Source organism: Sunxiuqinia sp. (genome assembly GCF_055140945.1).
This window is the reverse complement of sequence record NZ_JBSQYS010000002.1, coordinates 57672-173014: the sequence shown is the minus strand read 5'-3', so window position 1 is coordinate 173014 and position 115343 is coordinate 57672. Positions and strand designations below refer to the sequence as shown.

Sequence of the window (115343 nt, the reverse complement as noted above, 5' to 3'; positions counted from 1 at the left end):
AAATGGAGCGAAGTAGACGCAAGAAAGGGAAATGTGTCATTCCATCTTATACCAAGAATGTTCAATTAGCCGTAGAAATAAAGCAGCCACAAAGCAATTTTAACTTTGAAAAACAATTCCTTTCTCTATTTTTGCAACAAAGAAAACTATGCAGCTTTTTTATACGCCAGACATCAATGCAGATGACTACTGTTTAAATGAAACCGAATCGAAACATGCTGTTCGGGTACTTCGACTAAATGCAGGTGACTCCATTCAGTTAATCGACGGAAAAGGAAACTTTTACGAAGCACAAATAATTGATGCTCATCCTAAGAAATGCCAAGTACATGTCATTAAAAAGGTGAATGGGTTCGGTAAAAGAAATAATTATCTGCATCTGGCAGTAGCTCCCACAAAAAATATTGATCGATTCGAATGGTTTCTCGAAAAAGCGACAGAAATTGGAGTCGATGAAATAACGCCAATTCTTTGTGAGCATTCAGAACGCAAAGTGGTAAAGCACGAACGATTGGAAAAGGTAATCGTTTCGGCAATGAAACAATCGATAAAAGCTTATTTGCCAAAATTGAACCACCTCACTCCTATCAACGATTTGATTAATTCAAGTAGCGAGTCAAAGAAGTTTATTGCACATTGTTACGAACAGGACAAGCATATTCTCAAGAATGAATTGGAGGCCAGTGACTCAAACCTAATATTGATTGGCCCCGAAGGCGATTTCTCCGAAAATGAAGTTACATTGGCAATCGACAAACAATTTATTCCGGTTAGTCTAGGAGAAAGTAGACTCCGCACAGAAACTGCGGCAGTTGTTGCGTGCCACACGGTAAACTTGCTAAAATCATAAAAACAGACTTCATTATATTTTATTAAAGTCAAATTCACATAAAATTTTTCACCAAATCTTTCTTTTTCATATTTACTCACCTATTTTTGCTTGTCATCAAACACACACACATGAACCGATCGCTAAAAGAATACCTTTTGATTACACTAAAGGGTATGGGAATGGGAGCAGCTGATGTTGTCCCCGGAGTTTCAGGAGGAACAATTGCTTTCATTACCGGAATTTATCAGGAACTAATCGACTCAATAAAATCAGTCAACATACGCTCTTTGAAGCTATTTTTCACGGGTAAGTTCAAAGAATTCTGGAGCGAAATTAATGGCAACTTTCTATTAGCTGTTGTCATCGGAATTGGCATCAGCGTATTGTCGCTGGCAAAAGGATTAAAATACCTGCTTGAAAATCATGCCATCCTGATTTGGTCATTCTTTTTTGGACTGATCGTCGCTTCGGCTATTTACGTTGGGAAAGACATTAAACAGTGGAAAATTGGAACTATTATATCAATGATTGCGGGAGCAGTTATTGCCTATTTTATTACTATCGTAACGCCAGCCGAAGCTCACAGCAGTTATGCATTTGTATTTTTATCAGGTTCCATTGCTATTTGTGCCATGATACTACCAGGCATTTCCGGAAGTTTCATCTTGGTACTACTTGGCATGTATAAGTTCATACTTGACGCCGTTTCAGGCTTTAATTTACCGGTAATAGCTGTGTTTATGGTGGGGGCAGCTCTGGGAATCATCTTATTCTCGAATCTATTAAGTTGGTTATTAAAGCGCTATTATGATCTAACAATTGCGCTATTAGCCGGTTTCATGATCGGATCGTTAAACAAAGTATGGCCATGGAAAGAAACCGTGGAAACTTTTATTGACCGGCATGGAGAAGTAAAACCGCTAGTTGAAGAAAATATACTGCCAACAAGCTACGAAACCATCTCCGGACTCCAGCCACAATTAGCGGGTGCCATTGGGCTTGCGGCATTGGGGTTCGCTCTTATTTTTATAATCGAAGGAATATCAAAAAAATTAAACAAATGAAGACATACGGATTAATAGGATATCGACTGGGCTACTCTTTCTCAAAAGGATTCTTTTCCGACAAATTTGAAAAAGAAGGATTGAAAGAGCACGAATATGTCAACTTTGAATTGGATACGATTAGTGAGTTTCCTACAATTTTTGAAAAGAACGACAATATAGCCGGATTGAATTGCACGATTCCTTACAAACAAGAAATCATGCCTTATTTGGATGAAATTGATGAGGAGGCAGCTCAAGTTGGAGCCATCAATACCGTAAAAATTATTCGTTCAGGAAGTCAAAAAAAATTGAAAGGATTCAATACTGACATTTATGGATTTGAGAATTCATTGATGCCAATGTTGAATGAAAAACACAAAAAAGCATTGATACTGGGAACCGGTGGAGCTTCAAAAGCAATCAAACACATTCTGGATAAAAATAGTATCGATTATCTTTCTGCTTCAATCGAAACAGAATTATTCGATAAAGAAATACGCTACGAACAAATTGATGAGACTTTATTGAAAGAGCACCTAATTATTATTCATGCAACACCACTTGGAACCTTTCCAAAAGTTGATAATTGTCCATCAATCCCATATGAGTACATCACATCAGACCATGTTCTTTTTGACTTGGTGTACAACCCTGAATTGACTCTATTTCTAAAAAAGGGGCAGGAAAAAGGAGCTTCAACAAAAAACGGATTGGAAATGCTTCACTTGCAAGCAATAAAAGCATGGGAAATCTGGAATGCATGATTTCCCCATGCCGATGATCGATCTATTATAAGTTAAAACTCAACCAAAATTTTCAGGATCTCACCCGGAGCTTCCGACCACTGTTTCATGGCCTGCGGAGCTTCGGTTGGCTGAACTGTTTTTGAAATTAGCAATTGACTATCGAGCTGGCTGGTTTTTAAGTACTTAATTACAGCTTCAAAATCAGACGGATTAGCATTTCGAGAGCCAAAAATCTGTAGTTCCTTTTGCACCCATAATTTTGTGGGGAAAGCCACATCTTCTTTGGCATATCCAATGCAAACCACACGTCCGGCAAAACCGACTTCCTCAATTGCCGAGCGATAAGTAATTGGGCTACCTGCTGCTTCAACAACAACTGTAGGTCCATTATCATCTGTGATTTTAACAAGCTCATCATGTAGGTTCTGTTTCATCGAATTGATCAAATGAGTCGCCCCGAGTGTTTTCGCAACTTGCAATTTTTGATCATCAATATCAACGGCAATAACTGTTGCTCCTCGCAAATGTGCACGAACAATTGCACCACTTCCAATCATTCCACAACCAAACACCATTACCGTGTCAATATCGGTCACCTCCGCATTGTCAATCGCATGAAATCCGACTGTCATTGGCTCAACCAAGCCAAGCTGAACATCAGTCAACTCCTCATCAACCAACACTTTTTGCCAAGGTACAGCAATGTATTCAGCCATCGCACCATCACGCTGTACGCCAAGCGTTTCGTTGTAACGACATGCATTAAAACGTTTCTGCTTGCATGAAGAACATTGCCCACAATTGGTATAAGGAACAACCGTCACCTTTTGACCAGCTTTAAATTTTGCAGGAGCATCCTCTCCGACTTCCTGAATAATGGCCGATATTTCGTGCCCCGGAATTCGAGGATATTGCACCAACGGATTTTTTCCGAGATAGGTGCTCAAATCTGATCCACAAAATCCTACATATTTTATTTTCAACAAAATATCTTCGTTACCCACCTGCGGCATATCGCGATCAACGATTTGCATCTCGCCGGGTTTTACTATTTCAATTGCTTTCATTCTTTTATATTGTTTATGTTATGCGACTCGTGTATTTCCTCTTATGCTTTCTTTAAAAGGATATGAGTTTTTTTCACGGTCATTCTTTCTATTTAAAGTTGATATGTTTCAACTGCATTTTTATAAAAAATCTGCTCTTTTTCTGAATCACTCAGATCCGACAGAACTTGCTTGACCAGCTGCAGCCAGCCTGAATATTTTGTAGCCACCAGACAAACCGGCCAATCCGATCCATACATTAATCTGGAGGGGCCAAACGCATCTAATACAACATCAAAATAGGGTTGCAGCTGTTCCGGTGTCCACTGCTTAAAATCAGCTTCGGTAACCATTCCACTAATTTTGCAAGAAACATTCTCCCGCTTTGCCAACTCCTTTAGACTTTTAGCCCAAGGTTCAATTTCATTCAATTTGATTTTAGGCTTGGCTATGTGATCTAACACAAAAACCTGCTCAGGATGTTGATCGACAAACTTGATTGTATTCGGCAACTGATATTCCAATATCAAAATATCGTACACCAATTGGTAATCCTTCAACAATGAAATGCCTCGGTTAAATGCTTCCCCTAAAATAAAGTCAGGATCCGGCTCACCTTGAACAACGTGGCGAACTCCTTTCAGCCATTTATTTTCAGAATACTTTTGCAGCAGCTCGTTAACATTATCAGCCGCCAGTGGCAACCACCCCACTATCCCTTTCATAAGATTGTTCTCGGCAGCCAACGAGAGTAACCATTCGGTTTCCTCAACAATTTGCCGAGCTTGCACTGTTACAACGCCGCTTACTCCGGTCGAATCTATTGTAGCTTTCAAATCTTCAGGCAAAAAGCTCCGGCGAATTGTTGCCATGTCATCATCAATCCAGTCAAATTCAAGCGGATCGTAATTCCATAAATGATGATGTGTATCAATAATCATGATTTGATCTTTTACAAATATTTGTAATCTGAATCAATAATTCCTTCTTTCTTTAATTCCTCCCAAAACTCATTGGGGAATTCTCTTTTCAAAACTTCTTTGTTGTTTGCCATACGCTTGGGCTTACTAGGATTAAGTGCCACGGCACTAATTTGCGGCGCCGACAAAGCAAACTTCAAACAAGCATCGCCAGGCTGAATGTTGTGTTTGTCGCAAATTGCAAAGAACTTCTCGCGCCATTCAAACAGATGCTTACCTGCCGGATCGTTGGGGTCGAGAACTCTATAGTCAAAATATTTGCCACCAGTAATGAACCCGGCATTAAAAATAGCTGAATTAATAATTCCAACTCCATCCTGATCCAGTTGTTCAATGAAGTCTACAATCTCTTTTGGATGATGATAAAGTGTGAATTTATTGGCAAACATGACCCAATCAAACTTTACGTTCTGGTATAGCTCTTTAATAACCAACCAATCTTTAGAGCCAATTCCAACAGCTTTCACTTCACCTTTTTCTTTCAATTCGAATAGTGCTTTGTAAGCTTCCAAAATATCGTTTACTCTGGCTTGACGATCTCCCTCGCTACTTGCAGCTGCCAAATATTCGTCAGGATCGTGTACTGAAACAACTTCCGATTTATAAGTTCCTCCTAAAAGTTCGCAGCCCTGCTCCCAACACTCCAATATTCCGGAATAGCTTATTTTTTGTACCGCATCATATTTTAAGTTCGCCCAGGCTCCCTTTTCAAAAGTGGGTTCGTCAGTCGTTAACGGAATGCGGTACCAACCCAATTTATTACTGATTGTAATCGTTGATGGATCGACACCGAGTTTTTCAAGTCCCTTTCCGATAACCTCTAAAGCCAACCCTGCACCATACTTACCAGCGCTGTCAATCATGACCTTCCCCTCGCTAACTCGAAACCACTCTTTCATCAAGCTAAGTTTCTCATTATCCGAAAGTTTTCGGTAAAGATTTCCTAAAAAACTAGTACCATATATAATTGACGGGCATTCAATTCCCGTATTTCCTAGTTGCTTATTTTTACTCATTGGAATATGTTTCTTTTAACTGTCCTTCGATTGCCGGATAACTGTTCTCCTGATCGATCTCAAAAATTCGTTCCATCAATTGCCACTTCTCATTGGCTGAGGCGTCCTCTGATGTTTGCTGAAATTGGGAAACATAAGCCTCCCATTCACCTTGTCGTGGTTTTTGGGCCAAGTCGGCCATCGCCTGTTCATGGTCAAAATCAGCAATGGTATCCATAATCATGAACAACTGGCTGCCGTGTATATAGATTTCCATATCCAGAATGCCCACTTCCTTCATGCCTTCAGTAATTTCAGTCCAGCAAGCACCCGGAGCATGAATCTTTTTATAGCCTTCAATTAACCGAAGATTATCTTCTAAAGCCAATGTTTTGCAGTATCTCTTAAATTTCATTCTATTACTTCTTTATTCCTTTCCTAAATTAGGTTGATTCTCCAAAAGCTGATCAATAATTTGCTGCTTTACTTTAAAAATGGTTCCATGCTTATGCCCTTCGGGAAGTGAAACCTGATCTGAAATATTCTTAAACGTTTCAAAATCGGTTGTACTCACCGCTCCATATTCATAGTCGCCATACGAATCGAAATAAATCAAGTACTGATCGCCCACTTTGGCGACAGTCGGTCCTTCGGTTTTAAATTTCGTAAACGGGCCGGAGATATCATGAAAAGGGCCAACCGGAGAATCAGCAAAGGCAACCTTTATATTTCGCATAGGACGCGTATTATCTTTAAACACCAACACATAGTCGTTTGGAGCGCGCTTTACAATCGTCCCGTCAATTGCACTAAAGCCGGGATCGAGAAATAGTTTCGTTTCTGAAAACGTTTCAAAATCTTTAGTTGTGACATAGTATTGTCGATGATTATTTCTCTCTTCTTCAATTCCCTTTTCGAATTTGTAGGGCACTGTTGATGCCCAAACAATAATATATTCGTCTTTTTCATCGTCGTAAAAAAGCTCGGGAGCCCAAACATTTACAGTAGAAGTATCATGATCCATCAGCAAAATATGTTTTTCCTCCGACCAGTTGATTAAGTCTTTTGAGCTTGCATAACCAATTCCTAAATCATCTCGCCATGATGAAGTCCAGACAAAATGAAAAGTACCGTCGGGCCCTTGCACAATAGAAGGGTCGCGCATAACTTTTTGAGTTCCAACTTCTGGTGCCAAGTATGGTCCTCCTAAGTCATTCCAATGGTAGCCATCTTCGCTGTAAGCTAAAAACAGACCATCGGTTGCCGGCTCTCTGAAGGTGCTAAATACATAATATTCTTTTTCTTGTCTGCAGGCCATTAATACTATAAACAGCATTGCCAATATCCAATATCCTTTTTTCATATTTTTCATATTTTAGATTGCAAAAATTAACCTTGCTTTTTAGAACAAGCTAATGTTTATCGCGATAAACACAATTTTCAAGTTGACAAAGATTGCATTGGTAATCGTGAAACTCAACCTTTTCACCAATCCCAATTAGTCCGCTAATCGATTTCACGGGATGCATCAAAGCCGATGGTGTCAGCTTTACATCGCACACAGTTCCTCCGAAAATGGAAAACAGTTTGTGCTGATCGGTCACATTCCAATGACAATAACCGGGACTATACCTGTTTGTAATTTTTCTCCCTGCTTCATGTTCACTCAGGCTGATAGCTTCTTGTATTTTATCGCCAACAGCCTCCGCAATGGCACTTCCAATTACATCGTACACGTAGCCAAGAACGGGGTCTTCGCCCTTCAGCAACTTATCAGCAAGCTGACTAATCTCCGCTCCGGCAGTACATACAAAGAAGGCAATATTTTCCGCGCCGTTTAACTCTTTTCGAATCGTTCGTCCAACGTTAAATTGCAAGTTCTTAACGCAGACTTTTTTTTCATCAGAGCAAAACTCATCCATCTTTAGAATTCGGTATGCCCCTTTTATATCATTCAGTTGTTTACAACACTCAAACGCCTGAGCCAAATAAGTTGGGAATGGTTCAAAAAATGAATCTTCGGTGTATCCTAAAGTTGTTATAATTTCCTTCGGATCAATTTCCAGTTCTTCAAATGTAAAACTTCTTTCAATGTTCATCTTTGCAGTATTCGTCAAACATAAGCTGAAGATTCTTCTCATCCTCAAAATTACCAATTAAAACAAGATCTCCAGCGCCCGAGAAATTCTCGACTTCGTGTATCGTAACCGAATCTAAAACCCCTTGAACGAAAGCTGACTTGCCAGTTTTCAACTTGACAAACCCCTTGCATCGGAGACAATCTGCCTTTAACTGATTCAAGAACTGAGTTAAGTTTTCGGGAGCGATAGAACGGGTTGAACGAATTACAACAGATCCGATATCCGGTCGCCCTAAAGCCGAAGCTTGATCTTCAGGAAATAAGTTGAGTGCTTTTTTGTAATCGTTAATATCAACCTGACCGTAAAGCCCCTCTACTACCTTTGCAAACGGATTGATCGTCTTAATTTTCGTTAAAAGATCGTCGGTACTTCCTTTTAACAAGTCTGTTTTATTTAGGATAATGGTGTCTGCACTCCGCAGCTGGTGCTCCATTCGTACTTTTAGAGCGGGTATCCGGTTAAAATTGAAAGCATCAACCAAACACCAAACATGTTCTAAATAAACTTTACCCTTTAATTGCGATGATTGAAAAATTTGCCCAACACCGATGGGATCAGACAAACCCGATGCTTCCATCAGCAACAGATCCGGCTTATATTTTTTAACAAATTCATTTAACGATTGAATAAATGAACCAAGCAGACACACACAAAACACCGAACCATTATTAATTTCCAGCACCTGAAAATTTGAGTCTTCATAAAACTTTCTCCCGTCAATATTGACAGGAGAAAATTCATTTTGAATAATCGCTATATTTTCTTTTGTGTCGGTCTTTTTCAGAAAATGATCGAGAAATGATGTTTTGCCACTTCCTAAAAACCCGGTTATTAAGTGCAATGGAATGCTCATTAATTCATCGCCTTTTTAATTGCTTTTTCAATTTCAGTTTTGCGTGGAATTTGACTGATAAATTCCACGTTTCCGTTGATACAGGTCGTCGGCACATTTTGTACGCCTAAGGCCATCATCATCTGAATTCCTTCTACATCCTTAATTTTATGCTCGTTGACAATCACCTTGTCTCCAAAATCGATCGAAGCCTGTTTTACTGCCTCAACCATATATTGGCAAGGGGCGCACGAAGCAGAGTCGAGTGTGATAATGTCAACCACTACTTTGCCTTCTTCGAAGTGACCGTCCAAGCTCAAGGGTTGCAAGGATGAAGTGTGTTCCATTTCGCGAGCCACCTGCTGGGCATAATCGTCATAAACCAATTCTGTAACCGCTTGCAAGTTCGCAACCGGCGTATCCATTGGCAAATCACATCCCGGAGCCAAAATGAAACCTTTTTTTCCACCCAGATCCAAACAATTAACCGCTTCCTTTCTCGAGTCCATTTCGTTTCCAAGCAAAAGCACGCTGGTCAGCTTCATATTTCCACCAAAACTAATTCCTTTTGCCAATGCTGTTTCCTTCACAAAATCTAACGGAATATTTTCATCAATCGAAATATTATCTGGTTTACAGTCACACATTACTTCAATGTTTTGTTGTGCATGACCACAAACAAAGAATGAACTGTATTTTTTCTTTGAACGAACAAAATCAAATATTTTCGTAACTGATGGACTTACAAAAGTTTCGAATGACATCGGATCAATCTGGCTGGTCATTGGATCGACAACAGCAATCACATCGCAACCGGCATCCAGCAACAATTCGGCATGTTTAATACCAACCTGAGCACAAAACTCCATCAGTTCATTCACATAGTCAGGATCTTCGAACAGCTTCATAAAAATATCGGTTCCCAGCAGGTGTAGCGCCAACGTAAAAGGCCCGGTAATTAAACCATACAAAGCCAGCTCGGGATGTTTTTTCCGTAGTTCTCTTGTCGCCTCTAAAACAAGCGGTATTCGTCCGTCGTTTTCGGTTGGCAGTTTTAACGAACTAAGTTCAACACCTTCGTTTAACGGATGTGAAATGACTGCCGGAGGGTTCTCTTTGCTCCAAGCCAATTTACATCCAAGGATTTCGGCTTCAATCTGTAAGTCGAAAGCCACCGGAATTCCATCGGGCTTATACAATTCAATAGCCTTATCAATTCCATCAACAATATGTTTCGAACTGCGCTGGAAAGCTTCAGCATCAACACCAATTAAATTTCCACCGTGCACCCCAACAAAAGGAACCCATGGAATTCTCTCTACCTCTTCAAGCCGAAACGCTTTTTCCAACAATTTTAATCCGTTCATGTTTAAGCTGTTTTAGTATTTAAAAACTCAACAATTGCCTGTGGATCCGAAGAATAATTATCGGCTCCAATTTTCTTACTAAATTCTTCGTTTACAGGAGCGCCACCAATAGCCACTATGGTATTAGGAGCTGCTGCCTTTATTTCCTTTGTAATCCGTTCCATATTAGCCATAGTGGTTGTCAATAATGCCGAAAGACCAACTACCGCTCCCGGATTTTCATTTAACGCCTGAAGGTACTTCGGAGTGTCAACGTCGGTTCCCAAATCAATTACTTTATAACCATTCCCTTCAACCATCATGGCAACCAGATTTTTACCAATATCATGCAAATCGCCTAAAACAGTTCCAATTATAAAGGTTCCTTTTTGCTTTGCCGCACCTGAGTCGAAATAGGGCTTCAAATGAACCATCGCGGTACTCATGGCTTTCGCCGACATTAATACCTGAGGGACAAACACTTTGTTCTCGCGAAACTTTACACCAACACGTTCCATGCCGGGCATCAATCCTTCGGTTAGCACATCTTGTGCGTTCACTCCCTCGTCTAATGCCTGCCGGGTAATTTCATCGGCACCGTCTTCCCCTTTCATTTGCGGAGGAAATGGTGCAGCCTTGTTTATTTTTCCAAACTCAATACAGTTGGACAGTTTATTTAGTAGTTCGTTCATAATTAAGTTGATTTTATTTTTTGGGTTTATCAGCAGATATCTTGATCGATAAGCTTACTTCTTTTTAGCATCTTCAATGCGTTTGTGCCAATCTTTACTTTCTTTATTCAAGTCGTAACCTTCTTTTGAAAGATAATTATTAATGCGACCCTTATATTTCCCAAACCAGGCATGTTTCGCTTTTGAAGATCCGGCATCCATTGCTTTTTCCCGGGCATCATAAAGTGCCCGGTAAATGAATTTCTTTTGATCTTCAGTCAGCTGAGGAATCATTTCCTGAAACGCTTGATAAGTTTTAGGAAAAACGCTGTAAGTCATTCCATCTTTCACTTTCTCAATTTGATCAGGTTTAAGATCTTTGGCCAGGTTTTTCAAATAACTGTTGTGCAGGCTGTCCAATTTCTGATCAGCCTCTTCTGTCAGTTCTTCAATTTTCTCTTTCACCTGCTCCTCATCCTTTGCTTCTTCTTTCAAGGTTTTTACAGTAGCATCTAACTGATCGTGAACACCATTTAAATCATAATACTGTTGTGCAATCCGATCGCGTACCCGATTGAATTTTTCTTCAACATCGATGTTCAGTGTTTCTACAATCTTTTCGGCGCGTTTGCTAACAACTTCCCAGTAAGCTTCATCTTTGTGTGGTAAATTAGTTGCTCCGCATGCTCCGAATCCAAATACGAATAAAATAACGATTGAAATTTGTCTCATTTTTTATGTTTTTTAAATATTTCGTTCCATTTAATTTACTGAAAAACAGATTTTAGATATGCTACGTTGGCTCCAAAATTACCTCGAACATCCCGCGTGCTATTTGCATCACGCGATCTCTCTACCAGCAACCAGCCACTCCATTCCAATTCGTCAAGGGTGGTTTTAATTTGGTGCATATCGATTTGCGGATCGTTTTCCAACCACACACTATCTTTATTGGTAGCATGAATCTCACAGATTCTGTTTTTACCTAATATTTTCAACTCCTCATTAATATCCCGACCACTTTTTAAAGGATTGGCAAAATTGAAGCATATCTGAATTGCGGGAGATCCTATATCATTCAGAAGATCCACTTCTCCCTTTGCATCCAATGCAGTTTCTATGCCAATAACCACTCCAGCGGCTTCAGCTTTTTTTCCAACCTCTTTTAACCGTTCAACAATTGCAGCCCTCCGCTCAGGATATTGAATCAAATCGCCCTCAACACCTAGAGGTAAAAATCCAACCTTCACCCCCATCAATACCATTGTATTGATGCAGTCCTGAATCGTTTCCACTGCACCTTCTCTTTTAGGGAGCGACTGTGAATAAAAGCCAGTCATGGCTAATGAGCTAATCTCGATACCCAGCTGACGAGCAGTGTCCATATATTGTTTTCGAATCACCGGATCAATCAGTTTATTATTAAAGGTCGGACGATTTCCAAGGCCTCCCATGTCCACTTCTACTCCATCAGCTCCAATTTCTTTTGCCAAAGGCAATGCACTAATTTTTTGGCGTTTCAGAATCATCAAATCCACAACCCCAACTTTATACTGAATCTCCTTTTTTTCTTTCGGAACTGGTTTGCATGAATGTCCAACAATTAAACTCAACAGCATTAATGCCTTCAGCCAAATTGTGAATTTAGTTAACCTTTTTTTAGATTCTCCAGTCATCTGTTCATTAAATTTTAATGTCCGTTGAATAAGATGTACAAACCAACCATCACTACAATTAAAGCTCCCCACAAAATCCATACTTTTTTTGACGGCGTTTGCAACTTGCCATAGTCCAACACATTTTGATCTTCTGATTTTTTATCGAAATAAGAAATCAGGAAAGCCAGCAAGGCCAGTACAATAAAAATAAAGAAGGACAATAACAAAAAGTGAGGCCAAAAATCATATTTGTCTTTAGGAAAAATCCATAAATACGTAACACCAGTCCCCAGACTAAGTAAAGTACCAACTGACAGTGTAAAGTTTGCAGCTCTTCGGGTGGCTTTCTTCCAAAGTACTCCGAATAAAAATACGACTGACATTGGAGGTGCAATGAATCCTAATATGGCCTGGAAAACATCAAAAAGATTCAATCCTTTTATGCTATCGATAGCCACAGCCAGAAAAACGGCTATAAAAGCACCTAAAACGGTAACGATACGTCCAATCGATACAATCTCTTTTTGTGTTGCCTGAGGTTTGTAATTTTTCACATAAATATCCATAGTGAAAACAGTACTCAATGAGTTCAATGCCGAGTCGATGGTACTTACCAAAGCAGCAATTAACACGGCCATCACCATCCCAATCATTCCTGATGGCAGCAATCGTGTTACCATTGTCATATAAGCCTCATCCGGATTTTTCAAGCCGGGAAATAGCACAAAACAAGTAATACCGGGAATAATAAACAGTGCCACATCCAATATTTTCAGCCATCCCGTAAAGTTGGCACCGAGCTGTCCATGCTTTAAGCTTTTAGCACCAAGCACCGATTGTACCATCGATTGGTCGGTACACCAAAACCAAACTCCCATAATGGGATATCCGAGCACAATAGCGAGCCATGGGTAGTTCTTATCATCCATGGGCAGAAGCAAGTTCCAGTAGCTGCCCGGGGTATTATGAAAAATCTCCATCGGCCCACCTGCTTTGACAACACCAACCACTGTCAGAATCAGCGAAACGGCAATTAGCAAAATCATCTGAAAAACATTGGTGTATGCAATGGCCTTCAAACCACCGGCAATGGTGAAGAAAGCAGCAATCACTACTAAAATAACAACCGATAGCCACAATGGGAGGGCTAAGATTTGTCCTACTAAAATTCCGCCGGCAAACAAGGTAAGTGCCAGCCACGAAATAAGAATGGTAACCAGTGTGTACCAAGCCAGGATACTTCGGGTAGACTGCCCAAAACGCCGACCCATAAATTCGGGGAGCGTTTGCACATTGGCGCCAAGATAGCGTGGTGCAAAAACGGTGGCCAGCAAAAAGATGAAAACAAATGCGTACCATGCAAAATTACCGGCAACTAAACCGGTGGTATAACCGATACTTGCTGAAGCAATCAACATTGACGGACCAACATTGGTTCCCCACATGGTTAAACCGATACTTGGCCAACCCAATGAGTGACCGGCCAAAAACAAGTTTTCGTCACTTCCACCTTCTTCTTTTTTCACAAAACTTACCCAATACCCAATTCCGATTAAAACGACCAGATAAATGCCGACAATGATAAAATCAAGAGGGTTTAGGAAACTATTGATATTGTCCATAGTAGTTTGATTAGTTTTTTCTGCTAGTTGTTATTTTATTCGTTTAATTAATTATCCAATTCTTTTTTGGGCTTCTTTCCAGCACTCTTTGGCAATTTGCCCGTAAAGCAAAGCTTGTTGCCAACGGTCACCCTCTTCAACCCATTCTCCCTGCGCATTTTGAATTTGCCGAGCATAGAAGATATCAGCTTGCAACAATTCAACCGTAAAGCAGAGGTAGTCGCCAGGTTTCGCCGTTTTCAGAAATCCGGCGAAAGCACGTGTCCACATCTCTTTAAAATGGTCGACATAAATCTGGTTTTTACCATCGGCAATATCAACCTGAATACTACCAGGGTTTCCAATACGACCATGAATAAATCGAACACGATCGAAAACCGGAGCGATGAAATCCCACTTGTTTTCAATTCCGCCGTACACCATTTCCTGCCCGGTGTACCAATGCGAAAAATCCCCATTAAAACGAATCTCGGGGAATCGCTTGATGAGTTCAACTGTTCGCTGCATATCCTGTGTAATGGTCGACCGGTGGGTTTCAAAATAAATTGGGAAGTCATTTTTTACTGACATATCCAATACATATTGAACCAGCTCATCGATCTCCTTATCGCTTTCCATTCCCCAACCAACATGCAGGGTGGCGCAATTGAAGTTTTCCTTTTTCCACTTTGGAAACAGATCATCCAGCTCACCTACCTTGTTAATCCGAGCATGCGCGGTTAGTTCCAGCCCCAGCTTCTTACATAAATCAGGATCGCCATCTTGCACACCTGCATATCCGGCTGCTTTTATGGCATTGTGTTTTTCCTCATCGTTGCCGCGAGGACCTGCCGAAAACGAAGGCAGATCGCTACAATTTCCATAGTTTAGATCCAGTCTTAAATAAGGCTGTTTTTGAGTTCCATCATTCGTATTTTTAATCATCATACTTCTACTTTTGTAATTTACCATTTACTACGAATGGATCAACAAGATAAAGCGGGCTTCCATCATCCTTTAAAATGGGCTGATCAGAATATTGCATCAGCAGCACTCTTCTGGATTTATCGGTGTTGTTCGATCCACTTCGGTGAAAGCAAACACTTGAGAAAAGTGCAATATCTCCTTTATTCAGTACTGCCGGAACTCCGGGATTATCTCCAGCATATCCGATCATATCGTTTGTTCCAGCCTCAAGAGTATGATCAATCCGTTCTTTTGTTCCGGCTTCGTCGTAAGTTAATAAATATACGGTTCCGTTCTCTTCGTTTACATCGTCCAATGGCAACCAGCACGACAAATACGGGTTATGCTTTTCTTTCACATATCCTGAATCCTGATGCCAGGCAAATTTCATCCCCTTATCGGCAGCTTTTACCACATATTGTTCTAGAAACAGATACACATCATCACCCAAAATACTTCGGGTAATTTCTTCCATTTCTTTTCCAAACAAAAGCTCCTGCATCGGTTGGCTTGATTTGTTTTTCATCGCAATGAAATACCTTTTCCCTTTGTGGTTGATCTCATCAACTTCAACCCCCTTGGCGTCCATTTCAGCATCTTTTTCCTTGATGAAGCGTTCACATTCACCCTGGATCTTTTGAATCATCTCCTGCGAAATTACGTTACGCAAAATCACAAAGCCGTCTCGCTTATACTGCTCAATCTGCTCATTGGTAATAATTGTACTCATTGTGTTTATTTTTAGATTATTATTCGAAATGTTATGGATTCAGAAATGACGTAAGGCCATATTCGTCAATGGTATCTTGTACTTTCTCCGGCTTTCCCGAAGCCAGGGTTTTCTCCATGGTTTTCAACAAAGCCACTGTTCCAACTCCTTCTTTTAAATCCGGATAGGCAATGAAGTCTTTTTCAATACTATCGGCAAAATGCTCCAAATAATTATTGTATTCACCAGCGTGGTGGCTTTTTCCTTCAAACCGAAAATAGTACTTCAGCTGATCATCAAATGTGATTTGCTTGTCCTCCCCATTTTTATCAGCAATGGTGTATCGCAAATCCATGTAGTCGCCCTGGCTGCAACCTTCCGTTCCGCGAAGAACACAGCTCATTTCACTCTCGCGAATTGCCGGTTGAACCGGGCCTGAATACGATCCACTTACTCGTGCAATACGTCCATCTTTGGCTTTAAAAATAAAGTGCATGGTATCTTGGTTTTTCAATCCTCCTGCTACCCCATTCGGACTTAACATGCCATAGCCCATCACTTCTTCAATTTCGGGCAAGTACCAACGGATAAAGTCTACCGGGTGGCTCAATCCTCCAAACAACCACTTGAAACTATCCTGCAACGACCAACCTTTGCCTAAAAACCAACGGTGGTCGGCATTATAGTGAGCCTCAACAGTAACAAGCTCTCCTATTGCTCCATTTTCAAAATCAAGTCGTTGCTTTTTCATCGGCTCAAAAAAGCGGGAGCTTTGCCCCACAAATACTCGTTTGCCAACTTTATGGCTCAACTCCAGTAAGCTCGCCGCTTCCACCAAATCATCGAGCAATGGTTTTGTGCAAACCACATGCTTCCCATGAGAAAGCGCCATTTTTATATGCGCGGCATGTAAATGATCCGGAGTATAAATACCAACAACATCAATCTCAGGATCACTCAACATCTCTTCCAAATTAGTCGTGTAATTATGAAAATCAAACTCTTTAGCCCGCTGCTTACACAAATCTATGTTTAAGTCGCAAACAGTTTTCAACTCCCATTTTGCGCTATTCAGGACAGCAGACATTGTACTCCGTCCTTCACCCAATCCTAAAATTCCTATCTTCAACATCTTCGTAATATTTCAAGTTTAATAAACCAAATACGTGTTAGCCACAACAAATTGCCAATCCTATTCTATTTGTATTTATCTACAATTTTTAAGGCAGCTTCAATATCTTTTTCCGATTTGAAATCGACATTGATGTGCAAGCCATCAGTTCCAATATTATCAATTAAAGGCTCTAATTCATCCAAAGTCACCCAGTTGGCCATAATTGATTTTCCGCCGGCAAGAATTCGCTTGTACAAATCGTACCAGCAAGGATCGCCACCTTGTGGTTCGCCCACCCCGGGAGTCCACTGAATAGCATTCAACTCATCGATACTCAAAATGGCGTCCAGGTGTCGTTGTGCTCCCACTCCATCCAAATGATAAAGCGTATAATCAATCTTCTGGCATTGTTCTTTTATGTAAGGCAATACAAAACGAACGTAGTCTTCCTCCGAAATCATAATCGAGATATCGGACTGTACTTTAGAGACCGTTCCGGGTGCCCAAATCGAGAAATAACAGTAGGCCATTTCTCCATCTTCCTGAATAACATCGTAAATTTTGTTAAAAGCCTGAAAATACACATCGTTTACCTGTTGAAGTTGCACTTCCAATTCCTCCGGCTGCATAATCATATCCATCAGCAGGTCCTGTGTTCCTTTAATACTGGCCAACACATCCAGCCCTTCAACCAAGTCGGGACATCCAACGTAATAGTTTCCATTTGAACGTTTTTTGCATTCGTTCAACAGATCCATGTGCAGTTTCCAGGCCGGCGTAGTTTCATCAAACGTCAGGTTCATATCAATACCTTCTTTGTGTCTGATCCAGATGGTATCATCGCCTCCTTCCAGTTCCGCGCCCATTAAGGCAGCCAGCGAGCCAGGCCCTAAATGCGTATTAGCAATAGGCATAATATCAGCCTTAAAAGAACTCCGCGACAGTTGGTAATTGAGGTTTTCAGCGCGCCAAACCGGATCGAACCAGTATTGTTTCAAATCCCTGGCATCAGCTGGTTTTGATATATCAGCATGCGGCTTACCATCTTTTTGCAGGTGCTCCCACATATTCAGAATAATTCCCTTTTGGTCCCACCAATTGAGGAAATTCTGCTTTGATTCGTCTATATTTTCTTTCCAGGTATTCATTTTAGTTTCGAGTTCTAAGTTTAAAGTTTCAATTTCCAGGTGTACCTACAAATTCAAGTGCCTCTGGAAATTGGTTATTGGTTGTTTTTTATTTCTATTTTTTTCTTCGCAATCCCTATTCTATTTCAATAAATCCGCCAGGATACTATTCACAATTCCGGTGTAAGTTTCAGCAAAAACGAGTTTTTTGGTCTTTGCTAAATCAATTTCATCAGTGTTGGATACATGGTGCGGATAAACTGAAATCTGTGCTCCTTCTTTCACCCACACCGGCATTTCATCCAATGGGCACTCAAAGTCGTTCAGCCAACGATTACCTTGAGTAAGTTCGCCTGAAAACAGATTCACCCATTCTCCTTCGGGCAAATACACATCTCGCCTATTCTCACTATTCATAACCGGAGCAACCATAAAATCATCTCCGAAATAATACTGATCATCAATATGCCAGCACATTTTATCTTTGGGATGATGAAAGATCAAAGCCCGAAGCACAGGGAAACCGGTTTGTGTTATTTTTTTACTTTGCTCCAACAAATACGGAATTAAGGCGTAACGAAGTTTCAGCCACTTGCGAACAATTCCGGAAATTGCCGGATATTCGTATGGCTCACGCTTGGACGTCCCATGATAACGCAGGTGTGACGAGAATACGCCAAACTGAGTCCAGCGCACGTATAAATCGTCAGGAACCACGGAGTTCATAAAATTCGGCACGCCATGAAAACCGGGAACATCGTGACTCCAAAAGCCAAATCCGGAGAGGCCAATATGCAAGCCTCCTTTTAACGAACCGGCTAATCCATCCCACGAGCAAGCTGAGTCGCCACCCCAATGTAACGGATAACGCTGACAACCAGCCCAACCGGCACGCGCCCAAACAATGCCATCGCCAGTTACTTCTTTGGTTATTTCGTACGCTGCTTTTTGATAAAGCAATGCATATAAATTGTTCAACTTACCGGGCGACATGGCATGGTAATCTGCGTCCATGTGAATGTCTTCGCCAAAATCAGTTTTAATACAAACCACTCCCATTTCGAGTAGCTCCTTCAGCAATTCTTTATACCATTCAACCGCTTTTGGGTAAGTAAAATCGATGGTGCCCACATAATCTAATGCGCTAAAATTTGAGCCACCCTGCTGCTTAACTTCGTTCACTTTGCATATGTACTCATTGTCGCGTGCTTCGGCAAGTTGCTCCGCTTCGGCAGCGATATAGGGCATTTGCCACAAACTTACCTTGTAGCCATCGTTGCGCAAATTCTGTACAAATCGTTTCGGATCAGGAAAACGTTCCGGATTAAATTTCCACTCGCACAACCAGTCGGTACGAAACCACCCGGTGTCCAGATGAATAACATCGCAAGGGAAATCTTCCTTTCTCAGGCGATTACAAATTTCAGTTACTTCCTCTTCCGAAAAATAGGTCATCCGGCTCATCCAAGTACCAAAGCTCCATTTGGGGAGCATGGTAGGAAAACCTGTTAGTTGACGATAGCCTTTTAAAATTTCTTCGGGCTGATCTCCTCCAATCAGAAAAACATCCATCGCCGGCTCTTCAACCAGCAATTGCACCGAGCGAGTAGAATGATCGGCTACTGATAATTTCCCGTGAGCCGAAGTATGCATGAATATCCCATACATTCGACTGGACATTAAAAACGGGACATTCTTATAAGTCCGTCGATTATTGACTCCCTGCCCGTCCTGATTTTTTAGCTGAAACGTTTGTCCTGACAAATCCAATTTGGAGAACCGTTCGCCTGAACCGACAAATTTCTCATCAGGCTCCACGAGAAAAGACAGGGTTGTTCGATCGAATTTACCATTCTCTTCAACAACGGCTAATGCATAGGCATCGTGCCGCGCCGGAAAGAACTGATCGTAAGCACTTAATTTAACTTCCTTTATTCCATCAGGATACAGCGTCAAATCAAGAGTTTCTTCCGGTGCCGGAACCAAATCGCTCCAAAAATCCAATTCAATCGGACGACGATTTAATGAAGCTTTCAAAACTCCACGAGCATCCTTAATTAGCCATTCTTGGTCCGTTTTTTCAACATGAAGTGGATTAAGCTGGAGCTCCGGATGCATATTCAACATCACGGAATCGGGCATGGCAGCTGCTTCGAAACCAATAGCTAACCGAAGGATATTTGATCCGTAGGCACGGATTCGAAGCGAATAAATTTTTCGTGGAGTTTCTTTATCTGGTTCAATATCGTTCGAAACTTTTTGTTTCTGAAACGGAATTTCGAACACCACATCTGTTCCATCAACCTCCAATGATACCGGAGCACAAGCCTTCCACAAAGTCTCCCTTCCAGACATTGCCGGATCGAAATCCATAAAATCAAAAAGCTGATAGTTGGTTTGTTTCATCAAAAATTATTTTTTAGCGAATAAATGACAGCAGTAAATTATTGTCGAAATAATCAGTTCAATCCTATCATTTTAGTCATTAGTTAGTTTTTCTTATTCAAATCACAATCCGTCCAATTCTATTTCTCTAAATACCAGATCAATAATAATTGTAATCCGAAATCAAATATCTGAATTTTAATAAAAATAAAATGCCATTTTCAATCGACGGTCGATTCTATAAATTTTTTTCTTATTTTTGAATGATCGGCCTGAAAACAGGAGGCTAAAAAGACCCAATTCCTAATCGCTTTCACATGGAAAATTTAACACCATCCAATACATTCAACCCGAAAAAGAAAAGTGGAAACCAAGGAATCTGGTGGCACAAAGATAATCCAGGCCCGTTAAATGCAACTCCTTATATCAGGCAGTATGGGAGTATGAAATTTTCAAAGGTAAGAATGGACGCAACCATGCTACCTCACTTAAATGACGGTATTGAAATTCATTTTGTGAACAGTGGGAAATACAAATGGGTAGTTGAAGGAACGGAAATTGAACTTTTACCCGATAACCTTTCGATAACAACTCCCTGGCAACTAAACGGAAGCCCTGCCGGGAAAATGGATATTGGCGAAATCACCTGGATTGTAATTAAGCCCGAACAGTATTCTGAAAGCACGCCCCTTCAGCTTGGTACCTGGACAAAACTATCGAAAGAGTTCCAGGAAAGTTTGGGGCATCTATTGATTCACGAAGGTGCCATCGTTATTAAAAAGGCTAAAATTTTCAAAAAGTACTTTGTGGAATTAAAGAAAGAACTGACGACCCAGCAAAGTGGCTTTGAAATTATGGTTGGTAATATTATTGAAAATCTTTTTATCGATTTACATCGGAACCTTTCCTTCAGAAAACAAAAGACAGAGCACGAGGATAGTTTTATTGAAAAGCTCAACCAAATAATAAATGCGGACTTGAATAAAAAGTGGGTTATTGACGATTTAGCGCATCAGTTTGGAATGGGAAAAACTAAATTCACCAATGAAGTTAAAGAGGTGTCTGGCTATCCACCGAACAGCTACATCATCAACCTAAAAATTGAAAAAGCAATTGAGTTAATGAAAGATGACGAAAGCTTATCGGACATTGCCTTTGCTTGTGGTTTTTCCTCACTCCAACATTTTACTTCCATTTTTTCGCAACGTATCGGAATCAGTCCCGGGAAATATAAAAAATCGCAACGCTAAGTAGTTAGGTGAAAAAGTCAACGAATGAAATACATCTATTTTTTGTGTAATGTTGTAAACTAACAACATATTTCATGAATTAATTCATATGCATTTTCTTGCTCTTCGGGTGTGTCGCAATAGGTTACAACAATCAGTTTCAGACCAGGAGTCCAAAGTCTCGACACTTGCTTTTGGATGGTCTCCAAATCTCCCACAATCCTCGCATTCAATGCAATATTTGTATTCGCGAATTGCTTGAATGCTTCCAGATTATCCGTTGCTCCAGGATCAGTTTCTGCAGAAAAAGCTCCATCAGCCATCTTCAATCCTTTCAACTTGAGTACAGCTCCTACCCAGTTTGACCAATCTCCACACGAATGGAAAACAGTTCCGCCGAATGGAGTACAGATTTTCGCTACCGAAGGAGCGGCAATTTCAGCATACTGATCAGGTGAAATCATGATCGCATTATCATCACTCACACCTAAACCACTCCACGCTGTTGAAGAGGCAAATCCATGACCAGGCAATGCCAAAGCGCTACCAATTAACTTTTGTTGTTCCTGATTAAAGCAAATGGAAAGATCAGCAAGACGGTCAAATAATTGCTGAACTTTATTAGGCTCAATCAAAACATCCATAAAAAACTGATCAAGTGGGTACAAATGACCAATCATATTTAATGGAGATTGTGTGTCGGTAAAAGAAATCGGAAGTCTTCCAGATGTTTGATCCATGAAGTATTCAATCATGTTCAATGTATGCCGACCAATGGGTGTTTTTGAAACTTCAATTGGTTCAAAAGCCAAGACTTCATCAATAGTAGAAAATCGTGGTTTCATAGCCGGGGCATTTCCTTCATTCCAAATATATTCCCCTCCATACGCGCTTGCGATAGTACCAATGCCATACCACGGTTCCAGAAAATTAGGAACATCAGCCTTAAATAACATACTTTTTTCCAACGCCCCCAACTGAAGTTCGAGCGAACGTTGCATATTGCTACAACCATAGGAAAAGCATTCACCAACACGCATCCTTCGATGTACAAGGACTCCCGAATCTTGCTTCCAAAAATTAGCACAATAGTGATTTAAGTCAGCTACATAGGATTCGTATGTCTCAAAATCGAAATCAGTAGACTTCACCGGACTAACTTTTGTAGCCTGCGCATCGGGTAATCGTATGTTAAACTTCCTACCTGTCATCAATAAGTTGCCTCAAACTATATCTTTAATAAAACTGGAGTCCAAGCCTTCTGCAACGTTTCCTTTCCAAAAATTGCCGGATCAAAATCCATAAAATCAAAAGTTGATCGTTGGTTTGTTTCATCAAAAAATAGTCTATCGTCTTTCTCTGAGATTTCACTATCTGTCTAATGAAAAACATCACCTTCCTTAAAATCTTCCGGATAAATATTAATTTTTTGTGGCTCTGATTCCGGTATAATATTTTTATACTCTTCCTCTATTCCGGCGTTATCAATAATATTAAGTGCCTCTCCGGAGAATTCTTCTTCTCGATATGAATGAGTGTTCTCAATGGTATTGTTTGTTCCATTATCCATAAGTAGATTATTCTTGACGTAGTTATCAAACACCACATTATCATGGCACCTTTTAGTCCAGAAGTGAAGCCACATCCACTTATAGCTAGGGTTATAAACTACATTCTGCGTAATAGTCAAATAGGCTGATCCGTCATCGGGATAAATACACCTGGGACCATTAAAAACGTAATTACCTTCAATTCTGGAACCTGGCTGTTCTCCAAGCATATAAATAATTCCCCCGTCGTCGAGTACCTGATGGGTATCTCCTGCTTTGTTATAACGGATGCTATTATCTTTTGCAACCTTTGAGGCCGGAATTTCTGCATTTCCCCACCACCAACCACAAGTAATTGCTCCATAAGGTGTTCCTGCAATGTCGTTGTGTTCAATAATCGTATTGGCTACAAAAAAAGAAGTGATTGCTTCCACTTGTCTGAAATCCAGACTAATATTTCGGATGTAGTTGTTGGCTACTGTGATGTATTCGCAGAGCCCTTCCACCCCTGCCCTATAATGTTGCTGGGTGCGTTTATCCTCCACTCTCCCGGACGGGTTGTTATCGTAATCAGCTTCCACCTGACTATCATGAAGACCACTAACCAGGTTGACGCCTACCGGACCTCTCATCTCCCGGGAAGACTTAGGATTCATTCTTACACTCTCTGCACTTTCAGCGGATTCAGGTTCTTCTCCTATCTCATAGTGTTGGGGATAACCAATACTTACTGCATTACCAAGCAAGTCATTGAAATAATTCCCTTCAACTTTGCTGTTTTTGACATCATTAACCAAATTGATTGCAATCGCTGAACTTATTGCTTCAAACCTGTTTCGGACAAACGAAATATTCTCAGCGTTTTCGACTTGAACACTGCCTCTCGGAACATCTGTGCTGTTGTACTTTGTGGGATGCCAGTTTCCTCCTGGAACATACCTGACGGCTAACCCCAAGCTCTGAATGCCTGCAAATCCGTGAGAGCCTGCCACTTTCATTAACGGCCAATGGTCGTATGAAAAGGTAATTCCCTCAAATCGGATATTTCTCACTCGTGACTCTTTTGAATCTCCTTCAATTCGAATCAGCCCTTCAGCAGTAGGTGCAATAACTTCTGCCGTGGCCATATCTTCACCATCGCTGTAATAATAAAGCTCGTTCTTTTTACGGTCAAAATAAAACTCACCGGGAGAATCCAATAACTCAAAGGCATTTCGAATGACAAAATCTTTTTCATAATTAATTGCACCCGCCCAAGCCATAGAGGTAGCAATAGCGCCATACGGTTGTTGTAGTTTGATAACTGACGTATCTCCAAATTGCTCAATTTCTCTTGCGCAGAGTATTTTCTCAGTCCATACGTTAAACTGAACCAATTCAACGTCTTCAGGATTCTCATACCGTTTGATATCTTCGGTAGCAAATTTTATCCCATCAATGGCAGATCCTGCGCCAAACGCCCATGGTTCATTTCCCTGAACTTCAAATTCCCCCCAGTTTCCAAGTCCACTGACGGGTATATCCGTTCCAGCCATATGTTTTCTCTTGCCGTTGACAAATAACGATCTTAGCTTGGTATCCCGATCCAATTTGGCTTTGTAGATGTGTCCCTCAACATTCTCCCATCCGGAAACTTTGACACCTCCGCTTAGCATTGGTTTTTCATCACGATAAGCTTTATAGATTACCGTGTGACCATTCATGCCCGAGTCTTTTTGTCGGAATACGATGGGCGTCACTAAGGAATAGTTTCCTCCTCTCAGATAGACCACAATATCTTCCTTCATACTCACATTTTCGTTAGCGACAGCTTCCATCGCCTGAGCTATTGAGTTAAAGGGAGCTTCGAGAGTTCCGGCTCCTTTTTCGTCTGCATCTGGCGCAACGTAAAAAACCTGTTGAGCCCGCCCTCCAACGGAAAACAGAATTAGCAAAGCGAGGGATAAGAAAATTGTACATTTTTGTTTTTGACTCATCGTTCTATGGTTTTAATAAATTCTGATTCTTTTCATTTGGTTTTTGTTTCGCTTTCTGCCCGATATCTACCTTCTTTTCACTTACCAATCCACATCCAATCTCTAAATTCATTGCCATTAAATTCTAGTAAAACAACCAATCTACAGAGGCCTCTCCTTCTACTCCAACTCCGGCATCATGTATTGGTATATTCGTTTCGCCATTGATAAAGCCAAGCACGAGGACACGTCCTTTTCCCAAGACTAACTCATATTCTCCGGCTTCATAGCGATAAGAATAAATATTAACCGGATATAAGCCGGGGATCAACATAGCATTCGCTATTTTTATATCTGCCTGCCCTCGATCATTGGCTTGCGCATTGGTTTCCAATGTTGGAGGTTTCAAAGTACTGTATGAATTGGTATTGAAATACCCGACTAAAACCTTCACAGGTTCTTCGGTTTTAAACCGTAAGACAGTGCCTTTGTCTTGTTGTTCTTCATCGGAAAAACGAACACCTGACAAATTCTCTAACTCAGGGGCAACTTCTTTGATTTTTGCTGAGTTATCGGTGTATACTTGCTGTCCCTTTGTTAAAGAATAGCGTTTAGTATCTTTATTTAAAACAGTGACTTCAGCCGGCTTGTATGCTTCAAAATTCATTGAAACTTGTCCACTTTCTGATTTCAGCATATTCAGGTTTCTTCTGAAATTTTCCAATTCATCCTGGTAATGTGGAAGCAACTCTTTCCATGTTTTGTTCTTTCCATCCCGCCCGGTAATAGGAATCCTTCGCTGAGCTGTCTGCATGCTGTTCGCGTATAAGTAACTGTCATCAGTCAATTTCACCAAATCGTTAAAGTGGTCAATGCTTTTTTCAAGATGTGGCAAGGCTTTTTCTAAATCATCAATATCGTCAGAATACTGATAGCGCAACACCAATTCTGCTGCTTTTTCTTTCTCAGCAAAAAATTTGGCAAAAGCTTCATAACAGTAGACGTCGTTTTTCAGTCGTTCAAATTCTGCTTCATTTTTCTCGATTGACGATGCAGCGGTCTCTATCGCTTCAACAGCAGCACTAGCGTGAGTCAAAACCTCGTTTATAATTTGCGGAGGTGTTTCGCCAACATGTTTCTCGCCTTTCCACTCTTTTTCGGCATAATCTATCAGTATCTCACCAACTGGCCCATTTGACGTCAAAAAGTTTTCATAAACATGATATTTGTATGGATTAACCAACTGCCCCATAAACATTCCCAACAACAGGGTTTGACGATTCCCATCTGATATTCCGAAAGTTCGCAGTAACTTCGGAGCAATTTCCCCTATTTGCTCATAAGCTTCCAGGATATTTTCTCCCTCAGATGTACCATAAAAATTGCCTAGATTGGAGCTCCAGTAAGTCACTTCGTCGGCTCGCTCTCTATCGGCTTGCCAAGCATATCGTGCCCACGCCTGATACCAAATCCAATCACGCTCGATTTCAAGTAAGCGAGGATCGGTTTTATCTGCCGTATAAGGCCAATCCCAATATGAAGCCTGAGGATACAAATGAAGCCCGTTGGCTCCCTGCTTTTCATGCATGGCCTGAACGCTTTTCTGAATAAAATCGGGTGATCCGTAACGAAAAGGCTCCAGGTTTGCCAAAATGTGCACATTCGAAATATGTACCGAACCGAGCTCACTTAATGCTGTTGGAATAGACGACCAGTCATCGCGCGGCTCGTAAGTTGTAAGCGATTCTCCATTGTATTTGAAAGTCGTGTACAAATTCTTATAAATAGGCAAGGCAGCTTCCATCACACGTTTCGCATCCGTATCATGTCCACGTAAAACAATCGGCGGTTCCTCTTTAATTCCGAGCGCTTTCAGTCCGTCTTGTACTCCGGGAATAATGGTTTTGGTGAACCATTCTACGTCATCATCAATTGTGTGCATTGCCTCTCCCAAAGTCACCAATAAGCCTACATTCGGATATTTTTCAATGAAGGCAGCAATCGATTTTCGGGTGTAGTCTGCAATAACCGGAGTAATTGGTCGGCTGCGTTCCTGTGTTTTTATATCATGCTTTTCAGCAAAAGGTTTTGAAACAATAATATTGTAGAACATTTGAATCACCCAGATTCCGCGTTTATCGGCCTCTTCGGTTAAAAATGCAAATACCTCTTCGTTCTTTTTGAACGTTTCCTCATCAACCTCGACGGCATATGGGTAGTCCTCCAATTTCACCAAGGAGGCAAAAGGGTGGCCATTCCACAAGTAAAGTGAATTGTAGCGGTTTTCGACCAACATGTCTAAATACTCAGTCCAAAGCTCCTTGTCGTAAAACCATGGAAAACTCTCTTCCGTATATGGATATTCGTAAACCGTGCGACCCGGCAAGTATTCTGTCTTTTGAAGACCAATACACGTTCCTCGCATCACCATTTCCGGTTGATCTACAAGATTCAATTTCTCAGGCAATTCACCAGTCGATTTTAGTCGGTCAATTAGCTCAATACAACCATAAAGCGTTCCACTGGTACCTGCTCCCGCCACGTAAATATTTTGAGCTGAAGTACTGATAATAAACCCTTCTGCCGATAGCGAATCTGGCTGCTGAATATGACTAGTTTCAAAAATATCGTCTCCTAAATTACCCACCACGATTTGTCTTGTGTCCTCTTCATTTACCGGGCTTGTTGCAATCTGCACTTGGTAGCCTTCAGCAGTAAGTGCACTGTTTAATTTTTGAACAGCATATTCCTCCCGGCTATTTTGCTGCTTTGAAACAAGAGTAACTTTTTTGGTTTGCCCACATGCAAAAGATAGCAGAGCGATTGTGATAACGAGAAAATATTTGTTCGCTAAAGGATGAAGAATTGATTGATTCATTGTGTTGTTCGTTTATTGGTTTGTTGAGAAGTTGAAATAAAGTGTCATTTGCTGGCTTCGAATCCGCCAGTCATCGAATGGTCCGTAATCAAAAAACTTATTCTTTTGGCCCGATGGCCCCAGGTTCGAGGGTTCGTTAGTTTTTGATCCAATAGCTGGAATGGCCTGCATAAAAGAAATATCTCCTTCGGGGAAAGCTGGAACAACACGTGGATCGAATGGATCAGGTTGCGCAGGGGTATATAACCTCAGGAAGACATTGTCAGTTGAAGTAGCCACCTTAAAGGATTGTTCTGTTGACTCGATTTTTGCCCAATACAAATTGGCATGGTAGCCTTTAAACTCAGGATAAATAATTGGACTAACACTTGTGATAGTGTTGTTATAGTCTTTCTGATGAATTCCGAATTCGACTCCGTGCATACGGTTTTTCCATACCCGGTAAGGACCACTTCCCAACCATTTAACTCCCTCAACTAGTTCTTCGGGATAGCTAAAGTTAACGCCCATGTAATCGAAATCCTTATCGTACTGCGGCGAGGTATAATACAAGTGCAGCTTTGCCCAGCCATTTCGGTAGAAAGTCCAGGTGAACTCTTTCATGCGAGATGAATCTGATTTTTCAGTTTCAAACAAAGAAGTAACGGTCAAACTATCCTTATAAGTTTTTGTTGTAAGACTTTTAAAGGCGGTAACCCCGGCGCTGATTTCAGGTCCGCTGTGGAATGGAATTTCCCCTCTGGCATTAGTTACTTTCTTTAACATGCCGTCATTTTTTCCAATTAAAAACTCAATTTCTCCAGCATTAATTCGAAGCAAATCAGCAATTTCAGTGAAAGACAAATCCGAATTGCTGGTAGCTGTAGTCATTAATTCCGCAACAATATCTGCCGGAATCACCAGCGGGTAACTCCAGGTATAAAGTTCCTTCCCATACTGATCAGTAGCCGTGATGTAAAGCACATCGTATTTAACCCAATTGGCTGGTACCGGAATCTCAAGAGTCCCCTTTCTTCCGGGCGCTAAATCCGGAGATGGAATATTTCCGTTCACTTCCTCCGGTTCTGCCTCTTCCGGTGGTAACGGCAGTTTCACCAGTTGATAACTAAAAGAACATGTTTTTAGATTCGTGTATATGTAGCGGTTTTCTATTTCTATTTTTTGATCCCATTGAGCAGTAATTTCACGATCTTCCAGTTGAACCGGCGACCAAATTTCTTTGATGGCAAAATAGCTACCTTCACGCTCCAGCTTTGGCCCCAAAATACCGTCGGCACCATGATTACCGTCAGTGTCGTACACTTCGCCGTCCTTGTCGGTTCGTAAAATTCCCTGATCTAACAAATCCCAGAGGAACCCACCTGCTGCCTTGGGTTTGTTCCAAATATATTCCCAATAATCATACAAGCTGGCTCCATGGCCTCCGTCATACATTCCGTGCAAAAATTCGGTAGGCAATGTAATTAGCGAGCCGTTCCAAAATGTTCCGGCACCGTAATTATAACCGCGATAGTGCTGCGTTGCTATTCCATTGTGCTCCATCCAAGGGTAAATAACCACTCGCTTTTGAATATCGTATTGTGCAAACAAAGAATCAAAATTCGGATTATGGCCGCCTTCATTCCCGTTGTCCCACATCACAATCGAAGGATGATTCACATCGCGCGTTACCATTGCTTTGACCAGTTTCGGCCCTACCACATCATCGTAGCTGCCATGCCATCCGCCCAGCTCATCTAACACAAACAGCCCAAGGGAGTCGCAAACATCCAAAAAGTGAGAATCGGGTGGATAATGCGACATGCGCACGGCATTCATATTCATCGACTTAATCAGTTCAACATCTTCTATGCTCAATGCCTTACTTGACGCACGTCCGCATGTTGACCGAAATGTGTGGCGGTTTACGCCTTTGAATTTCACTTTTACACCATTTACATAAATGCCATCGCGCTGACGAACCTCAACCGTCCGGAATCCAAAACGAGTCGTTGTTTCGTGAATCGTTTTTCCTTTTGAAGCCAACTCAAATTTTACCTGATATAAATTCGGATCTTCCGGGTTCCAGCTTTCAATATTTTCCAATTTGGATTGAACTCTAACTTTTTCGACCCCTTTCGAAACCGGCACATGAAAAGGTTCCCCGATCTTTTGATTGTCAAGGGTGAAAACTTGCGCTCGCAATTCTCCATCTTTCGGACTGTTTTTCAGAAAAACATCAGCCGTAAAACTGCCATCAGCTTTTGCGTCAATGGCTACGCGTTCTATATTTTCTTTGGGTTTGGCCTCCAAAAATACAGGCCGAAAAATTCCTCCAAAAATCCAGTAATCGCCATGCAGTTCGGCTTTATTGACCGATTCATTCTCTGAAAGCTTGGCGACTGTAACCTCCAATAAGTTTGATTGCCCATACTTCAGCAATTTGCTGATATCGTAACGAAACTCATAATAAGCTCCCTGATGAACCAGCCCGGCTAATTTTCCATTAATTTTCACTTCTGTATCGGTCATCGAGCCTTGAAAAACAATATTGACCTGTTGTTGCTTCCAGTCTGCCGGAACCGAAAATTCATATTTGTACAAGCCCTTTTCATTGGCGCGTTCGTCTTCTTTGACGTGCCCATAATTGTATTCACCAAATCCCTGAAGCTCCCAATTCGACGGAACGGGTATGGTTGTCCACTCACCCGACCCGATACCATCGGTACAATAGAACTGCCAATCAATGGTATGGTCGCAACCAGTTCCTGAAAGGTATTTTGTTTCAGTTTGTTGAGCTGAAACGCATAAACTAAAGAGAGATAGGATTGTAAGAGTTAACTTTTTTCGGAAGAATAAAATCATAACTATGGATATATTACCGTTTTCGAAGTTGATAAAAATCGATTAAACTAATTTGATAGAATACTTTACTCTATAAACAACTATAGTTGAGTTACCCCTATGCTAAAATCGCATTGCACTTCTTAAAAACGAACTGCTCCTGCTGATTCACGATAAGTTTTAGACAAACTCAAGCTGTAAAGATACAGAGCCAGAACCAAAGATGAAAACGTTTTCATAAGCATCTTTTTGTACCTATGCTGTGCTAATTAAAAAATATTATCCGAAAATTTATCTTCCTAAATTTTTTTAACACTAATTGCAATAAACGAATTGGGAATCTCTAATGAATTAGAGATTCCCAAAATTTAGTATTTGTGTAAATTAGTCAATAATAGTCTATTTGTAACCTGCATTTTGTGTGAAATTCGGATTGGAATCCATCGCACGCTGTGGAATTGGGAACAGCACCATGTTATCATCCATCACCGATTTATTTTCCCAGGTTGTTTTTGTAAAGGTTTCAAAACGAACTTGATCCGTCCTACGCATTCCTTCCCAATACAATTCACGACCTCTTTCATCCAGCATCATATCAATATTTACAGAGATACTACTGGCACCACGAATGGTTCTTAATTCGTCAACAATACTCTGCGCGGTTTCACCTCCGGTTGGTGCCCCTCCACGCAAAATCGCCTCAGCTTTCATCAACCGGATATCAGCATAACGCATCAATACAAAACCATCGTCGCTATCCGGATCGTACTTCAATACCCGAATTCCAGCATAATCAGTATTTCCCGAAAGAAGAATCTCTCGCGTATAGACTAGTGGTTCCCCTGACCGATTCAAATAAGGGGTTCCATCACTCTTTGTTTGAGCACCGGCTAAAAATCCAAATCCGATGCCTCCATCAGGGTTGTAGTAAAAGCGGTTATCGTTGTCTTCAAATATATCATAGAAGCTTCCTAAAGTTGTCGCTCCATTCCAACCTCCCTGGCTGTTGTGCAGCTGAGGCCAAATCCACATCCCATTCCACCATCTGGTGTAAGTCAGAATTTTCTCTTTTTTGCTGTTTTGATTGAAGTTGTCAAAATAGTTGGCTTCCAGTTCAAATCCATACGACTCAACCGCATCGCAATGCTCAATTACTTTATTCATATCTGCAGCATCAAAATTGTATGGGCCGGCAGGGTTGTCAGCCTTATAAACAGCCTTATTTAGATAGAATTTTGCAAGCAGTGCATGAGCAAAAGCTTTACTAACCTGAGTTGGATTGGCAGATTCCGGACCACCGTCAGGAAGATCTGCCATTGCAGATTCCAGTTCACTCACGGCATAATCAAAAGCAGCAGAACGAGTCCAAACCGCGGGGTATTCATCAACTCCTTGATTAACCTCACGAAAAGGCACCTGACCAAACAAATCAATGATATGATACATGAAATAAGCCCTTAAGGTCTTTGCTTCTGCAGCCTGCTGTGCAGATGGGTTTGATGCTAAAATTTGTGTGCAATAATAAACACCAACGTTCAAATCATCCCAAGTATCCAGGACGTACGTATGAGCCGGATCCCAGGTATGCGTATGCAACAAACGAAATACGCCACCATTTCCCCAGTCGGTTGCACGAGTCGGGATGATCATTTCATCAGAAGTGGGTTCATTTAACCCAGCGACACCCGTGTACGAACTTCCAACGATATCTCCAAGTTTTCCGTAAGCTGAGTTCAAAACGGCGGCCACATCAACAGCTGAAAAGCCGTCATCCGATTGTTCAACAAAATAGGAATCGTTAAATTCAACTTCGAGGTCAGTGCACCCTGGCATAAAAAATCCTGCCACCAGCCCACAAACAATCAATATATATTTATAATTCTTTTTCATCTCATTATAGTTTTAAAATTGCACTTTAAGTCCCATTAATATTGTTCTTGCACGAGGGTATGTTGTATAGTCGATACCCATAGAAGGTACGCCACCACTACCCTTATTAACATTCACCTCAGGGTCTTGTCCACTATAATTTGTAATTACAAATAAGTTTTGACCGGTTACATACAATCTTAGTTTTGAGATGTATTTAGAGTTTTTGAAAGGAACGTTATAGCCTAAACTCACGTCCTGTAACCTAACAAATGAACCATCTTCGAGGAAGCGAGTAGAAGGGTCAGCTGTGTTTATAGCAGCCTCTCCATTCCCAACGATGCCGCTGGTGACGTTACGTCCGATCGCCAAGTTACCTGCATAGAAAAATGCATTAGCCGTGTTACTGTATATCTTATGACCGAACTGTCCGTTCAAATACACATTGAAATCGAAGTTTTTATATCTGAACGTATTGGTCAAACCCATTGTAAATTTAGGGATCGGACTATCGCCGGTGAATTGAGGATTATCGCCATCGTAAATAGCAATACCGTTTTCATCAAATCCCTCAAATACCCGTATGTAATAGGTGTACATTGGATAATCATTGGTAATTCGCTGAATGGTTACACCTGAAAGTCCCTGTCCGTCCAATACTCCTGTTTCAATTGTCGTTGACAAATCTTCAACCTTATTTTTATTATAGCTCATGTTTGCAGTAACTCCCCAGTCAAAGTCATTTGCTTCAACAACATCAGCAGAAAGTGATAATTCAACACCTGAGTTAACAATATTTCCGTCCAAATTTGTCCAATAGTATGCTTGGGGTGCCGGTTGAGCACTTTTCAATTGAAGTAATAAATCAGTGGTCTTTTTTTGATATACATCCAGTGAACCGCGAATTCTATTATTATTGAAACCGAAATCGACACCGGCATTAAATTGACTTGTTGTTTCCCACTTAAGATCAGGATTAGCGAAGGTTACGTTTCCTAATGATCCGGTAGTAATGTTTCCTGAACCATCAATGGTTGAACTTCCGTAGCGTTGTCTTTGCGAATAAAGGTTGTGAGGAATTTCCTGATTACCTGGGATCCCCCAACCTAATCTAACCTTCAAATTTGAAATGGACTCCGGGATAAAATCTTCTTCCGATATACGATATCCTAAAGCCATTGACGGAAAATAGCCATACTGGTTGTTTCCTCCAAATTTGGTAGAGCCATCAGCGCGAACAGTCGCTGTAAACAACCATTTGTCTTTGGTTACAAAGTTTACTCTTGCAAAATACGATTGCAATTCATCCCTTTGCATCGTTGTATTTCCAACAATTGATTCACCGGCAGCTAAGTTATTCATCATCAAATCCAGATCATCGAAGCGAAATTTACCAGCATTCATGGATGCTGTTTTTGTTTCGAAATACTGGTATGAGTACCCTAAAAGACCGGTAAAAGCGACTTCGCCAAACTCCTTATTGTAGTTCAAAAAGTTTTCCCAAAGTCCATTATCCATCGTTACCGAACTTAAACCTGCTTTTCCGTTTTCAAAAATATAATTGGCATACAATAATGGAGAATAAGCATAATATCTTTCGGACTTTGAAAGATCGCGGCCGTAAATCGACTTCAAGCTCAAGTCTTTGCTGATTTGGTATTCGGCAGAAAGACTGACGAGTGCTCTAAGCGTATTAGTATTATCGGCACTATATGCCAACATGGCTTTGGGGTTTAACCGATCAAACGATGGCTGATTGTATGAGCCGTCAGCTAAATAAACCGGTTCTGTTGGATTCATATAAAGAGCTGATGCAATTAAATCACCAAAATGGTTGGGGGAATTTCCAATAGGAACTCCCTGATCATCAACACCAGAGACCGTTAACTGACTGGATAATTTCAATTTGTCATTAAAGAAGCTTCGGTTTCCGTTTACACGCAGCGTGTATCTTGTTAATTTACTTTCTTCAACAATACCATTCTGATCAAAATAGCTCATTGAAACACGGTAGTCTCCTTTTGTATCCGCGGTGCCATATGAAATGTTATGAGATTGGGAAACACCTGTTCTAAATATCTGGTCTTGCCAATCGGTATTTGCACCGGCATCAAGCGTACTTGAGTTTCCTCCCAAACCATTAATTGCACTTAAATACTCATCGGGGCCTAGTACATCATACTTTTTAGTGATAGAACTAAATCCAACTGACGAAGAATACTCAATACCGCCACCGGCACCTTTACCACTTTTAGTTGTAATAATAACAACACCATTGGCTCCGCGAGAACCATAAATGGCAGTTGCTGAAGCATCTTTCAAAATACTGATATCTTTAATATCATCTGGATTTAAAAAGTTCAATGGGTTTCGGGCAGTACTCCCGCCAAAACTAACATCTTCTCCTCCGGGTGAAACAGCATCGCCACTCAATGCAACACCATCAATTACGTAAAGAGGATTATTTCCACTTCGGACTGATGAAGTACCACGAATATTAATATTGATGCTTCCACCTGGTTCGCCACTTGCTGAAGTAATTTGTACACCAGCAGAACGTCCTTGAATTAACTGCTCGGGAGAAGCAACCATTCCTTTATTGAAATCATCGGCACGAACCGAGGAAATAGCTCCCGTTGCATCTTTTATAGATGTTGTTCCATACCCGATAGCCACTACTTCATCCAAACCTATGGTTTCTTCTTCCATCGTTACATTTAATCTCGATTGCCCGTCGACAACAACTTCCTTTGTTTTCAACCCGATAAAAGAAAAAACCAAAGAAGAGCCGTTTGCAACCTCTCTCAAAGCATAATTACCATCGATATCGGTAATTGTTCCGTTGGTAGTTCCTTTTACTACAACGGTTACGCCGGGAATACCTTCGCCGGAAGTATTTGTTACTACCCCGGAGACATCCAACGTTTGCATTGACTGCATATCAAATACAGATCCTTGCTTGCGTTTAACAACGATATATCGGTCAATCATTTTGTATTCAAGGTCTGTTTCAGCTAGCAACTCATCAAGAACGTCTTGAATTTGTTTATTTTCAGTACTAATTGAAACATCTTGAAGAGACGAAATTTCATCGTTGTTGTAGTAAAAGTAAAATTCAGACTGGTCCTCGATCTGTTTAAGAGCGTCAACCAATGTCCCGTTTTTCACATTCAGGTTTAATTTTGTTGATTGTGAGTAACCAGATGCACTTACACTCAACGCAAAAACCAACATCAAAAAACTAGTTAGTTTCATAATACGCAATAATTTTAGCAGCAGTACAGTATGTCCGCTGAATTCACGTTGTTTTTTCATAAATTTGTAAGGTTTAATGAAACAATAATTGTTTTATTTTCCGGGCGGTGAAATGGGTCTCAAGCACTTTCATCGCCCCTTTTTGTTAATGGTTTAATTTATTCTATTTTGAAATTACGGTTATTAAACTTCTGGCATTTGCTCTCTCTTTAGTTTCAAATTTTATTGGCGCTAGTAACTCCAAGGCCATAATGGTTTGCTCAATAGGTTTATTTAACAAGATGGTTCCTGTCAAATCATATTCTTTTAGACTTTCCTTTTCAAACTGAATTTCCACATTGTACCAACGTTCCAGACGCATGGCAATATCACTGATCTTCTCTCCACTAAAAGCAACCTTGCCGTCTTTCCAGCTGGTATAAAAATAAGGATCAGTGTTTGCAACTGTTAGAGGTTTTCTACTTGATTGCACTGCAATTTGGCCAGGAGCAATTTCTCCAATTTTCTTTCCTTTAAGATTATTGATCTGCACCTTTCCTTCGACCAATACGACCGAATGATTTTCTTCGCCACGATAAGCAGCTACATTAAAAGAAGTACCTAGTACCTCCACTTCCATTTTGCTGGTTTTGACTTTGAACGGTAAGTGTTTGTTTGGTGCAACTTTAAAGAATGCTTCTCCCTCAATAGAGACATCACGAGAGCCGCTATTGAAACTCTTGGGATATCTGAATGTGGTTCCTGCATTTAGCCACACCTCTGTTCCATCAAAAAGAAAAAGATGGCTTGTTTGACCATACATCACCTCTACTTGTGCATACTGATTATTGTTAGCAGTTTCGAAGATTGGTGAAAAAAAGTTACCAACTAAAAATGCAAAAACAAGGACAGCTGCATACTGAAGAGTCCGCTTAAAGTAGATCGTAAATTTTTGTTTGCGAACGAGCTTTTCAACCCTGTTCCATGAATTTTGCTTATCGGCCTTTTGTAGTTTTCTCGATTCGAACAAACCATCCTTTATCGATTGGCCTTTCTGAAGTAGTTTCTGATTTTCAGGAACATTGCTCCATGCCTCAAATTTCTCCTTTTCTTCTTCACCCAACTCAGCATGAAGTTTTCCAGAAATTAGCTCCCACTTATCTTGATTTGTATTACTCATTGAATGATTGATTTCTATTAGTAAGACGCAATCCGATTCAGATGAGGGTGACAGAGTTTTCTCCTTTTTAAAATTTTTCTTAAAAGATCAGACACTAACAGCTATATACCAGCAACTTACAAACAACTGATTTATTTTCTTATGCAATGAAAATGTAGCAATACAAAATCCTTCGGATCTAATTCTTCCTTTAAAAATTGATAAGATCGGGCAATCTGGGTTTTAACGGTATTGATTGAGATATCTAAACGGTCGGCAATTTCGCGATAGGTTAACGATTCGAAAACAGCAAGTTCCAGAATTTTTCGCCGCTGTTCCGGAATTCGTTGAATGGCTTTATAAAGATTTGCGTAGTATTCTTGCTCATTGATCGATTCTTCAGTCGGAACCTCTGGAAGCTCTTTTACTTTTACCTCGAACTTGTTTTTATTTTTCCTGATATAACTTACGATCTCGTTGCGCAACACGAGAAATATATAGGCTTTCAGCGACTTTTCTATTATAATGTACTTCCGCCGATTCCAAAGCTTTATAAAACAGTCGGAAACCAATTCTTCAACAACCGTCTCCTGCTGAAGATATTTACACGCCCATAAAAACAATTGAGAATAGTATTTATCATGAAGCCTCTTTAAAGCATTCATATCGTCAGCCACAATATTTCTCCAAATGTTTTGATCTTCCATGTAGATTAGCACAAGCAATGCTCATCAAAAGTAAGAAAAATAAATTCTTGTGTTGATGAATGTTCAGTCTTCTCTTCTGCCAGGATAGAAAAATAAATTTACTCAACCGGATTCAGAAACAGCCAGACAACTCCTTCTGGTGCTTCTTCTAGGCCTTCCTGATATTGGCTCATTTGAGCATTCCATTCATCAACGCGAGGATTATTTTCAGTCGTTTTAGGGTTTAGCTCATCCAGACTCTCCCCTTTCGGAATGCTGATAACCAACATCAACTGCCTTCCGGTGCGAAAAACCAACAATTGCTGAAAACTGGCATTACAAAACCCTTGAGCAACCTCGGGCCACTCTTCAAACTGAGTGCGGTGATACTCCATATATTCACTTTGCTTCACCGTATCTTCAACCAGATTTGCAGTCAACAAAATGTTATCCCATTCCTCGGCAATAGAAGAATCATCACACCTTGTTCGATCAAAACTATAAAATGGCTGATCGTAAGTTTTAATGGTAACATTCGGAAAATTTGCTTTTAGCTTTTCGCTTGCTTGTTGCAGTTCCTGAAACTGAGAATAGAGAACCCAGTGGTTTTCCCAATTATACACAGCATCCTTATCAATACCATTCTCTGCACAAAAGGTCCTCAAGGCCTCTCTCGACAACGAACTCTCATCATGAGCAATCAGTTCTATTATTGAAGGATAATCAGGCTTTTGGCCTTCATCGTTGCATGCGAAAAAAAATAAAGAAAGTACAAGGGCTAAGAGAAGTTGCTTTGTCATGAGTTCAATGTTTAATTAAAAGGTGCTATTGTCAAAAATCAGGTCTATCATCTGAATGACTCTGAAAGTTATCTGTCCAAATGAAATGATTTTTCATGAATTAATCAATTCTTTCAAGGTCTCAATCCACAAGGGATGATCGTTCAAACTTTCAACCAATTGAATTTTTTCTCCACCGTGTTCTTCAAATAACTCCTGATATTCAACTCCAATTTCAACGGTTGTTTCCAGGCAATCGGCCACAAATGCGGGCGCTACAAACAAAATTCGTTTTACTCCTTCTTTCGCTTTTTGAATAACCAATTCATCAGAGAAGGGCTTGAGCCAATTTTTGGTCAGCCGTGATTGAAATGATAAAGTGTAATCATCCGGTTTCAGGCCCAGCGACTTTGCCAACAAGCGGGTTGTTTGGTAACAAGTTGCCTTGTAGCAATATTTACCATGCTCAGGCATGGCTTGTTCGCAGGTACATTCCGTTGAAGCAATCTCCGGATGCACTTTATCAACTTGTCTGTTCGGCAAACCGTGATATGAAAAAACAATGTGGTCGTATGTTTCAGGCTTGAACTCTTTAATGCGCTCAGTAAATGCTTTGATAAAAGCAGGATGATCGTAAAACTGGCTTACGAATCGAATCTCCGGGATAACTGTCCATTTCGCCACTTCCTTTGATACGAATTGGCCGATCGTTCCGGTTGTTGACGATGCGTACTGCGGGAACACCGGAATAATGATCATTTTTCCAAAACGCTGATCACGAACCTGACGAAGCACTTTTCTCAAATGCGGATTTTGATAGCGCATGGCTGTGAAAACCTGATAGTCATTGCCCAGTGATGCTTGCAGTTTATCTCTGTTTTTATTGGCATTTACCAATAGTGGAGAACCTTCTTCAGTCCAAAGCATCTCATAAAGCTTGGTGGATTTGGGAGCCCTAAATGGCACAATAATCAGGTTCACCAACAACTTTTGTGGAATTAAAGGGAGATCAATCACTCTACGGTCATTCAAAAACTCGAATAAATACCGTCGAACGGCAGAAACTTTGGGTTCATCTGGTGTTCCCACATTAACCAATAAAACGGCTGTTCTTTTTGAATTGTCCATAAAGCTTATGTATTCCTATCAATGATTTTCAAAACAAATTTAAATATTGTGTATCCAATCGATCTCTTTTTTTAACAATCGGAGTGTTTCTTCTTCCTTCGAGCCTTTATCAGGTTGATAATCGTAGGTCCATGATGCCAGCGGTGGCATACTTAAAAAAATTGATTCGGTACGACCATTCGACTCCAGTCCGAATTTAGTTCCCCGATCATAAAGCAGGTTAAACTCCACGTAACGGCCCCTTCGCAGTAGTTGCCATTGTCTTTCATCATCGCTGATCTCTTTCCTACGATTGTTGTTCAACAACTCAATATATATCTTCGGATAAGCCTCAGCCAACGCTTGTGTAAAGGCAAAAAACTTTTCAAAATTTGCTTCCGAAGTACCATCCTGATGATCGAAGAAAATTCCACCAACACCTCTTGTTTCATCCCGATGAGGCAGATAAAAATAGTCGTCAGCCCACTTTTTATACTCCCGGTAAAACTCCATGTCGGACTGATCGCAAACCTTTTTGAGTTCCTGATGAAACCAACTAGCTTCCTTTTTATTGACATAGTGAGGTGTCAAATCAATTCCTCCACCAAACCATGCTTTTCCGGAGCTTAGTTGAAAAAAGCGGACATTCATATGGGTAATGGGTACATGCACATTGCGTGGATGAATGATGGACGAAATCCCGGTGGCAAAATACTCTTCACCATCCTGAATGCTCAACGCCTGGCGCATTCGCTCACTAACCTGACCACCAACTGCCGAAAAGTTAACCGCAGCTTTTTCAATGGCATCACCATTTTCAAGCACCATGGTGTAGCCTTGTCCAATTTCTTTTTCCCAGTGGTCGGTCTCAAAAATGGCACTCCCATCAGCCGAAGCCAGTTCGAAACAGATTTGTTGTTGTTTTTCACGATAGGCAGAAGCAACTCTCTCATTTCTCATATTAATCAAAAATTTGCGCTATTCGATGGTCTCAGCCAACATTCGTCCTTGCCTAATCCGGTCGGCCATGCCAATGCCACCACGAATATTTCCTCCCAACAACAAGCCGGCATAAGTCGACTCCATTTTCTCAATCGCTTTTAGGCGATCGGCTGATTCTTTACCATACTGCGGAATAGCATGCTGATAACGATTAATAACCAACAAATCAGGTTGCCATTTTGTTAGCCCGAGCATACTTTTCATTTCCTTTTCGACCAATGCTACAATTTCATCATCCGTCAAATCAACCATTTGAGGCTTTCGTACACCACCCAAAAAAGTTGACAATAATGCTCCGCCTTTTGGTGCACGGTTCTTCAAAAATGTGGATAAAAACAAGACGCCAAGAATATCGCGGTTTTCATGAAACGGGATCAATCCTCCAAAAGCTTTGATAGGAATTCCGTTCCACTTATTATAGCCAACTGAAACCTGCACAACTTTTGCGTAAGGCATGGCCTCAATTTTTTCTATTTCAGCTGAAGGAAGAAAAGGAAAAAGCGTGCGTAGAGCATATCCACCAACGGTAGAAATTACCTGATCAAATTCCTTGAATTGATTTGATTTGTTTGAAATCTGATATTTACCTTTTGAGTGAACGATCTGCAAATCTGTTTGATTTAACGTTATGCGTTCTTCACCAATGGAATCAGCCAAAGCGTTGATTAGTGATTTCAAACCACCTTTCATCGAAAACACTTCCCTTGTTGCTTTTTTATCCCAATCAGTTTTGGGTTCTTTTGATTTTTTAATTGAACCTCCAATAAAACTGCCATACTTTTGCTCCAAATTATACAATTTTGGCAATGCGTATTTTGTAACCAGTTTTTCGGGGTCGCCCGAATAAATTCCCAGAATAAAGGGATCAACAGCATATTTCAGAAAGCTTTCACCCATGCGCCGCCTCACTAAACCGGCCAACGACTCGTTTGGATCAGTCCCCGGCTTACGAAACGGCTCGCCAAGGATTCGGAACTTGTCGTACCACGAAAACAGGGGCGTTTTAATTCCACCCATCAAACCCGAGGGCAAAGCATGCCAGCGGTCACCTTTCCAAATCCATCGGAATTTGGCATCTTCATCTGCAATTTCTAATTCGCACGCATCTCCCAGTTCCTCAATTAAAGCAGCTGCCTCCGGATGCCCCAACACACCGGTACTTGGCCCATTTTCATACATGAACCCATCCTTCTCAACCGTTTGAATCACTCCTCCTACCCGATCCGATTTTTCGAAAACCTGAACATCAATTCCTTTCTTTTTCAGGTAATAGGCAGTGGTTAATCCAGTTAATCCGGCTCCAATAACAGCTACTTTTTTACTCATCGTTTAAACTGATTTTGAAAACTTCTTCACGCTTCCTTCTAATCGAACATCGAATACGGCAGCAATATTTCGTAAAAAGAAACGGCCTAAGTCAGTTATAAAAATCTCTTCTTTCGTGTAAGTCAACAAATCGTCTGCTACAAAATCATCTAGTTTTGATTCCTTAAAATCAAGCAATTTCTTCAAGCTTTTTTCTGTTGTTTGAAATTGATCTGCTATTTGTGCCCACGACAAATACTGGTTGCACATGATCTCGTTTATAATTTGTCGGATAATTTTATCCGTTTCAGAAAGCGAATAACCTTTCACAATTTTGATTGATCCGCTTTCAACGGTATCAATATATTCTTTTACCGTTCTCGCATTTTGTGCGTATACATCTTCTAACTGACTAATTCCGGTTACACCAAAAGCATAAACTTGCCCCGTCGTTTCGCGAGTACAATAGCCCTGAAAATTTCGGTGAAGCGAGCGATTTTTCAAAGCAATTGCCATGTCATCATTCGGCTTGGCATAATGATCCAGACCAATGGGAACATAACCAGCATTCGTCATCAGCGACCAGGCTTCCTCAAACATTTTTACTTTGTCTTCAGCAGCAGGCAAACCATAATCTTCCAGCTTTTTTTGAGCCTTTTTTACCCAAGGCACGTGGGCATACGAAAAGGTCACCAAACGATCAGGGTTAATGGTAATCGCTTTTTCAATGGCTTCACCAAACGACTCGACAGTTTGATAGGGTAATCCATAAATAAAGTCGAGGTTAACCGATACCCCAACGTGCTGGCGGATCATGTGAACCAACTCGCTAATTGGTATCTCAGGCACTTCGCGCCGTAAAGCATTTAACACTTTTTCCTTAAAATCCTGCACTCCCAGGCTAATTCGATTAAAACCGAAAGATACCAATTGATCAATGTAAGCTTGATCTAACAGTGCGGGGTTACATTCAATGGCAATCTCCGGTTTATCTATAAATTGATATTCTGAATTGAAAATAGCCATCACTTCACCAATCAGCTCGGCAGGTAAAACATTTGGAGTTCCTCCTCCCCAGTGTATCTGCGAAATTTTTCGATCATGATCAATCAATTTATTCAGCATATGGATTTCCGTTTTCAGGGCTTCCATGTAGTGCTTCATCATATCCTGATCCTTGGTAATATGTGTATTACATCCGCAGTACAAACATAATTGTGTACAAAAGGGAATGTGTAAATAAATCGAGATATTCTGAGGTTCTTTCTCATTCGAATCTTCGACAGCCACCAGGAAATCATCGGTTTCAAAATCGCCACCAAAAAAATTGGCTGGCGGATAACTTGTATAACGAGGAACCGGGACATTATATTTTTCAATTAACTCAACAGGTATTTTCATATGATTGCAATTGTTTGCTTTTAAAGGTAATAACTGAAACTCGCTTAAGGTAATTATGTTCCCCAGTGTGAAATATTCTGGCTCTCGCTTATTCTACAGGGAATTTCATACTTACGAAAACAACAGAACGTTAAAACAGAATAGATTGACTATCAGCTTCCACCAAAACAATCTAGTCAGTTAAAAGCGTTCAAAAACAATTATTACAATACTGATTTTCAACAAAATCTAAATGTATAAGAAAAAAAGTTCTCTCCCAATGAGACAAATCTGTTTTTTATCAACGAATAACCGATTTTAAGACATAAAAAACTCTTTTTTAAAAGCTTGCAGTTCTAAAAAAAGTTTTGCAAAATTATTCTTAACATTTGTAATTCCTGACATTACTCAGCGACCGATTCACTTAGAAATAGTATTTTGTCACTTTAAAATGATAATATAATGTATAAGAAATTATTACCCCTAATTGCCATTTGTCTTGCCATGAATGGCTATGCACAAAAAAACACCAGTAAAGGGAAAGTTGAAGTTTACGAAAAAGGAGAAGGTTATTACTACGAATCAATCCTGAAAGACGTAAACGCAATAAACGAGAAGCTCGAAGAGAAGGAACCTTTTGTACGATTCAAGATGGATCAGTCTGACCTTGACCTACCGAACGATCCGGGTTTATATGAAACGGCCTGGTGCAATCAAACTGAATCACAAGGAAATGCAGGAACTTGCTGGTCGTTCTCAACCACTTCATTTTACGAGTCTGAAATATTCAGACAAACCGGGAAGAAAGTAGAACTTTCGGAAATATACACCGTGTACTGGGAGTACGTTGAAAAAGCCCGCCGTTATATTGAGAAACGAGGAAAATCATTATTTGACGAAGGATCGGAAGGTAATGCCGTGGCTCGAATTATGAACCGTTATGGAGTTGTTCCCGAAGAAATTTATACCGGTTTATTGGATGAACGCAAATTTCACACGCACGCAAAAATGATGGAAGAAATGCGTGGATTTCTGGAGTCGATGAAGGAGAACAATGCCTGGAATATTGAATATGGACTGGAAACAATTAAAGCTATCATGAACCACCACATTGGTGAGCCTCCGGTAGAATTTACTGTAGAAGGAAAAACATACACACCCCTAACATACATGACCGACTATCTCCGCTTAAACCCGAATGATTTCGTTGAAATACTTTCGTACAAACAAGAACCATACTGGCAGCAAGTGGAGTACAACGTGCCGGATAACTGGTGGCACAGTGATGACTATTACAATGTTCCGCTCGACGTATTTATGGATGTTGTGAAAAAAGCCACGAAAAAGGGATATACGATGAGTATTGGAGGCGATGTTTCGGAAACCGGCTTTAGCCGCGAAACCAATTGTGCGATGGTTCCTGATTATGATATTCCGTCAGCATATATTAATGAAGATGCCCGACAATTCCGTTTTTCAAATGAAACAACCACTGACGATCATGGCATGCAACTAATCGGCATTTTGGAAAATTACAAAGGCAGTGGTAACGATTGGTACTTGATTAAAGACTCTAGTTCGGGCTCGCGAAATGTAGGTGAAGATGATCCGAAATTTGGTTACTATTTTTTCCACGAAGACTATATCAAACTAAAAATGATGGGATTTACAATTCATAAAGATGCCGTAAACGACATTCTGGAGAAATTTTAGTTCATCTAACACGACAATAAATACAAGGAGGCTTTCATTCATTTGAAAGCCTTTTTGCATTTATTAACCTTTTTTCATATCGAAAAACGCGCTTTTATTCCCGATTTTTTTAATTTCATGCCCCCGAAAATGAAATGCACTTTTGCACCATCATTTAACGCATCAGAACATCAACATTAAGAGTCTAAAATTTCAGAATAATGAAACGACTATGATCAAAACCTTGTTAACAAAGAAGACTGACTATCTGGAAGTTAAACATGTTGACGCACAATATAAAAGCCCTACATTGGAGTATGAAGATTGCACGAATTTAAATTAAAAAAATAGAAACATGAAAAAGAAAATAGTGTTGAAAACGTTCCTCTCCCTGGTTGCATTTCTGATGGTATTTACTTCGTGTCAAAAACCAAATAAGGAAACGGGAAATGCTCCAATTTATAAAAAAAAGTACAAAGAAGAGATTCTTAAATCTAGAGATGACATAAGAAGCTACCTAATAAGCAGCTCGGTTCCGGGTATGTCGGTTTGTGTATCGATTGATGGTGAAATTGTATGGTCTGAAGGGATTGGAGTTGCCAGTAAAGAGTTGAAAGCCCCGGCAACCCGGGACACCAAATTTCGAATTGGAAACACGTCTGAATTACTGACCAGCTACCTCATTGCTAAATTCCATGAACAAGGCAAACTGGATCTGACTCATAGTTTTTATGAATATGTTCCCAACTTTCCGAAAAAGAAATATGATTTTACCCTGCTCGAACTTGGTTCAAGTGTTTCTGGTTTCAGAGATATGAAAATGGAAGATCTCGTGAAATATAAAGATCTAAAAAACCTGAAAGAGTATGTTCAAAAATTGGAGAATGATACACTTGTATACGAGCCAGACACCTACTTTAACGATTCGGAGTATAATTATGCCTTATTAGGTATTTTGGCAGAGAATGTTGGTAAGGACAAATTTAGCAAATTAGTTAAAAAGCAGATTCTTGACACCTTGAATATAGGAAATACACTTGTCGATTATCAACATGCAATCATTCCGAACAGAAGTGAAACCTATTATCGTGATTTCATTGCACGATTGATTAAAGCACCAGAAGTAAACCTATTGCCATTTGCTCCTACCTTGGGGTATCTATCAACCGCCGATGATTTAAATCAGCTGGCTCAGCAAATACTTAAACCCGGCTTTTTCAATCAGGAAACACTGGATCTTTTTTACAACAAACACAGACTAAGCGGGGGTCAGGAAGTTTTGAGAAGTTTTGGTTGGATTTCAACAGCAGACCGGTTTAACCGGAAATTAATTGCCAAATTAGGAACAACAATTGGTGGCAGCTCAGCAGTTGGAGTTTTCCCCGATCAGAAACTGGTGATTACCCTATGCTCGAACCTCGGTGACGATATAGGAGAATTGCCTATTGCGAAAATTGCTGAGAAGTTTTTAGAAAAACTAGACCCGATAAAGGAAACGAAAGAAGAAAAATAACTCCATAAATAGTGATAAGGCCGGAATCATTTCCGGCTTTATTTTTTATAAGCCGACAAGCAATTTTACGGTTATCAGAGCAAGGACAACGATTAACACATAGCGAACCAATTTTGCTCCACCTTTCATCGTAAACTTTACTCCGATCCACGCACCGAGCATATTTCCACAAGCTAGCATTAAACCACTTAGCCAATCAATCTGATCGTGAAAAATAAAGATCACTATGGCAAATATGGTATACACCAATACAATGAAAAGCTTAATAGCATTAGCCTTTACCAAATCATAGCCACAACCTAAAACTAATCCTCCCAAAAGAAGAAAACCAACCCCAAGCTGGATAAATCCACCATACATTCCGATAAAAAAGAAAACGATATACTGAATCAGGCTCGGCTTTTTATTCACTTTACCAACCTGTTTTTTAACCCAGGCATCCGGCTTGAAAATAATAATCAGCAGCATGAAAAGCATAACGAAACCAATAATCGTCTCTAACAGTTGAGGATCAATCTCAACCGCAAACAATGCTCCGATTATTGCACCGACAACCGCTGGCAGAGCCAATCTATAATCCGTCTTTAAATCGAATACTTTTTCTTGCCGGAATGAATTAACACCAACAATATTTTGGAATAAAATGGCCACGCGATTGGTTGCATTGGCAATATTAGCCGGCAAACCCAAGAATATCAGGAAAGGTAAAGATAACATCGATCCACCTGCTGCCATAGCATTAATAACACCAGCGACAAGCCCAACACCTACCAGAGCAAAATAATAGTACCACTCCATTGCCATAAACTTAGTTCAATGATTAACGAAGTACGAATATAGATAACTTTGCATTATGCTCTAAATAGGAGCATATAGAGGCAGTAGATTATACCAAGGCCAAACAAGCTTAATCACTGAAATCAGCCGTGTAATTGATTATAGAAATCGAATCCACAAAAAGTACAAAGCAAAGGTTATAAGTACAATCAATCCAACCCACGATAATACCATCAAAAAACGTCCTGGTTTGTATTTATCCGGCACATGTTTAGCCGTAATCGCTTTTAAGTTTAAAAAGCCAAGTACTGGTGCTGTAATAAATGATAATGTTGTAGCAATATCAACCAACAATTTCATTTTATCAGAGAATTGAAAAATCAATAGTACTGCGCCCGCAACCAAAACAATCATCCACAAAAGGTTCAATTTTGTGTAACTCGTACTTTTTGTGTTCTCGGGTTTTAAGGTATCTACAACTGAATTAAGCACCCGCGGATAGGCATCCAACACAGTTAGGGTTGTGCTAAACATGGTGGCAATAGCTGCAACGGCGATAATCCAATACGACCAACTTCCTATTGTTTTGGTGTATAATGACAACAACTGTTTTGAAAAAGCAACCCCGCCTGTTGCAAATATTTCGCCGGAATTATACATGACCATGGCCCCCAAGCCAAGAAAAGCCAATGCAAAAAATACGGTAGTAAAATAACCAATATTGAAATCGAGCATCGACTCCTTCAAGCTGGGTTTGTAACCCGATTCCTTGATCTTCGCAATTGTCCATAATGAATTCCATACCGAAATATCAATAGCACTTGGCATCCATCCGATTAAGGCAACTAAAAACGAGATATTCGTTGTATTCCATACAAACGGGACAGCTTCCCGAACAACCATAGTTTCATTAGTTGTAAAAGAAGCGACCAAAGCTGTAATAGTGGAAAGCGATAAAACTATAATAACAAATTTGATTAGCCGATCCAATGTTTTATAGTGACCAATCAGAATGATTAAAGCACAGATCAGTAATAAGATGATTGTGAATTGTAAATAACTCAACGAAAAGGGTAATACAGAACCAATAATGCCGACCGTAACCGATGTTACAGCGGCCAGTATGGTGAACATCGTTGCAATGGTGAGAATTAGAAATAAATAAACCACCCACTTCCCCATTCTTCGGTAACCAGCAATCAAACTTTCGCCCGTTGCAATAGCATATCGTGGGCCGAATTGAAAAAAAGGATATTTAAACAGATTCGCCAGCAGAACGACAATAATCAGTTGAAATCCGTAATTAGCTCCTGCCCTGGTTGATTGAACAAGATGTGATACTCCAATTGCAGCTGCTGCCCAAATCAATCCCGGACCGATTGCCTTCCACCATTTTTTTTGCATAAACCTGAATTAGCTCAATATTACAGTACATCAAAAATACTGAAAAGAAGGGAATTACAAGCTCTAATAGTACTCATCCATTTACAAACAACAATTCACCCATCCGAAATTACGTCAAAAAAAAAGACTCCTTTGGTTTTAAAACCAAAGGAGTCTTCTATTGTGTATAATCCAATACCCTACTTCGTAATCTTTCCCTGTTCCAAAATCAAATCGTAAAAATAGCCGGCTCCAAAGTCCTTATCTAAAACAACAACACCCTCAACAGTGATTACATCGCCAACCTGAGCTGTTTCATCCGATGTAAACGTTAAATCATAACTCTCTCCAAACTTGGTACCATCCTGAATGTGCAGCCAGTTGCGCCCCATGATATTTAAGTTGACTTTTACAACCTTGCCCTTAACTTTTACAGTTTTGTTTGAATAATCAGCTTTTGATTCATACAATTGAGCAATTGTCAATCCTCCATCAACCGGTTGAATGTCAATATCGGAATTATAATCTTCAATCGCTTTTCCCTGAGGAGAAGTTTTTCCGACCATTGGATTAGTCGTAGTCGCTTTAATAGGTTCTGTACTGAAGTTCTGTACAAAGAAAATAGTCTCAAACGTACGATCCAATGCCTTACTATTAAAGTCTTTCATTTCCAATGGCGAATCGTAATAATATTTTTCACCTTCACTAACCTCCTGACTGTTGACCGCCATCCAAAATTCTTTTCCATTTTCTTCAACCTTCAAATAAGTATAACTATCCGTTTGAATGATTTCATTCACCGTCACCTGGTGCATCAAAGTATTGGTATCGATAGGTTTTACAGGTTCTTTCTTTTTCTGTACACAAGAAGATAGCGCGAGGCTACTAACAAGAAATAATGCAATTAAAAGTCTCATAAATTGTATTTTAAATTATTCATCAATAAATTCAGTTATTCGCTAAAAGTAAACAAAGCGTTTAAAATAAAGTTAGATCGAAAATTGATATTTCGCAATTTAAAAACGCTTTGTCAGATTTAAATAAATATTGTTGTATTTGGATGCATCCTGAATGGTCATTTCATAGTTAGCCGAAAGTGAAAACTTTCTCGCAATCCGCCAGGTTAAGTCCAATTCGCCAATATGCTGCTTCAATTCGGAACTGGAATCAAAATATTGATAGTTGACATAGCGATAACCCAAACTGGTATAAAGTTTATCATTCAGCAGGTCTTTATAAAAACGAGCCCCGAAAATCTGACCGTCCAAATAGCTCGTTTGTAAAAGATTAGCCGAAAGTGTTGCCGAAGCATCTAATCCGGGAATCCTGCTCATAGAAACAAATCCATTCAACGTTTTGGTCGCGCGAATATCATTGTCGCGAACCCGGTAACTTGTGTTAAGCCCGATGGACAATAAATTTATTGGCCTATAATTCACTCTAAAACTTAACCCTTGTCTTGTTGCCTCTTCCAAGAGCCTATCCACCAGATTTTTAAACGTTTCATAGTATATCACATTTTTTCGTGCATCATAAGAAACATACACGGAAAGGGGGCAAATAATCCGGTAACGCAATGAAAAATAAAGACTTGTCAGGCTCAACGTATTTGTTGAAATTCCATTCTCAAGCGTGTATAAATCCAGTTCAGAAGATACAAACAGAAACAAGTTTTTCAATAAAGAGTTGCTATGCTGAAAATACATGAATCTGCGATCAGTATTACCTTTATTTTGCTGTTCAAAAAACGCCAATGAATTACTCATCAACCCGTTATCCGATTTTAAATCATGCGCAACATAAGCTCCAAATTCCAGCAATTTCGTATTCAGACTATAATCCTGATAATCGGGACGAAAACCAACCACCGCTCCAAATCGGAAATCGTTCAACCCGGTTTCATACTGCAAACCATCAATTGCACCAATATTCGATAAATTCCGGTTAACTCTGCGCCCCAGCCAGATGGAAGACTGCTTACCTGGTTGATATTTAACTGCCAAACTATAAATTTTCAAGGCACTAAAGATGTTCTCCTGCACACTCGTCCAATCATCTGTTTTGTGGGTGAAAGCGAGATAAGTATCGGTTGAAAAACGACTATCTCCAATGTTATTGGCTTGCAACGAAAAATTGTAGCGCAACCGATGACTACTGTTGTCGGTTTCATTTGAAAAACGGGAATAGGATGACGCAGAAATTCGTCCCCGAATCCTCTCTTCAAGCTTCATCTCCTCCTCTCCCGTCTCCGATTGTTCTTGGATTGTCGAGCCAATCTTTGTTGAGTCTTTCACCATATCCACTTCTCCACCCACAGCGGGTTGTTCGGCCTCAACAACTGGCGGATTCGCATAGACATCCTCTCCCATGGAAACTTCAAGACTACTCAATGGTGTTCCCATGCAGGAAAGTGACGATCGTGACTCGATAACAATTATGGGTTTGAAACTATCAGTGCGCTTCACATAAAGAGTGTCTCCAACATGAAGGTTATTCGAGTCGTCAAACCGCACATAAATGCTTTGAGCTGACAGGTAGGAAATCTTCCCTTGGTATTCACTTTCAACCTGTGAATAACCAATAGACGCCCCCGCCATCAACAATATGGTCAAAAATAGGTACTTCATTATTAATCTTCTCTTCCTTGAGGATGACATGACAAGCAGGCTGCACTGTTATATGAATAACCACTTCGTCCACTATGTTCATCATCCATTCTTGACTGACTATGTTCATGGCAAGTCAAACAGGTAAACGATGCAAAATTAGAAGCGACTTGATGACATTCGGTACAGCTATTCCACTCTCCACCGTGTTTCCCACTGTAAATTGGAAAATATTGAGCATCGTGGTTAAAGGTTGATGGCTCCCATGCATTTGTTGTATGGCACGACTCGCAATCTGTTGGAAAGTTTGCCGCTAAATGATTCGGATCAGTCGTTGAATTGTAGTTATCCGTATGACACTCGTAACAAGTGTTCGGCGTGTTCGTGTAATTTCCGGCGTGGCAATCAACACAACTGGTCGCTGTGTGAGCACCAGTCAATGCAAACCCTGTGGCATCATGATTAAAGCTTGCTCCCTCCCAGTTATTGGTGGTGTGACACGAAGCACAATCAGTTGGAAAACCGGATGCCTGATGGTTCGGATCAGTCGTTGAGTTGTAATTTTCATCGTGGCAATCAAAACAAGTGCTCGGCGTATTCGTGTAATTCCCAGCATGGCAATCAACACAACTGGTCGCTGTGTGAGCTCCGGTCAGTGCAAATCCAGTTGTATTGTGATCAAAGCTTGCACCCTCCCAGTTATTGGTCGTGTGACACGAAGCACAATCGGTTGGAAAACCAGATGCCTGATGGTTCGGATCAGTCGTTGAGTTGTAATTTTCAGTATGACAGCCGTAGCATGTAATCTCTGTTGTGGTATAATTACCGTTGTGGCATACCGCACAATCATTGGCAATTGTAGCATGAGCACCGGCAAGAGCATAAAACTCGCTATGAACAGGAAAGCTTGCAGGTTGCCAATCAGGGTCAGAAGTATGACAATCAGCACAAGTAACTGCCAATGACAGGTTCTGATGATTTGGATTACTGGTCTGGGTGTAATCTGGTTGGTGGCAGTCGACACAAGCGGATGAGGTATTAGCAAAACCATCTGCGTGACAACCGATACAATCAGTTGTTGCATGCACTCCTAATAACGAGAATCCTGTTGAACTATGATTAAAAGCACCTGATTCCCGACCAGTTGGGTGGCACGAATAACACAGATTACTTTTGTAGCTGTATCCGTTGACTCCTCCATGTTCATCATCCATTTCAGATTGATTGTGCTCATGACAAGTCGTACAGCTAAATTCTGCATAACTTGCTGAGTTGGTATGGCATTCAGTACAACTATTCCATTCACCATGATGTTCCCCAGAATAAATTGGAAAAAACTGAGCATCATGCTGCTTGAATTCTGCTGGCGACCATCCAGGTGTCAGATCATGACATTCAGCACAATTGGTAGAAAAATTTAGTTGCTGATGTTTTGGATTCAAACTAGCCGTGTAATCAGTTTGATGACAAACAAAACAAGCATTGTCAATCTTCTCAAACGTTCCCGAAGTGTGACATTCAGCGCAGCTAATAGCATGTCCTCCGTTCAATGGAAAAAAGTTGTGCTCAAAATTAGCCGACCGCCAACCGATTGCCTTAGCGCTGTGACATTGCACACAATCAGTTGAATAGCCTGATTGCTGATGATTGGGAGAAGTTGTAGCCATAAAGTCTTTCAAGTGGCAATCCACACATGCAACGCCCAAGGGTTCAAATTGAAGATTGCTGGCCGATTCATGACAGGAATAGCAATCGGCTGTTGCATGCGCCCCCTGCAAAGGGAAACGACTGAGATCATGAATTTTACGGACGTTGGATACTAACCAACTTGCAGGAGTATGACAACGGGCACAATCCATCCCCAATGTATTATTGTGGCGATCAGTATGACACGACACACATTCATTAGCTGCAGTCGAAAAATTCAAGTCTACATGACAGGCTTTACAAGTCAACTGTTTGTGTTGACCAATTAAGTCAAAATCTGTTTGACTATGGTCAAATTGCATATCTTCCTTGAGCAGCTCCCAACTCTCAGGGGAATGGCACAGAGCACAGTCGATGTTAAAATCGTCCCCATGAGGCGACTGAGCTATTGTTACCAAATAGGCAAAAAATGCTATGACGAAGAATGACAGCTTGCGCATTTTATATCTTTTTTAAATTCATACTGAATGTACGTTCCTGAAGGATCAGTAACCGGTGGATGGCATTTTTGACAGTCCACTTTTTGATGAGCTCCTTCCAATACAAATTGGGTTCGATCATGATCAAACCGCTCAGCCTTCCAGTCATCAAAAAGATGACAACGCTCACATTTCGTCTCTTCTTTTTCGTTGAATTGCCCCCGGTGAACATCCGAATGACAAGTTTCACATTGTGTAGATAAACCAGCAAAATACTGCTTCCGCCCAGTAGCATCTGCTTTGAAGTGGCAATCACGACATGCTGTTTGTGCATGTTTACCAATTAACTCGAAATTGGTGTTTCGATGGTCAAAATTAATCTTTCCCCAGTTAGTAACGTTGTGACATGAATTACATTGTTGTACAGGCATATATTTTTCAGAAATATGTCCTTCATGTATGTTTTCGTGACAATCAACACAAGTCGATCCAATTTTCCGAAACTCCCATTCTTCAGTCTTCTTATGGCACATAAAACAAGGAGTTGCGAGGTGTGCCCCAGCGAGTTTGAATTTAGTTTGATTGTGTTTCTCAATACTGAATAACGAAGGAGTAAAACGATTCACCGAGTGGCATTCGTCACAATCAGCTTGTCCCTCTTCGAGGGTGAACTGTCCTTTATGATAATCAGAATGGCATGATTTGCATTGATTATGAGCGATTGGATCGGTGTAATTTTGCTTATGACACTTGTTGCAATCCACTTTTTGGTGCTTCCCTTTTAATGGATAGCCGGTTTTACGGTGATCAAAATTCGAGCGATTGGCTATTTCGTGAAATGATTCTTCGGAATGGCATTGCACACAATTTTGTCCAAACTTGTTTTCATGCACATCCTCATGACAAGCGGTACAATTGGCAAACTCAACATTGGCAAATTTCTGAAACGCAACTCCCTCCCGTTCCTCTTTTTGATGACACTTTTCGCAGTCAACCTTTTGGTGTTTTCCTTTTAATGGAAAGTCTGTTTTTTGGTGTTCAAACTTTGCGGCAGGCACAAAAGCATCTTGATTGTGGCACGACAAGCAGTTTTCATCCAATGTCTGCTGGTGATAGTCTTTATGACAATCCAAGCATTTTGTTCCCAATCCCAGGAATGTATTTCCGTCCTTTTTTTGTGATGTTCCTTGCTGAATCAATTCCTGCTTGTGACAGTCTTCGCACTTAATTTCCCGGTGCTTTCCCGCCAGCCTAAATCCGGTAAGCTCGTGATTAAAGTTTTCCTGATCAAACCTTACCATTTCAAATTTTTGACCATGATGCTCACTATGGCAAGCAAAACAGTCCTTTCCTTCTACTTCTTCGGAAGCATGATAACCCCTATCGCCTTTAATCAAATGTTGAATTTCAGTATGGCAATCCAGGCACTTTTCATTCGTCACCTTTTCACCCAACACATGGCATTTTGTGCAGTTGCTAAGTCCTTCCAAATGCTCATGTGCTTTGGTCAGGTCTCCAGGCGAAAGTTGCGCAAAAACCAGTGCAGGAAAAGCAATCAATAACCCTATGACGATGTTCTTTTTCAGTGTAAATGAATTTTAATTTCAAAGTAACGAAATAGAAACATATTCTGATATATCGCTATATCTATTTTATCTTATTTATCATGTTTCAAAATAGCCTCGCCAAACTTCTTGGTGATTTGAATTCCCGCACTTTCAAGAAACTTAGTCGGCAATTCCCCACCCGCAAAAATGTATACCAAATCATTCGGCAACTCAACAGGGTCTGTTTTTTCAGGATCGGTAATCAATACAGAGCCATCTTTAATTTCAACTAAATTCGTATTGAAGCGAATATCAATAACCCCTTCGGAAATCATCTGATCAACTTGTGCTTTATTCTTTGGTTTTATTCGACTAAAAACATCCTTTCGATATGAAAGAACAACCCTATTTTGTCGACATAACAATAATGCGGCTTCAATTGCCGAATCGCCACCACCAACAACTACAATGTTCTTTTCATGAATCTGTTCCGGCTCCAACAATCGATAAGCAACTTTAGTACTTTCTTCACCCGGAATATTTAATTTTCGCGGAGTTCCTCTTCGTCCGATAGCCAATAAAACTTTTCGTGCCGAATAACTTTGCCCACTTTTGGTCTCCACTACAAAATGACCGTTAACCCGATTAATCGACTCTACTTTCATTCGCTCTATAATCGAGATATCATGCTTACTCATCACATCAGTCCACAAATCGAGTAGTTCAACTTTACTGGTTTCATATAAGCGAACTTTCCCGTAAAGCGGAAGTTCCATAGGTGCAGTCATGACTATCTTTGAGCGTGGAAAGGTAAACACTGTTCCCCCGAGCGAATCCTGCTCTAAGGTGACCACTGATAACTTATGTTTTTTGGCTGCCAACGTTGCAGAGATTCCGGCAGGGCCGGCTCCAACAACTAATAAATCATAATCAGCCTGATTTTTTTTGTCGATTTTCTTCACCAAATGCTCTACCGCTTGCCTCCCCTGCTCCACGGCATTTCGAATCAATCCCATGCCACCAATTTCACCGGCGATATAAATTCCGGGAACGTTTGTTTCAAAAGTCTGATCAACATGAGGCAAATCAACACCCCGTTTTTCGGTTCCTATAACCAAGGTAATAGCCTGGGTTGGACAGGCATGAAAACAAGCTCCGTGACCAATGCAACGGCTGGCATTGATGGTTGTAGCACGCCCATTTCGAATTCCTAAAATATCATGCTCCGGACAAGCTGAAATACATGCTCCGCTTTTGATGCATGAATTTGGGTTAACAACCGGATGCAAAGAAACCGGTTCATAAAGACCATCAACTTTTGCTTGCTCAATCTTTGCCTCAACCAATTTGGATTCCTTGCTTAATTTACGGACGTAATACCAGACAATCAGCAGAAGAAAAACTCCGACAACCGAATAAATCAATATTTGCTCAACGATTACTTCCATCTTTTAAAATATCCAGCGGTAACCAAAAGTAAGGGAAACCGCCACATGTATAATCATTACAACCAACATTACCAGTGCAAATGGTAGGTGGGCAACATGCCAATAACGAAACAGATTTTGCATATTCGTCAGTCGGTCAATTTTACGATTCAACACAATTTCAAAACGAATTAATTTCCAGGCTTCCCGAAAACTCTCCTTACTCAATTGTTGTGCTTTAAGTTGTCTTTTTATTTGCCTTTGTATTTTCCTTTCAAACTGATACTTCGCAAAAAAACGCTGAATCATATTTCCTCCTAATCGACCAGGACGAGATTTTACTGCCGCTAATATTTCATTCAGCAATTCTTCATCCAACTGGTCCTTGTTTTTTAACTGTTCATTTAGCGCCACTTTTTTCTGATCCAGCTCACTCAGGCTAAGTTCACGCCCTTCAATGGTCCGCGGTATTTGCAAATAAATGTAGCGACCAATAATTCCGCTTGCCACAACTGCAACCATGCTCCAAAAACTAATGGAAACAATTCCCCCAAATTTGAAAGCCGTATGAAACAAGACCAGAATTGGTCCCAGCGTGCACAGAAAGATGTGGAACTCAAGCCAGTATTTTAAAACTCCAAAACGTGAAAACATCCGAACTCTTTTCCTGATCATGTACATGGAAACGCCTACAACAATCATTAATGAACCAATAATTCCCAAGCCATGGCCAATCATTCCACTAGGCTTCAAACTCTGGTGACTATCGTGGTAAAACCGGTCTTCCAGATTGAGTCTATAATAACTGTACCCTTCGATGCTTAGATAAAACAAAACAAAGAGGACAACAAAAATCAATGTAGAAATATATATTCTATGAATGTTTAACCTCATTCTTTTCTGCTATAAACGTTAGTTTCCAGAAGTATTGTATGCTAGACACAGTTTCCCGGAAATCTCATACTGACAACTATTCATGATTTTCCTGTGGTTGTTGCTGGTGCTCAGCTCCTACAATATCAAGAGAATCCAAGCGAAATATAAACCATATTAAACTCTGTTCCAAGCTCCAAGCGACGATTAATTCAAATTCCATTGCACCTCTTGAATCAAATTTCCTCAGAACATTTAGTAAATATCCTGATAAATGAAGATCGACCCTACTATTTTTTTGAAAAAGATCAATTCGGACTGAAGTAAAGCGATCGTTTAAACAAAAAAAACGTTTCAACAAGAATGAATTTTCACTTACCTCATTCATTTTCAAGAATGAGAAGGCTTCCTGCTTAGCTAAAACCGGCCTAAAACAGATCTGCAATTTTTTCCTTTTAAAAACAACTCAGTCAGTTTCCAGAAATACCAAACAGATCTAATGACACCCAAATCTCAAAGCGGCTATTTTTAAACTTACCACTTCACAAAAAAAAGAGCTTAAAGTCTTTTTAATCAGCAAAAGCATGGTATCTTTGCAGTTGCAAATTTCAAAACGAAATAACGTGAATCAATTATACGCAAAATACAAACCAAGCGATTGGCTACCTACAACCAAAAAAGAAATTGAACAGCGGGGATGGGATGAATTGGATGTCATTTTATTTACCGGAGATGCCTATGTTGATCATCCATCGTTTGGCGCTGCTGTGATTGGGCGGATATTGGAGGCAGAAGGATTGCGAATTGCGATTGTGCCCCAACCCAACTGGCAGGATGATTTGCGAGATTTTAAAAAACTAGGGGCGCCACGGCTTTACTTCGCGGTAACCTCGGGCAATATGGACTCGATGGTGAACCACTACACCGCCAACAAACGCAAGCGATCTAATGATGCCTACACTCCGGGGGGACAACAAAATAAACGTCCCGACTATGCCGCAACGGTATATTGCAACATTCTGAAAGATCTGTATCCTGAAACTCCAATTATGTTGGGTGGCATTGAGGCCTCCTTGCGCCGGGTTTCGCATTACGATTATTGGCAAAATGAATTGAAGCCCTCCATTTTGGTTGATTCAAAAGCCGATCTGCTTTTCTATGGAATGGGCGAAAAATCAATTATCGATTTTACCAATTTAGTCAAACGAGGCGTCGATGCCCGAACCATTACCAATTTGCCACAAACTGCTTTTTTGGTGGAGCAAGGAGAAAAATATGCCACCAATAAAAAGTGGAACAACATCGATTTGTTTTCGCACGACGAGTGTTTGAATGACAAGAAAAAGTTTGCCAAAAACTTCATGCACATCGAGGAAGAGTCAAACAAGTCGGAAGCCAACAAAATTACCCAGGAAATTGGCAACAAACAGGTGGTTGTAAATCCGCCATGGCCGCCACTGGAAGAAAAGGAGATTGACCGTTTTTATGATTTGCCCTTTACGCGGCTTCCGCATCCAAAATATAAAAGCAAGGAAACCATTCCGGCCTACGAAATGATTCGCCACTCGATCAACATTCACCGGGGGTGTTTTGGTGGCTGTACGTTTTGTACCATTTCGGCACATCAGGGGAAATTTATTGCCAGCCGTTCCGAGAAATCCATTTTGAAAGAGCTGGAGCAAGTTACCCAGATGCCTGACTTTAAGGGCTATATTTCCGACCTTGGCGGGCCTTCAGCCAACATGTATAAAATGAAGGGTATCCATGAGGAAATCTGCCGTAAATGCAAACGTCCTTCCTGTATTTTTCCTGATGTTTGTAAGAATCTGGATGTCGATCACAAGCCCATGCTCGATTTGTACCGAAAAGTCCGCCAGCACCCGAAAATAAAGAAAGCTTTTGTTGGAAGCGGCATTCGTTACGATATGATTTTGCACGAAACCAAAGATAAACAGGTCAACAAGAATAACATGACCTATTTGCGCGAAGTGGTTAAACACCACGTATCAGGTCGCTTAAAAGTTGCTCCCGAGCACACTTCAGACGATGTATTAAAAATCATGCGAAAACCTTCATTCAGTCTATTTTATAAATTGAATAAGGCTTTTAACGAAATCAATAAAAAGGAAGGGCTAAACCAACAATTAGTTCCCTACTTCATTTCGAGTCATCCCGGATGCCAAAACACCGATATGGCCAACCTGGCAGCCGAAACCAAGCAATTGGATTTCAAGCTGGAGCAAGTTCAGGATTTCACACCGACACCAATGACTTTAGCCACTGTTATTTATTATACCGGCTATCATCCATACACCATGGAAAAAGTTTACACGGCTAAATCGAAAAAAGAAAAACTATCGCAACGGAAATTCTTTTTCTGGTATAAACGAGAATATCAGCAACAAATTCGACAAGAATTAACTAAATTGAACCGCAAAGATTTATTGAAAAAAATTATGAATTAGTCATTCGTAATTGAACAATTAGTCACTGGTTTAATTTAGAATTTGAAACCTTTTACCATGAAAATAAGATTTGCCTTTATCGGATTTTTGATGATCGTGCTTGCCGGGTGCGCGGAGATGCAACAAATCGCAAAAACGATTTACGACGAGGAAGCACCATTGTCCCAGTCTGAAATAATTGCAGGATTAAAACAAGCCCTGATTGTTGGAACCGACAGTTCGGTGGCAGAACTCTCCGGATTGAATGGCTATTTAAAAGATGAAGCAGTAAAAATCCTACTTCCTCCTGAAGCTGATGCCATTACCAAAAACCTGAGTAAACTTCCGGGCGGACAAGACTTGGTTGATAAAGTGATTACCAACATCAATCAGGCAGCCTCGGATGCGGCAAAGGATGCCGCACCGATTCTACTAAATAGCATCAAGCAAATGACCATACAAGATGCCGCCGGCATTTTAACCGGAGGAGACAATGCTGCCACTGAATACCTGAAACGCACCAACTACGATGCGCTAGTTGACCTTTACCAGCCTAAAATTGAGACTTCTCTCGATAAAAAATTGGTCGGCAATCTGTCAGCTCAGCAATCGTGGGACGAAATGACCGGGCAATGGAATAAGGTTGCGGGATCGTTTGTTGGCCAGCTGGCCGATTTAGATAAAGTTGAAACTAACTTAAGCGCATACCTTACCAAACGTGCAATGGATGGTCTTTTCCTAAAGATTGGAGAAACAGAGAAAAACATTCGCCAAGATCCTGCTGCAAGGGTCACAGACCTGCTGAAACGGGTTTTCTCAAAACAATAAAATTAATTCCATTTCTATTTTCTGAATTTGAGATTTGAAACCTAAAACGTCAGGAACGGAGCCGCCCTTGCCAGGTATTTCTTTCTTTCAGGCGTTTTTCGACTTTAGCCACAAACTCAAAATTCTTTAATCCCCATTTAGGGGCAATCAACAATTCTTTGGGCGCCTGACTAATAAACCGTTCTACAATAATTTCAGGACTCAGTAACTCCAGATATTCAATCACCAAATCGATATACTCGTCGGCAGTAAGCAACTGAAAATCCTCCGGATGCTCTTTAAACTCGACTGCCATTCGGGTTCCTTTATGAATTTGCAGCTGGTGCAATTTTATATTTTCAACCGGTAGCTGACTGATTATTGTCGCTTGGGTTAACAGTTGCTCCCTGCTTTCGCCCGGCAGACCAAGAATTAAATGCGCACAGGTATGAACGCCCCTAGAAGCTGTTTCGCGAATAGCCCAACAAGCCTGCTCAAAAGTATGTCCCCGGTTTATTCTCTCCAATGTGTCATCGTTTACCGACTCCACGCCATATTCAACCATCACATAATAATCTTTCGAAAGATCGGCCAGGTAATCCAGTATCTCATCATCGACGCAATCAGGCCGAGTGCCAAGTACCAAACCAATAATTTTAGGGTGAGCCAAAGCTTCTTCGTATCGTTCCTTTAAAACAGTAAGATCAGCATAGGTATTTGAGTAAGCCTGAAAATAGGCCAGAAACTTCATCGACTGATACTTCTTCGAGAAAAAGCCAATCCCTTCGCTTACCTGCTCGGTAATGTTTTTATCAAATCGACAATAGTCTGGCTTAAATGTTTGGTTATTGCAATACGAGCAACCACTTAAAGCCTTTGTTCCATCCCGATTCGGGCAGGTAAAACCGGCATCAATCGAAATTTTCTGTACGCGTTCGCTAAACAGCGTTCGAAAATGTGTGGAAAAGTCATTGTAACGTTTATGATGTCCCCAGGGGAAAATTTGATCAGTCATAGCTTAAAATGTTACGCGAAAATAAAACAAATGCGATTCAATAAAGATAAAATCAATCTGAAATCCACGTATTAAATCGAACACTCAGCTGAATCGCATGTGCTTATTCACCTGAGAATGAAAAAACAAGCTGCCTCTTATCAACAAATGTTGAAAACTTTAAACTCCTTCAGGTGTGATAACGTTCTTATTGTATCGCCTATTTTCTAATTTTATAGTAACTCAATAATACATCAATCTATGTTTACAGCTGAAGATTTAGATTTTATCGAAAAGAGAGGGAGTAACTTATCCACCGTAAAAGAACAAGTCAAAAATTTCGAAAAAGGGTTTCCATTTATGGAAATCATACAAGCAGCCAATATTGGAAAAGGCATTATTCAACTGAATGCTGAACATGCCGAAGAGTTCATCAATTTTTTCGACAAAAACCTTGAAAAGGGAATCTCAATCTTGAAATTTGTTCCTGCCTCGGGAGCCGCCAGCCGGATGTTTAAAAGCCTGTTTGAAGCGAAGTCGAACCTGGAAAGCGGAGTAAGCGAGGAAGAAGTTTGTAACGACAAGGACATCAAAACTTTTTTTGATCGCTTAAATGATTTTGCTTTTTATTCTGATCTGGAGAAAGCTGCGGGCAAACCGGTTGACCAACTCTCCGCACTCGAAGTTTTAAACCTTGTGCTCACCGACGATGGTTTGAATTATGGCAATCTCCCAAAAGGCTTGTTACAATTCCATCAATACGGAAAAAAATCGCGTACCCCATTTGAAGAACATTGTGTTGAAGGAGCGCTTTATTCAAAAGACACATCAGGCAAAGTAAAAATTCATTTTACGGTATCGCCCGAACATCAGGAAGCTTTTCAAGCACACCTGAAAGAGATACAATCAATTTACGAAGATCAGTTCGGACTAACTTACGACATTACGTTCAGCCAGCAAAAACCATCGACTGACACGATAGCGGTAGACATGAAAAACGGGCCTTTCCGCAATGAAGATCAAAGTTTACTTTTCCGGCCCGGAGGACACGGAGCTTTGCTGGACAATTTGAATGATTTAGATGCGGATTTAATCTTTATAAAAAACATTGACAATGTTGTCCCTGACTACTTGAAGGACGAAACGGTCAAGTATAAAAAGGCACTGGCTGGGTTACTGCTTAACTACCAAAAGCGAATTTTCAGCTACCAGCAAATTTTGGACGAGCGTCACTACTCAGCATTAGATAGTAAGTTTTATTCTGAAGCATCTAGTTTTCTCGAAAATGTTTTAAATGTAAAACCACCATCCAATCAATATTACACCGAAAAAGAAGAATTATATCACTACTTGAAATCAAAATTCAATCGCCCAATTCGGGTTTGTGGAATGGTGAAAAATGAAGGGGAACCCGGCGGTGGACCATTTTGGGCCAAAAATGCCGATGATTCAGTCTCGCTTCAGGTTGTTGAAAGCAGTCAGGTTGACATGCAAATTGAGCAGCAAGAATTAATTGCCCAACAAGCCAGCCACTTCAATCCGGTTGATCTGGTTTGCGGGGTAAAAAATTACCAGGGAGAAGCGTATAATTTACTAGAATACAGAGATCCTAAAACAGGATTTATTTCTTATAAGTCAAAAGATGGAAAAGAACTAAAAGCCCAGGAATTGCCTGGACTTTGGAATGGAGCTATGGCTGATTGGAACACACTTTTTGTGGAAGTTCCAATCCTGACTTTCAATCCGGTAAAAACGGTGAACGACTTATTACGAAAAGAGCACCAGCCAGATTAAGTAATTCTAAAAAGTATTATTAAATTTGCACCTGCTATTTTTTGGATTCTATGGAAGAAGACTCAAGGGACTTTTACGAAAATGAGGAAATTGATGAAGCGGTCAGACGCTTCAAGAGAATGATGAATTCCGATCAAACAGACTACTTTGATGTTTTTGAGGTAGAAGGCATTGTTGATTATTTTTTGGATGAAGGTAAAATTAGCATGGCCAATTTAGCCATCGATAATGGCATCAAAATTCATCCTTCTTCAATAGCCCTTCAAATTAAGAAAGCACAACTACTTCTGGTTGATGGGAAAGTGGAAAAATCACTTGATTTAATTCACTTAGTCGAAATGGTCGAAAACAGCAATTCGGACATCTATCTGATTAAAGGTTCAGCCTTGATTATGATGGGTATGGTTGACGAAGCAATTGTGGCCTATGAGCAATCTGTTTTTCACAATTACGATGAAGAAGATGAGTTGCTTTACAACATCGGCATCACGCTTGGGCAAGCAGATGAATTTAAAAAAGCGATTTCATTCCTGGAACGTGCTTACCATGCAAACCCTGGCAATGAACAGGTTTTATACGAATTGGCTTACTATTGTGACAAAGAAGGTCTGGATGAAAAGAGCATTCATTACTACAACAAATACCTAGACATTGATCCATTTAATTCGTCAGTTTGGTACAATCTGGGCATTTCATTAAACCGATTAGGAAAGCACGACAAAGCGATCGAAGCGTATGACTTTTCAATCGCGCTTAACGATGAGTTTGAACAAGCGCTTTTTAATAAAGCCAATGCCTTCTCCAACAACAACCAATACGAAGAGGCCATCAAGTGCTATCAGGATTACATTGAAATCGACAAAGAGAACGATGACGCTTATTGTTATTTAGGCGAGTGTTATCTGAATCTGGATCGTTATAATGAAGCCTTGGTATATTATCAAAAAGCTATTCGGATTAATAAGAACAACGCGAATGCGTGGTATGGATCAGGCCTGGTGATGTGGATTGAAAACCAAATAGATGAAAGTCAAATTCTCATTAAAAAAGCCATTAAACTAGAAGATGAAAATCCTGAATTCTGGCTGATGTACGGTAAAATAAACCACGAGCTGAGTCTTTACGATCTGGCAGAAACAGCATTTGAAAGAGCAACTAATCTTGATCCTGATAACCGTGAAAGCTGGATTGCTTATGCAGAAATGCAGTACGAACGAGGCATGCTTCAAGAGTCAATAACCATACTGAAAAAAGCTCATGATATGATTGCTGATGATTCGAGCATTAATTATCGTTTAACAGCTTATCTGCTTGAAAACAACGATGAACGATCAGCTACTGACTATTTTAAAATCGCACTTAAAGCTGATTTTAACGGATACAACACCTTATTTGATTATTACCCGAAAGCCCAACAAAACGAATCCATCAAACAATTGATAAAAGAATACCAATCAACCAAATTTTAATAATGAATTTCAACTTACCGTTTATTCCTGAGCGTCCGGAAAAACCAAGATCTTCTGGCTTAACCATGGTAATGGATAAGGGATTAAGCCTTAAAGAAGCCGAAAGTTTATGTGAAGTCGCATCGGATTATTCTGATTTTGTAAAACTTGGATTTGGCACCGGGTTATTAACTCCGGGACTGAAAGAAAAAATAAACGTTTATAAACAGGCCGGAATTACGCCTTATTTTGGCGGTACACTTTTCGAAGCCTTTATCGCCCGGAACATGTTTGATGACTACCGTCGATTCATTGATGACAGTGGCGTTGAAGCCGCTGAAGTTTCCGATGGTGTTTTGCCGATTAACCACGATAAAAAATGCGAATATATTCGTGTGCTGTCAAAAGACTTCCAAACCTTTTCAGAAGTAGGCACAAAATTGAAAGGGAAAGAGATTAGCAACCTCGAGTGGGTTTCGTGGATGAAAAGCGAGTTGGAAGCAGGAGCCTGGAAAGTAATTGCCGAAGCACGCGAGAGTGGCAACATGGGCATCTACAATGAAGATGGATCAGCCAATTGCAATTTGGTAATGGATATCAAAAAAGAAATTAATACAGAAGATATTTTGTGGGAAGCACCACTTAAAAGTCAACAAGTTTGGTTTATCAAACTATTAGGAGCCAATGTAAACCTCGGTAATATTTCAAACACCGAAGTGATTCCACTAGAAACACTTCGCAGGGGGCTTCGGGGAGATACCTTACTTAGCTTTCTTCCATAAACAAGAATCTTCACCTAACGATATTTAAAACCACCGCTCTCAACGGTGGTTTTTTTTGATTAATTAACACAGATAGAGCCTACAAGCTTTCTTATTCTACAGCGATTCTGCAACAAATGAAATATCCAATTTCTTTCTGCATTTGGAACAGAATGACCAGCCTTTTTGATCGATATCTTCAACATAAGTGCTTGAACGCATCACGCAGACTGGATTCTGGCAGTGGATCAGTCCGAAGGTGTGACCGAGTTCATGAATCACTTCTTTACGCAACCGGTCAACGAAAACCTTTTCATCCGCTTCAATCCCATAGCGTTCGTTTTTCAAACGGTAAGCTGATGCGATGCCACATCTTCCGTTTAAATAAGCCTGACCAAAAATGAACGTTAAAATAGGGATGTAAAGATCAACATTTAAAATCCCTAAGGTTTTTGACTTGTCCGAAGCAAAACGCCTTCCAATTTCTTCCAACAATCTATTGCCGTCATATTGTTTGCGGGCAGGCTCAAAATATTCACTTAAATCGAGGTATCCTTCCTGTGTTTTTACCGGTACCGAGAATTCGCGTTCCACATCATGAATGATTTCGGCGAGAAAATCCCTCCCAAAATATCCAAATGAAATTAATTTGATGTTTTCCGGCTTCATTCTCAATGCCAAGCTAGTTGCTTTGTTTTAAATTGTACTTCTTAATTTTATTGTACAGAGTCACCCGGTCAATTTTCAGGGCCTTTGCAGAAACGGAAATATTCCAATTGTATTTGTTCAGGATTTGCAGGACGTGATGTTTCTCCAGTTCATTGAGACTCTCAAAGGACGGCATCGATTTGTTTTTTTCGATTGGCAAATCTTTCAAGCAGATCTTTTTGCCGTTCCCAACCACAATTGCCCTTTCTATCATATTCTCCAGTTCGCGGATATTGCCGGGAAACGGAAACTCTGCTAACCGTGACAGTGCTGCTGGTTCGATCGACATGACCGGCCGGTTCATGGTCGTGCAGTACTTTTTGATGAAATACTCGGTCAACAAAGGAATGTCTTCCGTTCGCTCGCGCAAAGGCGGAACACGAATATTGACCACATTGAGCCTGTAAAATAAATCTTCTCTGAATGCTCCATTGTCCACCATCGTTTTCAGGTCGCGGTTGGTCGCACAAATAACCCGAAAATCAGACTTGATCTCTTTGTTTCCACCAACCCGAACAAAGCTTTTGGTTTCCAGTACTCTCAATAATTCTACCTGCATTTTTGTTGAGATGGTAGCTATTTCATCCAGAAAAATTGTTCCATTGTCAGCCATTTCAAACCGACCTTTCCGGTTATAAACAGCTCCCGTGAAAGCTCCTTTTTCGTGGCCGAACAATTCACTTTCCAGTAAACTCTCGGACAAAGCTCCGCAATGCACACTAACCAAAGGGAAAAATTTGCGGGGCGAATTGACATGAATGGCTCGTGCAACCAGTTCCTTTCCAGTTCCGCTTTCCCCTGTAATAATAACCGAAGCGGTGGATTGTGCAACACTCTCAATTTCTAGGAGTACTTGCTGCATAGCCTTACTTTCGCCAATCAAGTCTTCCACATTTTCAAGCGAAACCACTTTATCTTTTAACACCTCATTTTCCTCCATCAGACTGATCTGCCTAGAGGCATTGCGAATCAAATGAGACAGGTCGTCCGGATCAAAAGGCTTAGTCACATAATCGAATGCGCCATCTTTTAACGCCTGCACTGCGGTATCAACCGTCGCAAATGCCGTCATCATAATGACAATGACCTCTTTTCGGATGGTTTTGATCCGCTTCAACATCTCCAGCCCGTCCATTCCAGGCATTTTAATATCGGCCAGCACAATATCGAAAGTTTCGGATTCAATTAGCGACAATGCTTTTTTTGCATCTTCGGCAGAGACAACACGGTAACCGTCTTCGATAAACCAACTGCACAGGGAGTCCCTGACAGACCTTTCATCATCAACAATCAATATGGATATTTTCTTCGCCATGGTTTGTTTTTTTTTAAGTCTTTATTAAAGGTAAGGTGATGGCTATAGTCGTTTCTTTTCCACGGTCTGATTTCACTTCAATTTTTCCCTTGTGGTTTTGCACAATGCCATGTACTACCGATAAGCCAAGGCCAATACCGCTAGCTTTCTCCTTGGTTGAAAAGAAGGGTTCAAAAACGTGGGGAAGATCTTCTTCTGCAATTCCAATTCCATTATCAGTAAATTCGATCCTGATCTGTTCATTGTCTGGGTTATGGGAATAAACGACAATTTCACCATTCTCAGAAACGGCTTCCGAAGAATTGACCAAAATCGCAATACACGCTTGTTTAATTTGATTGGGGCTACACGAGATCAAATCCTTTTTGGCAGAAAAATCGGATAGAAAATGGATGTTGGCAATTTTCATAGGGTGGGTCATCAGTTCCACTGTGTCCGTCAGGATTTCATGCAAGTGACGTGGCTCAAAACCTTCTTGGTCTTTTCTTGAAAAGTCCAGCAATCCTTTCACAATGTCTCCACAACGCTTCGTTTCACTTTCAATAAATTTTAAATGTTTTAGCATCATGCCAACTTTATCCTGATCCAGATTTGGATTGCTTAGCTGTTTGTGGATTAACTTTGTGTACACCAAAATGCCCGAAAGTGGATTGTTGATTTCATGGGCAACCGAAAGGGATAATTTTCCGAGTGACGAAATCCGCTCAATATTGATTAACTCATTCTGAGCTTGCCCCAGTTCTTCCGATTTTTTTTGGACTTTGTATTCCAGTTGTTGTGACCAATTTTGAAGCTCCGTTGTTGCCGTTTGCAGGTTGTCCAGCATTTCGTTGAATGCATAGGAAACCATGCGCATGTCTGAAAGCTGGTTTGATCTGATTTCCAGTCGTGTATTTTTATCGCCTTTGGCTACTGCCTCTGAGGCCAAAATAATCTTGTTGAGTGGATTTTTAATTTTCTTATTGGTGAACAGGATTAAAAACACAATAAGTATGACCGTCATAAGTGCGGCCATCAAAAAGAAATCAGTGGTTGATTCTTGTAATGCGCTGTCCAACTTTTCGAGCGGCATTTTAATGATTAACGATCCAAGCACTTTTTCGTCTGCGCTGTGGGCATGACATGCCGCAGTGAAGCAGGATGGATTATTCAGAATGGGCGACTTGATCATCAGGTTACGAATGCTGTCATTGTCCGGGTTCATAATGCATTCGCTTTTCGCTTCGATTATGCGGTAAGATTTTTCGTCGCGCGAAAACATCTGCTCAAAATCCTCGTGACAACTGGCGCAGTCCGGGTCGCTATGATTGGAAGAGTTGGGCGAAATTGACGTATAGGCCAGGTTGTTGCTGTTATCATACATACTCACGTTGTCAATGCCCGACATGGAGTTGATCAGATCCAAGGTCCTTTGGAGCGAAGCCTGGTCATTTTTTAACATGGCATCGTACAAAGCACCTTCAACCAGATAACCAATGTTATTGCCGTTTTCGCTGATCACCGATTTCATGTAATTTTCATTGACCGAGCGAAAAATAATCCCGAAAGAAACAAACAGCACGAGCGAAGCGATTGTGATAATAAATACAACACGTCCGTAGATGGACGAGCGGAACTTGACATACCCTTTGACAAGGGGTGTTCCGATATGGTTTTTGTTTTTCATTCTTTTATACCAAGGCATAGGTAAAGGCAAAAAGTTAGTTACTACGGACGAAGTTAATTTTAATAATTGAAACCAGATTCGATCCGTGATCTTGTTTTACAACACCTGTTCATTATTTTGAATAAAAAGATGCCACAAAGAGCCTGCGTCTTGAAACGATAAAATCCGACCGGCTCACTTTAGTCATTCTAAAGTGTTACCAGTCGGAAGCAAGTGTTTTATTCAATCTCTTAACTCAGAAAAGTATGCTGAAAATCGTCCCAGACTTCTTTCGGAAGTTCAGCCAGCGGCTGGTCGATCAGTTCTCCACCATCCTGCAGCACCACCTGATTTGGATTGGCCAAATGCTTCATCACCGAGACCGACAAAAAGTCCTTGAAGCGATCCAGCTCACAGGAAGCCCAAGCACTGGCATCTTCGGCCAAATAATGGGTATTAGTGTCAACTTTCCAGTTCGATGGCTTAATCACGTACATCCATCCTTGCTGGTACGGATCGGCCTTCATCAGACCGGGTTCGTCCACCAGCTTTTCATTGGTTCGCATAACTTGGCCGGAGATGGGAGCAAAAATTTTCAGACTTTTACCATCGTGGTTAATTCGGGTTAATAACTCTCCCTTTAGTACTTGCTCTCCCGGCTCTCGCAGATAGCTGATACTTACCTCACCGGTCAGATGAAGCAGCAGGTCATCGAGTCCAACCCGGGCTTTACCGGTTTTCTCAAGGTAGGCCCAACTGTGAAACTTGCTGAAAAAGATTCCTTGAGGAATACGCAGTGATTTGGCCGTAATGAGTCCGTCAGCCAGTTGGGGTTGCATGGTTTGTTTCGACTTTCGGGTCAATAACATCCAGAAAGGAACCATAATCAGAAAGAAGGCAATGATAGCCAGGTATTCGATTCCTTTGGTTTCAAAAATATTGGTATATGTAAATCCGTCCATAACAATTTATTTCTAGGTTTTTCTTTATTGGCAACAAGGGGGTTTAACGACTGTTATTTTTAGCCCATTTAGGGGGTTCGTCCAGTACCGGCATGCGGCTAATGACCCACCTGAAAATCCAAATTTGAATTAATATGATGGTAATGCTGACCACGATCTCCATCCAGGAAGGAACATAGCGTACGGCTTCATCCCAGCGAAAAGCGATAATTGACACATTGAGCCGGTTCACAATAATTCCCACAATGGTGATGATGGCGGCCACCCGGCTCAGCAACAAGCTGGATGTGCGGGAGGCATAGAAAAACAAAACCGTCGGAACAGCCACGAAACCAATCATTTCAAGCAGAAACCAGTAACCCATGGGGGTGTTCAGCAAGTCCCAGTGCTGTCCGTGAATGAACACCAGAAATTGCATAAACAGGTAGGCAAACATACCGAAAGCACAAATCTTCGACAAGCTTTGAACCATGTTGTTGCGTGCTTCACGATTCTTTGAGCTGATCTTCCGGAAGAACACGCGCTGGCTGATTGAGCCTTCAAAAATGACCATCGACAAGCCAGCAAAAACGCTGGACACCAGAAACAGAAGTGGAATAAATTCATTGTACCACAGGGGGTGAATTTTCTCGCTGGCCATGAGGAACAGCGCACCCAAACCTGACTGGTGTAAGGTTGACAAGGTGATACCAAAAATAACGGCTCCCAGGGTCAGCCCCGATAAAATTTTGTGAGCCCGCTTTGCTCCCAGCCACTCGGCTACTGCCGGCGAGAACTCAATGAGCTGGGCAACAATATACAGCAAGAAGTGCCAGGCAACCAGAAACAACACCGAGCTGGCTCCAAAACTATTGCCAATAATCGGGTTGAAGATGTTCCAGGGTTTGCCCAGATCGAGCACTAGCGCCCCGGCGTAGAACATATAAGCCAAAAAGCCGTTCAGCACCGTTACCCGGACAATGGAGTGATACTTATCAACTTTCAGAATATAAACAATGAAAGTCAGCACATAAGCTCCTCCGGCAAAGGCCACACCAGTTACCACATTAAAGCCTTTCCACAAGCCCCAGGGAATTTCCTGGTTGATGTTTGAAACTGCACCAAGCCCTTCTGCGAAGCGGAGGACAATTAAAGCCAGCCCCACCAGAATAATCGGTATGGAGATCAGATTGAAAGGTGTGAGCCATTTGCCCCTGGGTTTTAGCTCACTTAGAAGAAATTTCCAGATGGATTTTCCATCACGGTCGGCTGCTAGTTGAATTTCTTTATTCATCGTTATCATCTACTTTTAGGTGATTGTTTACTGTTGCCTGATGAATGCCCAATAATAAAGTTGGCACCAGCACAAATACTGATGGAACACTGTACAGGAACCCTTTCGTAAGCTCGGGGTAAGAAGACTGTCGCAGGTGCGTATTCATTCCTAGTTCCTCAAATGGAACAGAAGATAAGTAGAGCCATCCGGTTCCTCCAGCTTCGTGTTCGCCATAAATATGATCAACATACTGATCAGGATTTTCATAAATTCGTCTTCGGGCCTCATTAATCAAATCCCGGCGTTTCCCAAAAAGAACGGCTTCGGCAGGGCAATTTGCAACACAGATTGGTACCTCTCCCGCTTGTTGCCTCTCCATGCACATGTCACATTTCTGAATTTTGGGGTTGGTACTCTGGTATTCAAACTTTGGCATGTCAAACGGACAGGAAACCATGCAGTAGCGGCATCCCATACATTTATCGCCATTCCAGGTAACCGGGCCGGTTTTGCTTTTATGCATGGCCTGAGTGAGACAGGCCGCTGCACAGGCTGGTTCATTACAATGCATACACTGCCGTTTCGTATACACTTCCCCGTTTTCAGTTTGAAAGGTATTAACCACGGTGTTGCAGGTTTCGTCCGTTTTCCGAATAGCTTCAACCTCCGGCTGAGGTTCAGGCAATCCATGTGCAGCAGCACATTCATATTCGCAGGTGCGACAAGCCACGCAACGGGTAGAATCGTATAGAATCCCGTAGAATTCAATCTCTTTTTCACTTTTTGGTGAGGCTACCGTTTTTTTACCAACTGCCAGAGATGCTCCAGTGACAGCCAGCACATTAAAAAAACCTCTTCGATTTAATCCCATAGTTTCAATATTTAGTGAGGATTTTCAAATTCGTTAGCGGGCATGATCAATAAATTCGGTTTGAAAGTCTTGCCAAACTTCCGGTGAAAGGTTGGCCAGAACATGGTCAGTCAGTTCGCCACCGTCCTGCATGATGAGTTGATTAAAAACCTTATCGTTGGCATTGGCTGAATTGGCCAGAAAATCCTTCAGTCGGTTGAATTCATCTTCGAGCCACTCCTTGTACTTTTCAGCCACTAATAAAAAGCGGGTTTCCCGATGCCAGTTTGCCGGCTCAATTAAATAGGTCCATCCATCAGTGTATGGCGCTGCATTGATACCGGCAGGATGATCATGCAATCGCTGATTTTGTAGTTTGATCACTCCTGAAACCGGCGAATAAAGATCCAGTTGTTTTCCTTCGCGAACCAGAGTTATAATTTTTTCACCTTTGCGGATTTTTTCACCTGATTCCCTCATTATAACCTGAGTGAGGGATCCTGTCAGATGTTGCATAAAATCATCAATCCCGACAATTACCATTCCATCCGGTTCCATATATGCCCAGGTGTGTGATTTTCCGTAATACAAACCAGCGGGTGCATGAATGGACTTCTCGTTCAGCGAATTTGTAGTGGCAATATCTTCACTTAGGATACCATTCTGTTGTTTACGCCTCGACCGGATCAGAACGATAAGTAAAAGTAAAATCATTGTACCAATCGCCAGTTTCCAACCCAAAGGAATTAAAGGAGTGTCTGCCAAAGTAGGTTGAGCCACCGGCTTGACCAACGCCAGAAGGTTTTCGGTCTTTTCTCTGCCTGAAAGAATGCTATAGCCAGAGTTATTTAGATAGTTCTGTCCATTTTTGTTCAACCACACCAAAAAGTCTAAAGCTGTTTGCTTGGATGGCTCCGAAGTTGCCAGCGCATAAATATTCCCAGATAAACTCCGTGGATACTTTCCAATCCAAGCTCCCCTGGTCAATTGATCGGGACTGTCATACATGTTTTCAAAACTATCAAGACGTCCGTTTCTATTTTTGTCAACCGGAAGAATACTGATTTGATCGGTAAAAGCATTTGTTTCCGGTTGAAGAACATCGACAAGTTTGCAAAAGCCAATCGCATATGGATCTCTCTGAACGGATGAAATTAAGTCCTGTGCGGAAACTATTGTTGTCGTCTGAAACGCTGGCACCTCTGCTTTTGTATAATTGGTAATCGTTGAAGCTACCTGCTGATTATCCAGCATAAAACAATTAATAGGCTTTTCGGGTGCGCCTTCAACGACCAAAGACCAACCTGAATCTTCAGACAGAACCTTTCCTAAATCTTCTGCAGTAATCCCAATCCTGTAAATTTCCTCAAGAAGTGGATTTTTGGAATTGATGATTGGTACAATCACATCGTGGGCGATGACCATTTTCCACGCAAGCTCGTTTTGATCCATTGCCTGTTGATCGGTATCAAGAAAATAGAGGGTTTCCGGTTCAATCGCTACCCCATCGTCTATTTGTGAGAAAGCGATTTTTAGATCCGGCTTTGTTTTACTGAAGTCGGCCACCCAATTCAAGGTCAGTTCAGATAACTCAGGAGAACTCATTAGCTGCAAAGATTTTACTTCGCCGGACGTGGGCTCATCTCCTGTTTGGTTATCACTGACCTCATTGCAAAAACCTGTCATGCTGCAAATAATCAATGATAACAGAGAAAAAAATAATAAAAAGGTTTTCATTGTGTTGATATTAATTGGTTTCATTTACTAATAGATGCTTAACACTCTGATATGCTGATCAATAATTCATCTGATTAGTCATTAGCCAAATAGAGTGCCAAAAAAACACACAGGCATCAACAATCTCAATTTCAGGTGATTGAAAGCGAAATCGCTAAATGATTCAACAGAAAGGATTGTTGACTTTTTAAACAGTAAACATTCCGAATTCATCTATCTATCTGTATTTCTACCTTTTAAAATATTTGTTTATTTTTTCAACACTGTAGAGTTATGCAACACATTCGGTTAAAATGGAATATACTTTTTACAAGGATGAGCGAGAAACTCTATAATTTTTGCAAGTTTGAAGTCAGCGACAATCAAAAATCAGCTTTTGTCTCTTTCACTAATATCAGCACTACTAAATTCCAATTTCCAACTTTCAACCAACTCATTTCATCAAGAGAAAAGCAATACGCTTCTTTTTATTAATTCTAAATAAAAGAATACGCTTCTACAACATGAGTGTATAAACCTGCCAAATCTCATATTTTTTGATATCTTAATGCCGTTGCAACAAACCTTTATGCCCTGTTTTTGTTAAGGAAGATGAATTTATTTTACCTCGAAAGATACAATTGATTAAAAAACCATAATATGTTTGATCTGGATTTAATAAAAAAAACCTACGAGAACTTTGGCCCTCGTATAAAATTGGCCAGAAACGTACTTAAAAGGCCCCTTACTTTGGCCGAAAAAATATTGTATACCCACCTTTTTGATCCCGAAAAAGTAGAGGCGTTCAAGCGTGGAGTTGACTATGTTGATTTTGCTCCTGATCGAGTAGCTATGCAGGATGCGACAGCACAAATGGCGTTGCTTCAGTTTATGAATTCAGGGAAAGAACAAACAGCTGTTCCTTCAACCGTTCATTGCGATCACCTGATTCAAGCTAGCGTAGGTGGACGAGCAGACTTGAAGTTTGCCCTCAATAACAATAAAGAAGTATTTGACTTTTTAGAGTCGGTATCAAATAAATACGGAATTGGCTTTTGGAAACCCGGAGCGGGAATTATTCACCAGGTAGTGCTCGAAAATTATGCATTTCCCGGAGGAATGATGATTGGTACTGACTCGCATACGGTCAATGCTGGTGGACTTGGCATGGTCGCTATCGGAGTTGGTGGAGCCGACGCCGTTGACGTCATGGCGGGAATGGCCTGGGAACTTAAATTCCCAAAATTGATCGGTGTAAAGCTAACCGGAAAACTGAGTGGGTGGACTGCTCCTAAGGATATTATCCTGAAAGTTGCAGGAATTTTAACTGTAAAGGGTGGAACCGGAGCCATCGTCGAGTACTTTGGCGAAGGTGCAAAATCGCTTTCAGCAACCGGAAAAGGAACAATCTGTAACATGGGTGCTGAAATTGGTGCAACAACTTCCACCTTCGGATACGACGAATCGATCGAACGCTATCTGCGTGCAACAGGTAGATATGAAGTTGCAGATGAAGCAAATAAGATTAAAGAGCATTTAACTGCTGACGATGAAGTATATGCTAATCCTGAAAAATATTTTGATGAGCTTATTGAAATCAACCTGGATGAATTGGAACCTCATTTGAACGGACCATTTACTCCGGACTTGGCAACTCCAATCTCAAAAGTTGCCGAGGCTGCTGAAAAAAATGGCTGGCCAACAAAAATTGAAGTTGGCTTAATTGGGTCTTGTACAAACTCCTCTTACGAGGATATCTCGAGAGCAGCGTCTTTGGCGCAACAGGCCGTAGATAAAAATTTGAAAACGAAATCAGAATTCACAATAACACCGGGTTCTGAACAAGTGCGCTATACCATTGAGCGCGATGGATTTATTGATATTTTTGATAAGATTGGAGCCAGTGTCTTTGCCAATGCCTGCGGACCTTGCATTGGTCAGTGGAATCGCGCGGGAGCAGACAAAGGCGAAAAAAACACCATTGTACATTCCTTTAACAGAAACTTCTCAAAACGTGCCGATGGTAACCCAAATACACATGCTTTTGTAGCATCGCCTGAACTAGTTACAGCGTTGGCAATTGCCGGAGATTTAACCTTTAATCCACTAACTGATTCCCTGATTAACGAATCGGGAGAAAAGGTGAAACTTGATCCGCCAACAGGAGAAGAATTACCAAGCAAAGGTTTTGCGGTCGAAGATGCAGGATATCAAGAACCGGCAGAAGATGGTTCTTCTGTAAAAATTGCTGTTTCTCCTGATTCAAAACGACTGCAATTGCTTGAGGCTTTTGAACCCTGGGATGGGAAAAACATGACTGGAGCAAAGCTTTTGATTAAAGCTGAAGGGAAATGCACAACCGACCATATTTCCATGGCAGGACCATGGTTGCGTTTTCGCGGGCATTTGGACAATATTTCGAATAACATGTTGATTGGTGCAGTAAATGCCTTTAATGGTGAAACCAACAAAGTAAAAAACCAATTGAACGGTGAATACGATGAAGTTCCGAAGGTTCAAAGAGCATACAAGGCTGCTAATATTCCAACAGTTGTTGTGGGTGACCACAATTATGGAGAAGGCTCATCTCGCGAGCATGCTGCCATGGAACCACGTCATTTAGGTGTAAAAGCTGTCATTGTAAAATCATTTGCCCGAATTCATGAAACCAATCTGAAAAAGCAGGGCATGTTGGGCTTAACTTTTACGAACGAAGCTGATTACGATAAAATCCAGGAAAACGACACGTTCAATTTTATCGATCTTGAGGATTTTGCACCGGGTAAAACACTTCATGTAGAATTGGTTCATGATGATGGCAATAAGGAGGTAATCGAATTAAACCACACGTTTAATAGTCAACAAATTGGTTGGTTCAAAGCCGGTTCAGCGTTAAATTTAATCAGACAACAAAATAACTAATAAATTTTTTTAGAGACACCCGAAAATGGAAAAAATCAAAGTAGCAAATCCAGTAGTAGAGCTAGACGGAGATGAAATGACCCGGGTTATTTGGTCATTCATTAAAGAAAAATTAGTCTTCCCATATCTTGATCTTGACATCAAGTATTACGATTTGGGCATGGAAAAACGTGACGAAACTGATGATCAGATTACAGTTGATGCAGCCAATGCAATAAAAAAATACGGAGTAGGCATCAAATGTGCAACCATCACTCCCGACGAGTTGCGGGTTTCTGAATTTAATTTGAAAAGCATGTGGAGATCTCCAAACGGCACCATCCGAAATATTCTAGGTGGTACTGTATTCAGAGAACCCATTATTATTAATAATATCCCCCGATTGGTGCCCGGTTGGAAAAAACCTATTTGTATCGGACGTCACGCTTTTGGTGACCAATACCGTGCAACCGATTTCCTGACAAAAGGAAAAGGAAAACTAACCATTACATTCACACCTGAAGACGGTGGTGAAGTGCAGTCATACGACGTATATGATTTCGAAGGTGATGGTATCGCAATGGCAATGTACAATACCGATGAATCTATTTTTGGCTTTGCCCGCGCATGCATGAACCAAGCTCTTGCGAAAAAATGGCCACTGTACATGTCCACCAAAAATACCATTCTCAAAAAATACGATGGGCGCTTCAAAGACATATTTGAGAAAGTCTTTAATGATGAGTTCAAAGAAAAATTCGAAGAAGCCGGCATCACCTATGAACATCGTTTAATTGATGACATGGTGGCTGCAGCGATGAAATGGGAAGGTGGCTTTGTTTGGGCTTGTAAAAATTATGACGGTGATGTTCAGTCAGACACCGTTGCTCAAGGCTTTGGATCACTCGGATTAATGACATCAACATTAGTGACACCCGATGGAAAAACAATGGAGGCTGAAGCTGCTCACGGAACAGTTACCCGACACTTCCGCCAGCATCAGAAAGGAAATCCGACATCGACCAACCCAATTGCTTCAATTTTTGCATGGACAAGAGGACTGGCTTTTCGTGGAAAACTGGACGAGAACCAAGCATTGATTGATTTCGCCAACACAATTGAACAGGTTTGCATCAGCACGGTCGAAAGTGGCAAGATGACAAAAGACTTGGCTTTAATTATTCATGGAAAAGATCTAAAAGAAGAACACTACCTGACGACTCAAGAGTTTTTAAACGCCATTGATGAAAACTTGAGAGATAGTTTAATTGCAAACTAAACAATAGTAGAATCAATAGGTTTGAATAATATAGCCTGAAATATTCGTTAACTTATGAGTAAAATCAAAACTAAAATAAAATAAGAATGGAATACATTAAGAATAAGTTTTATCAAAAAGCCAGCAAGTGCATTGGTGAATACCAAAAGCTAAAAAATGAGCATGGCGACAAAGTGATCGCAAATGTTACGATCGGTCAGGTTATGACCGGTATGAAAGGAGTTCCGAGCTTAATTACTGACACTTCAAAGTTAGATCCAACAACTGGTATCCGCTTTCGTGGTTACACAATACCCGAACTCCGTGATAAATTGCCACGGCTAAACCCTGAGGGAGAACCACTCCCGGAGGGACTTTTTTACTTAATGCTAATTGGTGAAATTCCTGAAAGAGATGATGTTTTAAACATTAGTAAGGACTGGGCAACTCGTGCTTATGTGCCTCAGCACGTTTTTGATGTCATCGATGCGCTACCGAAAACTTCGCGTCCGATGACACAATTTAGTGCCGCCATCTTAAGTATGGCTACAGACTCTATTTTCCAAAAAGCATATCGCGCAGGTGTTCATAAAAAGCATTATTGGGATACGACTTATGAAGATGTGATGAACCTTATTGCCCGCTTGCCAAGAATCGCAGCATACATTTATCGTCGTCAGTTCTTCAATGACGAACATATTGAACCAGATCCACGCTTAGACTGGGCTGGAAACCTGGCACACATGATGGGACATGACTCGGAGGAAGTAAAACGCTTAATGCGTTTGTATATGGTAATCCATTCTGATCATGAAGGTGGAAATGTTTCGGCACATACCACGCATCTGGTCGGTTCTGCATTGAGTAATCCATATTACTCATATGCTGCCGGAATGCTGGGATTAGCCGGTCCGCTTCATGGTTACGCAAATCAGGAAGTAATTAACTGGATTTTCGACATGATTCAGGAATTGGATAAAGACAATCCAACAGAAGAGGACATTATCGCTTACACAAAGAAAACCTTGGGTGAGGGTCGTGTAATCCCGGGATACGGTCATGCGGTGTTACGTCAAACGGATCCACGATTTACCGCACAACAAGAGTTTGCTAAAAAATATGTGAAAGATGATAAATTAATTAACATTGTAAATACACTTCACCGCGTTGTTCCTCCAATTTTGGAAGCTACCGGAAAAGTTAAAAATCCATGGCCAAATGTCGATGCTTACTCAGGAGCATTGCTTTACCACTACGGATTGAAAGAACACTCATTCTACACCGTCTTGTTTGGTGTTTCAAGAGCACTTGGAGTACTGGCAAGTTTAGTGATGGATCGTTTATACGGTCTGCCAATCGAACGTCCTTCTTCATTCCCTCTCAAATGGTATCATGAAAAAGCCGGCGAAAAAAATGGTGGATGTTAATTGACTTGAAAAATAACTGACTTGAAATGCTCTTTGAAAAAGGGCATTTTTTTTTGATCAAAAATTGCTTCCTCCAAAGTGAGCTTTTATTGGACAGGTTACTTCCCGGCGTATATTCGCCCGGATCATCTCTATGTATTGTTTGGTCGCAAAACAGCAACTCATAAGTAGTTGAATACAATTTTGATTTTGGAAGAGATACTGACAAGCTCTAATGAAAAAACACACATTGTCTTTCTGTTAAATCTTACCTATCTAATTGGTTGTTGACTTACTAAAAATCCGGCAATCGTTAAAAAGACAATTCAAAAACTCGCGACAGACTGTTAATAACAACGAATTATCAGATCATAAACCTCGATAAATACGCGTCAATAAAGAGATGTGTAGCTTACTAACAATTGTTAATTTCTCTGGTTGAAACAGCGTTAATTTAAAAACCCTAAAATAGTTGCCTTATATAGCTTTTGTGTCGTAATTTTGATTGTATCAGGTAAGCGATAAAAGACTGCTCCGAAGATGTGGAGGCGACAAAAGTACTTAGTTGAACCAGCGTCAAATCATCCAAACCTCAGGGTTTGCACATCGTAAGAGCCGAAGTTTAAGCAACCGAAGACCAGTTCTTTAAAAGCTTGATTAAAACGAAATCAACTTACTTCGGTAAGACGAAAGTAATTTTAAGATTGATGGCTGTTTTCTGCAAGGAATTCGTTCCCGAACGAAAACAAGAGATCGAAGGAACTCACGTTCATTAGACATCAAAATTTGGGAAATGGAAGATCGAAAGACCCGAAATCCTCAAAAGCTATCGAAAACTTCGTCCCGGAAAACAACCTTCGGGTTTGTTGAAAGGACAGCTGGAAAGTTTTGCTGTAAAAGGCACTACCGGAAAGCCAGGGGTTGAAAACCAGAATCCTAGATTCAAGGATCAGCCAGTCAAAATAACAGTAGCCTGACACGAAAAACAACTCCGGTTGTTAAGTAGTGAATGGGAGCTATTCATAAAGAGTGGTTCCCATTGTTGTTTTTAGTAGATACATAGTTACACTACCCCCGCAAACTAATCTCCTGCAACGTTTCTCTTTTCAAAATGGTAATATCTTTGTCTTTCAGTTCGATCAACCCGTCTTTTTCATATCCTTTCAAAAGTTTAACCGCACTTTCCATAGATATGCCGGCAAAATCAGCCAGATCCTTCCGGGTAAGCAACTGAAAAATTTCAGGATTACTAGCTTTAAAACCATTCAAATAAAGCAAAGTTTCGGCCAACCGCCCATTCATTTGCTTGTAAAGAACCTGCCGAATTGTTTCATACAGTCCGGATTCTTGCTCGCAAAACCGCTGAATAAAAGTAGAAGCAAACAAACCATTTTGGTTAACAACTTTTGCAATCGCCTGTTTTTCGATCAAAAATGCCATGCAATCGGTTAATGCCACGGCCGAATAATCAAAGGTATTATTCACAAAGGCAGATGATAGCCCAACAAACTCACCCTGCTGAATAATTTTCAAATTATATACTCTATTGTTATCGCCCTCCAAATACTGTCTTGACAAACCACTGATGATAAATAAAATATACGAAGCAAAAGCCCCTTGTTTGGTTAAATTATCCCCTTTCCTGAAATGTACCTGAGCACGGCTTGATCGCACCAGCTCCACCTCTTCCGGTTCAAGAACCTGAAAACAAGGCGTCTGTATGTCGCAAATGAAATCTTTATCGTTTTCTGAAATCGTCTTCATGAAATCCTAATAATTTATGAAGTTGTGAAGTTAGGAATAAATCAATAAAAAAGTTGATGTATTTCAACCCGAAAGTTGGAAAGCCTTCAGTCAATACTCTTTCCCACGTTGCACATTAGAAATACTTTTGTCACGAAAACAATTAAACAAAAAAAAATGGTGCAAATAATTATTGGAATACTTGCTCTCGTCATTGTCGGTTTTTTCATTCTGGCCAAAGTTGCCAAAAACAAAATGAAAAATACGCCAATGGTTGATGATCACAAAAATATTATAACACTTACAGACAAAAATTTTCAACAGAAAACAAAAAACAAATTGGTTTTGGTTGACTTTTGGGCCAGTTGGTGTGCACCATGTAAAATGATGGCCCCTATTTTAAATGATGTATCAGAAGAATTAAATGGAAATTCCTACATCGGAAAAGTGAATATCGAGCAATACCAGGTATTGGCTCAAAAATTTAAAGTTCGAAATATTCCCACCCTCATACTTTTTAAAAACGGAAAAGAAGTTGGACGTTTCGTCGGAATTAAAAGCAAAAAATATTTATTGAATGAAATTGCAAAGGCTAGCTAAACAGTCGCCTTTTCACCCAAATTAAAATACAAAAGACATGGAAAAAATTGTAATTATAGGGGGAGTTGCAGCCGGAGCAACAGCTGCAGCAAAAGTAAGACGCATTTCCCCGTCAGCTCAAATAACTATGCTCGAAGCAGGGCCAGACATCTCATTTGCAAACTGCGGGTTGCCTTACTACATTGGCGGCGACATCAAAAGCCGTTCAAAACTGATTTTACAGAGTCCGGAAAGTTTTAAGGAACAGTACGATGTAAATGTGCATACAAATACCGCTGTTGTTAAAATAGATAGAGCTGCACATCAAGTGTTGACCTCTCATGCGATTACCGGCGAAGGAAAGACTTATGAGTACACAAAGCTGATTTTGGCTCAGGGAGGAAAACCAATCAATCCAACATTACCAGGCGCTGATCTGGATCATGTTTTCAGCTTGTGGACATTGAATGACATGGATCAAATTTCAGATCATCTGGAACAGAGAAAGCCAAAGCATGCCGTAGTTGTTGGTGGTGGATTTATTGGGCTGGAAATGGTTGAAGCCCTGGCAAAACAAGGGTTAAACGTAAATGTAGTTGAAATGATGCCGCACGTAATGGGCATTATGGAAGGTGAAACTGCCGGATTTATTGAAAATGAATTGCTTTCATACGGAGTGGGAATTCACACGAACACCGGAGTAACCGCAATAAAATCCAACTCAGTTTCGCTGAGTAACGGAAAAACGTTAGACGCCGATATCGTAATCATATCGATTGGTGTGCGCCCTACCCTGCAACTTGCAAAAGATGCCGGATTAGAATTAGGCGAAGCGGGAGGCTTGTTGGTTAATTCTCAGTTACGAACGTCCGATCCTGATATTTACGCAGCTGGCGATATGGTGGAAATAGAGCATCGTGTGAGCGGTAAAAAAGTTCGTATTCCATTAGCAGGCCCAGCTAACCGTCAGGGGCGAATCGCCGCCGAAAATGCCCTGGGAGGCAACCATGAATACAGAGGAGCTATCGGAACATCGGTAGTTCGTGTTTTTGAAGCTGTTGCCGGAATTACGGGCTTATCATTAAAACAAGCTCGTGCTTTGGGAATCGATGCCGATGCTGTCACCGTTCATAAAGAACATCACACGGCCTATTATCCGGGAGCAGAAACAGTGACCAGCCTTTTGGTTTACGACCGGAACACCGGAGTTATTTTGGGTGGACAAACTGCCGGCTATAAAGGAGCTGACAAACGTTTGGATGTAATTGCTACTGCTGCTGCCACCAAACTAACGATTCACGATTTGGCCGATATTGATTTAGCTTACTCACCTCCAATTGGAACGGCAAACGATGCCATCAATATGGCTGCGTACACAGCAGAAAACAGAAAATCAGGCTTCAGCCCATCGGTTACAGCTTCTGAATTGGATAGTTTTGTAGCCGATAAAAATCCCGTTTACATTGATGTGCGCGACATTTTTGCTTTTGAAAAAACTCATATTGAAGGTGCGATTCATATTCCTCTCGAATTGTTATCACAGCAAATGGACGAGATTCCTTCCAACCGTCAAATAATCGTTTATGACGAAACCGGCAAGAAAGGCCATCAAGCTCTGAGAACATTGCTTGGAGCTGGATTTAGCGATGTAACCAATATATCAGGTGGCCATACGTCATTGCAACGTCACGCCAGAACGATTGGATTCGAAAATATTGCGATTGATTTGCTAAAGATCGAAAAGAAGACGTTGGAAGAAGAAGTAGCTGAACCAGAAGAACAGACAACCAACAAGGTAATCGATGATCATTCACCGATTGTTGTTGACGTGCGTACTGTTGAAGAGTTCGAAAGCGGCGCTTATCCCGACGCGATTAACATTCCGTTGGATGAACTGATGTACCGATTTGAAGAGTTGGGAGAGAATGCGTCTCGCGAGATTGTCGTTTATTGTGCCTCAGGTGCACGCTCGGGGTATGCACAACGAATGCTCATGCAAGTTGGTTTTAGCAATGTAAAAAATGGCGGTGGTTTAACAACCATGATGGCACACCAAAAACCCAAAGAAGAAACAGATACGGCTTCAAACGAACCAATTGTGGTAGATGTGCGCACTCCCCAGGAATTCCAGGGTGGTGCTTATCCAAACGCCATTAATATTCCACTGGATGAATTAACCGGTCGTATGAACGAACTGGGTAGTAAATCACGGGAAATTACACTTTACTGTGCGTCCGGAGCCCGTTCAGCATACGGCCAACGAATATTGCAACAAGCCGGATTTGAAAGTGTCAGCAATGGTGGTGGAATTATGCATATGATGATGCGGAAATAAAACTTAGATGGAAGTCAATACATAAAAAGGGAGCAATTCATGTTGAATTGTTCCCTTTTTATGTGTTATTCATTTCGAAGCGATTGATATAAACTTCCTCGCATAGCCAGTCGGTTGCCGATAAAAACCCAAAGCCAGCCACTCAGCAGGACAATTACAAAGATTAATAAGCTCCAGTAAAGCAAACCAACATACAATGCAGACAGTAAACCGGGTAAAGCGGAAAGAATTGCCGGTATGAGTCCTAACACAAGCGACACCAAAACAAGAAGCAGGTGACCGCGTAAAACAAATTGCCGGATATTTTGCTTACGAAAACCGGTTGCTTCTAACAAGGCGAATTGTGTGCGACTCTCATAAATACTCCGAAAAATAATAATACCAAGTCCGACTGTTCCAATAAGCAAACCCAAGGCGCCTAACATTAAAAAGATGTTCAGGTAAGTGTTTTCAACCTGATAAAAAAGCAACAAGCGTTCTTTGGTTGATGAAATTTCCAAACCATAATTCCGAAAGGCTGATCGCAGGCTTTCTTCCTCCGAAATAGGTGCCTCAACTAAAAATACTTGCGAACCACTTACCGATGGGAAATTAGCATAAAACAAACTGTCAGCAATCAAAATATTTCCCTGAAAAACAGAATTGGCTAATCCACCAACCAACTTCAACACAATTTGTTCTCCCGCTTCATTTTGATATACGAGTGTGTCGCCAACTGATTTTCCCAATCCCCATTTTATGACCGTTTGATCGGCAACAGCCGGAATTTGCCCATTTCCCAACGGCTTTTCCAGAGTCATCCACGGATGCTGTGCATCCAACTCGTCAGACTTTGTGGCAAAGGCAAACGCCTGACGTTGATCAAATTTCATTACGTCGAAACCTAAAATCCGAGGCCGTTTCACCCGGTTCAGATTCAGGCAACTGGCATCATCACCCGGTACAGCCTGAAACTGTACAAATTGAGCTGGAGATTCTTCCAAGCCTAATTCAAATCGACCTTCCGCAGCATTTAAATCATACAAAACAGGATAACTGGTTTGAGCAAAAAAAGCATAGCCACCGGTACCAGACGAGGCTTGATCGGCATGACTCGTCAAATCTTTACGATTGAGCCCGGTAGAAAGTACTAAAAACACGCCGATTGAGAGGAAGCTGATGATCAACATATTTCTTCGGCGATTAGCTAAAATCAGCTTATAAGAAAGGTAGCTTGCTGACAGTTTCCGGGAAGACGCAGTGTCGTTCCGAATAAACCAATTGTTTACCAATAAAATTAATCCGGGAAGTAAGACAAAACCACTGGTAAAAAAGATTGCAGCATTCAATTCCTGACCAATCCCTTGCCAGACCATCATCATAACAGATAAAGCAACCAAGCATATTCCAATCCAAAATGATCGTTTACCTGCTTTGGATTTTGGAACTTGCTGTTGCTGAACTGATACGATCGCCTGTTTGGCAAAACGCCTTAATACAAACCATACTGTTGTCAAGCTAATGACCACCACAATTAAAATAGTTTGTGCAGCATCCATCGGTGTAACCAAAACATGCAAAATAGAAGTTCGCACAATATCGCGCCAAATGGAATTGATGGCGTCCATAATCAGGCTGTTGTATGCCAAACCGAGTGGCAAGCCGAGTATGATTCCGGAGAACACAATAAATAAGGCTTCGGAGAAGAAAAACTGTCGAATTCTGGCTGGAGAGAATCCCATGGCATGTAAGGTTCCAATCTCGCGACGACGAAAATTCAGATACAGTTCAAACATCAGATAAGCCAATAATAAAGCCGCAAACAACACAAAAAAGCTAAGGCCAATAAACAGACCGCTAAAATCGCTTCCTTGCGACGCAGCTTGCAAACCATTCGCTTTAGCATCTTTTACCTGAAAACCAACATCCTGTGGCTGAAGTGTCGATAATACCAATTCTTCTAAGTCAGCTTCATCGCTATGATTAACGCGAATAGCTGTCGCATTTCCAAAGCGATTACCCCATAATTCTTGAGCTGTTTTCAGGCTGACAAATGCTTTTGGTGTTCCTTTATATTTGTTCCAATAATCTTCATCCTTCTGGCGGATGTCAGACAAATCAATGGGAACGCCTGCTTCCCAATCGCTACAGTGCCCGGCATCTGACAAGCCCGGGATATCAGGCATCAGGTTCAGATCGACCCACTGTCCTTCCATTTCAACAACCCCGGAAATTTGAAACCAAGCTGTCTTTTCTTTCAACTGACGAAGCGGGCCAACCTCAAAATAAGTCACAGAAATTGAGTCTCCAGATTCGGTCTTCAAATCTTCGGCTAACCATTGATTAATGATCATTTCGCCATCCCCAATAGCAGCCATTTGCTCGGGTAAACCTGTAACAAACGAATAAGGCGTTTGCCGATCACCCAACTGAAATTTGTTGACGAAATAAGAAAACGCCGGATAGGCCTTTTCTTCTCTGTGTACTATTTCTTCAAGAATGGATGGCTCAATAAAAACACGGTCGGAGATCAACTCAGTATAATCTAAAGCTACATTTTCCCGGATGGCAAGGTTCAAATCTTCTAACTTCCAATGCACCGAAATCCGTTCATACAAATCTGCTTCCTGCATTCCCCCGGCATTCACTAAAATTACGTTTGCCCTTTCACTCAAATCCATTTGTCGGTTTAAAAAGTCCAGCGATAGGAACACATTTTTTGGAACCGATTGAATGTTTTGTAAATTGAAGTTGCCTGTTTCGTTCTGCCCGGCAATGGCCTTCACCTTCACACGAAATGAAACCGTACTTTCATCGGCCGACACAAAAGGCGTATTCGCCGGAAAGGTGCTCAGTTTGTTCACTCTCAGCAGGATTTCCTCTCCCACATTCACCCCCAATACTTCGGCCAGCTGCGCATTAATTACCGCTTCATTTCCGTTAAACTTATATAAGCTGTCGGTTTCGGCAAAAGCATTAAAACCATTCGCTACTCCCCAAACTTGTATTTGACCCGCTCGAGCTTGTCCACCGTTCAACACGGCCATACCGTTGGCAAACAAAATCGAAGTTACCTCATTGCTTTCAGTCACAATTTCATTTGCTAAATCCGCACGAAACAATCGTTCGCCACCTGTTACAACCCAATTGGTTTCGCCTAATCGTTGCAGGGTGATTTGTTGGAGGCTGTATTTTACGGTATCACCAATGACGAAGGCACCAAACAAAATGGCCGCGCTTAGCGCTACACCAAGTACAATAGTCAGGTTTAATTTCCAATAGTGGAGCCACGATTTAAACGCATATTTCAAACTATTCATGCCTTATTCAGTTGTAGTTTCCCCTCGTTGAGATGATAAATTTTATCCATTTTTGAAGCGAGATTCATTGAGTGAGTAACTACAATCAAGCTTGTCTTGTGCTCTTTATTGAGTTGCAGTAACAAATCGGTTAGCTGATCCGATGCATGCTGATCCAACGCTCCGGTTGGTTCGTCGGCCAGCAATATTCTGGGTTGATTGATCAATGCCCGGGCAACTGCCGTGCGCTGGCATTCGCCCCCCGATAACTGTCCCGGCTTCTGTAAAAGCAAGGCTTCAATTCCCAATTTATGAGTCAACTCTTCTGCTCGTTTTTTAGCAGATTCATCAATTTGCTTTTGTTGGGCAATAACAGGAAGCAGCACGTTCTCCAACAAGTTTAACTGCGGCAGCAAATGATGCAATTGAAATACGAAGCCAATCGACCGGTTACGAAATGCAGCCAACTCCTTCTCATTTTTAGTAAAAACTGATTCGCCATCCAACAATACATCGCCGCTATCTGGTTGATCTAGTGCTCCCAACATATTCAGCAATGTGGTTTTTCCTGAACCGGACGGCCCTACAATGGCCACACTTTCGCCTTCCTTTACGGTTAAATTCAATCCATTAAGAATGACTCTTTTTTCGCCCGATCCGGATTGAAAGCTTTTGGTTAGTGATTTTATTTCGAGCATATCTTTTTGGTTCTTTTTATTCGATCGCAAAGTGATATCGTAAGTAGCAAAGGTAACTTATATGGTTTGATCACGAAACATTGTTGTGTTAAAACCAATGCGTTTGAGCTAAGGAAATAAAAAAGCTGCCCTTTTTCGAACAGCCTTTGCTAACGGTTTATTCTTTTTCAATATTGTTACCTGTGATCTACTATCGCTTGAAGGATCTTAGATCGCATTTCCTGATTTTCAAACGTTCCGGTAAGAATCTCGGAACCTGGTCCATAAGAAAAAACAGGCACCATCGCAGCAGTATGTTGCGTTGTTGCAAACCGAATATCTTCGTACTGATCTCCAGCTAAAGCAAATCCGCTGGTTTCATGATCAGCAGTGACAATTACCAGCGTATTCCCATCTTTTTCAGCAAAGTCCAGTGCTTTACCAACGGTATTATCGAAATCAATGACTTCCGTAATCAAATGTTCGGCGTTATTCCGATGCCCAGCCCAGTCAATTTGAGAACCTTCAACCATCAGGAAAAAACCATCATTACTTTTACTTAGATAGTCCATTGCCATTTGTGTGGCTTGCGGAAGATAGTCGCCTCTCCCTTCTGGCATTTTAGGCATATTTTCGTATGACAGGAAAAACGCATATTTCTTTTCCGGATCGCAGTCAAAACGGTTTAAAGAAACCGTATCAACAACAAAACCATTTTCTTTCATCACTTCCAATTGATTGGTTCCGTCTTCACGCTGGGTAAAGTTTTCCAGCCCTCCGCCCGAAACAAAATCGATCGATGAAACGGCTAATTGGCTCGCAAGCTCTTCATATTGATAGCGCGAGGGAACGTGCCCGTAAAATGCAGCGGGTGTTGCATCGGTAACTGCTGATGTAACCACAACTCCCGTTTGATAATTTAGTGCCGAAAGTGTATCGGTTATGTTCTGCATCGCCACCGTATCAACCGACATACCAATCATTTTTTTAAACGTCCGCTCGCCACAACTATAAGCCGTAGCACTAGCAGCCGAATCGGTAATCTTTTGCACAGCAGCTGACGTATTGATTAACCCAATTTTTGAAAAGCGACTGAAGTTTACTTTTCCTTCTTTGAAATAGTATGCTGATGAAACCTGCGAAAGTCCCATCCCATCGCCAATGAGCAAAATAATATTCAATGGCTTTTTAGTTTGGCTTTTATTTTTGGCTCCATCAGTACAAGCAAATGTGAGAACCAGAAACGAAAAAGCCCACAATTTAATTTTCATCTTTTTAAATTTTTCTTTTTCAAGTATGAATGAATATTTCATTCTCTCCGCTGAAATATCCCGAAAAAAAGGGAGGAGAATTACTTCCCCTCCGAGCTGAACTCAAGTAGGTTAATAGCCTTCATTTTGAACTAGGTAGCCTTCAACCACCGATGTTCCATCAATCGCTGTTTGTGGTATTGGAAACAGACGCTTGGTTACGTCGCTATTGGTTTTCTCGATCAAAGGATCTTCATATTTTCCGAAACGGATCATGTCGGTTCTCCGTTGATGTTCCCAGTAAAATTCAAATCCACGTTCGCGGAAAAGAAGATCCAGGTCAAGTTCTTCGAGAGCCGGCGGCGTAACTTCGGGCCTTGAAGTTCGTGATGCTCTTACAAAGTTTACATCGGCCAATGCACCATCAGCATCATTTTTGTGCAGTTTGGCTTCGGCCCGTAGCAAGTACATGTCAGCCAGGCGTACAATAACCAAATCGTGCTCGCCCTTATTGGTTCCATTGGTCGACACCGAGCTCCATTCATATTTCTCAACGCGATAACCTCTATTGTAATCACTGCCTTCCGCAGTAAAATCAATTTCTAAAAGATAATCAACGTAAGCATCTTCGGCCGCTCTTCGCACATCTTTCACTGGTCCCAGGTAATATTCACCTTCGTCGTCAACAAAAAATGGTTGTTTGTGTCCGGCATTCTGCAGCCCAATTTGCAATCCGCGATAAATACCCCGGTTAAGTTTGAAATCTTCTGCAGCAATTGTTGAGTCTTCAGGCACAATCAGGCGTTCCCAAAAAAAGCGGCAATCGGCCTCTGCCGGATCAATATCGCCGTAGGCCTCAACCCAACTATCATAAAACTCCTGAGTAATAGCACCACCATCAGTTCCATCTCCATCAGGATACAGCGGGTTACCATAAAAGCTACCCGACATTGACCAGTAACACATCCGGTTGTGCGAACTACTCAGGTCTGGGCGTTGATCGATTGACAGGATGAGCTCTTTATTTGTATGATTATCATTATTGAAACATGCGAAAAACTCAGGAGATAATGAATAATCGTAGTCGTCGATCACTTTAGTTGTGTACTCAATTACCTTATCCATATCAGCATCCTGAAAATCGAAATTTATTGCATGCGGATCGCGCCAAACGGCAGCATTCATATGTAGGCGAGCAAGCAGTGCATATGCTCCGCCCTGAGTCAAACGGCCCGGGCCAACATCGGTCCTTAAATCGCCAACCAAATCTACCAGTTCGGTGCGAATATATTCCACCGCCTCATTTCCCCGCAAAATGGTCGACAACTCATCCGGCTCATCTTTCTGAAAAGCTATTCCCCATAAATCAAGCATCAGCATGTTATAGTACGCGCGCATTCCGCGTACTTCGGCCAAATATGTTTTGGCAACATTATCAGTTTCAGCCAACGGTTCCAATGCCACAATGGCGCTGGCAGCTCGAGAAAGCATCTGAGTCAAATCGTTCCAGGTATCTTTGATTTTATTATTTGTCGGCAGATACTCGTGCGTATGTAGCTGAATAAAAACGCCACCATCGTACCAGTCTTTTCCACCACGAGCGGGTAAAATTCCTTCATCTGTTGTAATTTCCTGAAGGCAAAACAAATGCGTATGCAAAAACAGCGTGGATAGGTTTGAATAAACCGGTGCGACAGTGCTTGTTACCAATTCATCTTCCGAAACACTTCCATTGAGCGATTCGTCCAATACTTGCTCTTCCAAATTGGTACAGCTTGAGCTAAACAGCAGCGCTAATGATACGGCTGCCAATTTGATTGTATTTTTTATTTGATGTTTCATCTTGTTAAAATTATTTGTTTTAGATTGTGCGATGGAATTTGTTCTTTCATTCAAGGGAACGTTCTAATATTGTTACCTGCAATTAAAACTTGACGTTTATTCCAGCTACAAATGTTCTGGCTTTTGGATAGCCGTTATCATCAATTCCAAAAGATTGTATTCCTCCCTGAGATTTATCTTGATTGACTTCAGGATCAAATCCTCTATAATCTGTTATAACAAATAAATTCTGCCCTGTAACTGTTACGCGTAACTCCTTAATCCAATTTTCGATTCCCATCGCCTTCGTATTAAAATTATAACCCAGCGTCATATTGTTTAACCGCAGGAATGAGCCGTCTTCAAGGTAGCGGGTTGAAACAAGTGCCGCATTGGTAATTGCTTCCTCTGGATATTCTATTGCTTTTGGAACCACATTGTTTGAAGTGGCCAACTGCCCTTTGTAAAATTTGTTCATGGCGGTGTGGTTGTATATTTTATTTCCTGTCACGCCGTTAAAATTCAAGCTTAAATCCAACCGTTTATAACTCATTTTTACATAGAAGTTGTACAACACATCGGGCAAAGCGCTACCCACAACATAGCGATCGTCGCCATCAGGAACTGCTGGATCTTCGTAAGTTGAAAGTCCATCTTCTCCAATTCCGGTAAACTTTTTCATGTAGAACGAGCCGACTGGATAACCATTAATCATCCCGTTAATTGTAGCCCCGGTTTGTCCCGATCCTGAAGCTGCTCCGGTGGTTAGTACAGTAAATGGCGAATCTTCTACGACATTGTCGATTAACGTAGCGTTTGCACCAACAGCGTATGAAAAACCCTTCAGGTTTTGATGCTGATAATCCAAGGCAATTTCCAACCCTTCATTCGTGATTTTCATATCATCCACATTGGTCCAGTAAGTTGGAGCGGGAGAAACCGGATCAAAAGAAGGCACCTCTACCAAAATATTGGTCGACACCTTATGAAAATAATCCACAGTTCCGGAAAGTGCCCCATTGAACAATCCGAAATCAACACCGACATTGGTTTGCCTAGAAACTTCCCATTGAATATCCGGATTGGCCAACCGTGTGTAAACTGTTCCTACCGGGTAAGAACCAGTTTTGCTTAAAGGATAACTGTAATCGCCACTGTTGGACGACTGAAATGATTCTTTGGTAATTTTTGCCGGAATTTCCTGATTTCCGGTTTGTCCCCAACCGGCACGAAGTTTCAGATTATCGAAAGGAAGCGATTCCATGAATGGCTCTTCTGAAATTCGCCAGCCAGCAGCAAACGATGGGAATGTTCCATATTTGTTGTTTCCACCAAACTTAGACGAGCCGTCCATCCGTACGGTTGCCGTGAGCATGTAGCAACCTTTATAATTGTAAGTAGCCCGTCCGAAAAATGACTGTAATTCATTTATTTCCGCCCAACCCGATGGCCGGTTCTCAGCCAGATCTAAACGTTGACCCAATCCCGGATTGTAGCGTGGCTCAATGCCATTGGCTTCAAATTCAACGATGTTCCAGCTTCTTGACTTCTCTTTTGTTTTTTGGTACGAATGTCCTGCCAGTAACGTCAGGTTATGATCGTTCATATCCATTTCATAAGTCAGGTAATTTTCAAGGAGCGTATTTTTTCCATTGAAAAAAGTTTGCTCCAACCGCCCTTCAACATAAGGATCGATACTTGGCATTTCCTGTGCATCCGTCTCGCTTGAACGGTTTTCGTATCCGAAATTCAACTTGTATACCAGCCCGTCGATAATTTCTAATGAAGGAGCAATGTTAACAATCATATTACGCGTTTCATCAAAATCTTTAAACAGCTCGGCCTGCAGAAGCGGATTGATTAAGTCGGGGTATTTTGTTGGCTCACCATCCTCATCGTACGCCGGATAAGTTGGGTTAAAACTAAGCATGTTGGACACCACTGTTCCCATTTGCGCATTCTCACCCGTTTCGATCGTTGAGTTCAGGTTAAAATCAATATTCAACCGTCCGTCCAGAAGTTTTTGCGTGGCGTTTACCCGGCCGCTGTATCGCTTAATTCCAGTGTTAATCACAATTCCTTGCTGGTCTAAATAGCCCAATGATGCGCGATAAGTCAGGTTATCGGTGCCACCCGACATGACTAGGTTGTAATCCTGGGTAATGGCTGTGCGGGTTAATTCATCCTGCCAATCAGTATTTCCGCCCCGATCTTCGAGCACACCTCCAATTTCTTCCACTTTTCCGCGAAATTCGTCAGCACTGAACAATGGCAATTTTTTAGCCATATTTGAAATCCCAACATTCGAAGTAACAGCCACCCGCGAAGTTCCTGATTTTCCTTTCTTGGTGGTGATAATGATGACACCGTTTGCCCCCCTGGAACCGTAGATTGCTGTCGCCGAAGCATCTTTCAGCACATCAATGCTTTCAATATCTTCAGGGTTGATAAAATTTAAAGGGCTCGAGCTGGAACCAGTGCCAGCCATTCCGACAGGAAAACCATCAATCACAAATAATGGGCCTGATCCTTGGCGAATGGTTCCCTGTCCCCGAATGATGATTCGCTGTCCGCTGCCTGGCGCACCGCTTGAAGAGGTTATATTCACCCCCGAAACTTTCCCCTGAAGCAGCTGCCCGGGCGAATTGGCGACTCCTTTGTTGAAGTTTACACTTTTTACCGAACTTACAGCTCCTGTTACATCCTGCTTTTGCAGGTTTCCGTAGCCAATTGCAACAACTTCGTTCAACCCAAAAGTTTTTTCTTTTAAAGTCACATTGATTTGTTGACTATTACCAAGTTCAACTTCCTGCGAAACCATCCCAACAAATGAGAAGACCAATACATCAGCGTTCATTGGAACACTCAGCGAGTAAGTCCCATCAACATCAGTTGTAACGCCCATGCTGGTTCCTTTTACAATGATTGAAACTCCAGGCAGGGGCGCACCTTGCTCGTCCACAACTTTCCCGGTAATGGTCTTTTTAACGGGTTGTTTGGTTATCGTTTTTTCCGGATCAGGAGCTTGGGTATTTTGGTTTTCTCGGCCTTTGGTTCCAATCATCACCTGGCGATCGTTCACCTGGTAGATATAATTGGTACCATCGAATATCTGATCCAGAATTTCGTAGATTGTTTTATCTGCTAACTGGATCGTTACTTTGCTGTTTAAATCAATTTTAGTGTCTTCGTAAAAAAAGATGTACTCACTTTGGCTTTCAATTTCATCCAATATTTCTTTCATCCCTTTTTCTTCAAGGTTGACCGAAAGTTTGGTAAGCTGGGCATAACTGCTCGCATTAACCGTGAGAATCGTAGAAAAAATCAAAACAATTACTAGTTTCATTATTAGCAATAGTTTTTTAAGGCTCGAAAACAAGCCAGTTTCATAATTATTTTCCATACATTTGAATGTTAATTTTTAAAAACTGAATTAGAGTTTGTTAGAATTTGACAATTGCCGGGAAATGTGATCCAGACATATCCCGGTTTTTTTCGGTTTTGGTTTTATACCATAGGCATTACTGTTTTATATAGAAATGATTATCGGTTTGGTTGACTTTTAACGAGGAAACAAACGCAATGGTAGCCAGCACATCAGCTACATCATCCTTCAAATCGAGTTTTCCGGTAAAGCTTCTGTCGGACAAGGATTCATCGGAAATGCTAATTTCACGATTGTAATATCTTGTAAGTTGCTTCACAATTTCCGGCAAGTGCCCGTTTTTATAAATCAGCATTCCATTTTTCCAACTTGTGTAGTATTTAGTATCGACTTGCTGCTGTGTAATTTCTTTATTATTGGGGTTGTACTGAACCCGGGTGCCGGGAGTAATGCGAAGTTTTCCTTGCTTAAAAAGATTGGCTGCTGCATAATTTATTTCGACACTTCCCTGTTCTAAAACAGTACTGGTGCATGCATCATCGGTATAAGCACACACGTTGAATACTGTTCCTAAAACTTCCACCTCAATATCGCGGGTAACCACTACAAAAGGTAAATCGTCGTGGTGGCTCACGTCAAACATCGCTTCACCTTCGAGAAAAACTTCCCGTTTCTTTCGAGTGAAATTGGCAGGATAAATCAACTTGGAGCCAGAGTTTAACCAAACAATACTTCCGTCGGCAAGCACTACTTTACTCCGCCGGCCGAAAGGAACAATGATTGTACTGTATGCAGTCCTATTTCCATCCGCATGCCGATCGATCTCCTTTTCGTCATCAACCACCACTTTTACTTTGCTTTTGAGGTAATTGATTTCCGACTCTTTGGTGTCAATTTCAATCTCACGGTTTCCGGGCAGAATTAAGCGGGTATTATCGGTTTGATTGTTGGTTTGGATAGTCTCAGCAAAACGACTGATTTGCGACTCTGATGTGTCAAAAACAGCGACAAGCGATATAATTAATAGTGTAAATACAACGACGGCAGCCACCTGAACAATTCGCACATTGAGCAGAAACAAGTCGAACCTTTGCTCATCGATCGTTTGTTTTTGCTGCTCAATTTTACTTCTTAGCTTTTGTAAGCCGCTTTGGTAGTCGAACTTGTTTTCGGAATAACGATAGTTTTTGTTCCATTCTTTTTCCAACTGGTTAAACAATTGTTTGTATCGTTCATCTTTTAAAAAGGAAGCCAGCTGTTTAAGCTCTGTTTGATTTGCTTCGGCTGCCAATACTTTAATGGCAACTTCAAAGAATTTATTCTTGTCCATTTTCTTATGCATTACAATCCTAAGACAAGAATCCGCCATTCAATCTACCATTAGAACACTTTAACAGATCATCAACTAAATGTTAATTAAAAACAATCGGATTATTTACGTTGCTTGAAGAAGGTAAACAGCACCACACAACTGGCTGAAGCATATTGTGTAACCTGCTTCACAGCTTCGGTCATTTGCTTTTGAACGGTGTGAACCGAAATGGCCAACAAATCGGCAATTTCTTTATATTTCATCCCTTCCATCCGGTTGAGTATAAAAATGGTTCGGCGTTGTGGAGGCAGTTTATCAATGATCATTTCAACCTGCCGCAAGGTTTCGGCATAAGTTAAACACGCATCAGCATGTTCATTGGAATAATCGCTGGACTCGAACGATTCAATTTCCTCAAACCGTATTTTTTGAGCCTTCAGAAAATTGACCGACTGGTTTTTGACTGCCGTAAATAAGTATGATTTAATACTTGACTTGATCGATAGAGTATCTCGTTTTAACCAAATAGCCAAAAACACATCAGAAACAACTTCTTCCGTATAGTCTACACTTTTTAGAAAGGAAAAAGCGAAGTTACAAAGCGGATGATAGTATCTTTTATACAATAATTCCAATGCTTTTTGATCACCTTGACTTATTTGGGCAAAGATTGCTGTGTCGGTTTGAAAATCCATTTCTTCACATTCTTGAATCAGCAAAAATAAATGGAACCCGCCTTTAGGCCATTAAGAATCGAATAATTGTTGTTTCACTTTTATCAATAATTGCCTGCCTTGCAAAATTATTCAACAACGGCATAACCGAAGATCATTTTACTACCTTCTTATAGATCTCCACCAACCTTTCCGACTGTTTATGAATATCAAAGTGGGCTTTCACTCCTTCTAAGCCTTTTTGGCTCAGTTTGGTTAGTTCTTGTTGGTCGAGGATGATGCTTTTCCACGCCTTGGCTAATTTTTTAGCGCTGTTCGGATGATAAGTCAATCCGCCACCGGAAATCTCAGCCACCTCAGGAAAAGCCCCCAGTTTAGGCTGAACTAAAGGAATTCCTGACGCTAGTGCTTCCAACTGATACAAACCAAAAGCTTCTCCGTTCAACACGGGAACTGTCAATAATGCCACGGTATCAAAAAATTTCTGACGGGAAGGATTTTCAAATTCTTCGACCCAAAATACATCATCTTCTAATCCGGCCTTCGCAATTCTTTTCTTTTGCTCTTTAATGAAATGAGTATCGTCGTTGGTTCTTCCACCGGTAATTTTAAGTTTCACCGACTGGTAAACTTCATCTTCTTTTAAATAAATGAAAGCATCAACCAATATGCCCAAACCATTTTCTTCGCACATGCGCGAAATAAACCCGATAACCGGCTCCTTTTGCTCAACTGGTTTTACCGGATAATCGGCTGCATCGACACCAATATGATTGATGAAAAGCTGATCGCGGCGAATATGCATTCGCGTCAACATCTCTTTCGCGTAAAAATGACTGACAGCGACAAAGGCATCTACTTCCCTACCGCGTTCTTCCATCAATTGCCAAACCTCTTCACGATGCTTATCGCTCATCACATCTACCCATACATCTTCGTCCTGCAATGAACAAACTACGGGAATGTTCATTTCCTGCTTAATGCGTCGGGCAAGCCCCAAAAGCAGTGCATTCGAAAGGTGCACCACGTCGGGCTTGGCGTCATCGCGTAACCACTCCACCAAGCGTTCCAGTTCTTCTTTCTGCAAGCCTTCTTCTCCTAAAAGCATGGAGACAGTCATTTCTTCCAAGCCCTTTGCACGGGTCGATCCGGCATTTTGAGCAGCAAGATGAAGAACCGATTTTGAATTCAACATTTTATCGACAAATGTTGGCATATGGCGAAAAATTGGGAAGCGCTGTTTCAAATAAATATCCACAGCCCCGTAAAAAACAGGGATGTCGTTTAAGTCATGCGCATCTTCAAACAACGGCAAGTATAAAGGAACCTTAATTACCTCTTGACCTAAATCCTGCAAAGCCTTCATGTACTTACTATCGCGCAGGCAGTTACCGCAGTAAAAACTACCGCCCGAACCGGGTATGATGTGTGCAATTTTCATAAATTGATCATTTTATAAATCCGTCGTTCGTCAATTCGATTCTCCCAATATATACAATCGACCGTCATTAGCGCCAATAATTATCTTACCCTCGTAGTAGGCCGGAGAACTCACCATCTGGCTGCCAATTTCGTAACTCCATAGTTCCTCTCCGGTTTTCAATGCATTTATATAAAGCATCCCATCCATCGTTGCGGTGATTACTCTATTTCCAATAATTATGGATGATGAGTTGACCCGGTTTGATAAGCGTTTCGACCAAACTAATTTACCATCTTTTCGATTAAAACAGTAAAGATTCCGGTCTTCATTTCCAATAACAATATAATCTCCTGCAACTGCCGGTGACGACACAAAAGGTAAATTCTTATCAGGATCGTCATAAATCCATAGAAATTTTCCTTCGTCTAACTCCACTGCAAAAAAACGCCCGTCATAATCGCCAATATATGCTTCTTTTCCAATAATAGCAGGCGATGAAGCCACATACGTCGACAATTCAATTTTGCGGGTTGCCTGTCCGGTTTGAAGATTCACCAGATGCAAAAAACCATCACAACCACCAAAAACAACATTTTCCTGATACAGCGCAGGAGCTCCGTTGATAAAATTGTCGGACTCATATTTCCATAGGTTTTGTCCATTCTCAAGGTCTACACCGTGCAAATAATAATCATAACTTCCCACGGCAATCACTGTTCTGGCCCCCTCAGTGTGCCAATTGGCCGAACCAATAATTTGATTGTCGGTTTTATATTTCCACACCAGCTTACCTTCTCTCTGGTTCAAGCAAAAGAGCCATCCATCCAACGATCCAAAAATGGCTTTCCCATCCAATAAAATCGCAGGAGCTTCAATCGCATTCTCGGCATTAAACTTCCATTTCAACTCCCCTTTTAAATCGAACGCATAGAAAAAACCATCGGTCGAGCCGCAATAAACAATTCCATCCTCAACAACGGGAGATGCTTTAATATCATCATCGGTTTGAAAAGAGGCTAAAAGCTGAAGTTGCTCCGGAAGCTTAGCGGACACAGACGCAGTCAATTGTTGATCGCCCCGAAAGATGGGCCATTGAGATTGAGCCAGCAAGGTATTGGCCAGAATGATTAAAAAGAATAGGATTTTGTACTTCATACTTTTATCTTTTACAAACGCTATAAAGACCATTATCTTAATTGACAAAGATCCAGAAGCAAGTTCAGGAGGACTCCGTTAGATTATTGAGCTGTTCTTCAGAATCAGTTTTCGCAAGTGCTCCTGTCGGGCATTTTTCAGCTACCAATGCAGCGTTTTTTTCAAACGCTTTTTCTACCGATTCCGAAAAAGGAACACCTACTTTGACATCGAAACCACGGCCAATAAATGAGAACCCAAAGGTTTCCTGGTGTTGCTGTGTAATGCGCACACAAATACCACATTTAATGCACTTGGAGCTTTCGTAAATAATGTTTTGGGGGGCAAACTCTTTTTGAATAGGAAAACGTTTAGTATATTGAAAGCGCCTTTGCACCGCACCAAATTGATCTGACAACTCCCGTAATTTACAGCTTTCCGGGTTACGACAATCGCAATGCAGGCAACGTTTAGCCTCGGCGATAGCCTCTTCTTTATTAAAGCCAGTTGCTTTCCCGCGGCTCGCCTCCAGACGTTTTGAATCGTTTGATTCCTTCAGGTACTCACCAAACTCGGGCTCTTGTAATTTTCCAAACTTCGAATTAAAACGGCTAGGATAAGCTTTTAGCTCCCCTGTTTGGAAAAGCTTATCCAATACAAAGGCCAGTTCTTTGCCCTGCCCAACCGAACGAACAGCTAACTTAGACGTACGCAGTGCATTACCAATGGCAAATACGTTTTCGATGGACGTTTGATAAGTTGCTTTGTCGATTTCAACACCTGCCTTAGAAAAAGATAGCCCACAATCTTTCCATTGACCAGTTGAACCTCCCGCAGCTATTATTACCGCATCATAGTCCTGTTGCAATTTCTCAAATTGTACCTGATCAATTACTGAATTATATTTAATCTGAATTGAAGAATTCAAAATAGCGCCGATTTCAGCTTCTCTGACTTTGGTTGGCAAAACAGATTCCTCTATTTCCAATAGCTCACCACCAGCTTTTTCATTTTTCTCAAAAAGAACCACCTCGTGTCCTGTTTTATTCAGGTAAAAAGCCGCTGCTAATCCGGCAGGTCCAGCACCAATAATCGCCACTTGTTTACCCGATTTTTCTTTCAGTTGAACCAGCGGAGCAATCCCTTTTTCCAATTCCTGATCAGCAGCAAAACCTTTTAACAGGCAAATCGAAACCGGATCATCGACTTGCTTTCTCCGGCAACCCGCTTCACAAGGAGCAGGACAGATTCGACCTAAAATAGCAGGCAATGCAATATCGCGTTTCACCACTTCTATAGCTTTTGCATAATTGCCAGAGGCTATCAGGCGGTTCATCAACGGAATATTCATGTGTGCTGGACATACCAACTGGCAGGGCGCCTCGCAATCGCCCACGTGCTCGCTCAAGAGCAATTCCAGTGAGGCCTTTCGCGATTCACTGCATTCTGCATCGTCCGTTATAATTTCCATTCCATTCATCGCCGGCATTGAGCACGAAGCCATCAGCTTTCCATTGCGTACATCTTTCACTAAACACACCATACATGAGGTAAAATGCCCCGTTCCCTCCAGATGACACATCGTTGGAATGTCGATCTCCAGTTTCCGGGCAGCTTCTAAAAGCGTAGTACCTTCCGAAACTTCTATGGCTTGGTTATTTATTTTTAGTTTGATCATTGTCCTAACCTTTTTTCGTCATGCGGCCTACCTCACATCTACTGCATCAACCGGGCATACTTGCCGGCAAGCATCACATTTAATACACAATTCCATATTCACCGAGTGCTTTTTGTGGGGCTCAAATTTGATGGCCTCAACCGGGCATTTTTGTGCGCATTTCGTACAGCCAATACATTCGTCGTTGATAGAATAGCTAATCATTTCTGTACATTTCCCTGACGGACATCGCCCCTCAATGTGAGCTTCATATTCATCAGAAAAATAGCGTAAAGTGGTAATAATCGGATTTGGTGCCGATTTTCCCAGGTTACACAAACTTCCTTTTTTGGTCCAATCAGCCAGATACCTCAGTTCCTCCAAATCTTTTTTGGTTCCTTTCCCGGTGGTAATCTTATTTAGAATATCCAACATGCGTTTTGTTCCAACCCGGCAAAAAGTGCACTTTCCACAGGATTCTTCTTGCGTAAACGAAAGAAAATAACGGGCTATATCCACCATGCAGTCATCTTCATCCAGTACCACCAAACCACCGGATCCCATCATAGCTCCCACTTCAATCAACGATTGATAATCAATTGGTGTATCGTATAATGATGCCGGAATACAACCTCCGGAGGGACCTCCTACTTGCACCGCTTTGAATTTCTTCCCGTTTTGTACGCCTCCTCCAATTTCTTCGACAATCTGACGAATGGTAATTCCCATTGGCACTTCAATCAGTCCGCCACGATTTACCTTTCCGGCCAGTGAAAATACTTTGGTTCCCTTGGAGGTATCAGTTCCAATGCCTGCAAAATGCTCCTTTCCGTTTCGGATAATATAGGAAACCTGCGCGAATGTTTCGGTATTGTTGATCAGGGTTGGCTGCCCCCACAAACCTTTTTGTGCGGGAAATGGCGGTCGAATGGTCGGAAAACCACGATTCCCCTCAATGGAAGCCATCAAAGCGGTTTCCTCTCCGCACACAAAAGCTCCGGCTCCCTCATAGATTTGAATATCAAAATTGAAGGTGGAGCCTAAAATATTTTCACCCAGTAGATTTTGCTCCCGGCAATTAATCAGGGCTTGCCTGATTCTTGTAACTGCAAGCGGATACTCCGCCCGAATATAGAAATAACCATCGGTGGCCTGCACTGCCCGGGCTGCAATCAACATGCCTTCAATCACCCGGTATGGGTACGATTCCAACAGCATCCGATCCATAAAAGCTCCGGGGTCTCCTTCATCGCCATTGCAAATAAGGTATTTCTTTTCGCCGTGTTCCTTCTCCACCAACTCCCATTTCAACCCGGTTAAAAAGCCTGCTCCACCCCGACCACGCAAGCCACTTTCTTTTACTGTTTGAATGACCTCCTGCCGATCCATTTTCAAGGCTGTTTTTAACGCCTCGAATCCACCAAAACTTCGATATTCATCCATATCCAGCGGATTAATTACTCCGCGATGTTCAGTTGCAATTGGTAACTGCCGATCTAAAAAGCTGGACACCATTTCATCGCGTACGTCAATCGCATAACGATCAACACCTTCCCAAACTTCATCGGTTTGTACTTTTTCCAGAAAGCTAAAAGCCTTGTTTTTAACTCGTCCGATCAGACTTTTCGATTTGAAATGGGTATTGACAATATCAGTAATTTCATTGGGTTTCACTCTAGCATATAACTTGCTTTGTTTGTTTTCATCAATCACCTCAACCAGTGGCACCTGGTGACACATGCCCACACAGCCCACGTTTTTCAGTTGCAGGTTTATTCCCGTATTTTCAATCGTCTGCTCAATTTCCTTCTTAACTTCTTCGCTTCCACTAGCCACACAACAGGATCCCAGCCCAATTCGAATCTCCCCTTGAAACTCACTTCCATCGGCATTTCTATACTTGCCTTTCTTTCCAACTTTCCCAACCTGACTTTCAAAATCGTGAAGAACTGAAGCTACTTTGTCGGTTGTCACGTGCCCATAAGTAATATCATCGACCTGCACAACGGGAGCCAACGTGCAACACCCGAGACAAGAAACTTTTTCGAGCGTATATTTTCCTTCTGCATCCGTCTCTTCATTGCCTTTCAAGTTAAAATGCCGCTTAAAAGCATCATATACCTGCATCGCTCCTTTTACATGGCAAGCCGTTCCCACACAAACTTTCACCATATGCTGTCCGGCCGGCTGCATGCGAAACTGCGAATAAAAACTGGCAACACCTGTGATATTTTCAGGGGTAATCTCAGTGGTCTCGCAAACATGTCGCAAGGCTTCTTCCGGCAGGTAGTTGTATTGGTCCTGAATGGTCTGCAAAATTGGAATCAACGAGCCTTTCGTCTTTCCTTTCTGCTGAACAATCTGGTCAACCTGCGTGATGATATCTTTAATTTCCTCTGTCATTTCATTAATTTCCGATGCAATACAAATGATCAAATCCGCGTAAAAACATTTTCTCCTGGGCAAAAACCGGCGAACAAACCGACCGCTCGCCTAAAGAAGATTCTGCAACTAACTGAAACTCTTTTCCTAATTTGAAAACGTGTAAATTGCCTCCCATGTCCATCAGGTAGACGTTCCCATCAGCATAAACAGGCGAAGCGTAAATGCCATCGCCATACTCCTGCTCCCAGTATTTGGTACCATCTTTGGCATTGTAACAAGCCACTACTCCATAGCTTGTGGCAATAATTAAAAAGCCATCAACCGCTAACGGACTGGCAACTTCCGGCAGATACTCGCTGTCTTCCCAAACGATTTCAGCCTGACCACCCACTTTAATGGCCGCTAAGGTCGCATATTCATTGGCCGCATAAACCATTCCGTCTGAATAGCCAACCGATGGACCAACTTCACCCATCATGCATTCCACTGTCCATAATTCTTTTCCGGTTTCCGGATCGTAACCTGCAACCAATGGTTCAGCATTTAAAATTAGCTGTGCTTTCCCATCAACATCAGCCAACACCGGCGATGCCCAGGAAATTCGCACATCTCGAACTGTTTCCCATTGAGCAGAGCCATCAGCCGTGTTTAGCGCCATCACTTTAGATCCACGATTGGTGTCATACTGAACAATGAGCTTGTCCCTATAGATGATAAGCGATGACGAATGACCGTAGTGGTTATCGGGGACACCCAGATTTTTGGACCACAACCGCTTACCTTCAAAATCGAGCGCAATTAAATCACCGGTTCCGAAAATGGCAAAAACAGCATTTCCATTGGTTGCCATTGTCGGTGCAGCCAATCCGGTATCTTCCGTTACATTCGGCATTTTTGCCGGTGATCCTGAAATTTGGTCGGCCTTAGCTTGCCACAATAATTCACCTGTTTTTGTATCGTAGCAATACACCTCGCGGGCTTCTTTATCAGCCCCTGAAACAAATAACTTGTTCCCCCAAACAATAGGAGAATTGTAGCCATGCTTAGGAACCTGAACTTTCCAAAGCACATTCTCTCCTGTCGTAGCATCAAATTTGTCTGGCACATTTGTTTTATAAGTGATTCCATCGCCATCCGGTCCCCGAAAAAATGGATAGTTATTCCGGAATTCTTCTTCAGTCGGAATGGACAATTTTGCAGGCGTTTGAGCTACCTGTGCTTTCGGTTCTTCCTTTTTCGCTAATTCAGGTTGGGGATTATCTTGTTGAGATCCACTAACAACCTGACTATTAACATCCTCATCTTCAGGAAATGCTTCAACTTGTTTTTCTTTTGTTGCTGTTTCAACTTGCTCGGTAAGTGGCACTGGTTGAACATCGATAACCTCAACATTTGATGTAGCCTGATTATCCGCTAAGTCACCTTTCGGTTCATACGAGTCTAACAAATCATTTGACAAGAAGCCCGCCAACAGAGCAAAAACAAAGAGTCCCAAGCCTGAATAAACCAACCACTTTCGTGCTAACTGTTTGTCCAGAAAAGCGTCTTTTTCAATGCTTTCCAATTCTTCCAGCCCTGAGCGAAGCGATTTTTGATAACGGATTGCCAACACAAACACAAGCACACTAAATATTAGCAGGTAGGCACCAGTCCGAATTTGCCACTGACTGGTGAAATACGCCTTCCGAATCAGCAGATCCAGCGCCCGGATATTTTCCTTCAGCACTTCGTCATTCGGATGATCATGCAGCTGTTCAACCAAGGTTTGCAAAGCCGGGCTTTCCAATGGATCTACGCTTTCTAATTGCAGGTAGTTGGCAATTAGCATCACACTAACCACCAAACTAAAAAGAGCGGCAATCCAGGTAATACCTTTCGCCAAGTTCATTTTATCGTTAATCGTCCAATTCATTTTATTTTCTATCGATTTAGTTCTTCACCGGGCAATAATCCATACATCGTCCACAGCTTAAACAATTGGTTTTATCGGGTTCATAGTCATGACGGTTTCTATGCGATGCCAGTTTTAAAAGGGTCAGTCCAACAACCAAGCCCATAAATCCTCCCAAAATCCAGCCTCCCCAGTAAAATTGACTTCTAATTTCCCTGGCTTCTTTTACAAGTTCGTCCATTGATTCACCGGATTGCACAAAAGCGCGGGCATCAATATAGTCGGGATCGTTCTTCAATTCCGGGTTTTCCACTAGCTGTTCTGCCAAATAAACTTTCGAGTTGAATTTGGATAACGGTCCGTGCAACATTGATCCGGCCAAACCTCCAATTCCGATCCACAGTGGAATAAAAAACAAGTAAGTCATTAGGCGTTGTACATTTGATCGCCGGTTTCCTTGTTCTTCCTCCGGTTTTTCAATGACTCCATAAGGACATGAGTTGGCACACAACTTACACTGAATACAGTTGGACGGGGTTATGCTCATGTGCTTTTTGGAGAACGTTGACATCCATCCAAGCAGCACGCCGTAAGGACAGAAAAAGCGGCAATAAGGACGGGCGACAAAAATTCCGACAAGTAAAAATAGTCCGCCAAGCAGTAACATCTGAAATTCAGCATCGAAGCGAAAGATACCAACAAACGGATCATATCGGCAGATTAAAAACTCAGACCGGGTTGCGGCGTATAAAATAGCTAAGCCCAGATATAAGTAGGGAATCATCCCTAATATTTTTTGTAGCCATTTGGGAATTTCAATCGGTCGAAAAGCAACTAAATCCTGAATAGCCCCCAACGGACAGACAGCAGCACAGAAAGTCCTTCCGTAAAAAAGCGTTACAACCAACGGAATGACAAAAAAGGCCAATGCTGTAAATGGCAAAACATACGTAGGATCAAAAATGGCGAGTGTGACATTTTGAATCGCTCCAATGGCGCAAATGCATCCTTCTCGAAAAAAACCAAAATAAAGTAAGGCAAAAACAGAGGTCCACATCACCCCCCTACGCGAACGTTTTTTAACTACAAACCAGGTGGCAATCACCAACGCTGCGATTAAAACAAACACATCCAAATATTCCAAAAATAAAGCTCTCGGAGCTGCTTGTGTTGTGGATGGCTGTACATAGCCGGTTTCAAATTCCGGTTTTGGAAAACGCTGTTGCGCCCAGACCGGAATGCTCAGTATTAAAGCAGAAATTGAAAAAAATATTTTAGCGATTCGGTTCATTCGTTTTGTCAGTTTAAGCTGGCTTGTTGTTATCATCCTTGTTCGTGAAGTCACCCTTTATTTTGTATGGTTGGCTGGCTGGCACGCGCTCAAAAGCATCAGCCGGGCACACCCGGGCAATGGAACATTCATTGCAATTCACGCATAAATCATGACGCACTTGCAAATGCAGCGAACCATTTCCAAACGATGTACAACCTTCCACACATTTAGCACATCCAATGCATAATTCTTCATCAATCTCATATTCAAAATAAGGATCTTCCACAAATTTACGCTTGATAGCTGCCGTTGGACAAAGCTGGTTTTCTGCTGCTGTAGACCGGGCATTGGCATCCGGTTTGAGATAGCCACCACACAAGTCGCAGTAACCACACAAATCGAAAGCATGAACACATTTCACTGCCGAAGGTGTCACCACACAGTAGTCAGCACATCGACCGCAGTACACGCATTTAAACGGATCGAGCTGCCACACATAATCATCGGCACTGACTTTTAACGCAGCAAAACCAGCCACACCGGCCAATGATGCGCCCAGAGTCAGTCGCATCCCTTTTTGAATAAATTCGCGCCTGTTGGTTTGTTTACTATCTTTTTTTCGCTCATCGTTTCTGCTTTGTTTCGCTTTATCCAAGTCACAGCCAGTGAATAACGAGCATGATTTGCAGACGCCATCAACCGAACAAGTAAAATCAATCTTATTGCGCTTGATTAAAAAGACCGAGCCTCCAATAATCCCGGTTAAAACGCCTAGCCGCAAGCTTTTTTCTATAAACTCTTTTCGATCCATTAATCGCTTTCTTTTGGGTTAAACAGACGTACTTGCTTCCTGTCAAAGTCCAACAAAATCACTTTCCCGTCATCAGACACACAAACATCAGGAGCATGGGAAACCTCGTTAAACTGATTTGCTGTAGCTACTACTCCCAAATATTCTCCATGTTGATCGTAAATTTTTACCCTCACAATTCCTTTCTCGCTGGTTACGAATTTATCTTCGGACATGATAGCCATGTGAGCCGGGTTGCAACACCCGCTAAACCCTTCCGTTTTTACTGATGAAATCGTCCAGGATGTTCGTAACGAACCATCGGCATTGAAATTTTCCAAGCTATGGCGCCCGGGATCAACTGCCCAGAGATAACCTTCTTCATTTAAATCGACATCGAAATACGGACTGGGAATAATGAAGCCCGGGACAGCTTTTTGCTCATCTTTAGCTCCGATTTCACGAATCAGTTTCCCATCACGGGAAAATTGATACACCAAGCGATTTCCGGCGTCGGCGACATAAACATATTCGGGTGAAACAGCCAGAGAAGTAACGACCGAGCGAGGTCCGAAATCAGGCCAACGTTGTAATTCCTTACCATTCTCGTCGATACAAACTATTTGATTTTTAAAAGCCAGCCAAACTTGCGGTCCAGCATCAATTGCAGTTGGTTCATCGCCCAGCTGAATCTCCTGAAGCAATTGCCCTTGCTGATTCAATTTCAGTAAGCTGCTGTCTGCTATCACATAAATAGCTTCATTATAAAAATCAATTCCTTTCGGTTCATCAACCTTTAATTGCAACACCTTCTCTTCCTGGTAAATTATTTCAGAAGAGTCTACCTTAGCGTATTCACTGACATCAAAAGCATACGGGTTCTCAATATTCTTTCCACTCCGATTGACTACAAAATCACGAGCTACAATAATTACAATCCCAATTGCCATAACAATCAGGATGGTATTTATGAGTTTTCGGTGTTTCATTTGTTGTTTTTTATGTAACTATAGAAATTGAAATACTTTATTCGCTCCCTTTCATCAGAGGTATCTACATGGACTTTCCATGCTCTACACTTCTTTTCTATTTTTTCTAAACAGACATACATTACCTCAACTAGCGAATTATTATTAAAATGCGCTATCCTTTCTTTGAAATCATAGTTTATCGATTCATAAATCTTATTTGAGTTTAGCCTAAAAGTTTCACCCGTATTATATCGTCTTCTGCCATCACCATTTAGATGATAGTAAACTACTATCTCATTCCAGTCTAATTTTAATTCAGCATACCCGATAATCTTATTAAACCTGTCAACTACTGGTTCCCACTGAAAAAAAATATCTCTAATCTCCTTCATCTGTTTTTCAGAATATCGATGATTCTTTAACTTTACTTGCCTATCAAATTTTCGACTAGCCCTTTCTTCATCTGCTTCAGGAGAATTAGAATACAAAGGAATTATTGATAATGTTCTTAAGCTACTCCTCGTTAAAAAAGTTTCTATTTACTAATATCCAGGCAAACCATCGTTTTTGCATCACGCATCAAGAGTCGACCATCTGCAATTGCCAGGGGTCCCCAGGCATCGTGTCCATCCAAAATCTTTTTTTGTGCCAATTGAATATATCGTGATGTATCCGGTTTAATCATCGTCAGTGTGCCATCATCATCCAGAATGTACATTTTCTCGTCAGCAATAATGTATGGTCCTAATCCAAACCGAGCTTCCTTTCCGGAAGTCCACACCATTGTCTGCACATCATCGGGGCTAACACAAACCAGCTGATTACGATTAGCTCCACCATCTTTGGGCAAAATTCCAAACAGATGACCCTGCCAAACGATCGGTGTTTGTTGTTCACTCGCTAGCCCCTCTTTGGCTTTGTATTCAGCTAAAACTTCTACTTCGAATTGGTCTCCCCGAGGAACAATACGAATCATCATGCCACCAGCTCCATATCCTGCTGTCAAAAAAATACGTCCATCTTCGAAAACAACCGGCGAAGGAGCTACCACGGAATGATTCCAGGCATTGGACTGCCATAAAACAGTTCCTTCATCCTCACCGTCGGCAGCGATTCCGCAAACGCCTCCATCAGCGCTATACACATACATTTTTCTGCCATTAAAATTCATTGGAACGATGGATGAATGCGACATCTTCCACTTCATGGTATTTGGACATTCCCATAATTTTTCACCCGAATGAATATCAACAGCCATCATAATGGTACTTCCGCCGGGAGCCAAAATAACCTGATCTCCATCAACCAACGGACATTGTGCGGTGTACCACTGTGGGATTTCCGTTCCATATTCTTTCACGATATCCAAACCCCAAACAAAATCGCCCGATTCACGCTCAACACACATCACATGACAACGTGGACCGATTGTGATCACATAATCTTCAGTGACCGTTGGAACTGTCCGGGACATTCCATGATTTCGTTTCACATGCACACCGTAAGAGCGCCGCCAAATTTCCTGCCCATCAGCCAATGAAAAGCAGCGCAGCGCATCTTCGCGTGCTTCTTCATCATAGTCGAGCAAATAGACTTCCCCTTTGTAAATTGCAGGGCCGGCATGCCCTTCGCCCAGCTCTAATGTCCATAACACCTCCGGTTCTTCGGGTGTCCACGACTCTTTCAGGTTTTGCTTTTCAGAAACGATATTATCAAAATTTTCTCCCCGAAACCGAGGCCAGGTGCCATCCATTTCCGGGGCATCGTGTCCAAAAAAGTTAAAATTTTCTCCGATGCGGATAATCTCTTTGATCAAACTTCCGGCTTGTCGGTTATCAGCACCAGGCATGCTTACCTGAAGATCGTCTGTCGGATCTTTTGACAACCAAAAAACAAAGGCCGTTAATCCAACTATCGCCACCAAACCAACCAAAGAATTTATCAATATTCGCTTCACACTTCAGCTTTTATATTATAAACCATCAATACATTGCCATGACGCAGAAAAAGCTTGCCATCGTTGATGAAAGGATGGGCCCAATGCGGACCGGCTCCTTTCTCAATCCTGAACGAACTGATAACATCAAAACCTGCAGGATCCGGTTTTACCAGTGCCACATTTCCACCTTGTTCTTCATAAATGTACAGCAAACCATCGGCATAAATCAATGCGCCTTTGGTGTGCCAGGTCGTATCGTAAGTAAGTTCTCCGGTATCCCAATTTTTACATAGCCAGTTTCCCTTTCGGTTATTTTCCCAGTTTGATCCATAGATAAAACCATCCAGTTCGATCATTCCATGGTGGTGATTATCAAAAATGGTATCGGTATATACTTCCTCCAAAGCCGATGCATCTGCTTTCACCCTCAGCATTTTAGCCGGATAATCGTAGCCCATCGACAAGAATATCTCATTGTTTTTAGAAAGGGGAACATTCGTCCAAATCAGGCCTGGTTGATCTGACCACTTATCGTGCTCATAGTATTTGTAAGTTGTTTTCACTTCGCCAGTTGACGGATCTAACATGATGAGGTGAGTAGCGGTAACTGCTAATACATACTGTTGCCCGTTGTAATTGTAAGTCGTTGCCGACGCATAAGCCCTTTGTCCGCCAACACTTTCCGTTTTCCAGACCTCTTCGCCTGTTATTTTATCTAAAGCAACAACAGAAGTTTCATTTCCTGCCGGCGTACAAATCACTTTATCGTCAACAATCAAGGGAGATTCAGAAACGCCCCAAATGTGCCATTCAGAATGATAATCGCGATCGACATTTACTTTCCAGTTAATCTCTCCGGTTTCAGCATTCAAACAAACCAGCTCGCCAATCCCACTAATTGCATAGATACGATCGCCTTCAAGGGTTGGCGTACTTCTCGTGTCTGGAAATGATTTTTTCCAGGATTCACCATAGGCTACCTGCCATTTCTGATTGCCTCCAAAATCGATACAGGTCAGGTAGTCCAGCGTATCAATCATACCCGAAACATAAATGTATTCCCCATCAGAAACAGCCGAAGAGAATCCTTTTCCTATTCCTTCAAATTCCAGCAGCAAATCAGGGCCTGCTTCGGGCCATTCTTTCAAAAGCTCAGTATCGGTAAATTTGCCATCTCGGTTCGGACCTCGAAATTGAAAAATCTGCGCGTTCACCAGCAAGCCAAAACATAGAATTAATTGAATGAGGACTATTTTTTTCATGTTTATATTTTTCAATTTAAGTTCGTGCAACTTCCGTACTTCACTGTAATGCTTTTATTTCGCACACCAACGCATGGAACTCCCCAATAATCATTCTCCTGTGTAATCGAAATTTTGATCCTGTTCTTTGATATGACTTTTTTGCTATCCTTGGTTAAGCTAATACACATGTCAGAAAGGCTATACGGATATTTTATAGGCAATGAGCGATTTTCCATGCCGAACATACAAAATGCCGTTATGCACCACCGGATGAGCCCAATGTTGTGCCGAGCCAAGCTCAACTTTAGTTTCTGAAATTAGATCCAGTTTCTCAGTACTTGGATTAACCAATGCCAGTTGGCCGCGATCTGAATATAAAATGAATTTATCGGCAGCCATAATTATTACGCCGTTCCCAATTTCTGTTGAATTCCATTTTTCTTCACCTGTTTGGTAGTCCAGACAATACCATCCACGTGACTTATGACCGGATCCGTAGACATAGCCATCAACAATCATAGCTCCTCCCATCTGGTTGTCCATCTTCTCCGTGCTCCATGCTTTGGTAACCGATGAGCCGTCTTCACTTAAAGACAATTTAACACATCCCTGTCCGTAACCGCTAAAGCAAACAAGTGCTCCGTCTTCGTAAATTGGCGTATTTGGATGAATATTGTATTGATTAGGGTGAGGGTAACTCCATAAAAACTCTCCATTCTTTGTATCAAAAGCAACAATCTGATCTCCGGTGTGAGTCACCAGAATCTGACGTTGAGCCAACTTGACCAATTTCGGTGTACAATAAGCTGAAAGTTTACCTTTTCCAGCGCTTTTCCATATCAAATCTCCATTCATACGGTTCAATGCAACCATATTGAATTCCTCTCCACCGGGTGTGAAATAAACTTTCTCGCCGTCAACAACTACTGACTCAGTGAACCCAAAACGAAGATTTTTAGAACCAAAATCATCGTCAATCTTTTTGCTCCATTTTATCTCACCTGAATTTAAGTCCAGACACACCAATTCACCGTAGCCAGATGAAATGTATGCCAAATTGTCCACAATGGTTGGTGTAGGACGTGAGCCCGGATAACTGACATCAAACTCTTTCCCGTATTTGATCTTTTTTAGAAAGGTTCCGTCTTCACTGAAAATATTTAAATAGCCAATTTCATCTTCCATGCCGGTGCAATATATTTTACCATTAGCAAAAGCAGGGCTGGAAAATCCGTCGCCCAGCTCGTCGTAATGCCAAAGAACTTCGGGTCCTTCAGCAGGCCATTCTGCCAATAAATTAGGAGCCGGGTATTTAGCTTCCGAATTTTCCTCACGCCATTGAGTTGGCTGCTGAGCAAAACATGAAAGATTGAAAAGGAACAAAATAAAAAGTACTGATAGTTGATTTTTCATTGCTTAAAAGTTGGTTTTTCAATTGATTCCAAATTTATTAAGGAAAAGCCAGATTACACATACATAGAGTGAATTTAACAAGGTTCTAAATAGTTACACTTGTTAACAAGTATTATGTTTCTTGTCGTCAACTATATGCCTTATTATCAGCGCACAAAAAAAGCTCACCCTGAATCGGATGAACTTTAATTATTCACTATTGAGAAATGTCAACTATCAATTCCTCTCAATAAATCGCATTATTTTAAAAATAACACGCTGGATTTATTCCTCTAGCACATTTTCGGTATTTCCTACTCGCTCAAGCCATTTCGGATACTTGTTTAAAGCACGTTGTGGTGCATCGATATACCACGCGTATCCAACACGTCGTTCGCGACTTACCTCATCCATGGAATAAAGAAATTCACTATTTCGGTCGCAAAACAACGGTCGCTCTGTTTCCAACTCGTAATAGCGTGTCCAAATAGGCGGAGCAGTGGGATCATGAACCACTCTTCGATCTTTTGTAATCGTTTTGTATTTTGATTCCATCGCAGGGGCTTCAAATGTTTCAACACGTGTATTGTATATTTTAGAATCGGCAAACCATTTTACAGCACCTTGAATTGCATTGATAACTTCCTGATCCGGATTTTCAATATCCATTAGCAAAAGAACAATCGAGACACTTTCACCATTGCAAATGGATGGCGGTTCAAAAGCCCTTGCCCACGCCGGTTCGAGAGTCACTTCGTCATGCTGCTGGCACCAGGCCGTCAACCTGCCCTGATCAACAATCTGGCAATCCAAAATACATTCAAGCCCTTTTTTATAAGCTGTTTCAATCTGTTCCCTCATTGCTCCTTCGACAAACTCGAAATTGGAGTTATGATTGACCACCTTCTTTAAGAGGTTCATAATTCCAAGGTATGCACCATCGTTAAAGGTAATATGGCGGCTATAATTATCTTGCAAAGGATAATACTGAGGCCAGCCACCATTATCGTATTGCGCATCCAAAATAAATTGAAACCCGTTTAAACAGGCCTCTTTGTATTTTTTGATTTTGGTTGCTGTATAAACTTTAGCCAAATAATCGACCTGCGTATACGACGTTCCATTGTCGAATGTTGTGTGGAGTTCATCCTTGGTTTCCAACAAACGGTGTTTCTGTTCTTCTGTTAGAATAGCCTGCATATCGTAATTTTTAGGCCATCCACCGTTATTACGCTGATAAAGCAGCATATTGTCAGCAATTTCTGCAATCTCAATATCATCGTACCGTTTCTGGTCAGGCAACGGATTAATGATGTTTCCCTTGTCTTTTATACCGTACCAATGGCCGCTGCTGCTTCGAAAAGGTTGCAGGTCAAAAGCCTCTTTTTCATTTTTATCCTGCTTTGATGCGTAAGATAAACTCCCAATTATTAATAGAAAAACCAAAACAACTTTCATATTTCAAACTCTTATAGTTGGTTATAAATAAAATTATCAAATCGTACCTGACCTTCGCCAAATGCATATAATCCGGCACGAAGGCTAAGAAACTCGCCAAACACGTTGTGATTGAAACCGCTGGCTTCAATGGTACGCTCAACTCTGTTCCATTGCTGCCCATCAGCACTGAAATAAAAGCTGACTTCATTTTCATCAAATAAGACTCTCAGATAACCATGATTCCCCAAGGTGTTCTCTTCTCGTATTTTTGCATTCTTCTGATTATAAACTGTAAATCGATCTTCATTCACAGCGATACGCATATTTCCTTTCTCATTATAAAACAAGCAAAGGCCGGCAGTTACTCCTTCATCAATCGTGTATTCAACCTGAACTTCATATTTTCGATCAGATGAATTGACCAATAACGGCGAACTTTCATCAAAGGAATTACCTGCTGCTCTCAATACCAGTTCACCATCAAGCAAGCGAACACGACCAGGCTCATACAACTTAAAAAACTGCCATTGTAAGCCGAGTGTATCACGATTAAAATCATCAGATAACCCTGTGCCATCTGCTGATTCGTCACCGGCCGGTAGTTGAATTTGATCGGCACTATTTACACCTTCCGGAACTCGAAACCAATTGTCCTCAGTCCATTCAATAGGTAGCATCAGTGTTTGACGACCCAATGTATGAAAGTGCTTTTCGTAGCCATGATACATGATCCACCAATTTCCTTCAGCATCGTCAACTAATGTGCCATGTCCCTGGCTCCACCATCTTTCTGACCGACTTTCAGTATGCACAATTGGATTATACGGTGAATTTTCGAATGGCCCAAAAGGAGATTTGGCGCGAGCAGAAACAACCATGTGTGAAGTTGCAGGACCGGCAGTTCCTCCCTCGGCTGTAATTAAATGATAATAGCCATCTTTCACCGTTGATTTCGGAGACTCCAGGCAAAAGCACTCGGTACTCCAACTGGCGGGAAATTCCCATCCATCATAATTATGTACCGGATCACCCTCGGTTGCCAACCCATTATCCGTCAGTTTTACAACATAGCCCTTCGATAGATATAAATACCGATTGTCATCTAGTCCGGCAACATGCCCCGGATCAATAAAGCCCGGCAATTTTAAGTCGATTGGTTCGGACCACGGACCTTCGGGCGAAGATGCCGTAACGACCCAGTTCGTGCCACCTGCGGGAAAGTAGATATAATATTTGCCCTCATACTCGATTAAATCCGGAGCCCAAACGGAGCCGACATATTCTGTCAGCGCATGACTGATTCTTTTCCAATGAACCAGATCTGTTGAATGCCAGACTAACAATCCCGGATAATAATCAAATGATGAATGAGTCATGTAAAAATCATCGCC

General features: G+C 41.2%; 86 protein-coding genes (2 of these 86 cut by a window edge). 17 read left to right on the top strand and 69 right to left on the bottom strand.

All coding sequences use genetic code 11. From position 1 onward, the window contains the following. From ACTB00_RS01475 to ACTB00_RS01460, 4 genes are all read left to right on the top strand, one after another. Positions 1-69 carry the 3' end of a SixA phosphatase family protein gene (locus tag ACTB00_RS01475; RefSeq protein WP_463298177.1) on the top strand. Its footprint begins 426 nt before the window's first position, so only the last 69 of its 495 coding nucleotides appear in the window; the start codon falls outside the window, past its left edge; its stop codon occupies positions 67-69. A gap of 79 nt (positions 70-148) precedes the next feature. After that, complete coding sequence (locus ACTB00_RS01470) at positions 149-850, top strand: 16S rRNA (uracil(1498)-N(3))-methyltransferase (RefSeq protein WP_463298176.1); 702 nt, start codon at positions 149-151, stop codon at positions 848-850. Positions 851-960: 110 nt separating this feature from the next. Next, positions 961-1896: a polyprenyl-phosphate transporter gene (locus tag ACTB00_RS01465; RefSeq protein ID WP_463298175.1), complete on the top strand. Its 936-nt coding sequence runs from the start codon at positions 961-963 to the stop codon at positions 1894-1896. Next, positions 1893-2642 (top strand): shikimate dehydrogenase family protein, encoded by a 750-nt coding sequence (locus tag ACTB00_RS01460; protein ID WP_463298174.1) that lies wholly within the window; start codon positions 1893-1895, stop codon positions 2640-2642. The genes ACTB00_RS01465 and ACTB00_RS01460 overlap by 4 nt, the downstream gene beginning before the upstream one ends. A 32-nt stretch (positions 2643-2674) precedes the next feature. On the opposite strand, the gene ACTB00_RS01455 is transcribed toward ACTB00_RS01460, so the two are convergent. The 17 genes from ACTB00_RS01455 to ACTB00_RS01375 all read right to left on the bottom strand — a co-directional run bounded on the left by ACTB00_RS01455 (position 2675) and on the right by ACTB00_RS01375 (position 20216). Next, positions 2675-3691: a zinc-binding alcohol dehydrogenase family protein gene (locus ACTB00_RS01455; RefSeq protein ID WP_463298173.1), complete on the bottom strand. Its 1017-nt coding sequence runs from the start codon at positions 3689-3691 to the stop codon at positions 2675-2677. 92 nt (positions 3692-3783) lie between these two features. Next, complete coding sequence (locus ACTB00_RS01450; protein ID WP_463298172.1) at positions 3784-4611, bottom strand: amidohydrolase family protein; 828 nt, start codon at positions 4609-4611, stop codon at positions 3784-3786. Positions 4612-4622: 11 nt separating this feature from the next. After that, positions 4623-5666 (bottom strand): aldo/keto reductase, encoded by a 1044-nt coding sequence (locus tag ACTB00_RS01445; RefSeq protein WP_463298171.1) that lies wholly within the window; start codon positions 5664-5666, stop codon positions 4623-4625. After that, on the bottom strand, positions 5659-6060 hold the full coding sequence (locus tag ACTB00_RS01440; RefSeq protein ID WP_463298170.1) for an L-rhamnose mutarotase: 402 nt from the start codon (positions 6058-6060) through the stop codon (positions 5659-5661). The genes ACTB00_RS01445 and ACTB00_RS01440 overlap by 8 nt, the downstream gene beginning before the upstream one ends. Positions 6061-6072: 12 nt before the next feature. Continuing rightward, positions 6073-7008 (bottom strand): glycoside hydrolase family 43 protein, encoded by a 936-nt coding sequence (locus ACTB00_RS01435; protein WP_463298169.1) that lies wholly within the window; start codon positions 7006-7008, stop codon positions 6073-6075. A 49-nt stretch (positions 7009-7057) separates the two neighbouring features. Continuing rightward, a complete protein-coding gene (locus tag ACTB00_RS01430) occupies positions 7058-7744 on the bottom strand; it encodes a vitamin B12 dependent-methionine synthase activation domain-containing protein (RefSeq protein WP_463298168.1) in 687 nt (228 codons plus the stop codon). Continuing rightward, a complete protein-coding gene (locus ACTB00_RS01425) occupies positions 7734-8639 on the bottom strand; it encodes a CobW family GTP-binding protein (RefSeq protein WP_463298167.1) in 906 nt (301 codons plus the stop codon). Before ACTB00_RS01425 ends, ACTB00_RS01430 begins: the two co-directional genes overlap by 11 nt. After that, positions 8639-9985 (bottom strand): uroporphyrinogen decarboxylase family protein, encoded by a 1347-nt coding sequence (locus ACTB00_RS01420; RefSeq protein ID WP_463298166.1) that lies wholly within the window; start codon positions 9983-9985, stop codon positions 8639-8641. The genes ACTB00_RS01425 and ACTB00_RS01420 overlap by 1 nt, the downstream gene beginning before the upstream one ends. A gap of 2 nt (positions 9986-9987) precedes the next feature. Then, entirely contained in the window at positions 9988-10656 is a 669-nt protein-coding gene (locus ACTB00_RS01415; RefSeq protein WP_463298165.1) for a corrinoid protein, read from the bottom strand. A gap of 54 nt (positions 10657-10710) precedes the next feature. Beyond that, a complete protein-coding gene (locus tag ACTB00_RS01410; RefSeq protein WP_463298164.1) occupies positions 10711-11367 on the bottom strand; it encodes a DUF3826 domain-containing protein in 657 nt (218 codons plus the stop codon). 35 nt (positions 11368-11402) lie between these two features. Further along, a complete protein-coding gene (locus ACTB00_RS01405) occupies positions 11403-12311 on the bottom strand; it encodes a sugar phosphate isomerase/epimerase family protein (RefSeq protein WP_463298163.1) in 909 nt (302 codons plus the stop codon). A 14-nt stretch (positions 12312-12325) separates the two neighbouring features. Further along, positions 12326-13915, bottom strand: coding sequence for a sodium:solute symporter (locus tag ACTB00_RS01400; RefSeq protein ID WP_463298162.1), 1590 nt, complete (start codon positions 13913-13915; stop codon positions 12326-12328). Positions 13916-13966: 51 nt separating this feature from the next. Continuing rightward, a complete protein-coding gene (locus tag ACTB00_RS01395; protein WP_463298161.1) occupies positions 13967-14842 on the bottom strand; it encodes a hypothetical protein in 876 nt (291 codons plus the stop codon). A gap of 4 nt (positions 14843-14846) precedes the next feature. After that, the gene (locus ACTB00_RS01390; RefSeq protein ID WP_463298160.1) at positions 14847-15590 is read right to left on the bottom strand and encodes a phytanoyl-CoA dioxygenase family protein; all 744 of its coding nucleotides are present in this window, start codon (positions 15588-15590) and stop codon (positions 14847-14849) included. Between the two features lie 31 nt (positions 15591-15621). Beyond that, a complete protein-coding gene (locus tag ACTB00_RS01385; protein ID WP_463298159.1) occupies positions 15622-16701 on the bottom strand; it encodes a Gfo/Idh/MocA family protein in 1080 nt (359 codons plus the stop codon). 65 nt (positions 16702-16766) lie between these two features. Continuing rightward, positions 16767-17831 (bottom strand): hypothetical protein, encoded by a 1065-nt coding sequence (locus tag ACTB00_RS01380; protein ID WP_463298158.1) that lies wholly within the window; start codon positions 17829-17831, stop codon positions 16767-16769. A 120-nt stretch (positions 17832-17951) separates the two neighbouring features. Next, the gene (locus tag ACTB00_RS01375; RefSeq protein WP_463298157.1) at positions 17952-20216 is read right to left on the bottom strand and encodes a glycoside hydrolase family 31 protein; all 2265 of its coding nucleotides are present in this window, start codon (positions 20214-20216) and stop codon (positions 17952-17954) included. 296 nt (positions 20217-20512) lie between these two features. On the opposite strand from ACTB00_RS01375, the gene ACTB00_RS01370 reads away from it, so the two are divergent. Then, positions 20513-21445 (top strand): AraC family transcriptional regulator, encoded by a 933-nt coding sequence (locus tag ACTB00_RS01370; RefSeq protein ID WP_463298156.1) that lies wholly within the window; start codon positions 20513-20515, stop codon positions 21443-21445. Positions 21446-21504: 59 nt separating this feature from the next. Here the strand turns inward: ACTB00_RS01370 and ACTB00_RS01365 are convergent, their stop codons facing one another. From ACTB00_RS01365 to hemN, 13 genes are all read right to left on the bottom strand, one after another. Then, positions 21505-22635, bottom strand: a complete 1131-nt coding sequence (locus tag ACTB00_RS01365; RefSeq protein ID WP_463298155.1) for a uroporphyrinogen decarboxylase family protein — start codon at positions 22633-22635, stop codon at positions 21505-21507. Between the two features lie 167 nt (positions 22636-22802). Continuing rightward, entirely contained in the window at positions 22803-24950 is a 2148-nt protein-coding gene (locus ACTB00_RS01360; protein ID WP_463298154.1) for a right-handed parallel beta-helix repeat-containing protein, read from the bottom strand. Positions 24951-25074: 124 nt separating this feature from the next. After that, a complete protein-coding gene (locus tag ACTB00_RS01355) occupies positions 25075-27807 on the bottom strand; it encodes an alpha-d-galacturonidase (RefSeq protein WP_463298153.1) in 2733 nt (910 codons plus the stop codon). Between the two features lie 12 nt (positions 27808-27819). Continuing rightward, entirely contained in the window at positions 27820-30651 is a 2832-nt protein-coding gene (locus tag ACTB00_RS01350; protein ID WP_463298152.1) for a glycoside hydrolase family 2 protein, read from the bottom strand. A 378-nt stretch (positions 30652-31029) separates the two neighbouring features. Beyond that, on the bottom strand, positions 31030-32520 hold the full coding sequence (locus ACTB00_RS01345; RefSeq protein ID WP_463298151.1) for a RagB/SusD family nutrient uptake outer membrane protein: 1491 nt from the start codon (positions 32518-32520) through the stop codon (positions 31030-31032). A gap of 12 nt (positions 32521-32532) precedes the next feature. After that, positions 32533-35814 carry a TonB-dependent receptor gene (locus ACTB00_RS01340; RefSeq protein ID WP_463298150.1) on the bottom strand — a complete coding sequence of 1094 codons (3282 nt, stop codon included), beginning with the start codon at positions 35812-35814 and terminating at the stop codon, positions 32533-32535. Between the two features lie 103 nt (positions 35815-35917). Next, positions 35918-36913 carry a FecR family protein gene (locus ACTB00_RS01335; RefSeq protein WP_463298149.1) on the bottom strand — a complete coding sequence of 332 codons (996 nt, stop codon included), beginning with the start codon at positions 36911-36913 and terminating at the stop codon, positions 35918-35920. A 131-nt stretch (positions 36914-37044) separates the two neighbouring features. Beyond that, positions 37045-37599 carry an RNA polymerase sigma factor gene (locus ACTB00_RS01330; RefSeq protein ID WP_463298148.1) on the bottom strand — a complete coding sequence of 185 codons (555 nt, stop codon included), beginning with the start codon at positions 37597-37599 and terminating at the stop codon, positions 37045-37047. A gap of 98 nt (positions 37600-37697) precedes the next feature. Further along, the gene (locus ACTB00_RS01325) at positions 37698-38378 is read right to left on the bottom strand and encodes an L-rhamnose mutarotase (protein ID WP_463298147.1); all 681 of its coding nucleotides are present in this window, start codon (positions 38376-38378) and stop codon (positions 37698-37700) included. 93 nt (positions 38379-38471) lie between these two features. Next, on the bottom strand, positions 38472-39485 hold the full coding sequence (gene hemH, locus ACTB00_RS01320) for a ferrochelatase (RefSeq protein WP_463298146.1): 1014 nt from the start codon (positions 39483-39485) through the stop codon (positions 38472-38474). A gap of 39 nt (positions 39486-39524) precedes the next feature. Next, entirely contained in the window at positions 39525-40424 is a 900-nt protein-coding gene (hemF, locus tag ACTB00_RS01315) for an oxygen-dependent coproporphyrinogen oxidase (protein ID WP_463298145.1), read from the bottom strand. A gap of 18 nt (positions 40425-40442) precedes the next feature. Further along, complete coding sequence (gene hemG, locus ACTB00_RS01310) at positions 40443-41792, bottom strand: protoporphyrinogen oxidase (protein ID WP_463298144.1); 1350 nt, start codon at positions 41790-41792, stop codon at positions 40443-40445. A gap of 3 nt (positions 41793-41795) precedes the next feature. Then, positions 41796-43172, bottom strand: coding sequence for an oxygen-independent coproporphyrinogen III oxidase (gene hemN / locus ACTB00_RS01305; protein WP_463298143.1), 1377 nt, complete (start codon positions 43170-43172; stop codon positions 41796-41798). Between the two features lie 441 nt (positions 43173-43613). On the opposite strand from hemN, the gene ACTB00_RS01300 reads away from it, so the two are divergent. Together ACTB00_RS01300 and ACTB00_RS01295 are read left to right on the top strand one after the other, a co-directional pair. Continuing rightward, on the top strand, positions 43614-44864 hold the full coding sequence (locus tag ACTB00_RS01300) for a C1 family peptidase (RefSeq protein WP_463298142.1): 1251 nt from the start codon (positions 43614-43616) through the stop codon (positions 44862-44864). Positions 44865-45198: 334 nt separating this feature from the next. After that, on the top strand, positions 45199-46356 hold the full coding sequence (locus ACTB00_RS01295) for a serine hydrolase domain-containing protein (RefSeq protein ID WP_463298141.1): 1158 nt from the start codon (positions 45199-45201) through the stop codon (positions 46354-46356). Between the two features lie 45 nt (positions 46357-46401). Here the strand turns inward: ACTB00_RS01295 and ACTB00_RS01290 are convergent, their stop codons facing one another. The 9 genes from ACTB00_RS01290 to ACTB00_RS01250 all read right to left on the bottom strand — a co-directional run bounded on the left by ACTB00_RS01290 (position 46402) and on the right by ACTB00_RS01250 (position 57483). Next, the gene (locus ACTB00_RS01290) at positions 46402-47160 is read right to left on the bottom strand and encodes a sulfite exporter TauE/SafE family protein (protein ID WP_463298140.1); all 759 of its coding nucleotides are present in this window, start codon (positions 47158-47160) and stop codon (positions 46402-46404) included. A gap of 132 nt (positions 47161-47292) precedes the next feature. After that, positions 47293-48537: an Nramp family divalent metal transporter gene (locus ACTB00_RS01285; RefSeq protein WP_463298139.1), complete on the bottom strand. Its 1245-nt coding sequence runs from the start codon at positions 48535-48537 to the stop codon at positions 47293-47295. Between the two features lie 179 nt (positions 48538-48716). Next, on the bottom strand, positions 48717-49433 hold the full coding sequence (locus tag ACTB00_RS01280; RefSeq protein ID WP_463298138.1) for a GW dipeptide domain-containing protein: 717 nt from the start codon (positions 49431-49433) through the stop codon (positions 48717-48719). A 99-nt stretch (positions 49434-49532) separates the two neighbouring features. Beyond that, a complete protein-coding gene (locus ACTB00_RS01275; RefSeq protein ID WP_463298137.1) occupies positions 49533-51143 on the bottom strand; it encodes a hypothetical protein in 1611 nt (536 codons plus the stop codon). Between the two features lie 2 nt (positions 51144-51145). Further along, positions 51146-53269 (bottom strand): hypothetical protein, encoded by a 2124-nt coding sequence (locus ACTB00_RS01270; RefSeq protein ID WP_463298136.1) that lies wholly within the window; start codon positions 53267-53269, stop codon positions 51146-51148. After that, positions 53242-54807, bottom strand: a complete 1566-nt coding sequence (locus tag ACTB00_RS01265; protein WP_463298135.1) for a hypothetical protein — start codon at positions 54805-54807, stop codon at positions 53242-53244. The genes ACTB00_RS01270 and ACTB00_RS01265 overlap by 28 nt, the downstream gene beginning before the upstream one ends. A 98-nt stretch (positions 54808-54905) precedes the next feature. Next, a complete protein-coding gene (locus ACTB00_RS01260) occupies positions 54906-56243 on the bottom strand; it encodes an NAD(P)-binding domain-containing protein (RefSeq protein ID WP_463298134.1) in 1338 nt (445 codons plus the stop codon). Positions 56244-56246: 3 nt separating this feature from the next. Next, a complete protein-coding gene (locus ACTB00_RS01255) occupies positions 56247-57116 on the bottom strand; it encodes a hypothetical protein (RefSeq protein WP_463298133.1) in 870 nt (289 codons plus the stop codon). 76 nt (positions 57117-57192) lie between these two features. Next, positions 57193-57483, bottom strand: coding sequence for a hypothetical protein (locus ACTB00_RS01250; protein ID WP_463298132.1), 291 nt, complete (start codon positions 57481-57483; stop codon positions 57193-57195). A 235-nt stretch (positions 57484-57718) separates the two neighbouring features. On the opposite strand from ACTB00_RS01250, the gene ACTB00_RS01245 reads away from it, so the two are divergent. Together ACTB00_RS01245 and ACTB00_RS01240 are read left to right on the top strand one after the other, a co-directional pair. Further along, a complete protein-coding gene (locus tag ACTB00_RS01245) occupies positions 57719-59560 on the top strand; it encodes a YgiQ family radical SAM protein (protein WP_463298131.1) in 1842 nt (613 codons plus the stop codon). A gap of 57 nt (positions 59561-59617) precedes the next feature. Then, entirely contained in the window at positions 59618-60367 is a 750-nt protein-coding gene (locus ACTB00_RS01240; protein ID WP_463298130.1) for a DUF4197 domain-containing protein, read from the top strand. A gap of 49 nt (positions 60368-60416) precedes the next feature. Here ACTB00_RS01240 and mnmL read toward each other — a convergent pair whose 3' ends face one another. Next, entirely contained in the window at positions 60417-61361 is a 945-nt protein-coding gene (mnmL, locus tag ACTB00_RS01235; protein WP_463298129.1) for a tRNA modification radical SAM protein MnmL/YtqA, read from the bottom strand. Between the two features lie 240 nt (positions 61362-61601). Between mnmL and ACTB00_RS01230 the strand changes: the two genes are divergently transcribed. Genes ACTB00_RS01230 through ACTB00_RS01220 form a run of 3 tightly spaced genes read left to right on the top strand, consistent with a single transcriptional unit; the run spans position 61602 to position 65364 of the window. Then, positions 61602-63134, top strand: a complete 1533-nt coding sequence (locus tag ACTB00_RS01230) for a DUF4301 family protein (protein WP_463298128.1) — start codon at positions 61602-61604, stop codon at positions 63132-63134. A gap of 50 nt (positions 63135-63184) precedes the next feature. Continuing rightward, on the top strand, positions 63185-64603 hold the full coding sequence (locus ACTB00_RS01225) for a tetratricopeptide repeat protein (RefSeq protein WP_463298127.1): 1419 nt from the start codon (positions 63185-63187) through the stop codon (positions 64601-64603). Between the two features lie 2 nt (positions 64604-64605). Beyond that, positions 64606-65364 carry a phosphosulfolactate synthase gene (locus ACTB00_RS01220; protein WP_463298126.1) on the top strand — a complete coding sequence of 253 codons (759 nt, stop codon included), beginning with the start codon at positions 64606-64608 and terminating at the stop codon, positions 65362-65364. Between the two features lie 96 nt (positions 65365-65460). Here ACTB00_RS01220 and ACTB00_RS01215 read toward each other — a convergent pair whose 3' ends face one another. The 7 genes from ACTB00_RS01215 to ACTB00_RS01185 form a co-directional block, all read right to left on the bottom strand. Next, on the bottom strand, positions 65461-66024 hold the full coding sequence (locus tag ACTB00_RS01215) for an archaemetzincin family Zn-dependent metalloprotease (protein WP_463298125.1): 564 nt from the start codon (positions 66022-66024) through the stop codon (positions 65461-65463). A gap of 1 nt (position 66025) precedes the next feature. After that, positions 66026-67366, bottom strand: a complete 1341-nt coding sequence (locus tag ACTB00_RS01210) for a sigma-54-dependent transcriptional regulator (protein ID WP_463298124.1) — start codon at positions 67364-67366, stop codon at positions 66026-66028. A 13-nt stretch (positions 67367-67379) separates the two neighbouring features. Continuing rightward, positions 67380-69032 carry a sensor histidine kinase gene (locus ACTB00_RS01205; protein ID WP_463298123.1) on the bottom strand — a complete coding sequence of 551 codons (1653 nt, stop codon included), beginning with the start codon at positions 69030-69032 and terminating at the stop codon, positions 67380-67382. Positions 69033-69262: 230 nt separating this feature from the next. Then, a complete protein-coding gene (locus ACTB00_RS01200; RefSeq protein ID WP_463298122.1) occupies positions 69263-69973 on the bottom strand; it encodes a glycine cleavage system protein H in 711 nt (236 codons plus the stop codon). 43 nt (positions 69974-70016) lie between these two features. Then, positions 70017-71255, bottom strand: coding sequence for an NrfD/PsrC family molybdoenzyme membrane anchor subunit (gene nrfD / locus ACTB00_RS01195; RefSeq protein WP_463298121.1), 1239 nt, complete (start codon positions 71253-71255; stop codon positions 70017-70019). Continuing rightward, positions 71239-72099 (bottom strand): 4Fe-4S dicluster domain-containing protein, encoded by an 861-nt coding sequence (locus ACTB00_RS01190; RefSeq protein WP_463298120.1) that lies wholly within the window; start codon positions 72097-72099, stop codon positions 71239-71241. Before ACTB00_RS01190 ends, nrfD begins: the two co-directional genes overlap by 17 nt. A 33-nt stretch (positions 72100-72132) precedes the next feature. Continuing rightward, entirely contained in the window at positions 72133-73764 is a 1632-nt protein-coding gene (locus ACTB00_RS01185; RefSeq protein WP_463298119.1) for a hypothetical protein, read from the bottom strand. A gap of 690 nt (positions 73765-74454) precedes the next feature. Here ACTB00_RS01185 and ACTB00_RS01180 point away from each other — a divergent pair. From ACTB00_RS01180 to ACTB00_RS01170, 3 genes are all read left to right on the top strand, one after another. Continuing rightward, complete coding sequence (locus ACTB00_RS01180) at positions 74455-76716, top strand: aconitate hydratase (RefSeq protein WP_463298118.1); 2262 nt, start codon at positions 74455-74457, stop codon at positions 76714-76716. A 25-nt stretch (positions 76717-76741) separates the two neighbouring features. Further along, positions 76742-77974, top strand: a complete 1233-nt coding sequence (locus ACTB00_RS01175) for an isocitrate dehydrogenase (NADP(+)) (RefSeq protein WP_463298117.1) — start codon at positions 76742-76744, stop codon at positions 77972-77974. Positions 77975-78060: 86 nt separating this feature from the next. Then, the gene (locus tag ACTB00_RS01170; protein ID WP_159517008.1) at positions 78061-79380 is read left to right on the top strand and encodes a citrate (Si)-synthase; all 1320 of its coding nucleotides are present in this window, start codon (positions 78061-78063) and stop codon (positions 79378-79380) included. Between the two features lie 1047 nt (positions 79381-80427). Here the strand turns inward: ACTB00_RS01170 and ACTB00_RS01165 are convergent. Then, a complete protein-coding gene (locus ACTB00_RS01165; protein WP_463298116.1) occupies positions 80428-81123 on the bottom strand; it encodes a Crp/Fnr family transcriptional regulator in 696 nt (231 codons plus the stop codon). 156 nt (positions 81124-81279) lie between these two features. On the opposite strand from ACTB00_RS01165, the gene trxA reads away from it, so the two are divergent. After that, the gene (gene trxA, locus ACTB00_RS01160) at positions 81280-81702 is read left to right on the top strand and encodes a thioredoxin (protein ID WP_463298115.1); all 423 of its coding nucleotides are present in this window, start codon (positions 81280-81282) and stop codon (positions 81700-81702) included. A 37-nt stretch (positions 81703-81739) separates the two neighbouring features. Further along, positions 81740-84016 carry an FAD-dependent oxidoreductase gene (locus tag ACTB00_RS01155; protein WP_463298114.1) on the top strand — a complete coding sequence of 759 codons (2277 nt, stop codon included), beginning with the start codon at positions 81740-81742 and terminating at the stop codon, positions 84014-84016. Positions 84017-84081: 65 nt separating this feature from the next. On the opposite strand, the gene ACTB00_RS01150 is transcribed toward ACTB00_RS01155, so the two are convergent. The 21 genes from ACTB00_RS01150 to ACTB00_RS01050 form a co-directional block, all read right to left on the bottom strand. Further along, positions 84082-87315 carry an ABC transporter permease gene (locus tag ACTB00_RS01150; protein WP_463298113.1) on the bottom strand — a complete coding sequence of 1078 codons (3234 nt, stop codon included), beginning with the start codon at positions 87313-87315 and terminating at the stop codon, positions 84082-84084. Continuing rightward, a complete protein-coding gene (locus ACTB00_RS01145; RefSeq protein ID WP_463298112.1) occupies positions 87312-87992 on the bottom strand; it encodes an ABC transporter ATP-binding protein in 681 nt (226 codons plus the stop codon). Before ACTB00_RS01145 ends, ACTB00_RS01150 begins: the two co-directional genes overlap by 4 nt. A 176-nt stretch (positions 87993-88168) precedes the next feature. Then, positions 88169-89242: an alkaline phosphatase gene (locus ACTB00_RS01140; protein WP_463298111.1), complete on the bottom strand. Its 1074-nt coding sequence runs from the start codon at positions 89240-89242 to the stop codon at positions 88169-88171. 111 nt (positions 89243-89353) lie between these two features. Next, entirely contained in the window at positions 89354-91063 is a 1710-nt protein-coding gene (locus ACTB00_RS01135) for a RagB/SusD family nutrient uptake outer membrane protein (protein WP_463298110.1), read from the bottom strand. An 82-nt stretch (positions 91064-91145) separates the two neighbouring features. Continuing rightward, positions 91146-94388, bottom strand: coding sequence for a TonB-dependent receptor (locus ACTB00_RS01130; protein ID WP_463298109.1), 3243 nt, complete (start codon positions 94386-94388; stop codon positions 91146-91148). A 175-nt stretch (positions 94389-94563) separates the two neighbouring features. Continuing rightward, entirely contained in the window at positions 94564-95757 is a 1194-nt protein-coding gene (locus ACTB00_RS01125) for a FecR family protein (RefSeq protein ID WP_463298108.1), read from the bottom strand. Positions 95758-95858: 101 nt separating this feature from the next. Further along, positions 95859-96434, bottom strand: coding sequence for an RNA polymerase sigma-70 factor (locus tag ACTB00_RS01120; protein ID WP_463298107.1), 576 nt, complete (start codon positions 96432-96434; stop codon positions 95859-95861). Positions 96435-96567: 133 nt separating this feature from the next. Next, on the bottom strand, positions 96568-97854 hold the full coding sequence (locus ACTB00_RS01115; RefSeq protein WP_463298106.1) for a glycosyltransferase family 4 protein: 1287 nt from the start codon (positions 97852-97854) through the stop codon (positions 96568-96570). A 30-nt stretch (positions 97855-97884) separates the two neighbouring features. Further along, complete coding sequence (locus ACTB00_RS01110; RefSeq protein WP_463298105.1) at positions 97885-98991, bottom strand: outer membrane protein assembly factor BamB family protein; 1107 nt, start codon at positions 98989-98991, stop codon at positions 97885-97887. Positions 98992-99055: 64 nt separating this feature from the next. Then, a complete protein-coding gene (locus tag ACTB00_RS01105; protein WP_463298104.1) occupies positions 99056-100648 on the bottom strand; it encodes an FAD-dependent oxidoreductase in 1593 nt (530 codons plus the stop codon). Between the two features lie 27 nt (positions 100649-100675). Beyond that, on the bottom strand, positions 100676-103030 hold the full coding sequence (locus ACTB00_RS01100) for an NAD(P)H-dependent oxidoreductase subunit E (RefSeq protein ID WP_463298103.1): 2355 nt from the start codon (positions 103028-103030) through the stop codon (positions 100676-100678). 4 nt (positions 103031-103034) lie between these two features. Next, positions 103035-104924, bottom strand: coding sequence for an outer membrane protein assembly factor BamB family protein (locus tag ACTB00_RS01095; RefSeq protein WP_463298102.1), 1890 nt, complete (start codon positions 104922-104924; stop codon positions 103035-103037). A gap of 16 nt (positions 104925-104940) precedes the next feature. Beyond that, positions 104941-106194: a 4Fe-4S binding protein gene (locus ACTB00_RS01090; protein WP_463298101.1), complete on the bottom strand. Its 1254-nt coding sequence runs from the start codon at positions 106192-106194 to the stop codon at positions 104941-104943. Positions 106195-106207: 13 nt separating this feature from the next. After that, positions 106208-106987, bottom strand: coding sequence for a 4Fe-4S dicluster domain-containing protein (locus tag ACTB00_RS01085; protein WP_463298100.1), 780 nt, complete (start codon positions 106985-106987; stop codon positions 106208-106210). Beyond that, on the bottom strand, positions 106987-107955 hold the full coding sequence (locus ACTB00_RS01080; RefSeq protein WP_463298099.1) for an NHL repeat-containing protein: 969 nt from the start codon (positions 107953-107955) through the stop codon (positions 106987-106989). Before ACTB00_RS01080 ends, ACTB00_RS01085 begins: the two co-directional genes overlap by 1 nt. After that, entirely contained in the window at positions 107952-108329 is a 378-nt protein-coding gene (locus tag ACTB00_RS01075) for a hypothetical protein (RefSeq protein WP_463298098.1), read from the bottom strand. Before ACTB00_RS01075 ends, ACTB00_RS01080 begins: the two co-directional genes overlap by 4 nt. Positions 108330-108472: 143 nt before the next feature. Continuing rightward, the gene (locus tag ACTB00_RS01070; protein ID WP_463298097.1) at positions 108473-109894 is read right to left on the bottom strand and encodes an outer membrane protein assembly factor BamB family protein; all 1422 of its coding nucleotides are present in this window, start codon (positions 109892-109894) and stop codon (positions 108473-108475) included. Beyond that, positions 109891-111138: an outer membrane protein assembly factor BamB family protein gene (locus ACTB00_RS01065; RefSeq protein ID WP_463298096.1), complete on the bottom strand. Its 1248-nt coding sequence runs from the start codon at positions 111136-111138 to the stop codon at positions 109891-109893. The genes ACTB00_RS01070 and ACTB00_RS01065 overlap by 4 nt, the downstream gene beginning before the upstream one ends. Before the next feature lie 180 nt (positions 111139-111318). Further along, positions 111319-112533 carry an outer membrane protein assembly factor BamB family protein gene (locus ACTB00_RS01060; RefSeq protein ID WP_463298095.1) on the bottom strand — a complete coding sequence of 405 codons (1215 nt, stop codon included), beginning with the start codon at positions 112531-112533 and terminating at the stop codon, positions 111319-111321. Between the two features lie 264 nt (positions 112534-112797). Further along, positions 112798-113970: a pectate lyase gene (gene pelA / locus ACTB00_RS01055; protein WP_463298094.1), complete on the bottom strand. Its 1173-nt coding sequence runs from the start codon at positions 113968-113970 to the stop codon at positions 112798-112800. A gap of 11 nt (positions 113971-113981) precedes the next feature. Continuing rightward, positions 113982-115343: the 3' portion of a family 43 glycosylhydrolase gene (locus ACTB00_RS01050; protein ID WP_463298093.1), read on the bottom strand. 162 nt of this gene lie beyond the right edge of the window; 1362 of the gene's 1524 nt are visible here — the last part of the coding sequence; its start codon lies beyond the right edge, outside the window — the gene reads right to left on this strand; the stop codon is at positions 113982-113984.

Coding starts and splice junctions, on each gene's coding strand:
- ACTB00_RS01470 (WP_463298176.1), top strand. CDS start 149: ATGCAGCTTTTTTATACGCCAGACATCAATGCAGATGACTACTGTTTA.
- ACTB00_RS01465 (WP_463298175.1), top strand. CDS start 961: ATGAACCGATCGCTAAAAGAATACCTTTTGATTACACTAAAGGGTATG.
- ACTB00_RS01460 (WP_463298174.1), top strand. CDS start 1,893: ATGAAGACATACGGATTAATAGGATATCGACTGGGCTACTCTTTCTCA.
- ACTB00_RS01455 (WP_463298173.1), bottom strand. CDS start 3,691: ATGAAAGCAATTGAAATAGTAAAACCCGGCGAGATGCAAATCGTTGAT.
- ACTB00_RS01450 (WP_463298172.1), bottom strand. CDS start 4,611: ATGATTATTGATACACATCATCATTTATGGAATTACGATCCGCTTGAA.
- ACTB00_RS01445 (WP_463298171.1), bottom strand. CDS start 5,666: ATGAGTAAAAATAAGCAACTAGGAAATACGGGAATTGAATGCCCGTCA.
- ACTB00_RS01440 (WP_463298170.1), bottom strand. CDS start 6,060: ATGAAATTTAAGAGATACTGCAAAACATTGGCTTTAGAAGATAATCTT.
- ACTB00_RS01435 (WP_463298169.1), bottom strand. CDS start 7,008: ATGAAAAAAGGATATTGGATATTGGCAATGCTGTTTATAGTATTAATG.
- ACTB00_RS01430 (WP_463298168.1), bottom strand. CDS start 7,744: ATGAACATTGAAAGAAGTTTTACATTTGAAGAACTGGAAATTGATCCG.
- ACTB00_RS01425 (WP_463298167.1), bottom strand. CDS start 8,639: ATGAGCATTCCATTGCACTTAATAACCGGGTTTTTAGGAAGTGGCAAA.
- ACTB00_RS01420 (WP_463298166.1), bottom strand. CDS start 9,985: ATGAACGGATTAAAATTGTTGGAAAAAGCGTTTCGGCTTGAAGAGGTA.
- ACTB00_RS01415 (WP_463298165.1), bottom strand. CDS start 10,656: ATGAACGAACTACTAAATAAACTGTCCAACTGTATTGAGTTTGGAAAA.
- ACTB00_RS01410 (WP_463298164.1), bottom strand. CDS start 11,367: ATGAGACAAATTTCAATCGTTATTTTATTCGTATTTGGATTCGGAGCA.
- ACTB00_RS01405 (WP_463298163.1), bottom strand. CDS start 12,311: ATGACTGGAGAATCTAAAAAAAGGTTAACTAAATTCACAATTTGGCTG.
- ACTB00_RS01400 (WP_463298162.1), bottom strand. CDS start 13,915: ATGGACAATATCAATAGTTTCCTAAACCCTCTTGATTTTATCATTGTC.
- ACTB00_RS01395 (WP_463298161.1), bottom strand. CDS start 14,842: ATGATGATTAAAAATACGAATGATGGAACTCAAAAACAGCCTTATTTA.
- ACTB00_RS01390 (WP_463298160.1), bottom strand. CDS start 15,590: ATGAGTACAATTATTACCAATGAGCAGATTGAGCAGTATAAGCGAGAC.
- ACTB00_RS01385 (WP_463298159.1), bottom strand. CDS start 16,701: ATGTTGAAGATAGGAATTTTAGGATTGGGTGAAGGACGGAGTACAATG.
- ACTB00_RS01380 (WP_463298158.1), bottom strand. CDS start 17,831: ATGAATACCTGGAAAGAAAATATAGACGAATCAAAGCAGAATTTCCTC.
- ACTB00_RS01375 (WP_463298157.1), bottom strand. CDS start 20,216: ATGAAACAAACCAACTATCAGCTTTTTGATTTTATGGATTTCGATCCG.
- ACTB00_RS01370 (WP_463298156.1), top strand. CDS start 20,513: ATGGAAAATTTAACACCATCCAATACATTCAACCCGAAAAAGAAAAGT.
- ACTB00_RS01365 (WP_463298155.1), bottom strand. CDS start 22,635: ATGACAGGTAGGAAGTTTAACATACGATTACCCGATGCGCAGGCTACA.
- ACTB00_RS01360 (WP_463298154.1), bottom strand. CDS start 24,950: ATGAGTCAAAAACAAAAATGTACAATTTTCTTATCCCTCGCTTTGCTA.
- ACTB00_RS01355 (WP_463298153.1), bottom strand. CDS start 27,807: ATGAATCAATCAATTCTTCATCCTTTAGCGAACAAATATTTTCTCGTT.
- ACTB00_RS01350 (WP_463298152.1), bottom strand. CDS start 30,651: ATGATTTTATTCTTCCGAAAAAAGTTAACTCTTACAATCCTATCTCTC.
- ACTB00_RS01345 (WP_463298151.1), bottom strand. CDS start 32,520: ATGAAAAAGAATTATAAATATATATTGATTGTTTGTGGGCTGGTGGCA.
- ACTB00_RS01340 (WP_463298150.1), bottom strand. CDS start 35,814: ATGAAAAAACAACGTGAATTCAGCGGACATACTGTACTGCTGCTAAAA.
- ACTB00_RS01335 (WP_463298149.1), bottom strand. CDS start 36,913: ATGAGTAATACAAATCAAGATAAGTGGGAGCTAATTTCTGGAAAACTT.
- ACTB00_RS01330 (WP_463298148.1), bottom strand. CDS start 37,599: ATGGAAGATCAAAACATTTGGAGAAATATTGTGGCTGACGATATGAAT.
- ACTB00_RS01325 (WP_463298147.1), bottom strand. CDS start 38,378: ATGACAAAGCAACTTCTCTTAGCCCTTGTACTTTCTTTATTTTTTTTC.
- hemH (WP_463298146.1), bottom strand. CDS start 39,485: ATGGACAATTCAAAAAGAACAGCCGTTTTATTGGTTAATGTGGGAACA.
- hemF (WP_463298145.1), bottom strand. CDS start 40,424: ATGAGAAATGAGAGAGTTGCTTCTGCCTATCGTGAAAAACAACAACAA.
- hemG (WP_463298144.1), bottom strand. CDS start 41,792: ATGAGTAAAAAAGTAGCTGTTATTGGAGCCGGATTAACTGGATTAACC.
- hemN (WP_463298143.1), bottom strand. CDS start 43,172: ATGAAAATACCTGTTGAGTTAATTGAAAAATATAATGTCCCGGTTCCT.
- ACTB00_RS01300 (WP_463298142.1), top strand. CDS start 43,614: ATGTATAAGAAATTATTACCCCTAATTGCCATTTGTCTTGCCATGAAT.
- ACTB00_RS01295 (WP_463298141.1), top strand. CDS start 45,199: ATGAAAAAGAAAATAGTGTTGAAAACGTTCCTCTCCCTGGTTGCATTT.
- ACTB00_RS01290 (WP_463298140.1), bottom strand. CDS start 47,160: ATGGCAATGGAGTGGTACTATTATTTTGCTCTGGTAGGTGTTGGGCTT.
- ACTB00_RS01285 (WP_463298139.1), bottom strand. CDS start 48,537: ATGCAAAAAAAATGGTGGAAGGCAATCGGTCCGGGATTGATTTGGGCA.
- ACTB00_RS01280 (WP_463298138.1), bottom strand. CDS start 49,433: ATGAGACTTTTAATTGCATTATTTCTTGTTAGTAGCCTCGCGCTATCT.
- ACTB00_RS01275 (WP_463298137.1), bottom strand. CDS start 51,143: ATGAAGTACCTATTTTTGACCATATTGTTGATGGCGGGGGCGTCTATT.
- ACTB00_RS01270 (WP_463298136.1), bottom strand. CDS start 53,269: ATGCGCAAGCTGTCATTCTTCGTCATAGCATTTTTTGCCTATTTGGTA.
- ACTB00_RS01260 (WP_463298134.1), bottom strand. CDS start 56,243: ATGGAAGTAATCGTTGAGCAAATATTGATTTATTCGGTTGTCGGAGTT.
- ACTB00_RS01255 (WP_463298133.1), bottom strand. CDS start 57,116: ATGAGGTTAAACATTCATAGAATATATATTTCTACATTGATTTTTGTT.
- ACTB00_RS01250 (WP_463298132.1), bottom strand. CDS start 57,483: ATGAATGAGGTAAGTGAAAATTCATTCTTGTTGAAACGTTTTTTTTGT.
- ACTB00_RS01240 (WP_463298130.1), top strand. CDS start 59,618: ATGAAAATAAGATTTGCCTTTATCGGATTTTTGATGATCGTGCTTGCC.
- mnmL (WP_463298129.1), bottom strand. CDS start 61,361: ATGACTGATCAAATTTTCCCCTGGGGACATCATAAACGTTACAATGAC.
- ACTB00_RS01230 (WP_463298128.1), top strand. CDS start 61,602: ATGTTTACAGCTGAAGATTTAGATTTTATCGAAAAGAGAGGGAGTAAC.
- ACTB00_RS01225 (WP_463298127.1), top strand. CDS start 63,185: ATGGAAGAAGACTCAAGGGACTTTTACGAAAATGAGGAAATTGATGAA.
- ACTB00_RS01220 (WP_463298126.1), top strand. CDS start 64,606: ATGAATTTCAACTTACCGTTTATTCCTGAGCGTCCGGAAAAACCAAGA.
- ACTB00_RS01210 (WP_463298124.1), bottom strand. CDS start 67,366: ATGGCGAAGAAAATATCCATATTGATTGTTGATGATGAAAGGTCTGTC.
- ACTB00_RS01205 (WP_463298123.1), bottom strand. CDS start 69,032: ATGAAAAACAAAAACCATATCGGAACACCCCTTGTCAAAGGGTATGTC.
- ACTB00_RS01200 (WP_463298122.1), bottom strand. CDS start 69,973: ATGGACGGATTTACATATACCAATATTTTTGAAACCAAAGGAATCGAA.
- nrfD (WP_463298121.1), bottom strand. CDS start 71,255: ATGATAACGATGAATAAAGAAATTCAACTAGCAGCCGACCGTGATGGA.
- ACTB00_RS01190 (WP_463298120.1), bottom strand. CDS start 72,099: ATGGGATTAAATCGAAGAGGTTTTTTTAATGTGCTGGCTGTCACTGGA.
- ACTB00_RS01185 (WP_463298119.1), bottom strand. CDS start 73,764: ATGACAGGTTTTTGCAATGAGGTCAGTGATAACCAAACAGGAGATGAG.
- ACTB00_RS01180 (WP_463298118.1), top strand. CDS start 74,455: ATGTTTGATCTGGATTTAATAAAAAAAACCTACGAGAACTTTGGCCCT.
- ACTB00_RS01175 (WP_463298117.1), top strand. CDS start 76,742: ATGGAAAAAATCAAAGTAGCAAATCCAGTAGTAGAGCTAGACGGAGAT.
- ACTB00_RS01170 (WP_159517008.1), top strand. CDS start 78,061: ATGGAATACATTAAGAATAAGTTTTATCAAAAAGCCAGCAAGTGCATT.
- ACTB00_RS01165 (WP_463298116.1), bottom strand. CDS start 81,123: ATGAAGACGATTTCAGAAAACGATAAAGATTTCATTTGCGACATACAG.
- trxA (WP_463298115.1), top strand. CDS start 81,280: ATGGTGCAAATAATTATTGGAATACTTGCTCTCGTCATTGTCGGTTTT.
- ACTB00_RS01155 (WP_463298114.1), top strand. CDS start 81,740: ATGGAAAAAATTGTAATTATAGGGGGAGTTGCAGCCGGAGCAACAGCT.
- ACTB00_RS01150 (WP_463298113.1), bottom strand. CDS start 87,315: ATGAATAGTTTGAAATATGCGTTTAAATCGTGGCTCCACTATTGGAAA.
- ACTB00_RS01145 (WP_463298112.1), bottom strand. CDS start 87,992: ATGCTCGAAATAAAATCACTAACCAAAAGCTTTCAATCCGGATCGGGC.
- ACTB00_RS01140 (WP_463298111.1), bottom strand. CDS start 89,242: ATGAAAATTAAATTGTGGGCTTTTTCGTTTCTGGTTCTCACATTTGCT.
- ACTB00_RS01135 (WP_463298110.1), bottom strand. CDS start 91,063: ATGAAACATCAAATAAAAAATACAATCAAATTGGCAGCCGTATCATTA.
- ACTB00_RS01130 (WP_463298109.1), bottom strand. CDS start 94,388: ATGAAACTAGTAATTGTTTTGATTTTTTCTACGATTCTCACGGTTAAT.
- ACTB00_RS01125 (WP_463298108.1), bottom strand. CDS start 95,757: ATGGACAAGAATAAATTCTTTGAAGTTGCCATTAAAGTATTGGCAGCC.
- ACTB00_RS01120 (WP_463298107.1), bottom strand. CDS start 96,434: ATGGATTTTCAAACCGACACAGCAATCTTTGCCCAAATAAGTCAAGGT.
- ACTB00_RS01115 (WP_463298106.1), bottom strand. CDS start 97,854: ATGAAAATTGCACACATCATACCCGGTTCGGGCGGTAGTTTTTACTGC.
- ACTB00_RS01110 (WP_463298105.1), bottom strand. CDS start 98,991: ATGAAGTACAAAATCCTATTCTTTTTAATCATTCTGGCCAATACCTTG.
- ACTB00_RS01105 (WP_463298104.1), bottom strand. CDS start 100,648: ATGATCAAACTAAAAATAAATAACCAAGCCATAGAAGTTTCGGAAGGT.
- ACTB00_RS01100 (WP_463298103.1), bottom strand. CDS start 103,030: ATGACAGAGGAAATTAAAGATATCATCACGCAGGTTGACCAGATTGTT.
- ACTB00_RS01095 (WP_463298102.1), bottom strand. CDS start 104,924: ATGAATTGGACGATTAACGATAAAATGAACTTGGCGAAAGGTATTACC.
- ACTB00_RS01090 (WP_463298101.1), bottom strand. CDS start 106,194: ATGAACCGAATCGCTAAAATATTTTTTTCAATTTCTGCTTTAATACTG.
- ACTB00_RS01085 (WP_463298100.1), bottom strand. CDS start 106,987: ATGGATCGAAAAGAGTTTATAGAAAAAAGCTTGCGGCTAGGCGTTTTA.
- ACTB00_RS01080 (WP_463298099.1), bottom strand. CDS start 107,955: ATGAAACACCGAAAACTCATAAATACCATCCTGATTGTTATGGCAATT.
- ACTB00_RS01075 (WP_463298098.1), bottom strand. CDS start 108,329: ATGAAGGAGATTAGAGATATTTTTTTTCAGTGGGAACCAGTAGTTGAC.
- ACTB00_RS01065 (WP_463298096.1), bottom strand. CDS start 111,138: ATGAAAAAAATAGTCCTCATTCAATTAATTCTATGTTTTGGCTTGCTG.
- ACTB00_RS01060 (WP_463298095.1), bottom strand. CDS start 112,533: ATGAAAAATCAACTATCAGTACTTTTTATTTTGTTCCTTTTCAATCTT.
- pelA (WP_463298094.1), bottom strand. CDS start 113,970: ATGAAAGTTGTTTTGGTTTTTCTATTAATAATTGGGAGTTTATCTTAC.